The organism is Paenibacillus xanthanilyticus (genome assembly GCF_042682185.1).
GTDB lineage: Bacteria > Bacillota > Bacilli > Paenibacillales > Paenibacillaceae > Paenibacillus_Z > Paenibacillus_Z xanthanilyticus.
In genome coordinates this window covers 2087672-2202262 of sequence record NZ_JBHUHA010000002.1, presented here as the reverse complement: position 1 = coordinate 2202262, position 114591 = coordinate 2087672, and the positions used below count along the sequence as shown (strand labels likewise).

Here is a 114591-nt window from a genome sequence, read left to right as displayed (position 1 = left end):
GGAAGTCGACGAGCTCCCTCGTCCAGAGGGCGGCGACATCGGAACGGTTACGGTCGATGAGCATGCGAAGCGACTGTACCTTGACTTCCTGAAAACGACGGTGACGCATTCGTTCGCGGGACTTAAAGTCGTGCTCGACTGCGCGAACGGCTCGGCATATTCGCTAGCGCCATCGGTGTTCCGCGAGCTTGGCGCGGAAGTTATCACGGTGGGCGCAGAGCCGAACGGCTTGAATATTAACGACGGCGTCGGCTCGACGCATCCGGAATATCTGCGCGAGGAAGTGCTGAAGCACGGGGCCGACCTGGGTCTCTCCTTCGACGGCGATGCAGACCGTTTGATTGCCATTGACGAGAACGGCGAAGAGGTCGACGGCGACTTCATCCTGTGTATCTGCGGCGACGCCATGAAGCGCGAAGGCAAGCTGAACCACGACACGGTCGTCACGACGGTCATGAGCAACATCGGCTTCTTCAAAGCGTCGGAGCGAATCGGCCTCAAGACGGCGCAAACGGCGGTCGGCGACCGTTACGTCATGGAAGAGATGCGCAAAGGCGGCTATAACCTGGGCGGCGAGCAATCCGGCCATGTCATCTTCCTGGACTACAATACGACCGGAGACGGCATTCTGACGGCGCTGCAGCTTGTCAACACGCTCGTGGGCGCCGGCCGCAAGCTGGGCGAAATGAAAACGCTCATGCGCAAATACCCGCAGGTGCTCGTAAACGTTCGCGTCGCGGACAAGAGCCAGTACAAGGACAACGCGGCGATCGCGGCGGCAATTGCCAAAGTCGAACAAGAACTGGGCGACAACGGACGCGTGCTCGTGCGCCCATCCGGAACGGAATCGCTCATTCGCGTCATGGCGGAAGGTCCCGAGAAGGACCAGGTAGAAGCGTACGTGGCGGCGATTGCCGACACGGTTCGCGCAGAGCTTGGCAGCGTATAGCGGCTGCTAACGCGTCCCAGAACCGCAAGACGACAATAGTGTCAGAACAGCGCCGCCGAGTAATCGGGTGGCGCTGTTCGCGTTGTGGGCGGACAGGGGAGCGGGAACTAGGTCAGCAGGGGCATTGTCGGTCGTGGCAAACTCGGGGGATGGCTCGTTTAGACGGGATGGCGGCGATTGGTCCAGGGCCTGGAGCTGAAAAACTAAAAAGCGATGAAACTGCCCATGAAACGAGCAGATGAACCACATCAGAAGCAGAAGAAAAGGGCATGTGGATGCGCCCAGAGGATCCTAGGACAGGAGACTGGGTCTCTATTCGCGGTAAGTGAATCTAGGTAATGGGCAGCATAATAGGGAGAATGAAGCAGCGGCCAGAGTGGTCTTTCGTAAGTTCTCGCATGAACGCAGGAACGGAAGCGGGAGAATACGAAGCAGCGAGGCAGTCGCGGACAACGCGAAGACAGGCAGGCGTACAGAACGTTGGTGATCTCATACGAGGGCATCCTCGCGAGTAAACCAGGGGTGGCAGCACGGCGTTATTTTGACAAAACAGACAAGGCCTGAAAATAATCGTGAAAATTAGCGGTTGCGTACGGGCATCAAAATGAATATGATAGGATATGTATTCCGGAAGGAAAGAGAGGGTAGGAGAAAAGTACCACCAAGCGCCAGAGCTCGCGCGAATGGTCGCCGCTGCTGCATGCAAGAGGATAGGCAGTCGGAAGACGTTCGGCAAGCTGACGAGGTGGAGGTGTTCGAAATTTTCGGCGGGGACCTCCCGGTTGTGCATTCCAACCGAAAGCGAATTTCGAAAACGAACGGGCGACCGGTCGCACAAAGAAATCGCGCGAATGATTCATAGGCAAGTAAACGCAGATTCGTTCGGCAACGGAGGCCGTCCGGGATCTGCATGGGTTGACCTTATTTATGTGAATGCTATGCATACCCGGCAGCAGCAAGCGACGAAAGGTTGTTTGTGTACTGTCCTGATTCGACTTGATTGCGCAGGCTTGTTTCGACAGCACGCCGCGCTTAGTTTCTTATTGTCTTTTTCCCGATTGCTTACGATGCCGTCCTGTTGCTTGCGGCTGGAGCAATACGGTTACTTGCGAGAACAGACATCATGTTAACGTTAGCTAACCTCATATGGCTTAGTCGCCGCATTGTGGCAGAAGCATCCGTAAGAAGCGGGCATTATCCCCTTATACGGAGGTCTATTTAATTATGTGTGGAATCGTAGGATATATCGGTAAACGCGAATCGCAGGACATTTTGATCGAAGGGCTGAAGAAGCTCGAATACCGTGGATACGACTCGGCCGGCATCGCCGTGTTCACGAACCAAGGTCTTGAAATTCGTAAATCCATTGGCCGTCTGGCGAACCTGGAGGAGAAACTCGAAGGGCAGCCGCTGCACGGATCGGTCGGCATCGGCCATACCCGTTGGGCGACGCACGGCAAGCCGTCGGACGCGAACTCCCATCCCCACACGGACAATTCGCAGAAATTCTCCGTCGTGCATAACGGCATTATCGAGAACTACATCGAGCTGAAAGAAGAGCTGATCGCGAAAGGACGCCGTTTCGTATCGGAGACGGACACGGAAGTCATTTCGCATCTGGTCGCGGAAGAATATGATGGCGATATCGTCAAAGCGGTACAGCGCGCGGTGAAACGGATGCGCGGCGCGTTCGCGCTCGGCGTCCTGACGGAATACGAGCCGGAGCGTCTCGTAGCAGTGCGGTTCGCAAGCCCGCTCGTCATCGGCGTCGGCGAAGGCGAGAATTTCATCGGTTCGGATATTCCGGCGATTCTTGAGCATACGCGCAACGTATACATTTTGAACGATGGCGAAATGGCGGTTCTGACGCAGAACGGCGTCGAACTGATGACGATCGAAGGCGAAATTATTTCCAAGGAAATATTCCATGTCGATTGGGATCTGGTGACGGCGGAAAAAGCCGGATACGATCATTTCATGTTGAAAGAAATCTACGAGCAGCCGAAAGCCTACCGCGATACGATGATGGGCCGGGTAAGCGAAGACGGCAAGTCGGTCGTCCTGAAGGAAATCGGCATGACGGCAGAGCAAATTAAGGCGATCCGCAAGGTTCACATCGTCGCTTGCGGCACCGCATTCCACGCCGGCTTGGTCGGTAAGACGATCATCGAGAACTTGGCTCGCATTCCGGTGGAGACGGACGTGGCATCGGAGTACCGCTACCGCTCGCCGATCATCACGCCGGATACGCTCGTCATCGTCGTCAGCCAATCGGGCGAGACGGCGGATACGCTGGCCGCGCTGCGCGAAGCAAAACGCAACGGCGCACGCGTGCTGGCCGTGACGAACGTCGTCGGCAGCTCGGTTGCCCGCGAAGCGGACGATGTCATCATCACGCAAGCCGGACCGGAAATCGCGGTTGCGTCGACGAAGGCTTATACGTCCCAGTTGATCGCATTTAGCTTGTTCGGTCTGTACCTGGCGGAAGTGCTGGGCACGAAGGACGGCGCATGGGTAGCGGAAGTGCTTGACGCCATGCATCGACTGCCGGAGCAGGTCGAAGCGATTCTGGCGCAGGCAAACGTACTGAAGCAAGTCGCGGAGTCGATCTCGAAGCACGACAACCTGTTCTTCATCGGCCGCGGCGTTGACTTCGCGGTCGCGCAGGAAGGTTCGTTGAAGCTCAAAGAGATCTCGTACATCCACTCCGAGGCGTATGCGGCAGGCGAGCTGAAGCACGGCACGCTGGCGCTGATCGAAGAAGGCATTCCGGTCATCGCGGTTATCACGCAAGAGGATCTGTACGAGAAAACACTCAGCAACATCAAAGAAGTGAAGGCTCGCGGCGCGCACGTGCTGGCGATCGTCAACGAAGGCATGGAGCATGAAGTGGCCAAATCGGTCGACGAGACGTTCGTGATTCCGAAGACGCTGCAAGTGCTGGCCCCGGCGCTGTCGGTTGTGCCGCTCCAGTTGATCGCGTACTACGCGTCGCTGGCAAGAGGCAACGACGTCGACAAGCCGCGCAACCTTGCGAAAAGCGTCACGGTCGAATAAGATAGCTTCCAATATGACGAAAAAAAAATGACTGATTACAATAAAGTATTGTTCTAAACAAAAAAGTGCTGTTCCAACACATTTTTTACAATAAAATGTTGTTCTAAACTCATTGCACCCTGAAGTCAGTCCCGATGATATCTCATCGGGACTTATTTTATTGAGGAGGCGAAGTATGAATACCATTGGGAATCGGATAAAAGCAGTTAGAAAAGCGATTGGATATAATCAAGTTGAGTTTGCGAATAAGATCGGTGTTTCTCAAGGAACACTCAGTGAACTTGAACAGGATAAATACAAACCCTCAACTGACACCGTAATTGCACTTAATGAGAACTTTAAGACCGACTTAAATTGGCTGCTTACTGGTACATCTGATGTTCTAGCTAACAAGATGAGTCTTGTTGAAAATAATGACATGAAATTTATTGAACATCTAAGAAAGTTAAAGAGGGAAGATCAAGATGACATTCTTACGTTTCTCGAAATAAAATTGAATCGGGCTAATAAACACTAATACGTTAATCAATAGTGTTCGGTGAATGCGTTAAATATTGTTTGTACTGAAAAATATGCATTGTAACTGATTAAAAGAAGTTTGTAACTGCAAAATAGAATATGTAACTACGGGGCTGTCCCATAAGTCATCATAGATGACGATTGGGACGGCCCCATTTCATTTTAGATCATGTTTGGTTACCAAATTCACTGTGCAGTCAAATGTTCTTCCTCTCGCTGTTGTTCGGGGATTCCTTGAATGAATAGGCTAAAGTGGGAATCCCCTCACAAAGGCGATCGCTGGCGCTTCTCCAGAATCATTTGACCTGCTCCGTTTTGGTTTAACCTTCAAAATTTTAAAAGCAAAAGAAGCCTCCCCCTTGTTAAAATGTAAGTGCGACCAAACACTAACAAAGGAGAGGCTTCTTTTGTACAAAGAATATACCGTGGACCAGCTGTCCTTGCCAATGGACTTGCAAGAAGATATCCCTCAAAACCATCTCGTCCGCATCATCAACGACGCCGTCAACCGTTTAAGTATGAACCTCTTCACCAAAGCTTACCCAGGCGGCGGCCGGGACAGCTATCACCCTAAGATGCTTATGAAAGTCATCATCTATGCGTACACACAGCGCATCTATTCCTCTCGGCAAATCGCCAATGCCGTGCGCGAGAATATCATGTTCATGTGGCTTGCCGCTAGACAGCGTCCAGATTTTCGTACCATTAATCGCTTCCGTTCCGAGCGAATGAAAGACGTGCTGGAGTCTGTTTTCACCACCGTTCTTCAGTTTCTCGCCGAAGAAAAGTACGTCAATTTGGAACACTACTTCGTTGATGGAACCAAGATCGAAGCCAACGCGAATCGGTACACGTTTGTCTGGGGCAAGGCCGTCGTCAAACATAAAATGAAGCTGCAAGAAAAAGTGCGAACCTTGCTCGTGACGATCGAAGAAGCTGAGAAGCAGGAGGAGGCTGCACTGAACGGCCTAGATCGCAGTGAGCTTGGAGAAGTCGCGGGCATTACAAGCGAAAAGCTGGACCAAGCAGTTAAACAGCTTGAGGCCAAACTGGACAAAAAACCGAAGGACAAGCCGCTGAAGAAGGCCGTCCGCCTTGTTCGGAAAGACTACTTGCTGCCGCGCCTTCAAAAATACGAAGAGCAGCAACAAATTCTCGGAACACGAAACAGTTACTCCAAGACGGACCACGACGCGACGTTCATGCGCATGAAGGAAGACCACATGCGGAATGGCCAGCTGAAACCAGGATATAACGTGCAGATCGGAACGGAAAATCAATTCATCATCGGATATAGTCTTCATCAACGACCAACCAACACGCGTTGCTTGAAGCCGCATTTGGAAAAAGTGAAAACTGCACTTGGCCAATTGCCAGGAACCACCATCGCCGATGCGGGGTATGGCAGCGAAGAGAATTACGCCTATCTGAATGAAGAAGCATGTAACGCGGTTGTTAAATACAGCACGTATCACAAAGAAAACAGCAAATCCTGGAAAACAGATATCAGTAAAATAGACAACTGGACATACGACGAAAAAAGCGACGCCTGGACCTGTGCAGCTGGCCAAAAACTTGTCTTGCGCTACGAAAGCATAACGACGACAGAAAGCGGTTTTGAGATTCAAACTCGTCATTATCGGAGTTTAACATGCGACGGCTGTCCACTGAAGCCAAAATGTACAAAGGCAAAAGGAGATCGTGAAATACAAGTCAGCATGAACTACCTACATATGAAACGGCGAGCCCGAGAACAACTAAAAAGCGAAGAAGGCTATGCCCTGTCAGTTCGGCGCATGCATGAACCTGAGAGTGTGTTTGAGCAAATCAAAAACAACCGAGGATTTCGAAGGTTCCTGCTTCGAGGCTTGCCAAAAGTGAGCCTGGAGGTCGGGTGGCTTTCGCTTGCCCATAATCTGCTGAAGAAAGCAGCAACAGATAAAATAGCAAAAGTGACCGTGCAGGTTTAGGACCCGCTCGGTCACTTTTTTGTTCAAATCGAGCTTTTTAAGGGTCACAAGAGTGAAATTGAACCCTTTTGGGACAGCCTCTTTTTTGTATCATATGACAGTTTATAAGCCTTTCTGAGGGGATTAACATCTAAGCATGGTATAGGTGTGTGTTAATCCTCATTAATGTATTTCTAAGCCTTACAGAGCGCTAAAAGGTCTTTTCAGTTGAATGCCTTAGTTCAAAACAAAGAAAAGTCACCAAATAAGACAAGGCGCAAGTAATCTATGAATTAAGATAGAGTTTCCTGCACTACTAAAGCTTGCAGAAATCCCTCGTAGTACGTTTTATTACTGGACACGAAAGTTAAATAGTCATCACTAAAGCAACTGGTCCAGTCCATTTATGATGAGCATGAAGGCCCGCTATGGCTATCGTCGTATTCGTGATGAATTGTTTAATCAGGGACATCGAGTTAATCACAAAAAGGTGCAGCGTTTGATGAAGGAACTAGGGTTAAAATCCGTGGTTCGTATGAGGAAATATCGTTCCTATAAAGGCACCGTAGGCAGGATTGTCCCTAACGTACTAGATCGCCATTTTATAGCCGAGAAGACGAATCAGAAGTGGGAATAACAAACGGATTAAGACAAAATTAAAAGGTATGAGTCCGATACAATACCGGACTCATACCTTACGAGTAGCTTAACGAAAGTGTCTAACAATTGGGGGTCAGTTCAGCAACGATCGGCTGCTTTTCTTGTTACGCTTACGTAGGATAATACACTTATTAAACGGGCAAACTTTGTTTAAATCAACCAAGGATGGGGTTTATTTGCACATTGCATTAACAATAATGGGCTCTAATTGCAGCATGGAAATGGGCTAATTGGGGACGGTGGTGGGAGTTTCTTCCTACAATATACTACATGGTTAGCATGAGTTTGCTATATCAATACATTGCTCATTCTACGCATCATCTTTGGCATCATGAGCGAAATATCCCCAACGAACTCGTAACAGATAATTTACACAGCTTTATCGTTTTCCCATTTACTATTATGCTTTTTCTGTCCAACTATCCAATTAAGAAGGTCGCCATAGTCGGCGACTCTTATTAAAATGGATATTTATCTATTCATCATTAGAATGGATTGGCAAAGCAAATGGTTTTATGACTTACCATTATGGTTGGTCTTGGCCTTTGTCGGTGTTGTTTAACTGCATGATGTTCCCTATGATTCGCCTACATCATTTGCGACCACTCTATGCAATAGCGATATCTTCTATCATAATATTCAAGCTGTTGATGATTTTCTATTTTTAGATCATTTGCCGTTAAGCTAAACATTCCTGTAGAGCTTAAGGTATGAGCTTTATAAAAAAGGGAGCGCCTCCGGTATGATGGGTTTGTCCACAACACATCAAGGAGATGCTCTTACTATGAAGTTTAAGCAATCAGGCGCTCAAAATCAACGAATTGAACGAATTACCACCTCGTATCTCGTTGTTGGGATCGACATGGCCAAAGAAATACATGTGGCACAGGCTATGAATTTTCGAGGTATTGTCATCTCAAAACGGCATCTCTCCTTTTCGAATTCCATCGAAGGGTTTGAAAAACTAAATCGGTGAATGACCGAATTACTGCAATAATATCAACTAAAGAAGCTCATTATCGGCATGGAGCCAACCGGTCATTACTGGTTTAATCTAGCCAATTGGTTATCAGATAAGGGACTACACGTGGTAATGGTAAACCCTTCGACGACGAAGCGAAATAAAGAAAATCGAGATAACAGTCCATCAAAGAACGATCCAAAAGATGCGCTTGTCATCGCAGACTCCGTAAGTCGCGGCCTTCTACTATGATTACACGCATCAATCGCAGGTGTTTCAGCGGTTGCGGACCATCATGAGTGACCGAGAGTCCTGGATCACGAATAGTGTTGGTCTGCAGAATCGAATCGTACGATGCCGGACATTCGTTTCCCTGAGTATCCGTCTGTGTTCAAAGATTGGACCTGTAAGAGATGATTGGCGACCCTAAAGACATTCCCGTGCCCAAAAGATTTAGAGAGCTATACAGCATCGGATGTAATCCAGGCATGGCGAGTTCATATGCAGCGCGTTGGAGGTTTTACCGGTATAGAGAAGGCCGCACAGCTCTTGCCCCGGGCGAAACGCAGTGTCGGGGAGCCAACCGCTGCAGAAGAAGCAAAGGCAGATTTAAAGCGTCTCATAGAAGAATACGAACGCATTACCAACATGCTTTAAGAGATGGAGAGGACATCGAAGCAATGCTCTCTGAGATTTCGATGGCACAACAGCTTTGTACGAATAAGGGGCTTGGGAAGATCTTCACAGCGGAAGTATTAGCTGGTACTGGCGATTTAAGACAGTATGTGCACGGACGCCAAGTATTACGGAACATCCTCCGAACAAGCAACGACAGCCATTTGTCCGCTCCATACAGCATCCAGCCTGCAAGTGTCTGCCTAGACAGTACAAGACCCAACCGCGCAAACTGCTGCTCATGCCGGTACAGCGGCTGGCTGTACACATACTTCTGGCTCATGACGTACGCTATGCTAGACGGCGAAGCTAGGCTGCCCGGATAAACTGGCTTTGGCATCGGTGCGGTTACGATCGGCGTGCGAATTTCTTCCCGCTCGCAATGACGGCAAGCGTAGACCTTACGCACATGACGAGTGACCTTCACCTCAGGCGGGATGATCGTTATTTCGTTGTGTGTCTCGGTGCTCATTTCGTGAAGTGCACCACCACAGCACGTACAGTCCTGCTCGGAAACGAGCAATCATTATGAATGGTTTCAACGGGAAACGGATCTAGCTTCGCTTCGTGGCCGCCCGGTTTCTTCCGGATGTACGTGACCGATTCGAACGGCGTTTCTTCATTAACAGCAGGCGCCAGCGTCACGGCTTCATTGAACAGGTTCAGCTCCAGTTGGTCGGGATGTATCTTCTCGCACCGAGAAGAGATGGACAGGGTGGTCTCGTTTGATGAAGGCCACTGAAAAGTTCCCCGTTCAATGCGACGGTAGAAAACCCAAAAGCCGTTATGCTCCCAGCAGAGGATTTTGAGCTTGTTGCGCTGGCGGTTGCAGAACACAAACAAACACGGTGGAAATGGATCAAGGCCAAAGCTGGTCTGAACCAGTGCATCAAGGCCATCGATCGATTTGCGTGGTTTGGTCGCACCACAAGCGAGATAGACGCGATGGGCAGAAGAAAGGCTCAGCATGACGAGGTTTCTTCCAACAGACGAATGACGTCAAATACAGGTTGGACGTCGATACAGCATTTCCTGACACGAACGACAAGAGAAGGTTGCGGCCATCGTCATTCCGCTAGAGCGGAACTCGGTGATACGCTCGGCCCATTGCTAGCAGAGTTGTTCTTTCGTGGACATAGAGGCAGCCTCCTCGATTGGATTGCCTCTATATTCTCATATATGGAGTCACCGTTGAAGGTGTGGTGGATTTGACGCTTACGTCTCTAGTTATTGTGATGGCTTAATATGCAACGCATCGGAAATTTTTAACCGTATGTAAGAGGATATCCTTGCTTGCTCCTGTCTCGATAGAATCGGCACTCTTTATAGGTGAGCTTTATCTCTTCGATACACTTTCTTTTTTATGATAGAACGCTTTCCGTTGTTGTCAAATGAAGTGTGCTCCTCTTCGCTAAGATGGAAAGTATCTAAATTATGACCAGCTATTTTGTTACCTCGCAGCAACAGCTCAATTGGTTTGCTAAACAACTTGATGCGATAATCCAAGGCCAAAAGGGAAATTAGCCAGTAAACGATTATACAAACTGAAACCGTAATTATGTTCGGGAGTGATTTTGTCAAACTATACGATGTGATATTAGCTAAGATCGCTCCCGCTATTATTGCGTACACAAATTTAAGTATAGTCATATTTGTAATCAATGGATTACCAATGGATTTCGAAATTATCAATAACAGCACGAAAACAATAATGCATCTGACTAAGATCATTAAATACTCGTACATCTCGACCTCCAATAAATGACGTTGAGATATAGCGTATCCTTTTTTCCATATTGTATTCATTTTGTTTCCAATTTTTAATTGCCCCAATGAAGAGATCAGTTATTTTTTGAGTTGGGGATAGCATAGAACAACTAGTTTGACTGGATGCATAATGTTTTTTCTGTCAGTATGTATTCCTCCTTTAACAGTTAATAATAAGAAAAAATGTATTGGATGAAGGAGGGGCGATCTTGTTTCTTCAATTAACAATCAAATTAGTCGTCGGATTTGTTGTCTTGTTTGTTGTGACGAAATTCATAGGTGGGCGTGAATTAAGACAGTTAAATGTGTTCGATTTTATTTCTGCCATTGTGCTATCGGAGCTCGTGGGGAATGTGCTTTATCAAGATGAGGTGAATGCACTTCACATGTCATATGCCCTTTTGTTATGGACCACACTTATCTATCTGATTGATAAAATCACACTGAAGTTTGACAACACTCGTAAGTTACTAGATGGGGAAACAGAGCTTGTTGTTGAAGAAGGAATTATTAACAAGATGGTTTTAAAAAACATCGAATGGAAGTAAATGAACTTTTAGGAATGTTGAGAGAGAAAGATATTTTTTCAATCCGGGAAGTGCGCTTTGCTTTTATTGAAACAGATGGGAACGTGAGTGTAATAAAGGGGGAAAAGCTACAATATGGACAAGCGGGTCTCAGTGAATTACCGACCCCCTTAATTATGGATGGAAGAATTGTCCGAAAATCGTTACAGCGGCTTAGGAAAAGCGATTCTTGGCTCTACCATGAGTTAAAGAAGAAATCAATTGATGACATTCAGGAAGTTTTCTATGCCGAATATTTAGAGGGACATGGATTATTAGTCCAAACGCAGCTAAAATAGTGAGTATCCAAAATTGAAAACGATTGTTTGCTAAAAAGCTTTTGAACTATGGGAAAGCAAGTATCAACCGAAGGCGATTTGATGGCAGAATGGTTTGAGTTACAGTAAACATTATCATCTTTTACTTGCTCTTTCTCAGGTTAGCCGTACAGAAAAGAGCAATCTTTCTCCCTTTACTGCGTAGGCGCATGCCCATTTTTCAATCCTTTATTTAGGCAGCTGCATAGTATGAAAGTCTACATAAGCGCTTAGTTTTCGGTCCATAAGCTGAAAAGTGGGGGAACTAGTAAACTGGGGCGAACCCGAGTCCGTCAGCTAACCTCGTCAGCAGTGGAAGGGTCTTCATCTTTCGTATTTAGCAATTTCAACCAGATCGCTTGTTTGAGGGCCTCTTTCTGTTTGCTTTGACCCTTATTGGAAGGTCTCTTTCTGTTTGTTTTGCCCCTACTGGCGGTGAAGCGTTAGCTTTTTGACAATATGGCTCTCTTACACCGTTTGGAGATAAAGGAGAGATGGTTGTGCAGAAACAGAAGGTGATGTATATCACAATTGTACCACCATTACATCTACTCAAAACAAGGGTTCTCACTTCACTCTAGTTAGGTTTGACCTCGAAGCCAGGAGATGTAAACATATGCAAGTAAATTCAACGCCGAAAGTATGACGCAAGCCAGTATACCTTTTTCTCCTTTTCTACGCAAATAAATACCATAACCTATGGTATAACTGACGACTGCTAGCAAGGGAATAAGCCGGCTTAGGAACAAGACCCATAGATGCATCATGGAGTGTCTCCCGTAGTTGGCATTAACTCTCTGCCAGTACGTCGAATATGGATATCATAGTTCACGGTTATTTCGGCCTCGGGAAAGTTCTTGCTCCACTCCTTGCTTTTCCACTCCTCATCCGTCAAGCACTTCAGTCTAGCCCTTTTATAAAACTCGAAGAGATCCCCTTTAAATTTGATCTGGGATTTATTTACTAGTAGTTCTGATTCCCTTTCAAATTTTTGGTTTGCAGCGTCTTGTAACGATTTGATCCCTTTTGGGCTCATTATTTTATCGAAGTCCGCTTGAATGCCATTAAGATCCATTTCAATTTGTACCTTCACATGTATTTTGTACGGTTTTTCGTTCATATCGATATGAATCAACGGCTCGGTCTGTTGGGTAAATGTTCCAACGAATACCTTGTTCTCATATCCTGGTACATTTAAGCCTGTCTGGAATGTCCTGAGCTTCTTTCCTTGGAGAGTCATGGCAATCCGACTTTCTTCCCCTGTTAATTGACCAATCATTTTTTGTCCTTTATAAACGGCTGATCCCAAATATTGAATGGGATTTTCACTTCGTGTTGCAAACTGGCCAGGCAAAGTATTTTTCGTGTCTGGAGACTTAGAGAAATCTTTATTACGTCGAAGTGATGCAAGTGTAGTCATTGCCAGTCCGTTAATGCTCTGGGTCTCCATTAGAAATTCCTGGAGCTTCACATTAGGGATATTTCCAGTTAATTTTCCGGTTTGAAGGATCAACTCATACTGTTTGTATAAGAGTCGTTCCATCTGTGGATTATTCTTTTTGATAAATTTTTCGGCTGTTCCCTTACAGGTAATGATCACGATATCGCGGCGAAACTCCCTGTCTCGTATCAAAGATCCAATGGTAGAGATCATATTTCCCTGTCTGGCATACTCCTCCGATACAATTAGAAATTTGGTGTGCAGCAAGCTAAGCTTACGGCTGACCGTTATGTTGATCAAGTCCCTGCTAAGATACACATATGCAGTTTCTAATGTAACGATTTCTGAAGATCGTTCTGCTTTAGGGGACTCGTTGATCATAACAGGCTTGGCAAGATTATAAGTGACCCTTACAGTATTAGGTCCCCCGGACGATGTACCTTTATCAATGCCAATAATTGTTGCAAATGCTCGTTCCTCTAGTTCCTGCCGATCCCAACAACCTGTCGTAATCATCGATATTAATAGAATGGACAAGCAACTAACGAAAGGAACCTTTTTGCTTGCAAATCGCCCAAAATCCAAATAGAAAAAGCATGCCATAAGTGGAATACCCCCCCCCATTTTATTAATTCACGTTCCCAGATCAGTGTTTGGTAAAAGAAGGTCGGAGAAAGAGCTAATAGGAAGTATAGACTGGCGAATCCAATCGCAAGTGGGCGATAGTGGCTCACGGAAAAGATCGTACAAAAAATGTAGGTAATAAAAAACATATTGATTCCCATTTGTGTAAAGTCCATCATCAGCCAAATAGTTGCATAGAAACCTTCCAGATGCTGAATAAATCGATTCACATAGATGTAGCGTGTCATCTCTACAAAAGGAAATGTAATATTCACGCTTGACGGGGTGCCCATGGCTAACTGATAAACCAGGACCAATCCACTTATCATTAGAACCGAGTAGATTGTTCCTCTCCATAGGCCTTTCTCAAAGTCCTTCTGTTCGCGTACAAGATTGGCTAGTAAGCAAAGACCCAACGGTTCACCAAAGTACAGTGAGTGAGAGATCCCTTTTTTAACCAACTGTATAATACCTGGACCCAATAACGGGGAAATATTGTACAGACTTAGATGCTGATATAGCAGCACAACAAGAGTGAAATACATTAATACAAGCCATGGTACAAGAGTCGCTGCCATTCGAGACAAAGTCTCAATCCCTTTCACAACCAAAAGAACTACAAGACCTAATATCAGTAGAAGAATGACAGAGAAGGGGGTATTTGGCATGGTAACGATTTTGATCTGATCAATGCTTAATCGTAAATGGAGAAATCCACTTACGATCATGAGCATGAATACGTTCACTCCATATAACTTTGAAGCCCAGTTTCCAACTTTCGTTTGTAATATAGTCAAGAAACTTTCACCAGGATTTGAACGCATAAAGCGGATAACCGCATAAACAAATAATAGATTAAAGCCCCCACCGATCAAACTGATTATCCATGCAGTTTGTCCCCCTTTCTCAACTAGAAGGTGACTTGAGGCATCGAATATCTTCACAGTTTGCGTAAGTACGACCAAACAAATCCAGCCGTTATACCCAATATGACCATCTTTAATCATGGTTCCTCCCTAGTGTAGCGTGAGCGAAGCCAATTAGTAACCTTCTGCGGACTTCGCTCCTGAAGTTTGGGACGTGTGTGCTGTCCATAATGACTCTGTTTCCACAAAAAACCGCGAAATATAAAGTCAAAATTAGCTTTCATTCTTGGATACATCGGTGCCATAAACGGTACTCCAAAGGATTGATGTGAAGCTAAATATGCAAGTAGGAATACCATTCCGTATGAAATTCCGAAAAATCCTAAAGTGGAACCTAGAATAAAAAAAATAAATCGGCCTATCCTTACTGCAAACGAAAGATCCTGATTGGGGATAGCAAAAGATCCTAATCCGGTAATGGAAACGGTAATGACCAATAGTGGAGAAATGATGTTCGCTTGAACAGCAGCTTGTCCAAGGATCAATGCCCCTACAATTCCGATCGTAGACCCGATAACAACGGGGATCCTTATTCCAGCCTCACGAATTAATTCAAAGGAGATCTCCATAATCAGAACCTCAAGAAAGCTTGGGAATGGTAAGGTTTCCCTGCTTCCCGCAATGTGTAGCATTAGATCAGTTGGGATCATCTCTGGCTGATAGTTCGTAAGCGCAATATATATACCAGGTGTCAATAAGGCAAAGAATATAGCTAATAATCGGATCAGACGGATAAAATTGCTGTAATGCGTACGAAGAAACACATCGTCGGACGTTCCGATTAACGTCCACAATGTTGTCGGACAAATAAGAGCGAATGGCGAACGTTCGGCCATAACAATGACATGTCCATCCAATAGCATACCGGCGGCCCGGTCTGGACGCTCCGTAACCGAAAGTGTAGGGATCAGCGATTTCGGTTCATCTTCCAGCAGTTGTTGAAGGACACCTGTCGGAAGCAAAAAATCAATCTTAATACTTTGAATTCTTCTTTTCACTTCTTCGACCAATTTAGAATTAGTTAAATTCTCCAGATAAAATACACCTGTACTTGTTTGGTTTAGATTTTGATGCATAATGTACTCCGCAACCAAATGTTCTGAGCGTATATAATTGCGAATCAGGGCCGAATTGATTTCCAATGATTCTGTGAAACCTTCATGTGGCCCAAAAATGGTTCTTTCATTTTGAGCATTCTCTACATTCCTTCCTACTTTCAGTCCAGAATCAATTAGGATGGCGCGTCCTTCCATAGGGAGAAGAATGGCTACTTTCCCCATGGTAATCGCCCGCTTCACCCCGTCAATATCATTGCATTCCGAATACAATGGCGCTAGTAAAACGGTACTAAGGACCGTTTCGAACAAAGGTGAACAGGGATCAATCCGTGATTGAATCAGTGGTTTTAGAACTAAATTCTCAATTTTAGCCTGGTCTGATACACCCTTGAGAAACAGCAAATAGCCCGTTGCGATGGAGCCGTCTGTGAAAGTTAAATTGAAGTTGCGTGTAATGAAATCATGATTTTTATGAGCAGAAAAAAGCAACCGGAATACTTTAACGTTCTCATCCAGATCTTCGAGCAATCTCAGGGGGGATAAGGCATCATCTGGTACTGCTGAAGAAGTCTGCTTTCGGTCCCCCAGACTAAACCGATTCTGAAGGGAACTGCCTGGATCGTACAATTTGCTAAATAGTTGCTTCCAAAAATTATCCAAGTTTTTGCATCTCCCTGTTGTAATTTATTTCTTATGATTTCTCTGGAAGTCGCTAATTATACACCATAGTGATTAATCTATAGTTTTGTTGTTTCTACCTGAGCAGCGGCGTTATGCTAACGGATTACCGACGTTACATGTATCGTTGGGGAGAATAATAATAAAATTGATCATTAATGGAGAAGTCATTATGAATGAACAAACCTTAGAGAAGGAAAGCAAGCGCACGATGAAATTGCACAAGACATTGATATTATTGCGGTATTTGTTAATGAGATGCTCTTCACAGTTGGATGGTGGATTAAATTAGCTGAGGCGTTAATACCTTGGATAGTGTGGATTTATGTACGTAAGAGAGACTCTACAAGTCGTCTACTTGGATTTTTTGGGCATTTCTTATGGATTGTGGAGATATCCAGATAAACTAACTCCCAATATTCCATCTTACGTACCATGGGATTTTTCAATGATGCCGTTGCTATAATTCTTCTCATTCAAACAAAGCCTCGAATCCACTACATGTGGAAGGCTTTGTTTTTCAGCTCCATTACATGGTTTGTAGCAGAACCCTTTTATACTTGGATTGGACACTGCGATCCAAAAGAATGGAAATATTATTATTCTTTTCCACTCTATTTGGTAATTTATCTTGTAGCCGATAGGTTAAGCAGGGCAAGTAGTTTTGCTCCAGTAAATATGCGGTAAAAATTGATTGATAAGGGTATGTTAATAGTAAGGAACTGATAAGAAAGGATACATTTCAAGTATCACTGCGGCACACGATATTTCGGAGGGGGAAGAGGGCAATTAAGGTAAGGTCATACGCATTAACAAATTGAGAAAGCCCTTGATCCAGAGAATCGATTGCCGCCTTCCAGGAAGACGGCAGGGCCTACATCCAGATAAGATAAGCGCAAGACCGATACTCGTCATCTGAGTTAGTTTTGATTTGGGACGTCGTGAAGAGACTATAGGGTGGCTCTTCTCGACTGCTATTACGACCTATTCATCGTGGGGAAAAGAATCGAGCATTTTAAGAGTTAAAGGCTTTTATTCTACGCTGTAACTCATCAAATTTAAGTTTGGAGATATGAGCATACTTTTCGCTATTTACGAAGAAGGCGATATAAGTTTGATTTTTGGCTTTAATATGGCTAATTTTAGTTAAATTGATGATGTAAGAGCGGTGCGATAAGAAAAAAAGATCGGAAGATAGGTGTTTAATCATATCACTTATGTTCTCATTCGTTGTAAAACAGCTAAGACTGGTATGAATTTCACACTTTCCACCGACTTTCTCAATAAATAAGATATCTTGGGTTGGAATAAAGTAATAGTCATTGCCGTCCTTAATAGCTAAACGTTGAGCAATGGTTCCAATTGTCTCCGTACGGGCGCCCCGATAGCGTATAACCTTCTCCATGGCCATAAATAACCGAGTCTTTTCAATTGGCTTTACAATGTAATCAACAGCTGAAAGCTCAAAAGCCTGAACAGCATATTCATCATAGCTGGTAATGAAAATAAACAAAAGATGCGGATTAATGCGAAGACAGCTCTGAATAGCATCCATTCCGTTGAGACGGGGCATATTAATATCGAGTAACACCAGATCCGGCATTTGTCTCGCAACCGAATCGATCAGTTCTTCTCCGTTACGGCACTTGTCAATAATAGTGAACTGAGGCAGTTGTCCAATATAAAATTGCAGGAATTCCAACGAATCCTCATTATCGTCTACAAGTGTTACTTTTAGTGTATCCATTGCTACGTCCCTCCTTTAGATTTGTTACACAACAGGTTACTTATTCTGTGATGAAGGAAGGGTAAACCAAAATTTACTTCCTTGATTTTGCTTGCTGTCCACGCCGATTTCTCCGCCCATTAATGAAACATAGTTCCTTGCTATTGTTAGTCCGATTCCAGTGCCTTCAATATTATGCAAGGGATCATAAATGCGAAAGAAGGGTTCGAAAATATCATGAAAATTATTTTGGGGAATGCCAATCCCGGTATCCTCAATACTAATTTTAATTTGATTTTTCTTTTCCTCTAGAGTGCTTCGGATTGTGATTCGGCCGTTGTTGTAGTTGTATTTGATGGCGTTCGAAAGTAAATTAGTTAAAATTTGACGCACACGTATTAGATCCCCAATAACAATGCAAGAGGGCTTGATTCGGTTTTCAATTGTAATATTTTTATCCTTTGACATGGGCTCAATTAATTTTATCGTATCTTCAATGACCTCACTAAGATTGATGTCGGTCAGCATTAGATTAGGCCCTGACTCCGTCTGTGCATGATCTATAATTTCATTGATGAGCTCCATCAAATGGCGGGCGGACTTTAATAATTTCGTCGCTCTTTCAAGCTGTATGCCATTAAGCTGATGTATTTCGTCATCAATCATCATTTGAGAATAGCCGAGTATAGAATGTAACGGTGTTCGCAATTCGTGACTCATCATTGATAAAAAATCGGTTTTAGCTTTACTTGCCTGCTCGGCTTGTTCCTTCGCTTCAATAAGCTCGAGGGCGGTCTTCCGTTTAAGGGTAATATCTCGAAAAATAATGATTTGTTCTCCGGAAGTCCCTTTGTTAGTCACGGAGTACTCAAATATCTTCTTGAGTCCATTCCACACCAGAAGTGTGACTTCTCGAATGTTTTTATCTAAATTTATAATCTCACAGTAGTCAAAAACATTCTTCGAAATCAAATAGCTTGGATCAAGCCCTAGCATATAATAAGCGGAAGGGTTAGCTTCTATAATGTTGGAATCCGCATCGAGCACAATAATTCCATCATGCGCTGCATTAAAAATCTCCGTAAATTTGTTCTCGCTGTATCGAAGTTTGTCATAATTAGCCAATAGTTTCTGATTCGTGGCCTTCAGTTTAGTAATTAGGAAAACTCTCTCAAACGCCATTGCGCATTGGTTTGATATGGTCTCCATTAATTCAAGCTCCGTCCGGCTAAAGGTTGAGCGGGTAGATGAGCCGAAGGATAATGTCCCGATTAACCGTCCATACGAAAGGAGCGGATGGCACGCATATGTTTGAATACCAAAGCCTTTGATGAGTTGGACCCGAGGATCCTCCGATTGCTGAATATTCTCCACAATCATTTTTGTACGTACTTGCGCAACAGTACCACACACAGCCTCGCCGAATTCGAGCCATTTAATCGATTCGGCGGTTTTGGAATCAATGCCTGCGTAATTCATAAGTGACAGCTTATCGGCATTTGGATCATAAATATAATTGAAGTAGACATCAAGTTCTAGATAGTTTGATAAATCTGCAAATAAAGCATCAAGCATTTGTTTTGGCTCTTCGTTAAAGATGATGTGATTTGCAGCTTCGGCAAGAAGCAGAAGTTGTTCATGATTCTTTTGAATCTTGCTCCCTACTTCCTTTTCTGGTGTAAGGTTTTTCATATAAATAAAAATAACTTCCTTTTCAATAAAAACATTCAATTCTATCCATAATTGGGATGGAGAATATATGACATCCTGAAAAAAAGAGTTATCAGAAGATCGAGTAAAGTTCTCTTGCGATTTATAGATAATTTCAATCATCCAATCTGGTAGAACCTGATTGCTTGCACTAACGAAATTTGAAATCTCCAGCAGATACAGCGCAATGCTGTCTGCATTCCGAATTCGATAGTGATGATCGACAAGCAGAAATCCGGATGAGCGATCTTCCAGCGGGCTGCGCACACTGGGGATAAGTGATGACATGAAGTATCTCCCCTCAAGATTAGCGATAATATATTCGGATTCCACATAAATAATGTTACACAAAACAAGCGTAAAATTCTTTATGCAAAATATTCTTCAATTATCTTCTCTAATGTTAAGGAAAGGAATGGACTTCTGGTGTTAGTATAGAACAACAAATATGAAGAGGAAATGGTAACAGTTGAAATGAAAAATCCAAGCAATGAATGGATGAATTTGGTCTGTGAAAAGAGGGGGGAGTGAAGATGGAAGCACCTATTTGCAACCTATCGAAAAGATTATATCGAGCTTTGAAATGCACGAAGAGTATCTCCCTGATGATAGTTTTTTGCCCCCAATCAATTCGACTCGATTCGACAAGATAACAATTGTGCGCTATGATTCGAGTAATCCGAAACAATTCCATATCCAAATAAACATTGGGATATTAAGTGGTCTAGTTACGCATGTGTGTTGTAATCCCTGTCCCATCACATCATAAATAAGAGGGGGGTGAAAAGATGGCGAGAGTATTATTAGCAGATGATAATGAAAGCGTTCTCTTTTTGTTGAACGAGGTTGTGTCCTTCCTTGGACATGAAGTTGTCGCATGCTGTAGAGACGGAGCTCAGGCTAAGGAGGCTTATATGAGCTGCCTGCCTGACATCGTCATCATGGATTATAATATGCCCAAGTTGAACGGTATCCAGGTAGCAAAGTGGATGATGCAGAATAATGAAAGCATGACGAAAATTATCATATGTTCAGGAGATATTGAGGCCGAAATAATCCGACCCATCAGGGAATATTATGAGAGAGAATATCACTGTTACCGCAAAAACAAGTAAGGAATCTAAGTTACTGCTTTCAAGGAAGACTGAATTAATTATGGTAAGCGGTCAACTGCGGGATACTTTATACGGTTTATCATTGGCAAAACGAGGGATTTGGGAATACATCGATACGCTGGTGCGAGACCCTTCGATCTCCCCTTAATGCCCCCCGAGTCTTATGTAAGTGTTACCACTAAGAGGATGCTAGCAGAACAAGCAGATTTATGCGAACAAGGTCAATTTATAATCGAGTGTCGGGAACGAACTGGAAGCAAAAAGTTTGTCGAAGTCTTTACAATAAATAAACACATCGGCGATCAGATATTCGTCTATGGAACCATGATTGACATCACGGGTTCGATACATTCACAAGCTGAATTGTCATTGAGCGAACAAAGGTATCGATCCTTATTTGAGTATAATTCGAATTTAATCTATTCATTCGATCTTCAAGGTAAATTTGACAGTATGAACCCCATGGTGACGAAAACATTGGGATACAGCTTCGAGGAATTGATCCATGTTGATTTTAAGACCTTTATATACCCTGATGATTTGCCGCACACCATGTCCAATTTTATGGATGTGATTAAATATGGCGAGCATCGTGCTTACGAAACGAGAGTTATCCATAAATCGGGTGAAATCAGACATGCCCATATTATTAATCTTCCCATTTATGTAGATAATCAAATTATCGGGGTATACGGTATCGCACAGGACATTACTGATTCAAAACGATATTTAGCAGAAATAAAGAATTTAGCCTATAAAGATCATTTAACGGGTTTTCCCAATCGAAGACGGTTTGAGGAGACCTATCAGGATTACATCTCGACAGGCACGCCTGTTGTAGTGGCAATCGTTGATCTCGATGGCTTCAAGATTGTAAATGATCTCTCCAATCCTTGATGCATATTAAGTATCCGTCGGGATCAATAGGTTAAAGAAACGGCGTCGGCCTGCTGACTCTTGTTATTTAAACAACGAAAATGACATAACGAGGATACCCAAGAAATTAAGAATGACCCGTGGGGTACCGTCGTCATTCCACCTGAGGTTTTATTAATTAACCAGGATGGGCTAGGGCCATCCGGTGAGATACGGACGGACGATGGCCGAGTTGGAAGTTATTCGGCGGATCGGAGCTATTCCAGATTCGCGTGATTGCTGAACATGGCTGCGCCCTCAAGCGCCTTTCTCTCCATCAGATGCATGATGATCGTATCGAGCAGGAGCAGCAGCGTTTGTTCGAACAAGCTGCCCATTGGCTGTCCGGAAGCGGCTGTACCGGCTGCGCCATCCTTGGTCGCGGCCGGCACGACGACGCGGTCGGACGCCAGCCGGCCTAAGGTCGACTCCGGCACAACGGTCAGGACGGCGACCACCGCGCCGAGGCTCTTGGCTTTGGCCGCCATGGCGACAAGGGTTTGGGTCTCTCCCGAGCCGGAGCCCACCACGAGCAGATCGTCTGCGGCAATGCCCGGCGTCACGGTCTCCCCTACCACATAGGCGCGAAAGCCCATATGCATCAGCCGCATCGCGAACGCGCGCATCATGAATCCGGAGCGGCCAGCCCCGGCGACGAATATCGCCTGGGAACTTGCAACCCGCTCCGCAAGCGCCGCGATTTCGTCCGGCCGGACGCCTTGAAGCGTCCGTTCCAGCTCTTGTAAAATGGACGATGCAGCGGTTAGCATCCGCATCGCGTTAACCTTGCTTGATCAACCGCCGCATTTGAGCGGCGACCGCCTGCTTGTCTTCCGAGCTGGTAATGCCGCCGCCGACAATTACGAGATCCGGCTGCGCGCGGATCACCTCGGGCAGCGTTTCGAGCTTGATGCCGCCGGCGATCGCCGTCTTCGCCTGCTTCACGACGCGCTTGATCGTGGCCAAATCCTCGAATGAATTTTTGCCTGCTGCTTGGTGGTCATAGCCCGAGTGGACGCAAATATAGTCTACGCCGAGACGATCGATCTCTTGCGCCCGACCGGCGATATCCTTCACGTTAATCATGTCGACCATGATCTTCTTGTTTTGCTTACGCGCTTCAACGACGGCGCCCTGGATGGTCGCATCGTCCGATACGCCGAGGACGGTAATGATATCCGCGCCCGCTTCAGACGCTTTCATGACCTCGTAGCCCCCAGCGTCCATGATTTTCAGGTCGGCGAGTACTTGCAGCGACGGAAATTCGTCCTTGATCGCCTTGACGGCGTGAAGCCCTTCGTTGATGACGACCGGCGTGCCGATCTCCACGATATCGATGTACGGCGCGACCTCCTTCACCACTTGTTTGGCCTCCGCGATGTTCACCAAATCCAATGCCAGTTGCAGTTTCATATTTAGCCTCTCTCCTTTAATCCATGTTGTTAAACGATGTTAAACGGCGATGGATTCATAGTAGGGCATACCTGAACAATTAAGAAGTACGCACTTTCAAGTAAGTCCGTATCCTCCAGGAAACTTAGGGATGCACAAAAGCAGACCCCATGCGGGATCTGCTTGCTTGAGCGATACGGTTAATAAGCCAAATTCACAGCGGTACGGCCGCCGGCACGGAGTCTCGGCCGAGCACTTGCTCGCCATAACCTTTACCCCACTCGTACATCAGCTTTAGAATGGGCACTAAGCTTTCGCCGTGGGCCGTCAACTTATATTCTACCTTCGGCGGAACGACAGGGTAGACCGTTCGTTCGACCAGCCGGTCTTCTTCCAGCTCCCGGAGCTGGTTGGTTAATATCTTCTGCGTAATCGTGGGAAGGAGCTTCTGGAGCTCGCTGAACCGCTTCGTGCCCTCGATGCCGAGATGCCAGAGAATGATGAGCTTCCACTTACCGCCGATTAGAGCGAGCGTGAGTTCTTTTTCACAGTTGATTTGGTCGATCTCAATACGGGAACGGATATCTTTTGCCAATGCCGAACGCCTCCCTTGGTTGCTGTCGTGTCCCTTAGATTAACGCATTCGATCGAACCTGTCTACTTCAAGGGCCTTGAGGCAAAGTAGGGAACGAGGGTTCCGGAGAGTTTTTATTACCTGAAAACGCTACTGACATGCTGTTGTCAGCAGCGTTTTTTTATACTCGGGTTATAAGCACGATAGAGGCTAAGTGGATGAGCAACATGATTCACGACATGAATCGGAAGGGGGAGGACAAATGTCGAACGTGAAAAATCAGCAACGCCGCTGCTGGGTTGGCGTTGTATCTGCTTCGCATGTGGAGCGGGCTGTTACGGGGGGATTCGTGCAAGTCTGTCACGGGAAAGCCGCTCCTTTACGCCGAATGCGTGCCGGTGATGGGTTCGTCTACTACTCGCCGCGCACGGACATGACGAATGGAAAGCCGCTTCAAGCTTTTACCGCCATCGGGCAAGTCGCGGGCGAGCATGTTTACGAGTATCGGATGTCTGACACGTTTGTGCCATTCCGCCGAGAGGTGAACTTTATCTCCTGCCAGGAAGTAAAGATTGCCGATCTCTTGCAACAGCTTTCCTTCACGCGCGGCAATCGCAATTGGGGGCATCAATTCCGTTTTGGCCATTTCGAGATCGGAATCGCCGATTTTTTGACCATCGCCCGTTCGATGGTAGGCGACCCGCAAGACTTCCGCTCGATCTCCGACACGTTCCTCTGACTCTGATGCCGTCGCTCGGTCGGCAAGCGCAATGAAAGTCTCGATGTTGATCGGGACTTTCGTATGCCGCAACAGAAGAAGACTTGCATACAAGGAACGCTGGATGGCCACAATGTAACTACAGTTGGCGATACAAATGAGGTGGCCGGGTGGATCTTCTGGTACGGCAGCAGTTTCTGCTGATGATTCGCGCGTTGTATGCGTATGTGGAAGAGGAATGGGAAGAGATGGGCAAGCAGTTCGGCATAACGCCCGCGCAGCAAATGATTCTGTTCATCCTGTCGACGCAGCCGGGCGCCTTGACGGTGTCCCAAATCAGTCAGCTCGGCAGCTGGCATATCTCGACGGTAACGCGATTGCTGAAGACCCTGCTTGATCGCGGGTGGCTCGACATGAGCTACGACCGGACACAATCGAAGAACAAATACGTGACGATTACGCCGGCCGGAAAGCAGAAGTATATGGACCTGGTCGCGTACGTCAAAGCGACGAAGGATTTCCCGATCGAATTCTCGATGCTGACGAAACAGGAGTTGATGACGTTCATGAGCATCGGGGATAGAGTGCTGAGCAAAGGGAAGGACAAGCGGCTCGCCGATTGGGTGAGGAACGCCAAGGCAGAGGGTGTTCAATATTAAGCCCGTTCAATATGAATCTCGACCAACATTAACCCCGTTAAACCTTAAACTCGTCCATCATTAAACCCATCAATATTCAATATTTAAACCTACCGCCTTTAGCCGACCATGCCATTTGTGGCCCAATGGACCTCCAAGGTCGCGTTCCGGGTCTTATTCGCGTTGGTGCGTAAAGCGCCGGAAATTGCGCATAATAGTTCTCGTTCGGTACCTGACGCAAAGGGGCTTCCAAGCATGCATGTGGGAATGGCGGCTTTCATGGTTTGGTTGAATTGGCGGTACAAAACATATCGCCGCTGGCGGGAGTTTCAGCCCACGATGCTGTACGTTGCGGCCTGCGATTTGCTCTATCAGTGCATATGCGGTCGCTATCGCTTGTGGACGTATGTTCCGAAATGGCCGGTTCATCATCAATTATTAACGGATTATGGCTATACGTTCGTCTTTTTGCCGGCAACCGCGCTCTTCTACTTATCCCGTTACCCGAACGAAAGCCGTCTGTACGCGAAACTGTTGTATGTGCTCAAGTGGTATGCCGCGTTCGTGATCGGCGAGTGGGTGTACGTAAAGACGACCTATATGGCGTATGATCACGGTTGGACGCTAGGGTGGTCGATGCTGTTCAATGTCATGATGTTTTTGCTGATGCTGCTGCATCATATGCGGCCCTTGTGGGCGTACCTGTTCACTTTAGGGGCGGCGGCTTTTTGGGTGATCGTTTTTCGAATACCTTTTTCCTGAAACACTAGGGACGGCGCTTGCGTGCTCCCTATTCCTGGACAAGTTGCCCCGACTCAACTCTCTTCACCGCTCCAAACTCTATTTCCCCGGTCGAACAGTTCTAAGAGGGGGCAACACTGTTTCTCTAGACCCACACGAAACCGCTTCTGTATAATGGTTCGAGTGCCGCGGGAGATGGCATTTCCCGTGCGATAGAGAAGCAGGAGGCAACGGAACGATCATGGATTCATCGCAAATGCAAACGCAATCGACCGTCGCCATCTGGGTCAGCCTGGTCAGCAACGTCGTGCTGACGGTCATGAAGCTGGTGGTGGGGCTGCTGTTCGGCAGTCAGGTGCTCATCGCCGACGGCATCCACAACGCGGGGGATGTATGCGCGACTGCGGCTGCCCTCATCTCGATGATGATCTCGAAGCGGCCGCCCGACGAGGATCACCCATACGGACATGGCAAGGCGGAGGTAATCGGAGCGGGCATCGTCGCCGTCATTTTGATTCTGGCGGGCTTGTTCATGGGCTACCACTCCGTGCAGGCACTGATGGAGCCGGCGCATGAAGCCAGCTTGCTCGTGCTGGTCGCGGCGGCGATCTCGCTCGTTTGGAAGCAGTGGCTGTATCTGTACACGATGCGAATCGGGCGCAAAATAAACAGCAGCGGTCTTATCGCCACTGCCTACGATCACCTGGCTGACGTCTACGCGTCGCTGGCGGCGGTGCTTGGGATCAGCATGGCGCTTGCGGGCGATTATTACGGCATCCGGTGGCTGATGTACGGCGATCCGCTCGCCGGCATCGTCGTCGCGTATTTCGTCGTGCGGCTGGCTATTCATATGGGGCGGACCTCGATCGACGTGCTCATGGAGAAGAACGTCAGCGCGGAGACGCTGGAGGAAATTACGCAGCTGGTGCTGGGCGTGCCCGAAGTGAAGCGGATCGACCGCATTCGAGCGCGGGAGCACGGCCATTACATGATCGTCGACGTCCGCGTCGGCATCCCGGCGCAGTTGAGCGTGCAGCAGGGGCACGATGTGTCGCGGTCGATCAAGAAGGCGATCGCCTCGCAGATGGACGGGATCGAGGAAGTGCTGGTTCATCTGAATCCGTGGTATGCCGATGAGCAGGAGGAGGTCGGCCGGCGGGGGAGCGTGCGCTCAGAAGGAGAAGGGCGCGAGTGAGGAGACGTTCGTCGTCAACCCCGAGGCGGTAGCGTTGCGCGGAGCCCATGGGGATGAAGCCGCGCCGCGGAGCGGATGACGCCCCAGCAGCGTCGAAGTCAGGAAGGAAGGGAGCGGGCCGAATTGCGGCTGCGCTCCTTTTTTGGTTCGGCACGTGTTGTATCGCCGGCGTGCGAGCGGTGCCGGGAGCTGCGGGATGTTCGCAACAGCGGGGCGGTGTTCAACCCCTAGTACCGTGCGATTGCGACAGGGTTGGGGGATTTATGGTAAAGTATGGATGATGATCGGCGATAGGTGGAGTACGAAGAATCAGAGGAATGGATGTTTACCAGAGAGGAGCGTGCATCGGATGAAAAAATTGCCGTTCCCCATGGCGGCTATGCTCGTGGTGCTGGCCGTCGTCCTCGTAGCCGGCTGTTCGCGTTCGGACATGAAGGAGCCGGAAGCTGCGGGTATCGCGGTCGGGATCGAGGTTCCGGAATCGATTCGGGCCGGCGAGAAGTTTCGGGTACAGGGGACGTTGACCAATAGAGACAAGCAGTCGCGCACGATCCATCATGGCGCGGATCTGTTTGCGTTCGAGGTCGTGGATGCGCAAGGTAATCCCGTTCAACCCGCAGTCGGGGATCGAATAATGAATGGGATCGGCTATATGATCACGCTGAAACCCGGGGAAACGTACCGGTACGACTCGGAGGCGCACGTACTCCCGCGGCTGGACGAGCTCACGCTTGCGGCGGGCCGTTATGAAATCGTGGCATTGGCCCAATTCCGGGTCAAGGATGGAGGCGCGGAGCAGGCGAAGGAGGTCCGGTCGGAGCCGGTGAACGTTACGGTGGAGTAGAATGTTCTTTACAAGCGAACATACATTCGGTTATTCTGGTTAATGGGTTTATTTCCCATAAGGAGTGATTAGCCGATGACGATCGTCAAAGCCAAGATTGAGAATTCGCTGACCGTCCTGCTCGTGTCTGATTTCGAGCGGTCCAAGATGTATTACGAGAAGGCGCTCGGCTGCGAAGTGAACGAGCATTGGGCGATCCGGGACGATTTCGGGCTCGGGTTCAAGCTAATCCAGGCGGCCGATCCCGCGGACGTCCGGCCGAATAAGGGGACATGGAACACCTACGCGTACATGCGGACGCACGAGGAGCTTGATGCGCTGTTCGCGGAGTTCAAGGGGCATGGGGCTCTCATCGTGACGGAGCCATTCGTGACCGAGCACGAATGGGGCGTATGGAAGGAGTTTGCGATCCGGGATATCGACGGATACATCATCGGCTTCGGGTCGGGGAGCAAGAAGGCGTAAAGCAAAAGCGAGCGGCAGCCAATAGGGCTGCCGCTTCTGTGTTTCGCGTCGAGGCGGCGCCCAGGTTGAATGAGGGGCAGGGCTAATCCGAGTAAGCGGCCGCATTGAAGCTCTCCGGTCCGACGCGAAGGCATCCGATGGTTGAAAATAAAACGAGCGAGTAGACGAGTTCATTCGACGGCGGATACGGCACGTTGTAGTCGGAGATGGTGATGTTGAGAATCTTCACGCCCGTATCCAGCGCGGTGAGCGGAATCGCTTCGTTCCCGACAACCGTCTCGTCCGTTCCCGTCCCGCGGACGACGGCCAAGAGAACCACTTCGCCCGGCGGAATCTCGCTCGGCAGACTAAGCGTGGCGATTCCGTTCAGGATCACCCGGATGAGGTCTCCAGCGCCCGTGACATTCAATCCGACGATGCCGATGACGGCGGGCGTATTCGCCGCGAGCGGGATGCTGATGGAGTCCGCGAAGCTGGCGTTCTGGGACGTGCGCGCATCTAGTAATTTCGTCAATCTTAACACCTCCCGATTGCTATATTCATAGCGTATTCGCGAGGGTCTTGATTGGTTCTGCTCGTCCGCGGGGCGGAAGGTTCTTTTCTGAGCACCCTTTAGGGTGCTTTTTTGGCGTACAAGCATGTTTAAGCGGAATTCGGGGGAGAAAGGACATATGTCCTTTCCCTTCGCCTTCGAATCGCTTTTAATAAGTGAAGCAACTTATAATATGAGGTGAATGAACAACATGGGCGCTATATTTGCATTTTTAGGCGGGGCTTTCATTACGCTGCAGGGCGTCGCGAACGCGCAGATCAGCCAATCGATCGGCACGTGGCAGGCGGCGGCGCTGACGCAGTTTACCGGTTTCGTCGTGGCCTTGATCATGCTGCTGCTCGTGCGCGACGGCAAGCTCCGCGATTACGGGCGGGTGAAGCCGGGCTATCTGTTCGGCGGCGCATTTGCGGCATTGATTATTTTCGGCAACGTAAAAGCCATTGGCCTGATCGGCGTGACGATCTCGAGCGCGTCGCTGCTGATCGCGCAGCTGGGCTTGACCTTCGCCATTGACAGCAACGGCTGGTTCGGCGTGGCGAAGCAGCGCATGCGCTGGCCGCATTTCGCGGGCATCGGGATGATGATCGCAGGCGTCGTGATTTTGAGCGTGTAAACAGATCGAGGAGATGAAGGAGGCGCGCGGAATGTCGGAATCGTTGGACTCGCGGCTGCTGCACGATTACTTGCGGGATCCGGAGCTGGCGCGGGTATTCCCGGAGGCGCTCATTCCCCATATGTCGCTCCGCCGGTTCGAGCAAGGGGAGCTGGTGTGCGTCCAAGGCGAGCGGATCGAGGAGCTGTTCGTGTTGGTGAAAGGGAAGCTGAAGGTGTATACGAACACGGCGGAAGGCCGGACGTTGGTGCTCTGCTTCAAGACGCCGCTTGAAGTGATCGGGGACTTGGAGTATTTCAGCGAGACGGATGTTCACAATACGGTGGAGGCGGTCGGGACGATCCATGCGATCGCGATTCCGCACAAGTGGCTGCGCAAATACGGGCATGATCACGCGCCGCTGCTGGATTTTCTGCTTCGCATCCTGACGCGCAAGTTCCTGGTCAAGTCCAGCTCGACGAATCTCAACTTGCTGTACCCGGTCGAGGTGCGGCTGGCCAGCTATCTGCTGTCGGTCTGCTTCGACGAGACGGATACGGCCTTCCACGGGCGGCTGCCGGTGCGCCGGGTGAAGGACGCGGCGAATTTGATGGGCACGAGCTACCGGCATTTGAACCGGGTCATCCAGCAATTTATCGAAGCAGGATTGATTGAACGGGAACATGGCCATCTCGTGGTAAAGGATAAAGCGGGGCTGCAGGCAAAGGCCGCCGATCGCAATATATATGAATAAGTGGGGGAACGAAGATGATACTCGGATTGCTGCTCGCGATGACCGCGGGGGCGCTGGTGAGCGTGCAAAATATTTTCAACAGCAAGGTCAACGAACGGACGGGATCGTGGGCGACGACGACGCTCGTCTTGGGGATGGGTTTTCTCGCGTCGCTGACGTTCGGGATTGCATTCGAAGGGAAAGCCATGTTCCAGGTCGAAGGGATGCAGACGTGGTTCTACTTCAGCGGCATCATCGGCGTCGGGGTCGTGACCTGTCTCGTCAAAGGCATTCGGATGCTCGGACCGACGTACGCGATCGCCATCGCGCTGACGGCCCAGCTCCTCTGCGCGCTCGTCTGGGATTCGCTCGGGCTGTTCGGATTGGAGCGGGTGCCGTTCACGCCGAAGCAGCTGATCGGGGTGCTCGTCATTATCGGCGGCGTCATCGTGTTCAAGCTGGGCGGGGCCGAACGCTCATCCACAGCTTCATCGACAATATCCACAAGTCCACATGTGGATAGATCGTGAATAACTAACGTTTTGTAAAAGGGAGGCGGCGGTGTGATACTGGTCAGCTCTTGTTTGGCAGGACTCAAGGTGCGTTACAATGGCACGGATTGCTTGGATGACGCGATCGCGGAGCTGATCGGAAGCGGGCAGGCGGCTACCGTGTGTCCGGAGCTGCTCGGCGGCCTCGCCATCCCGCGCGAGCCGGCGGAGATCCAGGGCGGCGACGGACATGACGTGCTGGACGGGCGGGCCAAAGTGGTCACGCGATCCGGGGAGGACGTGACGGCGCTGTATGTGAAAGGCGCATACGAGACGCTGCGGCAGGCGCGCGAAGCGGGCGCGGAGGTCGTCGTGCTGAAGGCGAATAGCCCGTCCTGCGGCAGCGGGATGATCTACGACGGCACGTTCGCGGGCGTGCGAGTGTCGGGGGATGGCGTGACGACGGCGCTGCTGGCGCGGAATGAGATTCGCGTGTTGTCGGAGGAGGAGCTGCCGGGTTTTTTGGCGGGGAGAGCGTGAGTGGGATAGGAAGTGTAGGTTAAGGCAGCTCCAGTGGGGCTGCCTTTGTTGCGTGTTGGGGAGATTGCGTGTTAGCGAAGGCGGGGCTAGAGAGGCGTAGTAGGAGGCATGTTGACGAAAAAGAGATATGGGGAGGGAAGGGGGCTTAGTCGATGCGCGGAGGATTCGGGAAGTCGGGGGGCGAATGTAGTAGGCAAATGGTAAATATGTATGCGGCTTCTGAAGGCGGGGAATCGGAGAGCGCGAAAGGCAGGGAAACGGATGGATCAAGGCATGAAATCGCGGTTGGACGGTTTGGAGCAGATGGAGATGCGGCGGCTGCTTCGCGACATGGTGGACCTGGCGGAGAATGCCGCCGCGGCAGGGGAGACGGAGCGGCTGACGCTGGCGGACGATCTGTTGGAGCTCGCGGATCGGGCTGTAGAGCAATCGCAAGGGATAGTGGCGAAAACCGATGCAACGCGGCGGAACGTGCACCTCGTGTTCAGCATGTCCGATGCCGGGTCGTTGAAGGTGACGCTGAGCAAGCTCGGGATGCGGGAGGAGAGCCAGGTGCTCGCCTTCGACGAGCAATTCTCCATTGCGCCGATCTGGCGGTTGGACACGAAGGAGGGTCAGCAGCATCGGGAGCTTTGGCTCATGCAGCATATACCGGAACTAGGCTTCCGGCTTTCGAATAACCGAGACCATCGAATAGGGCGCATGCTGGAGACGATCTATGCGATTCCGGCGAGCAAGACGATCACGATCTGGTGTGCGGACAATGCTCACGACCAGACGGGGGTGCGATTTGTGCTTCATCTCCTGAGAGGCCGGAAGCAGGCGATCAGAATCGCGAACGTGTCGGAAATGTTCGTGGAGGCGTTCGGGGATGAAGGCGGACGGTTCGAGCCACCTTTTGCGCAGGGGCAGATGGCGCGTGAGCAGTATGTGGAGTTGGTCCGGCGGAGCATTGAGCTGCCGTTGTTGGGAGAGGAAGAGCGGCGACGTTATGAAGCGGAGTGGCTGGAGCTTGCAAGGGGGCAGGAGGCGCTGCGCTTATGGAGGGACGGCCGGATTGTTAGCTGTGCGGTGGATGAATTGGATGAGGTGATTCTTAATACGGTGGCGGAGCTGCAGGCGGGGACGAGCGAGGATGGGGCGTACGTGAAGGCAGGGACGCTGCTGGTTCGCTTGCTCGAACGCGAGCGGCAGGCTTTGGGGGATTCCTTTTTGCAGGAGCGGCTGTGGCATTTGATTGGGGAAGGGAAGCTGGCGTTTAGTGGGCTGCCGGGGGCGGTGCATCGCTTTGGGGTGCGGGTTAGGTGAATATAGCAAAACCAAATGCAAGCAGAAGCTAGCCAGTAAGCGGGCGTTTTTAAGATTAATCGCGGGGAACCGTATCACAAATGAGGCGAAAATAAAAACAAAAATGACCCCCATCAATCGGGGGCCGCTTGGACATTTCGAAAATATTGGTCAATCGAACATGCAGGCCTCGTCGACTGCTTCGCGTATGTTGTCCATTATAACATATTATGTTTGCTTGTTAGGTGTTACGGAGCCGTACCATATGTAGAGCGAAGTAAAGGGAAGGATAAACGTTGATTTTGTCGAATTTATACATGACATGGAGACATAGAAAATTTTCTAGGAGACTAACATGTTTTTTCGATTGATGTATCATGTTGTTTTACCTTTATACATAGGTTTCGTGGTCGTCGCTTCCATCTCTATGAGCAAACAACTGAACAGTCTCCTACTTATCGCGTTAGGTATCATGTTCACATTCAGTATTATAATAGAGAAGGCTTTTTCAAACTGGCCGTTGCGGATGACAATTGCTCAGGTTCTTCTTCTGGTTTGCTTTCATGAAGTCAGCCAGCTAAACTGGTGCTTTACGATTTACATTATTCTACTGACGAAGGTACTATACCAACAAGTCCAAGGGACAATCAAAGCTGTGCTTCTCGGCTTCGGATTTATTTTTCTTTATACGATTATTCGCGTCTCCTATACCCCTTTCAGTTCCTATAGCTTGCTCGCCTCCGGTTCGGATTTTCTAACTTCGCTTGCGGTTGTACTGATTATCCAATATATCGTCGAAATGGAGCGTCAAAAGAATGCGCTGAAGGAAGCAATGAAGAGGGAAGAGATGATGTTCGAGCATGAGAAAATGCGGTTGGTGGGAGAACTGGCGGCAGGCCTTGCGCATGAAATCAGAAATCCGCTTGCGATTCTTCGAGGGTTCCTGCAGCATTCGAAGCAGCGTCAGTACAACATTGAGCCTTGGTATGGTCTCATGATCGACGAAATCATCCGTATGAACAAGCTGACAGTGGAATTTCTACAGTTTTCTAAGCCGGATCCCTCTTCGTACGGCATACACTCCCTGCATGAATGCTTACAGAAGGTCGTGTTCCTGACGGGACCGAAGGTGGCCGATTTGGGACTGGAGCTCGCGTATATTGTTGATAAGTCGGATACACAAGTTCGGATCGATATGAGTAAGATGGTGCAAGTTTTTGTAAACATCGTGAATAACGCGCTTGAAGCGGAGGCTAAGAGCGGTAACGGTACAGTTACGCTGAAGCTGTCAAAAGAAGAGTCCAGAGTAGTTGTTGAAGTGCGGGATATGGGAATGGGAATCCGGGAACAGGACATGAAGCAAATCTTTAACCCGTTTTTTACGACAAAGGCGGACGGAACTGGCTTGGGACTTTCAATAAGTAAGAAAATCGTTCAGGACCACGGCGGAGATATCGAGGTTTCCAGCAGTCCGGGTCGAGGGACAACCTTCTTCGTTTTTCTGCCGGTTGTAAGCGGCTAGGGTGCAGAGACTCGAATTGATGATTGATCCAACAAGAAAGGACAGCGGCACTCGCCCTGTCCTTTCTTCATGGAGAAACCGGACCAAGGATTACAGCTCGACTTTCCAGTTTCCCATCATCTTGGCGACTTCCGGATCGCGGTACGATAAGAATAGACTCTCCCGCGTATCGAGGGCGGAGATTTTCCCCATATCGTCCGCATCCAACGCAAAATTGAAAATGTCGACGTTTTCGACGATCCGCTCTTTGCGTACCGACTTTGGAATGACGACGACTTCCCGTTGAACAAGCCAGCGCAATACGATCTGGGCGACGGATTTGTTGTGTTTTTCCGCGATTGAGGTCAGCACTCCGTTGCTAAACAGGTTATTGCGTCCTTCAGCGAACGGCGCCCACGACTGATGCTGCACGCCCTGCTCGTTCAAGAAGGCAGCGCTCTCCGTCTGCTGGTAGAACGGGTGCGTTTCAATCTGGTTGACGGCGGGCACGATTTCGTTATGCACGATGAGGTCCATCAGACGATCCGGCATGAAGTTGCTGACGCCGATGGCTTTGATTTGGCCTTCGCGGTACAGCTCTTCCATCGCGCGCCAAGTGCCGTAGTAATCGCCGAACGGCTGGTGAATTAGGTACAGATCGAGATAGTCGAGCTGCAGCTTCTTCAGGGATTTGGCAAACGCTAGATTGGCACGCTCGTAGCCGGCATCCTGAACCCAGATCTTGGTCGTGATGAACAGCTCCTCGCGCGGTAAGCCGCTGCGCTTGATCGCGCGTCCGACCGCTTCCTCGTTAAGGTAACCGGCGGCGGTGTCGATCAAGCGGTAACCGGCCGACAGCGCCTCGTACACCGCGTTCTCGCACTCTTCGGCATCGGGAATCTGGTACACACCGAAGCCTAGGATCGGCATTTTCACGCCGTTGTTCAACGTTACAGTTTGCATTGCGATTCCTCCTAGTGTCAAATAGTTAGCAGCAACCGGTGCGTATCCCGGAAATCTGGGGCTGGAGCTGGAATTCCGATTGCGGCTCGGTTGCCTTACAATAAGCGTAGTACCTTCGTGTTACACGAAGGCAAGAGGCTGTTATTCTTTTTTCAAGGAGGCTTTCACATGCACACGGTCAAAGAAGCCGCTCAGATCACGGGACTCACCGAGCACGCCATCCGCTTTTACACGGATAAAGGGCTGGTGCCAAGCGTACAGCGCAATGAGAATAATATCCGATTATTCGACGAAGAATCGATCAACTGGCTGCATGGGATCAAATGCCTCAAGCAATCCGGGATGCCGATCGAGGTCATTAAAATGTATATCGATTTATGTCTCGAAGGGGACTCGACCATTCCGCAGCGCTACACGCTCATGATGGCGCATAAAGAAGCTGCGCTCGCTAAGCTCGAAGAAGCCAAACTGCACGTAGCCCATTTGGAAGAGAAGACAGTTCTGTATCAGGCCATTCTGGAGAACCGCTCTCCAGACACGACCAATCCCGCCAACTGGGGCAGAATCCAGCATATGCACGGGGACGTGTTTTATAAGGCTTCACGAACAGTCTGAATGTTGATATCTCAAGGTAAGGCAAATTTAAGCAACGACGAATTGCTCTGGTAGTGATTACCCGTGAGAAAAGATTGAATAGGCGCAGCAAGTACATGAGCCCCGACGTGATGCGGGGCAATTTGAAGAACTGCGCCGGGAAAAATGAAAACGGAAAGTGATCCGAGATGAAAATCAAGGTCATTGTTGCCGACGACAACTCTTGTGTGGCGAAATCTTTTCGAAAAACCAAGGGATATATACAAACGAATAGAGGGAGGGAGATTCCAAGAATGTAAAGAAAGGCCATCTCACGGAAAGATGGCCTAGCTTTCTTTTTTGTGTCCATCAAACCACCGAATCCTTATCGCTTCACCACAGGCACCCAAAATTCGCCGTAGAACGTACCGTCGCCGTTAGCTTTGCGATACGTTGCGTTGGGACCGCCAATGTAGGCATAATCCGTGATGTGGGACAAAACTTCGCCAAAAGCCAGGTAAGTCAGCTGATCAAACAAAGCTTCTTTCTCCCCGGTTCCCGCGACCACGATATACTCGCTCTCGGGAAACTCGATGATGCGCGTTGCGTCACCCACGGATTTTCCAGCCTCTACCGCAAAATAATTCCACGGTTTGCCTTGATAAACCTCGTTGACCGACCATTCGCGATCGTTTTTTGCGGCGTCTTTGAGCTTATCAAAACGTCCATCGGCCTTGAGTTTGCCCCAAAACGCGGCCTTTTCCTTTTGCAAAGCCGACATGTCTTGGAAGTTCGACCGGATGGAGAACCCATAAGCGGTCAAGGTGAATGATTTTTTGCGTTCAATCGTGTAATCGGTCATGCGAGCGCTCCTTCATCCGAGAGATTAGCCTTCGACTTTTTTTACGCGAAGCCACATTTCGCCGTAATATTCGCCATGATCAGCTGCTTTGACGAAGGTGGCGTTACCCGGGCCCACGTACCTGTAGTCTGTGATTTGCTGCAACATCCCGCCGAAAACGTGGCCTGTGATCTCGTCAGCGAGACCGTCTTTGTCAGCGCCTGTGCCAGGCACGACGAGGTAGTCGCCGGCGAGGAAATCAAGGACGACCGCGCCTTCCAGATCGAACTCGCCCATCACGCCGAAGCCCCGCCAAGCCTTGCCGCCGAGGCTGTAGTTGATTTGATATTCTTGCCCGTCGGCGAGCGCGAGCAGTTCGGCAAGCTTGCCGTTTTCCGTGATTTCAGCTTTTTTCGCTGCCGTTTTTGCCGCATTGCCTGCCCAATCGTTGTAGTCTTCCAGTGTAACACCGAAAGCCGTCATTTTGTAGTTTTCCGAGATGGATTGAATGGAGTAATTTGACATCTTGATCGCTCCTTTGAGGTTTTGGTTTACAAAATTGATTCTATTGGTCAAATGTATCAAAAAATGATACTATTTATGGACCATGAAGAAAACCGAACGAATTAACCTCATCATGCGCTATATCAATAACCGCGCGCATTTTACGATTGCCGAGATTCAGCGGGAGTTCAAGATTTCCCGCGCGACGGCGATTCGCGACATTACGGAGATTCAGGCGCTGGGTTTTCCGCTGACGACCGAGCTTGGGCGCGGCGGCGGCTACTATGTCTTGCAAAATCAGTATTTGCCTGCCGTCCGCTTCACGCCGGAAGAGCTGAAAGCGATTTTTATCAGCTTTATCGCCTCGAAAAATTCGCAGCTGCCTTATCTGCAAAATCGCCGCTCGATCACGGAGAAGCTGATTGGCATCGCGTCGCAAACCCAGCAAGACGAGCTGATCGAGCTGAATCATATCGTGCTTTTTGAGAATACGAATCCTGCGAATCCGAATCTTCTGGAGCTCGATGATGCGGCGCCCCCGGAGCTGAATCAACTGATCTCGCTTGCCGTGCGGGATAAGCACTTGCGCTTGACCTATGAGCTGAGTCCCGGCTGGCCGCAGTTGATGGACGTTTTTTTGCTGCATATTTTCAACTCGAACGCGCAGTGGCTGGCCGAGGTGTATGATTTGGATACGGACGAGTTTCGTTATTTGCCTGTTGAGATGCTGCGGGATTCGGCCATTTCCGAGCAGAAAATGAAATGGTCTGAGCAGGAGATTCTAAATAAAAAACGGCTTCGCGCACGGGCGTCCAATCTTGTCGTGAAGCTGGATGCGACCGGGATTCGGCGCTTTAAGCGCATGCACCCGCCGGGAATCGTGCTGTCCCTTACCGGGATGTTCCAGTCGAGCGGGATTTTTCATGTTCAATTGGATGTGTCCGATGCGGAGGCGCTGGCGTATTATGCGGATTGGCTATTGTTTTTGGGGGAAGGGGTCGAGTATGAGCGGATTCCCGATGAACTGCGCATAATGTTGGAAGAGCGGTTAGCCAAACTGAAATTCCCTTGAATTTTATCCGATCCGACAAAGAACAGGCTCCAAGGGGAAGGATTTGGAAGGGGTACAAATCGATTGAAGTTGGTTGTAAACGGTGTTACGCTAACAACGGTAAACTTAAACCTCTCTTCCGCAAAAACATCTCATGACAATCCCTACACTCGTTATCAAGAAAGGGTACACAATGATAAAAGTTGAACGCTTGTCCTTCTCATTTCCGCAAAAAGAACTCTATCACGACATTTCCTTTACGTTGGAAGAAGCCCAACATTGCGCCTTTATCGGAGCAAGCGGCAGCGGGAAAAGTACATTGATCGATATGCTGATGGATCCGGAACGATATCTGTTCGATGGCAAATTGGAGATAGACCCCGATTGTACAATTGGCTATGTCAGTCAGTTCTCGGAACTAGACAACACGAAAGAGCCAACGGTTTTTGAATATATAGGCGAACGATTTATACAGATTCAACAGGACATTCAATCGATTTGCACGGAAATGGAAACGTCAACAGACATCGAACCGCTGCTGGAAAAGTATCAACTCGCATTAGACGCATGGGAGGCCATGGGTGGGGAGGATTTTGAAAGTCACATTCATAAGCAGCTCAATCTAGCCAACCTCATGAAGCGAAGAGATACGAAGGTAGCGGACCTGAGCGGCGGGGAATTCAAACTGATTCAAGTGATGAAGGAAATGCTGAATCGTCCCGACCTCATGATCATGGACGAACCGGATGTATTTCTAGACTTCGACAACCTCAATGCGCTGAAAAAACTAATTAATGCGCACAAAGGCATGCTGCTCGTCGTGACGCACAACCGCTATCTATTGAATCATTGTTTCAACAAAATCATCCACCTGGAAAACAGGGAGATCCAAGAGTTCGACGGGCGATACATCGAGTACAACTTCTCCTTGCTGCAGACGAAGATTGAGCTGCAGGAACTTGCAGTCGCGGAACAAGAAGAGATGGAGCGAAACGATACGATCATTCATAATCTTCGCGTGATCGCCACTTATAATTCAGACGCTTCCAGAGGGCGAGCGTTGAAAGCGAGAGTTAGATTTCAAGAACGATTGGAAGCGCGTCGAATTAAAGCGCCATTCGTGGATATCAAGCAGCCGACGATTCGTTTTGGCATGAATCATGAAATGGAAGAAGACGCCACGGTTGTAAAGGTCACGAATTATCGTGCTGCCTTTGATGAATTGCTTTTAGACAACGTTAACTTTGAGATCAAATCGACGGATAAAGTCGCCATTATTGGTGCGAACGGTACCGGGAAAACGACGTTACTCCGCGATATCTTTCAAAATCATCAGGATTCCATTGCAATACATCCGGACGCGAAAGTGGCGTATTTATCTCAGCTTCAAGGCGAAATGCTAACGGATTCGAATACGATACTCGAAGAATTCATCGAGGCCGGGTTTAACACGTATGACGAGGTTAGAGCGTATGTGTCAAACTATGGCTTTGAAGGAGAAACCGTTAATCAGAAGATCGCCTCTTTATCGGGCGGCGAAAAAAACATGCTTCAATTGGCTAAAATTGCCGCCAGTCAAGCCAACGTATTGCTTCTTGATGAACCGACAAGCCATCTCGACACCTATGCCCAACTCGCGCTGGAGAAAGCCATCGCAGACTATAAAGGCGCGATTCTCATGATTTCTCATGATTTCTATTCGGTCGTAAACGGTATGGATTATGTGTTAATCATTGACGATAAGACGATTAGAAAAATGACGATGAAAAAATTCAAACAGATGATTTATGCGAGTCATTTCAATCGAGACTATCTGGAAACGGAACAAAAGAAAAGATCCGTTGAAATGAAGATCGAATTGGCGTTAAAAGATACTAATTTTGAACTTGCAAAAGGATATGTTGATGAGCTGGAAGCGCTGATTAAGCTGCTTTAAGTTAGAGTCTGTGATGCGAAAAGGCCATCCCGCCAAGGATGGCCTTTCTTGCCGTTACAGCGGGCACGCTGAATCGCATCACCTATAAGCACGAAGGCGTTCTTCGCGGGAGCGCAGCTCTCAACCCTGTTCGCGGGGTGTCTCCAACACCTCCACTCTCTCCCGCAATCCCTCCACAACTTCCCTCGGGATTTCCCTCACCTTGATATCTCCGCCTATGTGAATCGAGTGTTGAAAGAAGAACGCGGGATCGAGTTTGCGGCCCAGCCGCTGGAAACCTCGCGTTTTCAAGTGGAGAATATCCAATGGGCCTTCGTCTTCTATGAGGACGGCCTGGCGGTCAACGCCCTGTATACGGTGGATGACCCAAGAAGCGTGCCGTAGGGTTTAAGCTATCCGAGGGGATGGAAGTCCCTAAGGAGCTGGAAGAGAAGAAATTCAAATTCGCCAGACAGAAGTCCAAACTGGCCGGGACCATCCGAGGGTCGTTCTTCGTGATTAAAGGAGAATATGGAGTTGAAGGGGCATAAAACGATTCAGAGACAATGGGTTACCCATTGTCTCTATTTTTTTATCCTACTTGCGCAGATCGGGATGTTCGATGAGCTCAATCGCCCTCTTTTTTTACATCATTTCAGAACACTGACAATGAGATGTCATCTTTTCCCGATATACTACATGTATCACAAGAAGGAGGTGTTGATCCCATGTTTAATCCAACCGATTTTCCCAAACCCGCCTTTATTTCAGTCAACGGTGTGAAACTCGAAGTCTTTGAAGCAGGCCGGCAAAATGCCGGAAAACCCATTGTCCTCTGTCACGGGTGGCCAGAGCATGCCTTTTCTTGGCGCCATCAGATGGCCGCCCTTGACGCAGCGGGCTACCATGTTATCGTCCCCAACCAGCGGGGCTATGGCAACTCATCTCGTCCGACCGAAGTAACAGACTATGACATTGAACGCTTGTCGGGTGATCTCATCGCACTTCTCGATCACTACGGATACGAAGACGCCGCCTTTGTCGGTCATGATTGGGGGGCAATGGTCGTTTGGGGACTGACCTTGCTGCATCCCGACCGTGTGAACAAAGTGATCAATCTGAGCTTGCCTTACCAAGAGCGCGGAGAAAAACCCTGGATTGCGTTCATGGAAGAAATACTTGGCGGCGACTTCTATTTTGTTCATTTCAATCGACAGCCCGGCGTTGCGGACGGCGTATTGGAAGAGCATACATTCCAGTTCCTTCGCAACCTATACAGGAAGAACGAGCCCCCCGCAGAGCCTCAGCCAGGTATGGCGTTGATCAATCTCGCCAGAGCAGAAACACCACGGGGCGAGCCCTTGATGAGCGACAGCGAGTTGGCCGTTTTCGTCTCCGCTTTTGAAACATCAGGGTTCACGGGCAGCATAAATTGGTACAGGAACCTTGATCGCAACTGGCGCATATTGGCGGAGGCGAACCCAATCATCCAACAGCCGACCCTGATGATTTACGGCGACAGGGATGCGGTCTCAAGGTCTGAAAACCTGACAACGTTCGTGCCCAATGTGGAAGTGGTCCATCTGGATTGCGGCCATTGGATCCAACAAGAAAAGCCGGAAGAAACAAACCAAGCGATTTTGAGCTGGCTGGAACGGCAGGATGCCACCTAGTGAGGGGATGGAGTAGACGCGTTAAGCGGGACCTAATGAACCTGCCAACATGCAACAAGAAATCCGGAGAGGGTAGGATTTCTCGGGTGTTACATCTTAGTAGTCCAGCCGGTCCGTAATATACCCGGATACATGCCAGGTGTTCGTGCTGTTATAGAATTTAAAGTAATTGCCGACCGGTTGGCTTAAACCGTATACGGTGCCGGGAATGGCCGCGGCGACCTTCACATAGTTCTTGTAAATATCGAATTTGCCATTGATCTGATCGACGGTCGTCGAGCCAAGACTGACGAGACGGAATTCATAGCGGTCGGTGCCGACTTCCGAGATGGCATTGAAAAATGCCTGATTTCCTGAGGCCAGCGGAGCTTCCGTCCAACTCGCTATTGCATTGCCGCTTGTCGAAGTCAGCCAATTGCCGGTCGTTCCATCCAACACATACAACGGTTTTTGCGAAAAAATACCGTGGACATACGTGGACGGTGCTGCCGAGCTGCTCATACTGATCCCCATGACAAAGATGGCAAATAGAAGGACAACCGAATAGATCAGCCTTTTTTCATTATTTCACTCCTTTAATCGAAAATTCCCTCCCCAACATGGAGCACATGATGAGTAGCCTCATTTATACATAAATACAAAAATAAGGTTAAGTTATCGAGACGTTTTCAATAGAGCCACGACTTTGGCATACAGTAATGCACGACACTTCATGTTTATTTAACGGCCGTTGATCAGTATTATATTGGGAAAGGGAAGTCTTTCCTGCATCCTCCCGCTTTTATGGCGGAGCAAGCCGGGGGGGGACTTGAGCGACACGACATTTGTGCGGGTTAACGGAGGTTTCGATCTGATGGAAGTATATAAAGAACCGATTGTTTATCACGATCCGCTGCTTCGGATTCAAGTGCGCAGCTTTCACGGGACGGTGATCTGTCAGCATGGGTGGCATTCCCATCCGGAGCTAGAGATGATTGCGGTACGATCGGGAACCATGGAAATTCATACGCCATATGATGTCTATCACTTACGGGCCGGGGATGTGTTCATTTTGGGTTCGGGCGAGCCCCATCTCGACCTGAGACAACCTAACCAAGTGGTCGATTATGTGGTGATTCAATTCGAGCTGGAGGCCTTTTTGGATTCCAACATGATGCCTTTCCTCTATTTGTTTCAAGAATCCTTGCTGCCTTTGGTCACGTTAAATACTTTGTTTCGAGCTAATTCGGAACTACGGAAGCAATTCCATGACACCCTATTAGAATTGCATCGGGAACATGAGCAGAGGCAAAGAGGCTATGAGATGGCGATTAATTATCTGGTCAAGAAAAGTCTCTTCCTCTTATTGCGCCATGACAATGAGGGGAAGTTGGATCACAACCGATCGATGAACTATGCCAAGCTCAAATTAGTGTTCGATTATGTGGAAGCTCATTTGTCCGACAAAATAACGGTTGAGCAGGCCTGTCTTCTCGTCAATTTCAGCTATACCTACTTCCTCAAGTATTTCAAACAAACCTTGGGCATGACGTTCACGGACTATGTCATTCATCGCAGAATCAAATATGCCGAACGCCTGCTGCTGACCGAAGATCTCAGCATTGCCCAAATTGCCGAACAGGTCGGCTTGCCGAATCTCTCGCACTTCTACAAGTTGTTTAGACGCGTCCATCATTGTTCCCCTAAAAGCTTTAAAGACGCCATCCTGGCCAGAGCGAATGAAACCATACACGGTAGGAGCGTATGATCGCAATCCACGACAGAATAGCATCATGATGGAGCGGTATCGGATATTGGAAGCCCATCCCAATACAGATACGATAGACGAAGAGAGCGAGATAAAAAATCTTCGGGGTGACTTCATATGGTGCAGCAAGCAGCGGTTAAACGGAAATGGTGGAAAGAAAGCGTCGTGTATCAAATTTACCCGAGAAGTTTCATGGATACCAATGGGGATGGCATTGGAGACCTGCAAGGGATTATTTCGAAGCTGGATTATCTCCGTGATTTAGGCGTTGACGTGATTTGGATCTGTCCGTTCTACCAATCGCCCAACGATGATAATGGTTATGATATCAGCGATTATTATGCGGTGGCCGAAGAATTCGGAACGATGGAAGACTTGGACCAATTGTTGGACGAAGCGCATCGCAGGGGAATCAAGGTGATCGCCGATCTCGTCTTAAACCATACCTCGGACGAGCATCCATGGTTCATCGAAGCCCGTGAATCCCAAGACAGCCCGAAGCGGGATTATTACATATGGAAGAAAGGGAAAGAAAACAACGAGCCGCCCACCAACTGGGGGTCTTTCTTCGGCGGTTCGGCCTGGGAATTCGATGAACAATCCGAGGAATATTATCTGCATATTTTCAACCGCAAGCAGCCGGATCTGAATTGGGAGAATCCGCTCCTCATCGAAGAGCTTCATCGCATGGTACGCTGGTGGTTGGATAAAGGCTTGGATGGATTTCGTATCGATGCGATCAATCATATCGTCAAGATGGACGGTTATCCGGATGCCGAAGCACCGGCTCATGAGAAAATCGTATCCGCGCATCATTTCTTCTCGAATCTCCCCAAAGTACACGATCATATTCAACATCTCCATCGGGAAGTGTTTCGTCACTATGACATCATGACCGTCGGGGAAGCGGCTAACACGGGTCCGGAAGAAGCGTTGTTGTATGTAGGCGAGAATCGTGACGAGCTTAATATGGTCTTCCACTTCGAGCATATTAGCATGGACAGTACGAATAAAGGTCTTGAGGGCTGGGAGAAGACGCCTTGGCAGTTGTCTCGGCTCAAAGAGATTCTCAATCAATGGCAAACGAAGCTGCATGCCAAAGGGTGGAATGCCAACTTCTGGAGCAACCATGACCAACCGCGGGCCGTTTCCCGTTTTGGAAATGATCAGGAGTTCCGTATTGAGTCCGCGAAGCTATTGGCAACCCTGATGTTTATGCTGGAAGGCACCCCGTATATCTATCAAGGGGAAGAGATCGGCATGACGAATATCAAGTTGGATGCCATTGATGACTATCGGGATAGCGTGACCCATCAATTTTATCGCCTGGCGCAAAAGGAAGGTTGGACGGAGGATCGCATCATGAGGGCCATCCATCAATCCAGCAGAGATAACGCCCGAACGCCCATGCAATGGAATGACCAGCCTCATGGCGGGTTCACGACCGGAACGCCATGGATTCAAGCGAACCCCAATGCGAGCTGGATTAATGTGGAGTCTGCCGCGCAAGATCCCCATTCTATCTTGAACTATTACAAGCAACTCATTGCGCTTCGCAAACAACATCTCGTTGCCGTGTATGGCCAATATGAACCCCTTCTCCCTGAACATGCGTCCATTCTAGCCTTTACACGGACGTTAGGAAATGAACAATTGGTCGTGGTGATGAACTTCGCAGCCGAATCGGCACACTTGGAAATCCCTGAAGCAGTAGCCGATAAATCGATGAAATTACTGTTATCCAATGTACAATCGGCTACAGATGAAACGCTGCTTGACGGCTATCTCCAGCCCTATGAATCAAGAGTCTATTTCAGGGAGGTCATCCCATGCTAACTACATATCCAACAAAGGGCTCGAAGGGCGTGCGATTCGTTTATTATCCGGACGCTCCTGTTGATAGCGTTGCCCTAGCAGGCACTTTTAATAATTGGAATGGCGATCGGAATTACATGAACCGAATGGAAGAGGGGACCGGTTGGGAGATTGAGTTGCCTATTCTTAAGGGAAGACATCTTTACAAATTCGTGGTCAATGGGGAAGCGTGGATCGTAGACCCGCTCAATCCGAGTATTTCGGAGGATGCGCAGAATAACTCGGCGATCACGGTAACCGAAGATGGCGACGTGCTCATCCGAACGAATGCCATTTCAAAAGACAACCCGGGCTATATGTATGAGAACTTCACGGCGCTCTCCAGTCCGGAATGGCTTAAGAAAGCGGTCATTTACGAGCTTCATCTCCGTGCGTTCACGGACGCCGGTTTCCGAGGGCTGGCCCATAAAATCGACTATTTCAAAGAACTGGGGATCAACACGCTTTGGCTGATGCCGTTTAACGAAGTGGGGCATGAACGCAGAATTGGCACATACGGCGATCCCTATGCGGTCAAAAATTTTTATTCGATCGATCCGCAATTCGGAACCAAAGACGACGTGTTGTTCTTTATGCGCGAAGCCCATGAGAACGGGATCCGAGTTATTCTGGATTGGGTCTTGAACCGCGCCAGCGTGGATCATATTCTGACACAAAGCCATCCGGAATATTTTACGCATCATGAACAAGGTCAGCTCTATTATGATGTGCCTAATCGCGAATATTTTGCCGGTTTGGAATTTAGCAATCGCGACATGAGGCACTATGTCATCGAGGCGATGAAGTACTGGATTACCGAGTTTGATTTTGACGGCATTCGATTGGATGATTCGGACATTACGCCTTATGATTTCCTCACGGAGATCAAGCAAGCCTTGCAGGAAGTCAAAGCGGATCTGATCCTGATCTCTCAGTCCTACGATGAATATCACCATCTGGAATCGTGCGATTTGACCTACAATGGCAATCCTCGCATTCTGATACGCCAGATGATCGACGGCACGATTACGCAGCAAGATTTTATAACGATTCATAATTCGTACACGTACAGCTTTCCTAAGCATGCGTTGAGGATGAATTGGCTCGAGGATAAAGAACAGTCCAGAATCTGCGCGTATTTAGGCGCGGAGCATGCAGCACCTGCCGCTTCGATCTTACTCACGCTCGAAGGCGTACCCCTCGTCATGATGGGACAAGAGTTCAATGAGAATACGATGGAGACATGGACGTCCTTATTCGATGCCTATCAACTCAACTGGGATTCGTTCGATACCAGGATGTTCGAGCACTATAAGTTCCTGATCCGCCTTCGTACCCATGAGCCGGCATTCTGGGCGGGCGAATTCGAATTCGTACGGAATTCCAATAGCATGGTGTTGTCCTACATGAGGCAGCACGAAGGCGTTAAGTTTTTGATCATCGTGAATTTGTCGGCGGATCCCATGCGCGTTCAATTCGATCCGGCATCCCTCGCAGACGAGTTTACTAAAGATAGGCGTCATCTGCTCTATCGTACGGGAAGGGACGATCTTCATGCCGATGAAGACGGTTCGGCCTTATGGGCGGATCGCTACGAGACGATCATCTATAAAATGGACGCATGCATGAAAGAGAGGGGCCTCTAGGATGCACCCGTCATTTGATTTGACCGGCAAGGTTGCCCTGATCACGGGAGCGAGCAAAGGGATCGGCTTCGGGCTTGCAAAAGCATTGGCTCACGCGGGCGCGAAGGTTGCCGTGGCGGCAAGAAACCGGGAACAACTCGATCATTTAGTATCCGAAATCCGGACTCACGGGGGCGACGCTGCAGCTTTTACGCTGGATGTTCGGAATGTGAAGGAGATCGATGCGGTCTTCAATGAGGTAAACCTGCACTTTGGGAGATTGGATATTGTAGTTAACAATGCCGGACTGGGCGACAATCATCCGGCAGTCGAGGTTACGGAAGAAGACTGGGACACCATGATGGACGTGAATCTCAAAGGCGTGTTCTTCTGTTGTCAATCGGCAGGGAAGCTGATGCTTGCTCAGGGATATGGCAAAATCATCAATATGAGCTCGCAGGCGAGCGTCGTCGGGATCGTCGATCATGCTGTCTATTGTGCTTCCAAAGGCGGGGTTAATCAGTTGACGAAAGTGCTGGCTTTGGAGTGGTCGGCCAAGGGCGTGAATGTGAACGCGGTCGGACCAACATTTACCTACACCCCAGGAAACGCCGAGCGCTTGGATGATCCCACATATTTAGAAGGGGTACTGGCGCGAATACCCAATCGACGTTTGGCCGATATTCGCGATGTCGCAGGCGCGGTCATCTATCTGGCTTCGCCGGCCAGCGACATGGTCACGGGCGTCACGCTCATGGTTGACGGAGGTTGGACTGCGCAGTGAATGACCTAAGCCCCGCATCACGCATCACGAATGAGGGGAGATAACGATATAAACCTTCGAAGGGCATCCTAAATGGGTGCCCTTTACATTTCGCCATTAGAGAAGCAACGTATGTTTTTTGGGGGAAGGCGATTGGCTAACGGTCAGATAGCATAGCATCATCAGGTGCCGTACCCAAGCGACCACCGGACAAACGCACCTTTTTCTCTTGTCCACGTCTGTCCCTGACCAAAACGCTTCACTTGCATTATATGAATATATCAATCATAAGGGAGGTTTTGAGGATGGGAAATAGAGGACCTGGCGGTTATGACCCTGTTCAAATTGCAAACTCCACTCCGTATAGCGCAGTTGGAAGAATCGAGTATGCCTCCATCTTTTGTAGTAACGACAATTATAGCGTTGCGGCGGGCAGGACGTTCACGGCTCCTGGCCGCGGCGTCTGTTTGCTGACGAGAATCACCGCAACGGTTGCCACGCCGAGCGGAAATATCGAAGCGGAGCCTTATACGTCTTCCGGCACTTCTTTCAGCCAGTTTGCCATTATTCAGGTCGGGGAAAACCGGTTCCAAGTGACGCGCGTTGTAACGGCGGCCAAAAAGCGCCGGTAACATCCCCAAGCGGGGTGAATGTTCCGAGAATAGGTAATAAAACCTGAAAAGACGACCGGCCAACGATCAAAGGCCGGTCGTCTTTTTGCGCATTAGTGTCTCTTATACCATAAGATTCGGCGAAGCATCGAGCGATCTTTCAAGCGCCGGAAAGGGCGCAAGTCCGGGTGATAGTTGCCTTCGATGATCCAGATCCGACGTCTTCGGTCAATGCCGATATCGAACCCGACCTGTCTAAGCTTGGGGTAACGGGCACCCAGTCGTTTGGCGGCCAATAGCGCGATCCGTTCCGCTTGGGCAAGCAAGCGCCGATCTCCGATTCGGGCTAGTTGCAGCGCCTCAAGCACGGGAATGGCGCGTCGGGTCACATTCGTGACGAGATAGCCTTGCGCCGCCACTTTCGCATAGGAGCCCGTGACCTTCCAAGCGGATGAAGCGCCTTTTTTGCGCTGTACCATAATCCGGATATCGAACGGCTTGCGCCCGATTCGAGCGAGCTGCAGACGTCGTTGGACAATATAGCCGCGACGTTTGTTTTTGTTGCGGAGCCATTGGAGTAACTTAGCGGTGCCTCTCGTGGTGGCCGCATTGTTTTCATGATGAATACGATAGACGTTCGCGCCGTTCCGGTTCATGAACACGATATCCTTGCCGTAGCTCCCGTTCCGAGGTTTCAGTACGACGCCTTGATAGTGAAGCAGCATCTTCGATAACGTCTTCTTCTGAAGCAACCGTGTTTCGGGCAACCGCTTGGCGAGAGAGGCCCCTTTGCGCAGGATGCGATATTGCAGCCATTTGTCTCGTTTGATTACGATTGGAATCACAGCCTTTGCCATCGTTTACGGTAATTCTAAGTCAAATTAGCAATCCGCATAAGCGATTATTCGTCTATATTTAGGAGCCGGAGCAGGGCGGCGGAACCCGTATTTCGCGATGTGGAGCTCGTGATTGGTTGGTAGGCGGTGGTACAGGCAACACTTCAGTTGCCTGTGCTTTACAAGCAACCGGTAAGTTGCGTATAATGACAGCATGAACGGGAATAAAGATCTAATATTCAAGGCTCTTGACGATGCAACGCGGCGACTTATGCTGGACGAACTGTCCGAACGCAACGAGCAGACGATGTATGAACTTACGGCACGGCTCATCATGAAGCACAATCTGTCCATTTCAAGACAAGCCATTGCCAAACATGTGGCCGTATTGGAGGGTGCCGGGCTCGTAAACTCAGTCAAAAAAGGGAAATATCGCATGATCGTCTTCAACAACGAACCGCTTAAACACTTGCTGGATGGCTGGTTGAAGTGAGTTTAGCAGAACATCAGGGACCTAGATACGAGGAGGCAGAAACGATGAAAATCATTGTTACCAGTTTATTCGTTAGCGATCAAGACAAGGCGTTGTCGTTCTACACGGAAACGCTGGGCTTTGTCAAAAAGCATGACGTTCCATCAGGTAAGTTCAGATGGATCACGGTCGTGTCTTCAGACGACCCGGACGGTACCGAACTCGTGCTGGAACCGAATGAGCACCCTGCCGCAAAAGAGTACCAAAAGAAGCTGGTGGCCGATGGCATCCCGGCGACCATGTTTGGCGTTTCCGATATCGATAACGAGTACCAACGATTATCGGAAAAGGGCGTGAAGTTTACGATGAAGCCGACAAGAATGGGTGAATTCGCGATCGCCGTCCTCGACGATACATGCGGCAACCTTATTCAGATTATCGAGAAGTAACGCCAACGTTAAGGAATTTACTCGCGATTGCAGACATCGCGGTAAACCGCATATCGCCCGCAGGGCGACAAAAAGACCCTCCCGGTCGTCGGGAGGGTCTTTTGGATTCGGTCATTTTGCAAGCTGAAGACCGAATTCACGGTCCAGTCCGTTCATCCCTTCGGGGGTCACAAGAATAGCCCTGCCTTGAGGAAATCGCTCCATCCACTTTAGCTCGAAAAGCCGCTTCGCGATCGCTGCCCCGAGATGTCCCGCCAAGTGAGGGCGTCGTTCGCTCCAATCCAAGCACTGCCTTGCATAATGGCGGCGCTTGCCCGCAGCCTCATCGGTCTCTGCTCCCCATGCCTTCAATCCGTCTGCGCCCTGCGCGGTAAGGGTAAAATCTTTGCCCGACGCCTTCAGCCATCCCAGATGAATAAGCCGATCGGTAAGCGCGACTCCCACCGCTCCGGCAAGATGGTCGTAACACGTCCGGCAATGCCGCATCCGCTTCAGTTCATCGGATTCTCTTAGCGAAACCACCGGTTTCGAAGGGGAAATCGCGAGCAATGCCTCGAGCGCGTGCGCGACTTCATGATTGGCGAGCCGGAAATATTTATGCCGGCCATAACGTTCATGAACAAGCAGGCCGCCGGCAACCAGCTTGGCTAAGTGAGCGCTTGCCGTCTGAGGCGATATGTTGGCACTGCGAGCGAGATCGCTCGCGGGCAGCGCCCTGCCTCCGAGCAAACTCATGAGCATCGCCAATCGAGAGGGATCGCCCATTAATTGAGCGGTATCCAGCACATTCGGATTCATTTTTTCTTCTCCTTTGCGTAGATCATTCGGCCGCGGTCGAAGTATTCCAATGGTAACATGGAGGCATATTCCACGAAAGAGGTTGCCGCTATGAATCGTTCACTGTTCGTATTCCTTGTGCTGCTTGCCACATCGCTTATGGGGTCCTCTTTTGCGGTCGGCAAAGTCGGCTTGTCTTACGTATCGCCCTTATTGCTAGTCGGGATTAGATTCGTGCTAGCCGGGGGCATACTGGCGCTTGCGGTCCAGTTGCAAAGTCGGCGCTTACCAGACAACCTGAGGGATTGGTCGAAGCTTCTTCTCATCGGCGCCTGCCAAACGACAGCGGTGATGGGCTGTATTTTCTTAAGCATGCGCACGATCCCGGCCGGAGAGACGTCGATCCTCACGTTTATGAATCCGCTGTTCGTAGTCGTCTTAGGCGTTCTGTTTATGAGGCTCGAATACCGATTCTATCAATGGCTGGGGGTTGCCGTCGGATTTGCGGGCGTTTTCATTACGCTTGGATTTCATCTGCAATTATCTACGGGAACGATACTCGGGCTTGGATCGGCGGTGGCATGGGCAATCGCGACGTTGCTGGTAAAAAAGTGGGGCAGCGGCTTCGATAATTGGGTCTTAACCGCCTATCAGATGCTATTTGGCGGCGTCCTGCTGCTGTTGCTCGCGTTCAGCGCGGAAACGCCACGGCTGGTTCTGAATTGGACGTCGCTGGGCGTCATCCTGTATCTCGCGATATTAGGTTCCATCGTGCAATTCGCGACGTGGTACCACCTGCTTCGAAAAGGGGATCCGGGGCGAACAAGCGCTTTTCTATTCTTAGCGCCTTTCTTCGGCGTGCTGTCCGGCTGGTTGATTCTAAGAGAAAGTATCCATTGGTACGCTTATGTGGGCGGACTGCTTATTTTCGTCGGGATTTTTCTGGTCAATTGGACTGGCGGTAGGAACAAGAAGTAGGAGAAATAATTTCCGGTAAGGGGAGCTTTTGTTGCGACTAAGACCCGTACCGCCGTCCATTCATATAGAAATTATCCTCGCGGCCAACGCGGAAGGAAATCTCCAGATCCGGGATACCCAGCGACCGGACATGCCGATCGATCGCCTCGGCCATCTGATCGCGCACCTCGTCCCCCCGTTCAAACCACCATACGTCGATGACCGGGTACGCATCGGTATATTTCCCGTCGAATATCGCGGTGACGTGCAAGCATTCCAAGGTGAAATTATCCGTTCCGCATTGGCAGATCGCGGCCATCTCTTCGACGAGCGGGATGCTAATGGCACGTATGCCTTCGGCTGGAATGCCTCTGAATATTAATTGCGGCATCTAGGATCCTCCTGTAGATAAAATATTAGCGTGTGTCATGTTCTTCATTGTATAGGGGCCCGTCTATCGGTGGCAAACGAATCGTGATTTCGATCCGATAACCGCCCAACGGCAACAATGACCGCCATCCCCCAAATACCACATTCACCCACACGACAAAAGCCATGACCGCCTCACTCACGTAAGGCGTCATGGCTTTTCGCATCAGTCGCTTATCCGCTTTCCTTCAGCCGGATACACTCATTGTCGAGGGCCTGTACCAATACTCCAGGAACCCCATGTATCTGGGATTATTGGTTGCCTTGACCGGGGTGTTTATTTTACCGGGGGCGGTGACCCCCGTCCTGTTCGTGCTCGGTTTCCTGATCCTGACCAACCAATGGTATATCAAGGTGGAGGAGAGAGCCATGACGGACAAATTCGGCATACGTGCGTGCAGTACAAGGCAAGGACTCGAAGATGGATTTAGGTAGGGCGGCGAGGCGTGAAAAGCCATATCGTTCTAGATCGTAGCGATGGAGCCGAGCATCGAATAGACGCGCATAAGCCATGACAGACTCACAGGCGTGAGCAGTCATGGCTTGTCGTCATTTTATCTTCATGAGGGATAGATAGAATGCACGCGGACAAGAAGTTCCATATTCTGCTTGCGTTCTTCCCGCTTTGTTGGTATTTTAGATAGTAACAAATTGTTATTATCATAAAGTTACTAACGTATAGCGAGAGGCGGAGCAACAATGGAGAACGCCAAGGCGTTGAACATGAATCGCGCATGGAGAGGCTGGAACGGATTCGAAATCGCCTGGCTGGGCTTGTTCAGCGCGATTGCGGTCGGCATTACGGTCATTACGAAAGATTCGTTATTCGGATTTACGGTTTTCATGACCGGGGTGCTGTGCGTCGTGCTCGCGGCCAAAGGAAATCTGATGAGCTATGTGTTCGGGATGTACAACACGCTCGGTTACGCCTACTTGGCTTACGTCAACGGGCTGTTCGGCGAAGTGGCGCTGAATCTGCTGTTCTTCGTGCCGATGAACGTCGTCGGCTTCTACATGTGGAAGAACCACCGGCAGGGCGGCAAGCTCGTCATGCGGCAGATGGGGCTGAACGGTCTGCTGCTCGTCGCGGCCGTTTGTCTCCTCGGCAGCCTGCTGCTCGGCTTCGGATTATCGTTCATCCCGGAGCAGAACTCGCCGTATATAGATGCCGCGACGACGGCGCTGTCGATCGTGGCGACCATCCTTATGGTGCGCAGATTCAAGGAGCAATGGCTGGTTTATATCGTGCTCAATCTGTTCACGGTGCTGCTGTGGGTCATCCGGCTCCTCGACGGCAGCAGCGACGGCTGGCTGATGATCGTCATGTGGAGCGCCTATCTGGTGAACGCGGTGTACGGCTACTACAATTGGAACAAAGGGGCCAAGGAGGGATCGGCATGACGAAGACGCTGGGATTAACGTTGGGAAAATTCGCGCCGCTGCATAAGGGGCATCAATATATGATCGAGACGGCGCTGCAGGAGGTCGACGAGCTGATCGTCGTCATCTACGACACGACGGTGACCCCGATTCCGCTGCATATCCGGGCGAACTGGATTCGCAAGCTGTATCCGGACGTGCGGGTCATCGAGGCATGGGACGGTCCGGATGGATACTCGAACGACCGGGAGCATGAGATCCGGGAGGAGCAGTACATTCTCGGACTGCTGAACGGCGAGCAGGTGACGCACTTCTACTCCAGCGAGTTCTATGGCGAGCATATGAGCATCGCCTTGGGCGCGGTGGACCGGCGGGTGGACGAAGCCCGGGCGCAAGTGCCGATCTCGGCCACGATGGTCCGCTCCGACCCGTACAAATACCGCGAGTTCGTGAGCGATGTCGTCTACCGGGATTTGATCACGAAGGTGGTGTTCGTCGGCGCGATGTCCACGGGCAAATCGACGATCACCGAAGCGCTGGCGTTCCGCTACCGCACGACGTTCGCGAGCGAATACGGCCGCGATTACTGGACGGAGCATCAGGTGGATCGCCGGATCGGCTTGGCCGCGTTCGATGAGATTGCGACCGGCCATCTCGCGCGCGAAGAGCGTGCGCTGCTGGAAGCGAACAAGTATCTATTCGTCGACACGAACGCGATTACGACGTACATGTTCGCCCTCGATTACCACGGGCGCGCCCCGGAGCGCTTGACGCGGATCGCGCTGGAGAACGCGCAGCGGTACGACCTGTTCTTCCTGTGCGAAGACGATATTCCGTACGACGATACGTGGGACCGGAGCGGGGATCAGAAACGACACGTGTTCCATAAGCAAATTATCGCCGATCTGAAGGAGCGCCGCATTCCGTACATCACGCTGCGGGGCAGCTTGGAGGAGCGAATACGCAAGGTCGACGAGGTGTTGGCGAAGTTCGAGCCGTACACCAACTTTTATGGAGCGCCGCACGGCGAATAAGCATTAAAGGGGGCGGGAGAGTTGGACGTAATGGATCGCGACGGCCTGACGGAACGCGAATTTCTGGAGCGGTACAGGATTGGAGATTACGAGCGGCCTTCGGTGGCGGCGGACATGGTCATTTTCACCGTGACGGACACGGAGGCGGACAGCTATCGCAAGCTGCCGGACAAAGAGCTGCGCGTCCTGCTCATTCGCCGGGGCGGGCATCCCTTCCTAGGCAAATGGGCGCTGCCGGGCGGATTCGTCCGTCCGAACGAGACGGCGGATCAGGCGGCGGCGAGGGAGCTGCGCGAGGAGACCGGCGTGGACGACGTCTATTTGGAGCAGCTGTATACGTTCAGCGATGTGGGGCGCGATCCGCGCGCTTGGGTGATGAGCTGCAGCTACATGGCGCTGATCAACGCCGATTCGCTTCAGCTGCGGGCCGGGGACGACGCCGACGCCGCGGCTTGGTTCAAGCTAACCTACCGGCTGCTGCGGGAGCGGAAGGAGCATGCCGAGGACGGGTACGTCAAGACGCTGGAATTCGAGCTTAAGCTGAGCGGCGAGGAGCAGGAGCTGACGGCCGTCGTGACGCGCACGGTGACGGTTAGGCCTGCCTCGACGTCGACCGCGTACGCGATCGTCGCGAACGACGGCTTGGCGTTCGACCATGCGAAGATCATCGCCTTCGCTATCGAACGGCTGCGGGGCAAGGTGAACTACACCGACATTGCGCTCCATCTGATGCCGCCTTTGTTCACGTTGACGGAGCTGCAGCAGGCGTACGAGGTCATCTTGGACAAAGAGCTGCTGAAAGCGGCCTTCCGCCGCAAGGTGGCCGATCTCGTGGCGGAGACCGATCATTACACGGAGAACGCGGGCCATCGTCCGTCCCGTTTGTATCGAAGAAGGTTGGAGGAGTAAGGATGACCTATACGAGCCCGCAGGATCGCATTTGGGGGATCGGCATGAGCCAGTCCAACCCGGACGCGGACAATCCGCTGAAGTGGCAGGACGGCAATTTGCTCGGCTTCGCGCTGACCGAAGCGCGGGACGAACTGCTGCGAAGCTAACTTATGCGGGCATGGCAGCGATGACGAACGGAAAGAGGGGTATGGAATGAATCGAAAAACCATAGCCGAAGAAACGCTGCGCATTCAGCGGCAAGGCTATTACGAATACGATGGGCGCCGAGTTGACTTCGCCGCCGCGCAGCGTCAGTCGGAGGCGAACAGCGAGCTGATTACGCCGGAACAGGGAAAGGCGCTGGTCGAGGGAATTGCCAGGCTGCCTAAGTTACCGCAAGCGGTCGCCTATTCCGTCGCCAACGAGGCCACGGTAAAGGCGGTTCTGGATGGATCGGCGGCGAGAAAGACGCGGGTCGGCGTGCTCAACTTCGCCAGCGCCAAGAACCCCGGAGGCGGGTTCTTGAACGGGGCGATGGCACAGGAAGAAAGCCTGGCGGCTTCGAGCGGACTATACGCGACGCAGCTGCGTCATGAAGCTTACTATCGGGCCAATCGGTCCTGCCCGTCGATGATGTATACCGACCACGCGATCTATTCGCCGGACGTGGTGTTCTTCCGCGACGAAAGGTTCAGTCTCCTCGAACGGCCGGCGACGGCTTCGGTATTGACGCTGCCCGCCGTGAACTATGGCCAGGTCGTGCTGAAGGGCGAAGATCCCGAGACGGCGGAACGGGTCATGAAGGATCGAATGCGGCTGGCCTTGGCGATCTTTGCCCATCACGGCGACCGGAACCTCGTGTTGGGCGCATTCGGCTGCGGTGTTTTCCGGAACGACCCGGTCAAGGTGGCTAAGTGGTGGCGCGAGCTTTTGGAGAATGAAGAGCTGGGACGCTTCTTCGCGGACATCCGTTTTGCCGTGTTGGATACGTCGAAAGCGGCGGCGTGCCTTGGCGCGTTTGAACGAGCGTTTCATGCTTAACGCCAAATTCGGATTGTGCGGCGGCAGCAACCGGCGTGCAGCTCATAACAACGCGAACAACCTCCTCGAAAAGCGTTTTCGAGGAGGTTGTTTGTGTTCATGCCAGCACGTAGTAAGGGTTACTGGCCTCGCTCCGCTTCGCTGTAAGTCACGCCTTCTCGCTGCGGCATCACCGCGAGCCCGATTGCGTTCCGGTTTTTAAGCACGTTAATGAGCGGTGCCTGCAGTGTGGCGCTGCATATAACCTCGAGCAGGACCTCGCTTTTGCGGGCCGACGAGAGATTGATTTTCTTTTTGTTGAGCGCAAATTCGACGGCCAGTCCCAGGAAGAACCCGCCGACCAAGCCAATCAGCGCCCAGATGACGGGCCCCCAAGGCCAGATGAAGCCGTAGATCGTGCCCAGCACCATGAAGATCGTGCCGCCGACCATGGCCCCGTCCAGCATGCTTCGTCCATCCACCCGATGAATCGTATCGATGACATGCGGCTGGGAATCGAGGTTGGAGAGCGGCAGCGCCACGATATTTTGCGGCGGTACGCCCAGCTTCTCGACGTCGTGGATCACCATCTCCACGAAGGGCGAATGTTCGAAGGTGGCGATAATGTGCACGGTCGTGTTTTCGGTGATGCTGCGCAGATGTCCCAAGTTCTCGGCCCTCACTCTCAAATACCGGATTTGCTCGATATCGAATAAAATATTGTTCTCATTGACCGATGTATAGGCTTGATAAATGGCGAACACGTACATGGAAGGCAGGAACATAAACCACTGCCAGTCCACGACCGCAGCGGCGCCGTCGAAATCCCCCTGGAAGGAGTAGAGCCAGGACCGGATGGCCACCGCTTTATGGCACACGAAGATCCACCAAGCGAGCACGAATGTGCCGACGATCGTGCTGCCGCTGTACAATTGCCCCAAGCCGGGAGAGAGCATCGTCCAGATCGTGCCTACCCAGGGATTTTTCTTATCCAGGATGCTGATGTCGAAGAAACTGACGTCCGAAGGCGTGACCGGCGCATCCTCCATTTCGGCCAGCACATGGCTTTTGTTGATTTCGACTGCGCTGCGGTAGCTGTCCCAAATACTGTAGACATACACGGCTACATAAAGCAGGACCCAGTCCTGGTTCAACTGCGCCGTCGCCTCTTCGAACCGGCCGAGGAAGGATAGCGCGATGCCCCGGTTGAGATTGGCTTGGTTGTTGACCACGAGCTCCCACATGATCAGGACGAAGCCGTGCAGGTACTTGCCGATGAACATGTGCCCGAAGCCGGGGAAAACCACCGACCACCAGGCCGTGACCCATGGCGTGCGGGGATAAACCGAGTTAATGCCCAGTACGGATATCTGCCCTTTGGAATAGCGGGGCTTGATGGCGGATGATTGGAACTTCTGCTGTGGCATCGATGATCGACTCCTACGGGCTCAATGTCGTTCTTTACTATTTCCACGAACTACCTGCGTAATGCGTTCATCTCGATTTTGACGGGGAGGGGACGAATTTCAAATGCGAGACATTCGATGCGATCGCGCGCTCGAAGGCGCTAGCTTGACGTGAACGCCGTCCGTAAGCTCGCAAACGAGAAGAGAGGCTGCACGCCATGACGGCGTACAGCCTCTTTCATCTAGGTAGCGGTGTTGTTTCCTGGCGTTTAAACGCTAGCATTCGGGGAATACTAGAACTAGATTCCCGCTATCGTAACTATTTAATCCCGTTAGGAGCATCGCCATGAAATGTATTAATTGCAATTCAATTGATATCGGCCGGATCGGCACGAGGCAGTATTACTGCTGGAACTGCTGCATCGAGATGACGATCGAAGAGGACGGCCGGATGGACGTCTTTCAGGTCGAGAAGGATGGTTCGCTCAGCTCGCTGAACGATCTCTTTCTGGAAGAAGAGGCGCAGGCGGACGAAGTGGCGCAGACGGCCGATTTCAGCCAGGATGACGGACAGCGGCTGTCCGGCTAGGACGGCTGGGCGAAGAAAAGAAGGCATCGGGCACGTGATGTGCGCCGCTGCCTTTTTGTCGTGCTAACCATGCGATCGAAGCGACTCCCACCGTGCCCGCCGCAGCCGAAAATACCTAAGGCCATCCCGCAGGTCATCTCTTCGAACCCCAGCTCGCCGTCTTCCGCATGAATCAAGGGTAAATGTCCTCCCCGCCCATAGCTGGGTATGATAAAATGTGGAAAATGTGCTAGCGGGTTAGTGCCGCGTATTGGCGGCTAAGGAGGAGGAGAGAGAGTGGATCGGAAAGGTTCGGTTATTGCGCTCGACTTGGACGGCACGCTGCTCGGTTCGGATAAGCGGGTGTCGGCGCGGAATGCCGCGGCGGTGCTGGCCGCTCATCGGACGGGGAGGCGGATCGTCATCGCGACGGCGAGACCGCCAAGATCGGTGATGGAACTGCTGCCCGGCGAGCTGCTGGACATCTGCTCGTTCGTCTTCTACAACGGCGCCTTGATTCGCGATGCGCGGTCGGGCATCGAGGAGCATTTGCCGATCGAAGCGGATATCACGGCGGAGCTGCTGGATTACTGCGGCATGCACATGGGGGATTGCCACATCAGCATGGAGGTGAACGACGTTTGGTTCGCGAACCGCGATCTCGACGACCCGGCATTCTATCATTCCAAATTCAAGCCGGCGATCCGTCCGCTGTCGGAGCTTCGGCTGCATGCCGCGACCAAGGTGCTGTTGACCTCGTTCCGGGAGGCGGACGCGATCGCGCAAGCCTTCGCGGAGCGCGCGAACGTCGTGCTGACCGACGGCGGCCGGCTGCTGCAGATCATGAACAAGTCGGCGTCCAAATCGGCGGGGCTGCTGCGGCTATGCGCGCACTACGGCGTGCCGGCCTCGGACATGATCGCCTTCGGCGACGATAGGAACGATCTGGACATGCTGCAGACGGCCGGATACGGGGTGGCCATGGGCAACGCGGTGCCGGAGCTGAAGGCGCTGGCGCGGCATGTGACGGCGACCAACGACGAGGACGGCGTCGCGGCGGTGCTGGAGCGGCTGGCGTAAGGAGCGGGCATGGGAGGAAGCCAACTTTTGGCTATCGCGCCGAGAAGGCAATGTGTATAATGTAAAGCAACTAAACAGGCGTGAAGGTACGCCGCGAACAACGGAGTGCGCCCATGTCTTCCCTAATCGATACGCTGACGTCATTAACCGAAGAGGACGTACGGCATTTCCTCGACCGATACCGATCGCTCGGCCCGCTGCCGGGCATCGCATTGACCTTCATGAAATCGTTCGTCCCGCCCTTGCCCACGCTGATCATCGTCGGCGTCAACGCGGCGGTGTACGGCTTATGGCTCGGCTTTCTGTATTCCTGGCTGGGGATGATCGCCGGCTGCATGACCACGTTCCTCATCTTCCGGCGGATCGGCGAGCACCGCTACGCGCGCAAGTGGGCGGCGAAGCCGCGCGTGCAGCGGAGCATGGTCTGGATCCGGCGCAACGCGTTCGGGTACGTGTTTTTGCTCAGCTTATTTCCCGTCGGACCGTTCGTCGTCATTAACATCGCGGCCGCCCTCGCGGGCATGCCGCTGCGTTCCTTCCTGATCGCGATCTTGTTCGGCAAGGCGGTCATGGTCATGTCGGTGTCGATGATCGGCTACGACGTGGAAAGCTTCATCCGAGAGCCGGCGAGGCTGTTGTACGTCGTGCTGTTCGTCCTCGTTTCGTTCATCATCAGCAAACGGATTGAAGCCTGGTTTACGCGCGAGAGCGCCAAGCCCGGGACGGAGTCGATATGACGCCGCGGCCATGATCGATAACGCCGCGCACATAAGCAGCCCCTGCCTCAACAGGCAAGGGGCTGTTTGACGTCGACCGCGCGTAGGATCAAGCGCCCCCAAAACGGGGAGCCCGGAAGAACGGGCGTTCTTCCGGGCTCCGGAGGAGGATTCGGGGGTATGTAACAGCGGTTGCCTAAGCGGGGGGAGAGGCGGGGGAACCGGGCGGTTTAGGCGGAGAGGGGCGTGCGAAGAAGCGCGATCCGGCTTCGGCGAAGGAGGCCGCGCGGCCGGGAGGGGCCGGATTCGGTAGGCAGCCGCATGCCGCGGCTGGGTCGGCCTCGCGGACGCGGAGGACGTGGAGGACGAACGGCAGCGGACGGTTGCAGGCAGAAGAAGCGGTAGTTCTTGGCGGCGTTCGTAATCTCGTTAAGTTTAGTTTAGCCGCGGCGAAGCCTGCCGGACAGTACCATCTTTCGCTGGTACCGGCTAGGCAATGCTGTTAGGTTAAGGGATTACGTCCGGCGAAGCCGCCCGTGACCTATAGTAGGCAGGCTTATGCCTTAGGAATGACTTAAAACTCACTGAAGCTTTGTCCGCGAGGACAAAAGCGCGCCAGCTCGAAGCAACCCGCCGACCGCGAACATTGGAGGCTGCACGAAGAAGGGAGTCCAGAGGGCAAAGTCCTTTGGAGCCTCCTCGGCGGAGGAGGTGGGAGGAGGGAGCAACAAAAGCGGGGTCAAAGGGGCGGAGCCCTTCTTAACCTGACAGCATTGCAGCGGAGGGGGGGAAGGGACGAGGTTGACAGCTTTTTCGCACTCGATCTATAATTGCAGTACGTTCTGGAAAATTAGAACACTTGATTCTAAAGGAGTCAGCCTCCATGAGCCATCCGTTATCGATCAACCTCGAGCAGCAGAAGCTGCTGGCCAGCGCGCTGCGGGTCAAGCTGCTGCATGCGCTGAAGGACACGCCCCGCACGGTGAAGCAGATTTCGGTGCTGCTGGAGGAGACGCCCGGCAACGTGCATTACCATTTGAAGCGGCTGCTTGAAGGCAAGCTGGTCGAGATCGTGGAGACCCGCGAGCTAGGGGGCATCGTCGAGAAGTATTACAAGTCGGTCGCCACCGTCTTCCATAGCCGTTCGCATCCGCGGCCGGGCGTGGAGACGCGCCTGCTCCTCAGCGCGGAAGAAGCGCTGCAGCTGAAGCAGGAGTTCGCCGAATTGCTCGGCAAGTGGGAGGAGCGGACCGCGCTGCGTAAGCGCGAACCGGATCATCGGGAGCTGCTGATTAACGTGGACATCGTCCCCGCGGAAGAAGGGCATTAGGAATATTTGAAGTGGTTACCTTAATGAGGATGGCCAGGCGATATTCTAAGCATAGATGCAAGAGAGGATTGTTACACATGAAGAAAGCATTAACCGCTATTCTCGTGGCGCTCTTGGCGCTTACGCTCGGAGCCTGCTCCGGTAACTCGAACAAGGCGCCGAACCATGACGCGCAAGGCGAAGCGCAGACACAGAACCAGGCGCCGGATGAGGATAAGGCAAAGCGGAAAGTATACACGACCGCCAAGATCGCCGAGGATAAAGTACGCACGCTGTTCGGGAAAGCGACGCTCGAGGACGGCACGCCGATTCTCGATCCGGTTACCGGCACGGCCGAGAAGGCGAAGTCGCTGCTGGCGAACTATTTTGATCCGGCGCTGGCCGATGCCATCGTCGCGCACTACGTCACGGACAAGAAGAGCGGCGAGAGCACGCTCGTGAACACGGAGCCGTTCTTCGCGGCTTCGATTCTGGCGACGAAGAACGCGGAAGACGTTCAGATTGAAGGCGAGAACGACACGTATACCGTCACGACGGCGGACGGCGGCGTCTACACCCTCAAATGGGACGATGCGAAATCCAAGTATCTTGTCACGGGCTACGAGAAGAAATAACCCGGGGATTATCCCCCTGCATGCGAGGCAGCGTCTCGCCGTGCAGGGGGATTTTTTGTCGGTGCGGCCGGGCGAATTGGTTATTTTGGAGCGGATTGGGAATTTTAAAAGGAGCATGTTTCAGGCAAAGGGGAGCGGATCATGAGCAAGCGGCAAGTACCTTTGACGGCGGCCGAGGTGGCGCCGATCTGGACGGGTTTTCTGGGCGACAGCATGGCCAATGGGGTGCTTCGTTATTTCGCGGCCACGGCGGAGGATCGCGAAGTGAAGCATATTCTCAAGTATGCGCTCGGGTTGACGGAAGATCACATCGGGTTCAAGAAGGACTTGGAGGCGCGAGGCGAGATCGTGCTGCCGCTCGGTTTCTCCGAAGCGGATGTCAACGTGCGTGCGCCCCGGTTATTCTCCGATCTGATCATGCTCTACTATGTTCGTCAAATGGGCATCGGCGGCACGGTGGCATACTCGCTTGCGCTGGCGACGTCGACCAGAGGCGACATCCGGGAGTTCTTCAACCATAATTTGAAGACGGCTGCCGAGCTGCTCGACCGGACGACGACGATGCTGCTGGACAAAGGATTGTTTATGCGCGCGCCCCATCTTGCGCCGGCGCCGGCGGAGAAGGTGCGGAAGGAAGGGTGGCTCAATGGGCTGTTCGGCGACCGGCGTCCGCTCAACGCGGTGGAGATCACGCATTTGTACTTGAACACGATCAGCAACGCGTTGGGCAAAGCGCTCATGATAGGCTTCTCCCAGACGGCCAAATCGAAGGAGGTGCGGGAGTTCACGATTCGCGCCCGGGATATCGCCTCCAAGCATATCGACGTGTTCAGCCAATTGCTGAAGGACGATCAGCTTCCGGCGCCGGGCACGTTCGAAGCGGAAGTGACGGCCTCCACTGAGGCGCCGTTCACGGACAAGCTCATCTTGTTCCACACGCTCACCCTGACCGCGATCGGGATCGGCAATTACGGTTCGGCGACATCCGCGAGTCCGCGCCGGGATTTGGCCGCGGCCTACCTCCGCTTGGCGGCCGAGGTGGGCACGTTCGCGGACGACGGAGCCGAATTAATGATTGGGAAGGGCTGGCTTGAGAAAATTCCTGGCGCTATCGAACGCGACGCTTTAATTCCATCGTAACGGGTGAATGTCATGACCAAATCGGAGCAAATTGAAAAGGTTCTATGGAGCATCGCACTGCCAGGGTTTGGTCAATTGCTGAAGAAACATTACGTAACCGGTGTTATTCTCATTGCCGCTGAACTGCTGATCAATGTCAATGCGCATTTGAACGAAATCATTATGCTGAGCTTCCTCGGCGAGATCGAGGAGGCCGTGCATACGGCGAACTACCAATGGCTGCTGTTCTACCCGTGCTTCTATATGTTCGGCATCTGGGATGCGTACCGGATTCCCGGATCGGGCAGAGGGTTCTCCTTCACGGCCTCCGTGCTGGCGGCCTACTGCGCGACGGTAGGCGTCTTCTATTCCAAGAATCGGATATTCGGCGTCGTCTGGGGACCCGTCTGGCTGCCGATGATCGGCTGCTTCGTCGGTCTTGCGGCTGGTCTGCTGCTGCAGCAGGTGCTCAAGAGATGGCGGAAGTCGTAAACGCATCCCGCCCTCGTCCGCCCGGAAGCCCGCCGGTTGCCCCGGTGTCTAACGGCAGGAGGCGGGGGCGTCCGGTTGTGGGGGAAGGAAGCGGAAGGCCGCGAAAGGCGTGCAGGTTGTTTAATGGTAAGGCTTGCGCGAAACGGACGAATGCATTACACTGTATTGGTATGTAATTGGTCAATCAATAATTGTTAGAGGGGAGGAGCGGGTTATGGCGAAAAGCACGGCTACGTCTGCGAACCGCCGGACGGATATCGTCGCCGCGGCGATCGACGTGTTCGCGGAGATCGGCTATTACCGGGCGACGACCGCGCAGGTGGCGGAACGGGCCAACATTTCGCAGCCTTACGTATACCGGTTCTTCACGAAGGAATCGCTGCTCGTCGAAGCGCTCGAGGTCTCCTGGCAGCGCGTACGGCAGGCATTCGAGCGCGTGATCGCGGCCGAGGCGCCGGAGCGGCTCGAAGAAGGGCTCATTCAGGCGTATGAAGCGATCATGGCTTCTCATCGGAGCGAAATCTTGCTGCAGATGCAGGCGCAGACGATTCAAGAGACGCCGGTCCGCGAGGCGATGCGCCAAGGTATGCGCGGCGTGATCGAGCTTGTTGAGGGAGCCTTCGAACAGAGCGGCGCGCCCGACGCGGCCAGACGTACGAGCGACTTCATGGCCAGAGGGTTGTTGTGCAACGTCTCGATGGCGCTGGATATGCCGGGGCTGCTATTCAAGGGACATCGGGAGTAACCGGCGGATGTACGAGCAGATATGGACAAAGAGAGTCGCCTTCGTAAGGCTTCCCCCGCTTTGCGGCGCGCATCACGCGCGCCGCGAAGCGGAGGAGCGGCTTACCTTGGCGGCTCTCTTTGGCGTTGCGGCGGGCGCCTTCCGGAAGTCTGTCGGCCGCCGCTACTTCAGCCGATACACCCGCGCCTCGAATGGACGCAGCGATACCTCCATAATGTCCCATTCTGCCATTAGCGGGTAGTTGCCGAGGATGACGTCGCGCGCGTCGTGGCGCAGATGATCCGGCAGCTGCAGCCACGAGTCGATGGCGGTCATGTTGAGCAGCACGAGCCACCGCTCGCCGCTTGCGGCCGTGCGCGTATAAGCATAGATATGCTCGTGCCACTCCGCGAACGCCTCGTAACGACCGTACACGAGTACGTCCGGATGCGCCTTGCGCAGCGCGATGAGCCGGCGGTAATAATGGAAGACGGAATTCGGGTCGTCGACCGCCTGCGCCGCGTTGATTTCCCGGTAGTTCGGATTGACGCCGATCCAAGGCGCGCCGGTCGTGAAGCCGGCGTTCGCGCCTCCCGTCCACTGCATCGGCGTACGCGCGTTGTCGCGGCTTTTGCGATGGATCGCTTCGAGCATGCGGGCCGGGTGGACGCCGTGAAGTTCCACGTGTTCGACATAAGCATTGCGCGTGGCGACGTCGCGGTAATCCTGGATCGACGGGAAATAGGTGTTCGTCATGCCGAGCTCTTCGCCTTGATACACGTAAGGCGTGCCTTTCAGCGTATGCAGCAGCGTGGCGAGCATCTTGGCCGATGCGACCCGGTGCTCCCGGTCCTGACCGAAGCGGGACACCGCGCGCGGCTGGTCGTGGTTGTTCAAATACAGGCTGTTCCAGCCTTCGTCTCCCAGCGCGAGCTGCCATTTGTGCAGAATGCCCTTCAGCTCGCGTGGCGACCATCCGGCGCGGAACCAATCTCCGCCGCCCCCGTCGATATCCACATGCTCGAATTGAAACGCCATGTTCATCCCGTATGCAGGATTGCCGGTATAGCGATGCGCCTGCTCCGGGGTGACGCCGGGCATCTCGCCGACCGTCAGCAGGCCGGGGCGCGCCGACAGCGCCTGCTCGTTCATCTCCGCCAGAAATTCGAGGAACCGCGGCCCGCTGACGAAATAATCGCCGCCCCATGCGTAGCGCGCGCCGCCGTGCCGCTCTGCGTCCGGAAGCTCCTCCGTCTTTGAAATGTAGTTGATGACGTCCATGCGGAAGCCGTCGACGCCCTGCCCGATCCACCAGCGGATCATGTCGTACAGCGATTCCCGGACCTTAGGATAATTCCAATTCAGATCCGGCTGCCTGCGCGAGAACAGATGCAGGTAATATTGGCCGGTGATGTCGTCGAATTGCCAAGCGGAGCCGCCGAAGACCGACACCCAGTTGTTCGGCTCCGAGCCGTCCGGCTTCGGATCGCGCCAGATGTAATAGTTGCGGTAAGGACTGTCCCGCGATGCGCGCGAGGCTTCGAACCACGGATGCTCGTCGGAGGTGTGGTTGATGACCAGGTCCATGACAAGCTTCATGCCGCGCGCGTGCAGTCCGTCCCGCAGCTCCCGCCAATCATCCATCGTGCCGAACTCCTCGGCGATCTCGCGGTAATCGCTAATGTCGTAGCCATTGTCGTCGCCCGGGGAACGGTAGATCGGGCTGAGCCAGACGACGTCCACGCCGAGCTTATTTAAATAGTCCAGTTTGCCGATGATGCCGCGCAGGTCGCCGATTCCGTCCCCATTCGAATCCATGAAGCTGCGCGGATAGATTTGATAAACGACGGCTTCCTGCCAGTGCTTGGGCGTATTCGTCATGCGCGTCTCCCCAACCGCCTCTCTGCTGCGAGATCCAGATGATGGTAGTGTATGACAATCCAGGCTTGAATAAACATGGCAATGGCATTCGGACAGCATCAAACAAAGCGGGCGAAACCATCGTCATATGTACAAAGATAAACAAGATTAATAACGAAGCTGGAAAACTATTCTGCAAGTGAAGTGGGGTAGAATGGAGATCTTGAAGATTGGCTAAGCGATTACGCAGGATCCGATCGGAGGAGGGCGCTCGAATGCGTGCGAGAAGTTATTTGGGGCTGGCGGCGATGAACGCTGTTTTCGTGTATGCATACGTGTTTTGGACCCGGTGGGCGCATTACGCGGCGGAGGGATACGTGCCGCTTGTGCTGCTTGCGGCCGCGTTCTGCGCGGCGGTCGTAACGCCGATCGTCGTCAATCTGTGGCGGGCTGTTCGGGCTGGCCGTTACTGGTGGCAGGCGCTTGCGACGGCGGCCGCTTGCTGGTTGGTTCTGATCGTCGAGCCGCTTGTCATGCCGTATTATCGATCGTGGGCCAATCACGAGGCGATGATGCTGGCGATGCGGATCTTGGCTTATTTTAATCCGAATCTCTAGGAGCGGACGATGGACGCTAATAAGCGAGATGAGAACAATTTTCGCGCACGCTGATATAAATCCGGGCGGTCGTCCGTCTTTCTAATAGCTGCAGCCGAAAGGAGGCTAAACGAATGGAATTTCCGGAATCCGACTATTTTCAAACGATTTTCTTCGAGCATTACCCGATTGTTCGGCGCAAGCTTGCGGCGCTCGTGCGCGACGAAGCGGCGGCCGATGATTTGGCGCAGGACGTCTTCGTGAAATTATATCGCAATCCGCCGGACGATCCCGCCGCGATCGGCGCCTGGCTCCACCGGGTGCTGACGCGGACCGGCTATGACTATATGGACAAGAAGGCTAGGGAGCGCAGGCTTCAGAGCAAGCAGGAGCAAATGTATGGGGGCGAAGCCGCCGCCGTGTCCGGCGAAGAGGAGCTGCTGCGGCAGATGGACCAGGAACAGGTGCGGGGATGGCTGGACGCGCTCCCCGAACGTGACCGGCAGGTATTGCTGCTTCGTCACTCCGGCTACAGCTACGCGGAGATCGCCGAGCGGCTGAACGTCAGGCTGCCGGTCGTCGGCACGCTTATCCAGCGGGCGACCGAGAAGCTCAAGCAGAGCGCGGCGAAGGCGGGCATGCCGGATGCATGGGGCAGCCGCTGACGAGAGGCGAAGCCGCGCGAAGAAGGCCGGTTTAACCAAAGAGAGAATTAGGAGTTATAAAGGAGGATGCGCGAATGCGTACGGAACCTTTCGATAAGGCGAACGAGCGTACCGAAGAAGCATGGCGTAAGCTGCAGGCGAAGCTGGCGGGCGAGAAGGCCGGCGCGCAGTGGGCGGCGTGGGCCGAAGCGGCCAAGCGCACGGAGCGGCAGAAGCAGGGACATGAAGATGAAGGAACCAAGACGGGCAGCGTATTCGCGGCGGCCGAATGGCCTTCGATGGAGAAACCAAACGGCGCGGCGCCAGCTGCGAGCGTGGACGTGCCGGAGCAGCCGGTCCGCAAGCGCATGCGGATGAGCCGCAGACGCAAGTGGGGCGCGGCCGCGGCGGCATGCCTGCTGCTCGGGACGGTTATCGCGACGCCGGCGGGCAATCAAGCGCTGGCCGCGATTCTGAACCAGTTCCGCGCGGAGCAGATTACGGTCGTGAACGAAAATGATTTGCGATTGATGTTCGAGAGCGTGGCCGGAAGCGATGCCGGCTTCCGCGAGATGGTCAATCAATTCGGTACCTATACGACGGAAAGCGGCAAGTTGACGGAGGGAGAGCTCTCCGTGGAAGAAGCGGAGCGGCTGCTTGGTTATGAGCTGGCCGGCAGCGTGGCGGAAGGTGCGAAAGTGTCCATCTCGCCGTCCACCACGGTCACCTTTAAGTTGAACGTGGACGAAGTGAACGATGTGATGAAGCGGCTGGGTGCGACGCGTCTCATGCCCGAGGAAATCGACGGCAAATCGATCAAGCTCGAGCTGAGCGAGCGCGTGTATTATGGCGAACAAGCGTTGGGAGCTAAGGAAGGTCAGTGGGCGTATATGCAGGTGCAGAAGGCTCCTGTCGTGACGGTCGACCCCGCTGTCCCGGTAGAGGAGGCGTTGAATGCGGTCTTGGATTTTCCGCTGCTGCCGGAATACTTGAAGCAGGATTTGAAGCAAAGCCAAATTCTCGAGGGCAAGCTTCCGATTCCGTTCATCGAGGGCAAGCAGGCCGAGAAGATTGACGTTGAGGGGACGCGGGTCGTGCTTTCGGCGGAGGGAGAAGTGGCGCAATTCCGGGCGGCTTGGATTCACGACGGACGTCTCTTCCAATTCGACGGCGGGAGCATGTTCACGACGCGCGAGGCCATGCTCGCGAAGATCGGGGAGCTGATCGCATGAGCGAGGCGGCAATCGAAGCCGTTCGGCTGACGAAGCAATACGACAACGGCCGCGGCTGCCGCGACGTCTCGATCCGCGTGGGGAAAGGGGAAGCCTTCGGCTTCCTCGGTCCCAACAGCGCGGGCAAGAGTACGTTCGTCAAAATGCTGGTTGGGCTCGTGACGCCGACCTCCGGCCAAGCCAGCCTGCTCGGCGAGCCGATCGGCACCCTGGCGGCGAAGCGGCATATCGGCTATTTGCCGGAGCTGTACCGCTACCAGGAGTGGCTGAGCGGCGAAGAGGTCGTGCGGCTGCACGCGAAGCTGTGCGGAACCCCGCGCACGGTTGCCGACGAGCGCGTGCCGCGTCTGCTGGAGGAAGTCGGACTTGGCCTGCGGGGGCGGGACCGCGTGAAGAACTACTCCAAAGGCATGCAGCAGCGTCTCGGTCTCGCATGCGCGCTGGTGAACGATCCGGCCATCGTGTTCTTGGACGAGCCGTCCTCGGCGCTCGATCCGATCGGCCGCCGGGAGGTGCGGACGATTGTGGCGGGGCTGAAGGAGCAGGGCAAGACGATTTTCTTGAACTCCCATTTGCTCGAAGACGTCGAGGCGCTGTGTGACCGGATCGCGCTGCTCAACAACGGCGTCATCCTTCGCCACGGCAGCGTGTCGGAGGTCATTCATACGCGAACCCGCTGGCTGTTCAAGGTCGGCGGGTTGTCGCCTTTGCTGCTGGAGGGACTGCGCGAGACGACCGGCATCGCGATCGGACTGGCGGCGGGGCGGCTGAATGCGCCTAATAGTCTGAACGGGCTCGCACCAGTCTGGATCGAAGCGGAGCTGGAGGACGAAGAGCAGGCGGGCTGGATCAACGCGCTCCTGATCGAGCAGGGCGTGACGCTGTACGAGGTCGCCAAAGCGAAAGAACGTCTGGAGGAATGGTTCATGGAAGCCGTCTCCGGCTTGAGCCATAGGGGGGAGAGGGCATGATCACCATAATGACGATGACGTGGCAGGAGCTGCTGCGCAAGCGCGTGCTCGTCCTGACGCTGCTCATGACGGCCGTATTTCTGCTCGCCTTCTGGTTCGTGGCCGCTACGCTCGGATACCGGAACATGGGCGTCTTCAGCCGCAGCGGGGACATCGATCTGATCGAGCAGTTCACCCGCGGCGCGTTCATCCTGATGCTCGGCTTCTTCTTCGGCGGCTTCGTGCTCGCCTTCCTGGCGATCTTCAGCTCCTTCTCCGCGATCGCGGGCGAAGCCGAGCAGGGCGTCATGCAGGCGATGCTGCCCCGGCCGATCCCGCGGTGGAAGTGGTTCGCGGGCCGCTGGCTCGGCTACGTGACGCTCGGGATCGGCTACGCGATCGTGCTGTTCGCCTCCATTCTGGCCGTGACGAGCGCGCACGCCGGCATCCCGCGCGATCCCGCACTGCTCCTCCGCTCTTTCCTGCTGTTCGCCTCGGTCGTCCCGCTCATCATCTCTGTCTCGATGCTCGGCTCCTGCTTCTTCTCGGCGCTCGGCAACGGCGTCTTTATGACGATGCTGTACGGGGCAGGTTGGCTGGGCGGCATGATCGAGAAGCTGTCCGGTTCGCTGGATCTGGACGAGAAGATCATACAGCCGCTGAACACCATTACCGGCTTGATGTCGCTGGTCATGCCGGCGGACGCGATTCAACGCCAGATGCTGGCGGAGCTGCTCAGCTATGATCAACTGACGAGCTTCGTGCCCATGACCGACGACAGTATTTTCTCGTTGTTCGCGTTCGGCAATTTGCCGTCGGGGAGCTTTATGATGTATACGGTGATTTACGGAGCGGTCGCCTTCGCGCTCGGCCTGCTTCGGTTTCAGCGCAAGGACTTCTGAGCCTAGCCCGCGCGGGCGGGGCCGGCCAGCCTATCCAGCTTCATTCCACGCCGCAAGGCGGACGGGATGAGGCTATTCGGCGTCTCATGCGTCGCGTCCGCCGAGTATCAAACCGGGACGAGTAGGGTAAAAAGGAGGAAGAATGTCCAGGCGAGCGCCGCCTGTCCGCCTTGCGCACCGAATGCGGGCGGATGGCGCCCGTGCCGCCTGCCGAAGGAGAATCGACGATTCCATGGAACTATTCCTTACCGTACTCGCCCTGCTCACCGTCATCGGCGTATCCGACGTGCTGCACCGGTTCCTCCCGTTCATCCCCGTGCCGCTCATCCAAATCGGGCTCGGCGCCTGCGCCGTGCTGCTGCCGATGGGTTTGCACGTGGAGCTCGAGCCGGAGCTGTTCTTCGTCCTGTTCATCGCCCCGCTGCTGTTCAATGACGGCAAGCGGACCCCGCGCGAGGATCTGTGGAACCTGCGCGCCCCTATTCTGCTGCTGGCGCTCGGTCTCGTATTCGCGACGGTGCTGATCGGGGGCTACGTCATCCATTGGATGATTCCCTCTTTGTCGCTGCCATCCTCGTTCGCGCTGGCCGCGATTCTGTCTCCGACCGACGCGGTCGCCGTCGGCGCGCTGGCCAAGCGGATCCATCTGCCCAAGCGCATTCTGCGTCTGCTCGAAGGGGAATCGCTCATGAACGACGCCTCGGGCCTCGTGGCGTTCAAGTTCGCGATCGCCGCCGCCGTCACCGGCGAATTCTCGCTGCCCAAGGCGGCCGGCAGCTTCCTGCTCATCGCCGCCGGCGGACTGCTGGTCGGCGCGGTGCTCGGCTACCTGCTCATCCAGCTGGGCTTCTTGATCCGCAAGCTCGGCATGGAGGATGTCACGACGCATATGCTGCTGCAGCTGTTAACGCCGTTTATTATTTTCCTCGTTAGCGAGCATCTGGGGCTGTCGGGCATTCTTGCCGTCGTGGCGGGCGGCGTCATCCACGCGATCGAGCGCGACCGGACGGCGTCGCCGCATTTCAAGCTGCAGGTCGTCTCGGCCAGCACGTGGTCGGTCGTCATTTTCGTGCTGAACGGACTCGTCTTCGTCATTCTCGGGGCGACGATTCCCGAGGCGATGCACACGATCTTTGAGGACGAGTCGATCGACAACGGGCTGGTGCTAGGGTACGTCGCCGTCATTACGCTGCTCTTGATCGGCATCCGACTCGTCTGGCTGCTCGTCTTCTCGAAGGATTCGGCCATCAAGCCGCTCTTCGTCACGGCCATCTCGGGCGTGCGCGGCGCGATTACGCTCGTCGGCGCCCTGTCGATTCCGCTCGTCATGAACGACGGCACGCCTTACCCGCAGCGCGATCTCATCATCTTCCTGGCGGCCGGCGTCATCTTGTTCTCGCTCGTGCTGGCGAGCGTCCTGCTGCCGCTGCTGACGAGAGGCGAGCGGGAGGAGCAGCCGGAGGAGGAAGCAGAGCTGTCGCTGAAGGAGCATATGATCAACGCCAGCTTGAACCTGCTGCGCGGCAAGGGCGTCGAAGGACATGCCGACCGCGGCGCGGTCGCGGCGTTCATGCGCCATGTCGAACGGGTGCAGCAGCATCAAGGCGAGTGGTCCGACCCGGGCCTGCGGCGGCTGGAGACCGAGCTTCGCATGATCGGCGTACGGGCCGAGCGGGAGGAATTAAGGCGGCTCGCCGAGAATGGAGAAGTATCGGCGGATTTGGCCAGCCGATTCGGCGAGCTGCTGGACCGGATGGAATCCCTGCTCGCGGGCCGGCTGAACGTTCCGCTGCAGCAGTCGTGGACGGAGATGCGGCGTCTCATGTCGCGCCTGTTCGCGGAGACGGGCCAGACCGGAGAAGCGATCAGCGCCGCGGCATGCATATCCGTCATGGATGCCCGCCTGCGAATGGCGGAGGCGGGCATGCGGGCGGTCGAGCAAGCCCGCGGCAAGCGCAACGACCGCGCGGCGCAGGTCGTGATCGCGCACTATCAGCTGCTCATCGCGAGGCTGAAGCAGGCGAAGCCGGGCGATGCGGCGGACGACGAAGGCATCAACGTGGACCTGCAGATGAAGGCCGTCCAGGAGCAGCGCAATTACGTCGAACAGCTGGTGGAGAGCGGCGAGATCAACCGCAGACTGGCCGTCCGGCTCCGGCGGTTCGTGAACGAGCTGGAAACCGCAATTTTAGAGGATTGACCGCAACCGGGGCGAAGCGCCCGCGCTCGTCCCGGCGGTCCGAGCAGAAAGGAACGAGATGAACCATGGGCAAAGAAATCGAACGCAAATATTTACTGGACGCCTTCCCGGAAGCGGAGGTCGCCAGCGGCGCGCTCCAAGTGCTGTCCCGCCAGACGATCTACCAAACGTACCTCGCCTACTCGGAGAAAGAGGAGATTCGCGTGCGGCAGATCGAGGACGAGCAGGGCGGACGGACGTACACGCATACGTTCAAATCCGGCCATGGCATGGTGCGCGAGGAGATTGAATACGCGATATCCGGTGAGGTGTACGAGCAGCTGCTCCGCCGCACGAAGCTGACCCCGCTTATGAAAGTGCGCACGACGGTGGTCGCCGATGGGCAGAAGTTCGAGATCGACGAGTACAAGCAGGTGGATTTGACGGTCGTGGAGGCGGAGTTCGCCGATCTGTCCGCCGCCCAGTACTTCATCCCGCCGGCCTGGTTCGGCCGCGAGCTCGGCGCGGAGGACGAATACCGCAACAAGACGCTGTGGCTGCAGCTGCAGACGGCAGAATAAGAATGGCGTAAGGGGTGGTCTCATCCGTCATCGAAAGTGACGTTGGGGCCGCCCTCTTTGTTTAAGTGCGTTTACCATTTACGTCGTTAGTGGCGTCTATAAGCGGACTGAGCTCATGCCCCCGCTGCCGCCGCCCGCGTATTAAATTTCGGTAAACGCAGCCCTTCGCGGCAGCTGCGACGTGCTTTAACTACGCCGCGGAACACCGCGCCAAGCCTGACAGCACGGGGTGCTGAATCCCCTCGCGGAAAGAACGGCTATAACGAAACATTACCAGCAATTAAGCGTTGACAATGCTTTGTCCACCGTGATAACTTTACGAAGTACGATTTGAAACTATTGGAAACCACCAGAGAGGAGCGATTCGCAAATGTTGAACACGACTATCCATTTTACGACTGACGTTCGTTACGATGTTCGCCATCACGCTGTTCAACAACTGCATACGTTTCGTGACCTCCTTGATGAGCGCTTTCGCATGGATCGGCAGATTCAGGCTTAAGACCGCTACCTATACGGATTCAAGGCGCCTGTCACGAATTTCTCGTGGCGTGCGCCTTTTCTATTGCGGGCTGAAAACACATCGCTGACGAGCGGTGTGTTTTTTCTTTTATATACAATTACATGTTCTGACGGAAGAGAGGGGACTAACCTCATGTTTGCGGTTATGCATAAACTGGGCTGGTTTTTTAAGCAAGAATGGAAACGGTATACAATAGCGCTTATCCTGCTGACGATCTGCGGCATTATCGAGGTATTCCCGCCGATGATGGTGGGCAACACGATCGACAGCATCCAGCTGGGCACGGTCTCGTGGGACAGCGTCACGCTCACGATCGTGCAGCTGATCGTGTTGACGGTCATCACGTATTCGATTAGTTACGTCTGGATCTACCGGCTGTTCGGCGGCGCCAACGTCGTCGAGCGGCTGATGCGTTCGAAGCTGATGCGGCACTTCCTGCGGATGACGCCGTCGTTCTTCGAGAAGAACCGGACGGGCGACCTGATGGCGCGGGCGACGAACGATTTGCAGGCGATCGGCGCCACGGCGGGCTTCGGCATCCTGACGGTCATGGACTCGTCGATCTGGATGGTGACGCTGCTCGTCACGATGACCGTATTCGTCTCGTGGAAGCTGACGCTGGTGTCGATCCTGCCGCTGCCGATCATGGCGGTGCTGGTCGGCTTGTACGGCAAATGGATTCACAAACGGTTCACCGAAGCGCAGGACGCGTTCGGCGACATGAACGACGGCGTGCTCGAGACGATCTCCGGCACCCGGGTCATCCGCGCTTACGTGCAGGAGCGGGCGGCGGAGCGGCGGTTCGACGACGTGACCGAGGATGTGCTGCAGAAGAACCTGGCGGTCGTGCGGATCGACGCGCTGTTCGAGCCGACGGTGAAGATTTTCGTCGGGGCGAGCTATCTGATCGGTCTCGGCTACGGCGCTTATCTGGTGTATCACAACGAACTGACGATCGGCGGCCTCGTCGCCTTCAACGTGTACCTCGGGATGCTGATCTGGCCGATGTTCGCGATCGGCGAGATGATCAACGTCATGCAGCGCGGCAACGCGTCCCTCGACCGGGTGAACGAGACGCTCGGCCATGCGCCGGACGTGCCGGACCCGGCCGACGCGGTACGGCTGGCCGGACCGGACGAAATCGCGTTCGAAGGCGTCACGTTCCGCTACCCGTCCTCGAACGTGGACAATTTGCAGGGCGTGACGTTCAAGCTGCGCAAAGGCGAGACGCTCGGCATCGTCGGACGGACCGGCAGCGGCAAGACGACGCTCATCAAGCAGCTGCTCCGGGAATATCCGCCGGGCGCGGGGGCGATCACGATCGGCCGGACGCCGATCGAGCGCATCGACATGGACCAGCTGAAGTCCTGGTACGGCTACGTGCCGCAGGAGCAGTTCTTGTTCTCCCGGACGGTTCGCGAGAATATTCTGTTCGGCGCGGAAGGCGCGGACGAAGAGAAGCTGCAGCAGGCGATCGCGGCGTCGGCGTTCAAGAAGGATCTCGCCTTCCTGCCGAGCGGGCTGTCCACGCTCGTCGGCGAGAAGGGCGTCGCCCTCTCGGGCGGCCAGAAGCAGCGGGTGTCGATCGCCCGCGCGCTCATCGCCGATCCGGAGATTCTGATGCTCGATGACGCCATGTCGGCCGTCGACGCGCGGACGGAAGCCGAGATTATCGCGAATATCCGGCGCGAACGCGCCGGCAAGACGACGCTGATCTCGACGCATCGCCTCTCCGGGGTGCAGCACGCGGATTGGATCGTCGTCCTCGACGAAGGACGCGTCATCGAAGAAGGCACGCACGAGGCGCTCATGGCCCGGGGCGGCTGGTATAAAGAACAATACGAAACGCAGCAAATGGAGAAAGCAAGCGAATAGAAGGCGGGTGAAGCAACCATGAGCATGGAAGCGAGCGAGCATTACGATTTGGATATCGACAACAGGATGGCGGGCAGCAAGAGCGCGACCATCAAGCGGTTGTTTAAATACGCGCTCAAGGGAAGGACGCAGCTGATCATCGCGCTGCTGATGCTGCTGGTCTCCGTCGGCACGGAGCTGGCGGGGCCGCTGGTCGCCAAGCAGCTGATCGACGTCCACATCTCGGGCATCGAGAGGCCGTGGTACGCGACGCAGGCCGATGACCAATATACGGTCGCGTATGGCGGGGAGAATCACAAGCGCGGGGATCACTTCGAAGAGGGCGAGGCGCGCGGGCAAGAAGTACGCATTTTCCAAGTGGGCAGCGACTACTACTTTATTCCGACTGCCGTCGCGTTCGACGGCAGCCGCGAGCTGCTCGCGGACGGCCGGGTGCAAATCACGCGCGGCCAAGAGACCGCGGCTTACGAGGCGCAGCGGCTGAGCAAGGCGGAGCTGTACCAATTTTTCAAGCCGGAGCTGGCCGGACTGATCAAGCTGTGCTGGTATTACTTCGCGCTGATTCTGCTCTCGGCGGTGTTCGCGTACGGACAGCGGTATTTCCTGCAGGCGTCCTCGAACCGGATCATTCGGACGATGCGCCGGGACGTCTTCGGCCACATCAACAAGCTGCCGGTCAAGTATTTCGACAATCTGCCGGCGGGCAAAATCGTCTCGCGGATCACGAACGACACGGAATCGATCCGCGAGCTGTACGTCACCGTGTTGGCGAACTTCTTCACGGGCACGATCTACATGCTCGGTATTTTCGGCGCCTTGTTCGTGCTGGACGTGAAGCTGGCGACGATCTGTCTGTTCATCGTGCCGATCCTCGTCATCTGGGTCATCGTGTACGGCAAGATCGCGCAGAAATATAACCGGATCATCCGCTCCACGCTGAGCGAGATCAACGGCCGGATCAACGAATCGATTCAAGGGATGGGCATTATCCGCGCGTTCCGCAAAGAGAAGAAGATGGAGCAGGAGTTCGAAGCGTTCAACGAGGAGAACCTGCGCTACAAGCAGAAGATGCTCAGCCTCAACTCGCTCACGGGCCACAACCTGGTCAACGTCATCCGCAACGCGGCGTACGTGGCGCTCATCTGGTATTTCGCCGGCGGCACGCTGACGACGCCGGGCGGCTTCGTAACGCTCGGGGTGCTGTACGCGTTCGTCGATTACTTGAACCGGCTGTTCCAGCCGATCGTCAACATCGTCAATCAGCTGCCGAATCTCGAGACGGCGCTCGTCTCCGCGGAGCGGGTGTTCGTCCTGCTGGACGAGGAAGGCGTCGACGTCGCCGACGAGCGCATGCCGCGCTACAAGGGCAACGTGAAGTTCGAGAACGTCACCTTCGCCTACAAGGAAGGCGAGAACGTGCTGAAGAACATCGAATTCGAGGCGAAGCAGGGCCAGACGGTCGCGCTGATCGGCCATACGGGTTCGGGCAAAAGCTCGATCATCAACCTGCTCTTCCGCTTCTACGACGTGGATCAGGGTCGTATTACGATCGACGGCACGGACATCCGCCAGATGCCGAAGCAGACGATGCGCGAGCATATGGGCATCGTGCTGCAGGATCCGTTCCTGTTCACCGGCACGATCGCGTCCAACGTCTCGATGAACGACCCGCGCATTACGCGGGAGCGGATCGAGCAGGCGCTCAAGGACGTCGGCAGCGAGCAGGTGCTGAAGAATTTGCCGGGCGGCATCGACGAGCCGGTCATCGAGAAAGGCACGACGCTCTCGGCGGGCCAGCGTCAGCTGATCTCCTTCGCCCGGGCGCTCGCGTACGATCCGGCGATTCTGATCTTGGACGAAGCGACGTCCAACATCGATACGGAGACCGAGGCGCTCATCCAGAGCGCGCTGGAGGTCGTCAAGAAGGGCCGCACGACGTTCGTCATCGCGCACCGCTTGTCGACGATCAAGAACGCGGACCAGATCCTGGTGCTCGACCGCGGCGAGATCGTCGAGCGCGGCAACCACGAGACGCTGATGGCGCGCGGCGGCAAGTATTATCAAATGTACCAGCTGCAGCAGGGCGAGTCGGCTCCCGCGAAGGAGCAGGCAGCTGAAGTCAGCAAGCAGCCGGCGCCGCGCGCGGGTCAAAGCGTCTATTCGGTCTAATAGCAACAGTCATTGCATACGCCAAGAGCCGGACAGAATCAAGTGAAGCATCGATTCCGTCCGGCTCTTTTGTTTTCGGCTCCCGCTACGTATTGCCGCTTCGCAGCCCGCTTAATCTTTGCGTGCACGTTTGCTGGCGTACATATTCGCGTCGGCGATCTTCATCAAGTCGTAGAGGTCGCCGCCGTCGCGCGGATAGAGCGCCGATCCGATGGACACTTGGATGCGGACGCCCATTTGCGCCGACACTTCTGTCAACTGGCTCTCCAGCCGTCCTAATATGGCCTGAAGACCGGTGTCGTCCTTATGGTGGCCGACGACGACGAATTCGTCGCCGCCCCAGCGAGCGACCAAATCGCTGCCGCGCGTGGAGGCGACGAGCACGTCGCCGATCGCCGTGAGCACGCGGTCCCCTTTGGCGTGGCCGTCGCGATCGTTGATTTCCTTGAAATTATCGCAGTCGATGACGAGCAGGAACAAGCTGCCGTTCATGCGGGAAGCGAGTGATTTCGCTTTATCGAACGCCTTGATTAGAAAGCGGCGGTTGTATAAATTCGTGAGCACGTCTTTGTCGGAATAGTACACCGCGCGGTCGTACTGCAGGCCGGCCCAGTAGGCGAGGACACCGAACAAGGGATAGCCGAGCAGATCGAAGAGGTCCACCGCGCCGTCGCGGAAGAAATAGTATACGATGTACAGCGTGTGTACCGATAATACCGTGCTTAGCGTGAGTAATCGTCCCTTATATTTCATGGATACACCTCGTGATTGGACTGCCGGGCAGCGATCATTATACTACAACATTACGGAGGGCAAGCGGATTTGACGCAAATCGGCGGCTAGCAAGTGTTACCAACCCACAGCTTGCCTATTGCCAGCGCGAAGAATCCGGCCGCCCGCCATTCGAGGATGCGGCGGAGAGCGGAGCCATCCTTTATTAATAGATACAAGAGAAGAACAAGAGGAGTGGAGAATCATGGCTGAACACGTACAAAAACCAGGCGCGGAAGCGACGCTGCGGCAGCTCATATGGCCGCTGCTCGCGGTCATCATCGGCATGATCATGGTCATTCTCGACAGCACGGTCGTGAATGTCGCGCTGCCGCGGCTGGTCGAGGATTTCGACTCTAGCGTACCTACCCTGCAGTGGGCGGTGACCGGTTATACCTTGGCGCTCTCGGCGGTCATTCCGCTGGCGGGCTGGATGTCCGACCGGTTCGGCGCCAAGCGGATCTTCTTGACGACGATCGTCTTTTTTACGCTGGGCTCGGTGCTGTGCGGGCTCGCGCAGTCGCCGGAGCAGCTTATCCTCTTCCGCGTCATCCAAGGACTGGGCGGCGGCATGGTGTCCCCGATCGGGTTCGCGATCGTCTTCCGTCTGGCGCCGCCGGGGAAGATGGGTTCGATCATGGGCATGCTGGGCATCCCGATGCTGCTGGCCCCCGCGCTCGGCCCGATACTGGCGGGCTATCTCGTCGATTACGTGAGCTGGCATTGGATCTTCATCATCAACTTGCCGATCGGCATCGTCGCATTCCTGTTCGGGATGCGGTTCCTGCCGCGCTTCGAGAGCAAGGCGGTGCCGAGCCTGGACATCCTCGGGATGATTTTGGCGCCGATCGCGTTCGCGATGCTGGCGTTCGGCGTCAGCGAGGGCGGCACGGACTGGGGTTCGGCGCGCACGCTGACCGGGCTGATCGTGGGCGGCACGGCGCTCGTGCTTTTCATTGCCGTGGAACTGCGCAAGCGGGAGCCATTGTTGGAGCTGCGAGTCTTCGGCTCTTCCGATTTCACGCGGGGCATCATCATTGCGTGGGTCGCGCAGATCGCGCTGTTCGGCTCTATGCTGCTCGTGCCGCTTTATCTGCAGAACGTCGAGCACTTCAGCGCGCTGAAGACCGGCGTCATCCTGCTGCCGCAGGCGCTGTTCGCCGCGGCGGCCATGCCAATCGCGGGCCGGATGTACGACAAGATCGGCGCTCGTCCGCTCGTCATGACCGGGCTTGGCCTCGTGACGGCCGGGCTGTTCCTGCTCTCTAAACTGTCGGTAGACACCGGCATTCCTTATGTCCTGACGGCGCTGGCCATGATGGGAGCCGGCATGGGCATGACGATGATGCCGATCAATACGCAGTTGCTGGCCTCGGCGCCGCGTCAGCTCGTTACCCGGGTGACGCCGCTGACGACCGCGGCGCAGCAGGTCATGGTCTCCTTCGCGGTCGCCGGGCTGACCGGCTTCCTGACGTCGGAGATCAAGGACAACATCGCCAAGGGCGGCGATCCGATCCATGCATCCGTCGCGGCGTACGACGATACGTTCTTCCTGGCGGCGGGCATCGCGCTCGTCGGCGCGGTGCTGGCGCTTGTGCTGCGCAAGCCGAAGGCGCACGAGCAGGTGAAGGCAGACGCCGAAGGGGAGAAGGGCGGCGCGGATGCGGCCGCGATGATGGGACACTAACGCGGCATGCTAGCGGCCGGTTATGCCGGGGTTGACCGGGTAAAATGAAGAGAGCTTGCGAAACGCCGAAGCGGCGGAGCGCAAGCTCTTTTTTCTTAGGTTGGCGAATGATTCAACGAGCGGGATACGATAGAAGTTGTCAACGGCGCCAAGACGTGATATCTTATTACAATGACTAATTGACCAAAAATGAATTATGGTCAGTTTTGTGGATGGAATTGCATCTGAAGGAGGAACTTTGATGGCTGGGGTCGACAGACGAGCGCTTATTTTGAAGGCGGCGACGCAATCCTTTGCCCAATTCGGCTATAAAGCGACGACGATGGACCTGGTCGCCAAGATCGCCAACGTGGGGAAGGGCACCATCTACACGTTTTTCAAGACGAAGGAAGACTTGTTCGACGAGATCGTGCGCAAGGCGCTGCACGAGTTGAAGAGCGTGCTGGACTTGGGACTGCACGAAGGCGATCCGTTCTTCGATAACCTCTTCCGCGTGCTGGGCGCGCTGCTGGAATTTCGCTCCGATCACGAACTGTTCATCAAGCTCCAGCAGGAGGTGCGCGATATCGGCACGGCGAAGGCGCTTGACGGCACGCACCGGCTGGAGGGACTCGTGCTCGAATATTTGCAGCGGCACATCGAGTCCGGCGTGGCGAAGGGCGAGATCAAGCCGTGCGATCCGGAGATCGTCGCGTACGCGATGCTGAAGATGTACGTGGCGCTCACGACCGACTGGAACAAAATCCACGCGAATCCCTTGACCAAGGCGCAAATTCAGGATCACCTGATGTTGTTTTTCGCGGACGGGTTACGGAGCAGCGGAGAAATCTCAAAACCCTCGACTAGCTGAATGCTGCCTATTCGGCCTCAGCCGTTTCACCTCGACAAGAGGGTTTTTTTTGATATAAAATGACCAAATTTCAAATCTGGTCAATCATTCATTTTGAATCAAGAGCGTATGAATACGGAAAGGACGTGTGAGTGATATGAAAGGACTCGGCGTGTTCGGTAAGGACATGATGGCGGTGGTCAAGAAGCCGATCGTGCTGGTCTCCTTTATTGGCGTGGCGGTAATTCCGATGCTGTACAGCAGCTTCCTCATTAAGGGGTCTTGGGATCCGTACGGCTCGCTGGAGAAGCTGCCGGTGGCGGTCGTGAACTTGGACCGGGGCGCCTCGTACGAAGAAGAGGAGCTCGATGTCGGCAAGGAGTTCGTCGAGGAGCTGAAGCAAAACCCGGACTTCGACTGGCGGTTCGTCACCGCGGAAGGCGCGCGGGAGGGAATGACGCACAACAAGTATTACATTACGATCACCGTGCCGGAGAACTTCTCGGAGAAGGCGGCGACCGTCATGGACGAGAAGCCGCAGCAGGCCGAAATTATTTTCGAGCCGAACAGCCAATATAATTACATCGCCGGTCAAATCGGCAACAGCGCCGTGAAGGAGCTGCGAGCGAAGCTATCCGCGCAAATTACCGAGGCGTATACGCGCAGCATGCTGGAGCAGATCGAGAAGGTGTCGGATGGGCTCGGCGAAGCCGGAGACGGGGCGACCAAGCTGGCGGACGGGGCCAAGAAGCTCGAAGACGGCTTGGTCAAGCTGGAGGAAGGCGCGGCGAAGCTGGCCGACGGCACGCAGTCGCTTCAGAACGGCGTCGGTCCGCTCGCGAGCGGCGCATCCAAGCTTCATGCCGGCGCGGGCGAGCTGAAGCAGGGCGCGGGCAGCTTAGCTAGCGGCCTGTCGCAGCTGTCGGACGCGCAGGGCAAGCTGAGCGCGGGCGCGGAGTCGGCGCGCGAAGGCGCAGGCAAGCTCGAGACCGGGCTGCAGTCGTCGGTTGAAGGCGCCGGCAAGCTGACGGCTGGCTTGCAGTCGTCGACCGACGGCGCAGCCGCGCTATCTTCCGGTCTCGCTTCGGCAGCGGAAGCGAGCAAGCAGGTGGCGGGCGGCGCCCAACAGGTGGCCGACGGTCTCGCGCAGCTCGTGAAGGCGAATCCGCAGCTGGCGGATAACGCGCAGGTGAAGCAGCTGCTCGCCGCAAGCCAAGCGGTCGCGCAAGGCAGCGCAAGCTTGAGCGACGGTCAGTCCAAGCTGGCCGCTGGCGCGGCGCAGCTCGAAGCCGGCCAGCGGCAGCTGCTCGGCGGCGCGCAGCAGCTCGAAGCCGGCCAGCAGCAGCTGCTCGGCGGCGCGCAGCAGCTCGCGAGCGGGCAGGACCAGCTGCTGGCGGGCATGAATGCCTTCGCCGGCAAGCTGGGCGAGGCGGCCGCCGGCGGACGGAAGCTGGCGGACGGCGCCGGCGATCTGGCCAGCGGTCTTGCCAGCCTGAAGAGCGGGCTCGGCAAGGTCGCCGGCGGCGTCGGCACGCTGGCGGAAGGGACCAAGGAGCTCGGCAGCGGCACGGGCGAGCTGAAGGACGGCTCGGCGAAGCTCGTCGACGGCTCGGGCGAGCTGGCCGACAAACTAACTGACGCCGCGTCGAAGACGGCCGATGTGAAGACCGGCGACGAGACGGTGTCGATGTTCTCCGATCCGGTGAAGATCGTGGAGATTGACGACCGCAAGGTCGAGAAATACGGCATCGGCATCGCGCCTTACTTCTTGTCCCTCGCGCTGTTCATGGGCGGCCTCGTCTTCACGACGATTTTCTCGGTGCGCGATTCCGTCGTGCCGAACGCTTCGCGCGTCGGCTTGTTCTTGAGCAAGACGCTTACCTTTGTCGTCATGAGCGCCGCGCAGTCGGCGCTCGTCGTCACGGTCGTGCTGTTCGTGCTCCACGTTCACGTGCAAAGCGTGCCGCTCTTCTACTTGTTCGCGTTCATGGCGAGCCTGGCGTTTGCGATGATCATCCAGTCGTTCGTCACCTGGCTGGATAACCCGGGCCGGTTCCTGGTCATCATTCTGATGATCTTCCAGCTGACATCGAGCGCGGGCACGTTCCCGCTTGAGCTGCTGCCGGACTGGATGCAGACGCTGAACCCGTGGCTGCCGATGACGCACAGCATTATCGGCCTGAAGGCGGTCATCGCCAGCGGCGATTTCAGCCTCATGTGGGAGCAGTTTGCGAACTTGGCCGTGTACGCGGTCGTGTTCGGTCTCCTGACCTTCGCGTATTTCATGCGGCGGAAGCCGGCCGGTTCGATGAACGAGACGGCGGCAAGTCTGCAAGCTTGATCTCATGACCGCTTCCCAGTTTGTAACCCGGGGAGCGGTCATTTTTGCATGCGACGCTTCTGATCGCGTACGAACAGCCCATTCCCGCCAGACGCAACCATGCCAATATTCGCATAGCAGACCTTCGGGACACGCATAATACTCAGGCATGCGGTGGAAACTTGTTCTTGCGCTGGCAGCAGGATAGGGGCGCTCAGGACGGAGGAAGGGGTGAAGGTGATGACAAAAGGTTTGCGCTGGTTCGCGGGAGAGTGGGCTTCGCTCGGACGCTCGCCCAAAACGCTCATATCGCTTGTTGGCATCATATGCATACCGGTTTTATACAGCGGCATCTATCTATGGGCGTTCTGGGATCCTTACGGTCATCTGGAGCGGCTGTCCGTCGCCGTCGTGAACGAGGACAAGCCGGCCGAATTCGAGGGGGAAACCTATACGATCGGCAGCGACCTGGTGAAGGAGTTTCAGGCTGACCCTTCCTTCGATTGGCATTTCGTCAGCCGAGAGGAAGCGGACCGGGGATTGGCCGCGAATGCGTATTACTTCGCGATCGTCGTACCGGAAGATTTCTCCAAGCGGGCGACGACACTGATGGACCAGCAGCCGACGCCGCTCGAGATCACGATCAAGTCGAACGAAGGGCTGAACTATATCGTTGCGAAAATCGGACATTCCGGCATCGAGAATATCCGTCGGCAGCTGTCCGAGAAGCTGACGCTGAGCTATACGGAGGCGATCTTCGGCAGCTTGGAGGAGCTGAAGGACGGGATGCAGAAAGCGAGCACGGGGGCGGGCGATCTGCATGCCGGCTTGCGGACGCTGTCCTCCGGTACGGCCAAGCTTGCCGCGACGGTCAAGAATAACCAGGCGTCCATCCACGAGCTGGACAAAGGCGCGGCCGACCTCAAAGCGGCGGCGGCCAAGCTGGCGGACGGCGCGGCGAAGCTGAACGAGGCTTACGGACAGATCGGCACGGGGACGAAGCAGGTCGATACGGCGCTCGGCCAGCTGCAAGCCGGCGGCATTCAGCTGGATGCCGGCTTGGAACCGCTGGCCAAAGGGGCCGCCGGCGTCGACCAGCTGATCGCGGGGTATGCCGCTCAGCATCCGGATACGGCGGAGGACGCGACCTATCAGCAGCTGCAGGCGGCCGGGGCGCAGGTGTCCGCGGGGCTCGCGCAGGTGCAGACTTCCGTGAAGACGTTCAATGCGGGCGTCGCCGAGCTCGTTGCCAAACACGGCCAGCTGGTAAGCGGCGTCGGCGCTTTTGCGCCGAATCTGAAGCAGCTGACGACCGGCGCTGCTCAGCTCAGCACCGGGGCCGCTTCGCTTTATACGGGGGTACACAAGGTAAGCACGGCTTGGACGGCGCTTATTGAAGGCATCGACGAATTGGCTGCGGGCGAGAAGAAGCTGGTGGACGGCAGCGGGGAGCTGAGCGCGGCGTTGAAGGATGGGGCGAGCGAGCTAACCAGCATCCATTCCTCGCAAGGTTTGTTCGAGATGATGGCCAACCCGGTCCGGGTGCGCGAGGACAACATCAACACGCTGCCGAACTACGGCACAGGAATGGCGCCCTTCTTCATTTCAATCAGCCTGTACGTCGGCGCGCTGCTATTGACGACCGTCTTCGCCCTGCGCGATAACTTCGCGCCGCCTTCTTCGGGGTTCCTATGGTGGCTGTCCAAATACTCGGTCATGATGGCTGTCTCGATCGGGCAGGCGCTGCTCGTCTCGCTCGTGCTGACCGGCGTCGTCGGGCTGGACCCGCTCAACACGGTCGATTTCGCCCTCTACACGCTGTTTGTCAGCCTGGTGTTCATGGCGATTATCCAGCTGCTGGTCACGCTCGGCGACAACGTCGGGCGGTTCTTCGCCATCATTCTGCTCGTGCTGCAGCTGGCGGCGACGAGCGGCACGTTCCCGGTGGAACTGGGGCCGGATGGCCTGCAGACGATCCATAAATTTCTGCCGATCACCTATACGGTGGAAGGGTTCCGCTCCATTCTCTCGACGGGCGACTACGAGCTGCTGCGGCAGGATATCGGGCTGCTGCTGATCTTTTGGGCGGTCGCGTCGGCAATTACGGTCATCATGCTATCGGCTTTCGTGCGGAAGAAGAGGCGAATACAAGCGCTGGAGGCGTAAACGGATCGGCATATGCGGGATCTCGGACATTCGCGGGCCGGCGTATCGCGACTTAGGCGGGAAGGAAGCATCGGCATTTCGGGAAAGGTTAACGCGCTTGAAGGTTCAAGCCGTTAACCTTTTTTGCCGTGCAGCCGCAGGCCAACAGAAAGCCCCGCCGCTTGGGGGAGCGGCAGGGCTCGGGTGCGAATCCTGGAACGAATGGTGGCGCGAGTAGGGATAAATTAGTGGTCCGCGTTGGTTAACGCGTGCTCCCAGCTCGGAAAGTAGAACAGCGCGTTCTGCATCAGCTCGGGATGCGAAGCTTTCATTTTCTTCTTGTTCAAATTCTGTCCGCTCGTCTTGAGCTGGCGAATTTGCGCAATGACGTCGTTCGCGCTCATGGATGCATCCATCGTGATACCTCCTTTGCCGGTGATGTCCCCTATTATTGCCAAATTTCGGCAGAACATAACCAGGGAAGCGCTCGGTTAAGCGGAGAGGGTGACGTGAAGCGGACCGAATGTTTCTTCCGCTTGGCCCGGCGCGGCAAGCTTCATCTCGAGCGCATCGCCGTTCGCGACGGGACCGACGCCAGCCGGCGTGCCGGTATAGATCAGGTCGCCCGCGCCGAGGCCGAAGCGGGAGCCGATGAAGTCGACGAGCCGACGGAGCGGGAAAATCATGTCGGCGGGCGAGCCGTGCTGGATCGTCTCCCCGTTCTTCACGAGGCTAAAGGTTAACGAGTCGAATCGCGCTTCCGCGAACGGGCGGAAGGCGGACAGCGTGGCGGAGCCTTTGAAGCCTTTGGCGAGCAGCCACGGGTGGCGCTTCTCCTTGAGCGCGGATTGCACGTCGCGGGCGGTCCAATCGATGCCGAGCGCAACGCCGTCGATCAGCTCGGAGAGCGTCTTGCCCGGCGCGTAGGGCGAGGCGATGCGGACGACGAGCTCGACCTCGTGGTGGATTTCGCCGATGCCGGCCGGCAGGACGAGGGTGCCCTCCGCCGGGCTAAGCGCATGGGTCGGCTTGCCGAAGATCATCGGCTCGCCCGGCACGTCGTTGCCAAGCTCCATCGCGTGGAGCGCGTAGTTGCGGCCGACGCAGTAGATGTTGCGGATTGCGGAATAATCGGTCATTTAGAGGAACATCTCCTTCGCTGCTGAAAGGTGTGCCGCCTGTAGCGGACGAGTCTCCCTATATTATACACGCCGACGGATGCGTGCTCGCAAGTTCGGCGGGGAACGTAAGCGGCGGGAGCGATCGAGACATAGCTGGAGCAAGCGGATCGAATCGTTGGCGGCTGCTATATAACCTTGTTGATGCTTGACGAACACGCGTGATAGTATGCATAATCAACTGTTGGCATAGCAACTATTTGGAGGGAGAACGTGCGACGTCATTTGGACGAACATATCGGCATTTTGATCCGCGACGTCGATCTGGCGATTTCGGGCTACGTGAAGCGCCAGCTGGCGCCGTTTGGCCTCGCGCCGGAGCAAAGCCTTATTTTGCTTCTGCTGTACCGGGAAGACGGGCTGCCGCAGCACGAGATCGCCTCCCGGCTGCGCAAGGACAAGACGAACGTGAACCGCATGATCGATAATCTCGAAGGCAAAGGCGTTGTCGATCGACGGGCCGACCGGGCGGACCGGCGCGTGCAGCGGGTCTGGCTGACGGAGCAGGGACGGGCGCTGAAGGAGCCGGTGCTCGCGATGACGGAGCAGACGACGCGTCTCTTGACCGAAGGCTTCACGCCGGAAGAGCTGGATGCGGGAAGACGCTTCCTGGAACGCGTTCGCCATCATCTTCAGCAGGGGCCATCATCCGATTAAGGAAAGGAACGACACACTTCTTATGGCACAACCGAACGTAACGAACGAGCCGCAGCCGCGCCGGATCAGCGCCTCCAAGCGGCTCTGGATGGCGATTGTACTGGGCAGCCTCAGCGCCTTCGGGCCGCTGTCGCTCGATATGTACTTGCCGGCGCTGCCGGCGCTTGCGGACGATCTGAAGACAACCGCGTCGCTGTCGCAGCTGAGCTTGACCGCGTGCATGCTCGGCTTGTCGCTCGGCCAGCTGCTGGCCGGGCCGCTGAGCGACGTTCGCGGCAGAAGGGGACCGCTCTTGATCGGACTGGTCGTCTACGCCGTCTCGTCGATTTTATGCGTCTTCGCCGGCAGCATTTGGCTCTTCTTGGCATTGCGCTTCATTCAGGGGCTCGCCGGCGCGGCGGGCATCGTCATCTCGCGCGCGATGGTGCGCGATCTTTATTCCGGGACGGAACTGACCAAATTCTACTCGCTGCTCATGCTCGTGAACGGCGCGGCGCCGATCCTCGCGCCGATTATCGGGGCTCAAATCCTGCGGTTCGGCGAATGGCCGACCGTGTTCGCCGTGCTGGCCGGTTACGGCGCGGTGATGTTGATTGCGGTGGGGGCGGGACTTGGCGAGACGCACCCGGCGGACCGGCGCTCGGCGGGCGGGCTTGGCGGCACGCTGCGCACGTTCGGGACGCTCCTGCGCGACCGGCTCTTCATGGGCTATGCGCTGACGCAGGGCTTCATCATGGCGGGGATGTTCGCGTATATCTCGGGCTCCTCGTTCGTGCTGCAGAACGTGTACGGCGTCTCGCCGCAGACGTTCAGCCTCGTGTTCGCGATGAATGGAATCGGCATTATCGCCGCCACTCAGATTACGGGCCGCTTGGCGAGCCGCGTCGGCGAGACCAAGCTGCTGGGGGCGGGCATCGCGATCGCGGCGGTCGGCGGCCTCGCGCTGCTTGCATCGCTGGCGGCACAGGGGGGCCTCGCCGTCGTGCTGCCGCCGCTGTTCCTCGTCGTGGCGAGCGTCGGCGTCGTCTCCACGGCGGGCTTCTCGCTCGCGCTGCAGCAGCACGGCCAGAACGCAGGCAGCGCGTCGGCTCTCCTCGGCCTGCTCTCCTTCATTATCGGCGGGATTGCGGCGCCGTTCGTCGGCATCGCGGGCGAGAACACGGCGTTGCCGCTCGGAGTCGTCATCGCGATCGCCGAGCTGTGCGCGGTGGCCTGCTATGCCTCGCTCGTCCGGGGGCGGGAGAAGGGGCGATAGTTCGCAGCCGTTCGCCACGGCCCGGACACTAATAAGCCATCAGGGGAGTGCGGACACCCGCGCTCTTCTGATGGCTTTTCTTCATCCTCAAGCTAGATCGGCTTTGTCGACGTGGCAACGGCCATGTTGCGTCGTCATCTCGTAGTCCTTAATATGGCTGCTTGCCTACCCGTATATCGTTGCTCAGGCGGAAACATCATGGACCGAGAACATTGCTTTCTTACCATTCATCCGTTCGCTACCTTCAGACTTTTAGATATACTGCGTATCTGATTACGAGTCATACCTCTCGTTTGGCCAACACCTGGCGTATAGAAGGTTTGGCTGCGCCTCATCCGCTCTCCCCTTGATGCAGCCTTCGGTAATCCCGCGCGGACATCCGCGTCACCGCCTTGAACATTTTGCCGAAATGCGAGAAGTTGCCGAAGCCGACCTGGCCGGCGATATCCGTAATCTTGAGCGGCGTCTCCCGAAGCAGCCGCTGCGCTTCCTTCAGCCGGGTCAGGTTGACGTAGTCGATGATCGTAAATCCCGTGATTTCCTTGAACATGCGGCTGAGATAATACGGGCTGATATAAAATTGCGCGGCCAACTCGTGGATCTGCACCGGCGCGGCGTAATGGTCGTTCAGGTAGCGGACGATCTCCGACACCTTGCCGTGCGTCGGCGTGACCGGAGGCGCGGCATCGGCTGTCTGCGGGTGATCCGCGGCATAACGGGCGCACAGCAGCAGCAGGTCGAACAGCGCATGGCGAAGAACCAGCTCGCATCCCGGGGCCCGGTTGCGCAGCTCCTGCACGATCCGCGCGGCATGGCTCCGGACGATGCGCTGTTCGTCCGCCGGCAGACGCACGAGCGGCGTGGCGAGCGCGAACGGGCTGCGCAGCAGCTGGGCGTCCGCCTCGGGCAGCGCCTGCAGCATCGGCTCGTCGAAATGCATCACGAGGCGGGCGTGCGGCCCCGTGCCGGATTGAATCGATTTGTGCAGCTCGTGCTTGCCGATCAGAATCAGGTCCCCGGCCTCGACGGGATGGGCGGCGTCCTTGATGAAATAGGTGCGCCTGCCTTCGAGCAGCAAATAAATTTCGTAATACGGATGCCAATGCTGGCTGTCCATGCTGAACGGCTCCGTCCGCCGAATATACTCCATGTAGATGGACTTGCCTGCCGGCGCGCCATAGTCGAGCTGTTCCGGTTTCGCGTATGCCATAGGGATCGCCCCTTGCCCGTTTTGCTCCCATTATAGCAAGATTGGCGGTATTTGGGTTGAAATGAGCAGGAAATGAAGAGAAAAAGATTGTATTTTGCCCTATTCTTAAGAAAAGCGAAAGCGATTCCACAACTCTCAAGCGCGAAGGGATGAAAAACATGACGGTCAAAAAGAAATACGTGCTCGTCGGCAGCGGCGGCCGTGCGGAATTTTTCTATGGGGCGATCGCGAGGGACTTCCGGGAGACGAGCGAGCTGCTCGCGTTCTGCGATTCCAACCAGACGCGGATGGATTACGCCAACAAACTGCTGGCCGAGCGGTACGACTACGAGCCGGTGCGCACGTACAAGCCGGAGCGGTTCGACGAGATGATCGCCGCCGAGCGGCCGGATGCCGTCATCGTGACGAGCGTGGACCGCACGCACCATACGTACATTATCCGCGCCATGGAGCTTGGCTGCGACGTCATCACGGAGAAGCCGATGACCGTCGATGCGGACAAATGCCAGGCGATTCTGGACGCGGTGGAGCGGACCGGCCGCAGCGTGCGCGTCACGTTCAACTACCGGTATGCGCCGCATCACACGAAGGCGAGAGAGCTGATCGAGGACGGCGCGATCGGGCAGGTGACGAGCGTCCACTTCGAATGGCTGCTCAACACCCAGCATGGCGCGGACTACTTCCGCAGATGGCACCGGGATAAGCGCAACAGCGGCGGGCTGCTCGTCCACAAGTCGACGCACCATTTCGACCTCGTCAACTTCTGGATCGGCTCGGAGCCCGATACGGTGTTCGCGTTCGGCGACCTGCTGTTCTATGGCAAGGAGAACGCCGAAGCACGCGGCGTCACGACGTTCTACGACCGGGCGACGGGCAATCCGAACGCCGAAGGCGACCCGTTCGCGCTGCAGCTGGACGGCAATCCGCACCTGAAGAGCATGTACCTGGACGCCGAGCCCGAGGACGGGTACCGCCGCGATCAAAGCGTGTTCGGCGACGGGATCAGCATCGAGGATACGATGGGCGTCATGGTCCGCTACAAGAACAAGGCGATCCTGACCTACTCGCTGAACGCTTACTTGCCTTGGGAGGGCTACCGGATCGCGTTCAACGGCACGAAGGGGCGGATCGAGATGAACGTCGTCGAGCAGTCCTACGTCAATTCCGGCGGCGACAAGGCGATGGAAGGCGCGATCAAAGGAAAGCAGATCACCGTGTTCCCGATGTTCGGCGCGCCGTACGAGGTGCAGGTCGAGGAGGGCGAGGGCGGACACGGCGGCGGCGACCCGGTGCTGCTGAACGATATTTTCGGCGTGCCGGCCGAGGACCGCTTCCGCCGCGCGGCCAACCATGTCGACGGGGCCAAATCCATCTTGACCGGCATCGCGGCCAACCAGTCGATCCGCACCGGGCTTCCGGTGAAGGTCGAATCGCTGGTGAAGTTTCGCGGGTAGCGGCATCGCAGCAAGACCAATCGATTATCCGCGCGTGGGACGGTCCCCCTTGCTAAAAAGGCGGCATCCGCGCGCATTTTCCCCATTTCCGCGACAAATGAAGGAGGCATATTCATTGAAACCTTTTTTGGACGATCAATTTCTATTGACTAATTCCGTTGCCGAGCAGTTGTATCACGAATATGCGGCGAAGCTGCCGATTATCGATTACCACTGTCATCTGGATCCGAAGGAAATCTACGAGAATAAGCAGTTCGCCAATTTAACGGCCATCTGGCTGTACGGCGACCACTACAAGTGGCGGGCGCTGCGCGCGAACGGCGTGCCGGAGCAGCTCGTGACGGGCGGCGAAGGCGTCTCCGACTACGACCGTTTCCTGGCCTGGGCGAAGACCGTGCCGGCGACGCTGGGCAATCCGCTCTACCATTGGTCGCATCTCGAGCTGGCGCGCTACTTCGGCATTACGGAGCTGATCAACGAGAAGAATGCGCCCGCGATTTGGGAGCAGGCGAATGCCAAGCTGGCGACGGATGCATTCCGCGTGCGGGACTTGATCACGGCCAACAAAGTCGAGGTCATCTGTACGACGGACGACCCGGCCGACACGCTGGAGTACCATGCGGGTATTCGGGATATCGAAGGCTTCGACTGCCGCGTGCTGCCGTCGTTCCGCCCGGACAAGGCGCTGGAGATTCGCCGCGCGACGTTCCTGCCATGGCTCGATAAGCTGACGGCGGTTCATGGCGCGCCGATCGCCGATTACGACGGCTTGCTCGCGGCGCTCGAGGGACGCGCCCGTTTCTTCGACGGCCAAGGCTGCCGCGTCTCCGATCATGCGCTCGATTACGTGCCGTACGCGGAGACGACCAAGGAGGAAGCGGCTTCCATTTTCGCGCGCGCCGTGGCAGGAGAGACGGTGACCCTCGAAGAAGAGAAGAAGTACAAAACCTTCACGCTGCTGTTCCTCGGCAACCTCTACCGGGAGCTCGGCTGGGCAATGCAGCTGCATATCCACGCGGCCCGCAACGGCAGCAGCCGGATGTTCGCCAAGCTGGGGCCGGATACCGGCTTCGATTCCGTGAACGAGGGCGAGGTCGCCTACCCGTTGTCGCGTCTGCTGGATCGTCTCGATTCGGAAGGCGGGTTGCCGCGTACGATCCTGTACTCGCTCAATCCGAACGATTACGACGTCCTCGGCACGCTCATGGGCAGCTTCCAGGGCGACGGCATTCCGGGCAAAATCCAGCTCGGCGCGGCCTGGTGGTTCAACGACACGAAGGACGGCATGCTCGCCCAAATGAACGCGTTGGCGAACTATGGGCTGCTGAGCCGCTTCGTCGGCATGCTGACCGACTCCCGCAGCTTCCTGTCCTACACCCGCCACGAGTATTTCCGCCGGATCCTGTGCAACATGCTCGGGGAGTGGGTCGTTCGCGGGGAAGCGCCGCACGACATGGAGCTGCTGGGCGGCATGGTCGAAGATATCTGCTACGGCAACGCGAAGCGGTATTTCGAGTTCGGCTAGGCGAGTAGACGGCAGCGGCGAGCTTCGCTTGAAGTGCGGCGGCAACCGGGATGCCGGGGACTGCGGCGCGAAGGGGAAGGGGAAGGAGCTTGCGCATGGGAAAGAACGTGAAGCTTCGGCCGGCCGCGGAGGCGGATTGGCCGCTTGTCCATCGTCTTATTATGGAAGCATTTCGCGAATACGAGGGCGTTCTGGTCCCGCAGTCCGGCGCCCTTCGCGAGACGGTAGCCAGCATTCGGGAGAAGGTCGCCGGCCGCGGCGGCGCCATGATCGCGGAGACGGCGGACGGGACCGCTGCGCTCGGCACGGCGCTCCACTACGTGGTGGAGCAGCACCTGTACGTCGGCCGCGTATCCGTCGTTCCGGCCGGTCGCGGACAAGGCGTTGGCCGAGCGCTCATGCTGGGGATGGAGGGCATCGCCCGCGAAGCGGGTCTAGCTGAAATTCGCGTGTCGGTGCGGCTGTCGCTGCCGGATAACGTCGCCTTTTACGAACGGCTTGGCTATGAGGCGTATGATCATCTGTTCTACCCGGAGCGGACGGATAGCTGGTACGAAATGCGAAAAAGACTGGGAGCGCCCGAGAATGGTTGAAGGGCATAGGACCAAGGCGCAGTATCCGAAGCGATGCCGCTCGTGGTAAACGCGATCGCAGGGCGGCATAAGGCGAAGGAGTCGATGGAAGTCATCCTCATCGGGGTGGCTTCTTTTGTCGTTCCACGATCGAGACGGGCTAGATGGTAAGCAAATTGCGGTGCAAGCGTGGCCGAGCGGAAAATGCTGCATGGTTTGGTACAAGCGAACGCAAGCTAGTGGGGAAATGAGCAGCCTTCCGCCGGTTGACCTTGACGGGCCAGGTGAGATTTGTTGACGGCTTGAGTTTGCCTCGGCGCAGCTTTTATGCCATATCGCCCGGTCTGGCGGGGCAGGTAAAAGCTTGAATAAGGAAAAACACACGTTGTCGACCCATTTGAGGCGAAATGTTCGTGTTTTCTGAAAATTTGAATCGTTCTATCCATGCGATGTGACGCAAAAACGAACTTTAATAAATAACCTCGGAATTAATGTTCGTATTTCGGTTGACAGCGTGAAGGCACATTCGGTACACTAGGGGAGTCGAAGAAAGCAGCGTTCGAGTCTGCTTTCCCTATATAGCATCCCTCGTATAAATTCGGGAATATGGCCCGAAAGTTTCTACCCGAGAACCTCAAATTCTTCGGACTACGAGCCTAATTTGAAGAACGGCCAGCGCTTCCGGGAACAACGGGGCCGGCACCGGCAACCTGCGCAGACATGACGATTCATCCGCTTTCGAAGTCCGGTTCGGACGGGCGGCAGCCCGCGCAGGGCGCAGAGGTTCTTCGCTTACGTTCGTGTCCCGTGGCAGTCATCCGGTCGGATCGCTGTTTGCCGGGATTTTTCTGTTTTCAGGCATATAGGAACGTATAAGTTTCACGCTTATACTTTGGCCTCTATGCCTCGATCGCGGAATGCTGCATTCCCCATCTTCCGATGGTGAACGCAAACCAATCCGCTTCATGGTCGCGGAATGCTGCATTCACAATCCTCCGATTGTGAACGCAAACCAATCCGCTTCATGGTCGCGGAATGCTGCATTCCCCATCTTCCGATGGTGAACGCAAACCAATCCGCTTCATGGTCGCGGAATGCTGCATTCCCCATCTTCCGATGGTGAACGCAAACCAATCCGCTTATCCGGAACGAAACGCACATCGCCGAGAAGGACGGCGCTAGCCGTTTCGCCTTGGACTACATTTATAATAGAGAAAGTGGGTATCGATGCATGTCAGCGAAAGTGGGCGTCATCATGGGCAGCAAGTCGGACTGGGAAACAATGAAATTGGCCTGCGATGTATTGGACGAGCTTGAAATTCCGTACGAGAAGAAGGTTGTCTCCGCGCACCGTACGCCTGATTTGATGTTCGAATACGCCGAAACGGCCGCAGACCGCGGATTGAAGGTTATTATCGCGGGCGCGGGCGGCGCTGCTCATTTGCCCGGCATGGTCGCTTCCAAGACGATTCTGCCGGTTATTGGCGTTCCGGTGCAGTCGCGGGCGCTGAACGGACTGGATTCCTTGCTCTCGATCGTGCAAATGCCGGGCGGCATCCCGGTCGCGACCGTCGCGATCGGCAGCGCGGGGGCGACCAACGCGGGGCTGTTGGCCGCGCAGATCCTCGGCGCGTTCGATTCGCAGCTGCAAGGACGCGTGCAAGCGCGCCGTGACCGCATTCAACGTGAAGTGCTCGAAAGCAGTGACACGCTATGAGTGCAGCGGACAAGCAATCGAGCGGCGGATTGATATCGCTTAACGGCGTGCTTGGCGCGGATCATGCCGCGGCCTGCGGTATCGATGGCTGCGCCCCGGAGACGGCCGGCGAGGCTCCGCAGACGAAAGTGATTTTGCCCGGCTCGACGATCGGCATTCTCGGCGGCGGGCAGCTCGGACGCATGATGGCGAACGCCGGCAGCGCGATGGGCTACCGGTTCGTCGCCCTCGATCCGACGCCGGATGCGCCGTGCGGACAAGTGGCCGAGCAGATCGTGGCCGCTTACGACGACCGGGAGGCCGCGCGCGAGCTGGCGAAGCGCTCGGACGTCATCACCTACGAATTCGAGAACGTCGACGCGGGCGTCGCGGCCATGCTGATGGAAGAGTCGTACGTGCCGCAGGGCAGCGAGCTGCTCTACACGACGCAGCACCGGCTGCGCGAGAAGCGGGCGATCGAGGCGGCGGGCGTGAAGGTCGCGCCGTACAGCGAGATTCGCAGCGTCGATGAGCTGCGCGAGGCGGTCGGACGGTTCGGCCTGCCATGCGTGCTGAAGACCGCGACGGGCGGCTACGACGGCAAAGGACAGTGGGTCATTCGCAGCGAGGAAGAGATTCCGGAAGCTTACGATACGCTGAGCAAGGCCAAGACGGAGCTCGTGCTGGAGCAGTTCATCCGCTTCGAGAAGGAGCTGTCCGTCATCGCGGCGCGCAGCCCGCAAGGGGAAGTGAAGACGTTCCCGGCGGCGGAGAACGTGCACGTGGGCAACATTCTCCACCTGTCCATCGTGCCGGCCAGAGCAAGCGAAGCGGTGCAGCGGGAAGCGCAGCGGCTGGCGGCGGCGATCGCGGAGGGGCTCGGCGTCGTCGGATTAATCGCCGTCGAGCTGTTCCTGACGGCGGACGGCGAGCTGTTCGTGAACGAGCTGGCGCCGCGCCCGCACAACAGCGGCCATTACACGATGGAAGCCTGCCGCACGTCGCAGTTCGAGCAGCATGTGCGCGCCATCTGCGGCCTGCCGCTCGGCGATACGACGCTCTTGACGCCGGTCGTCATGGTGAACGTGCTCGGCGAGCATATCGAGCCGCTGCTGAAGCACGTGGCGGCAGCCGATTCGGCCGCAGCGCGGCTCGGCGTCGCCCCGAAGGTGCATTTGTACGGCAAGCATGAAGCGAAGCATAAGCGGAAGATGGGCCACATCAACGTGCTCGCGGAGAACGTCGACGCGGCGCTGGCGTGGATATCCGAAACGAATATTTGGAGGGTTTAACCGATGTTGGAACGTTACAGCAGACCAGAGATGCGGGCCATTTGGACCGAGGAGAATAAATTCAAAGCATGGCTCGAAGTCGAGCTTTGCGCATGCGAAGCTTGGGTAGAACTCGGCGTTATCCCGCGCGAGGACGTGGAGGCGCTGCGCCAAGGCGCGACGTTCAATATCGACCGGATTTACGAGATCGAGCAGGAGACGCGCCACGACGTGATCGCGTTCACGCGCGCCGTATCCGAGACGGTCGGTCCGGAGCGCAAATGGGTGCACTACGGCTTGACGTCGACCGACGTCGTCGACACGGCGATGGGCTACCTGCTCCGCCAGGCGAACGAGATCCTCGAGAAAGACATCGTGAACTTCATCGAGATTCTGCGCGGCCAAGCGGTCGCTTACAAAGACACGGTCATGATGGGCCGCACGCACGGCGTTCACGCGGAGCCGACGACGTTCGGTCTCAAGATGGCGCTGTGGTACGAAGAGATGAAGCGCAACCTGGAGCGCTTCCGCCACGCGGCCGACGGCGTCCAGTTCGGCAAAATCTCCGGCGCGGTCGGCACGTACGCGAACATCGACCCGTTCGTCGAAGAATTCACCTGTAAGAAGCTCGGCATTAAGCCGGCGCCGATCTCGACGCAGACGCTGCAGCGCGACCGTCATGCGGAATACATGGCCACGCTGGCGCTGATTGCGACGTCGCTCGACAAGTTCGCGACCGAAGTGCGCGCCCTGCAGAAGAGCGAATTCCGCGAAGTCGAGGAGCCGTTCGCGAAGGGTCAGAAGGGCTCGTCCGCGATGCCGCACAAGCGCAACCCGATCGGCTGCGAGAACATCTCCGGCCTGGCGCGCGTGATCCGCGGCCACATGATCTCGGCGTACGAGAACGTGCCGCTCTGGCATGAGCGCGACATCAGCCACTCGTCGGTCGAGCGCGTCATCCTGCCGGACGCGACGATGCTGCTGAACTACATGCTGAACCGTCTGGGCAACATCCTGAAGAACCTGCAGGTGTTCCCGGAGAACATGAAGCGCAACATGCAGCGTACGTTCGGCGTGCCGTTCTCCGGCCGCGTCATGACGAAGCTGATCGACAAGGGCTTCAGCCGCGAGCAGGCGTACGACACGGTGCAGCCGCGCGCGATGCAAGCGTGGGAAGAGCAGCGTCAATTCCGCGACATTATCGAGTCGACGCCGGAGATTACGTCGGTGCTGTCGGCCGAGGACATCGACGATTGCTTTAACCCGTCGTGGCATCTGAAGCACGTCGATACGATTTTCAAGCGTCTGGAACTGATCTAAGCGCGACCGGCAAGCTCGGATAAGGATAGATCCCCGGCTTCATGGGCCGGGGAAACATGCGCGAGAGCGGAAGAGGAGCGAGAAGTTCATGGCTGAACAAGCGTTGTCTACGGCAGAGGCGTATATCAAGGCGCCGCTTCTATATAAAGGCAAAGTGCGCGAGCTGTATGATCTTGGCGAGCATTACCTGATCGTGGTCACGGACCGGATCAGCGCGTTCGACTACGTGCTGGACCCGGCGGTGCCGCAGAAGGGGAACGTGCTCAACCGGCTGTCGGCGTTCTGGTTCGAACAGACGGCGGACATCCAGCCGAACCACGTCATCCATACGGACGTCGACCGGCTCGGCGACCTGGTGACGGAGCCGGAGCTGCTTCGCAACCGGATCATGGTGACGAAGAAGGCGGAACGGATCGACATCGAGTGCGTCGTGCGCGGCTACATCACGGGCGGCGGCTGGCGGCAGTACGCGAAGACCCAGGCGATCAACGGGATCGAGCTGCCGGAGGGGCTGCGCAAGAACGAGCGTTTCCCGCAGCCGCTCTTCACGCCGGCGGCTAAGAACGACGTCGGTCACGACGAGGACATCCCGTTCGCGCGGATGCAGGAGCTGGTCGGCGCAGAGCTGGCCGAAGAGCTGCGCGATCGCAGCATTAAGCTGTACGAATTCGCGCGCGGCTACTGCGAGGAGCGTGGCATCATCCTGGCGGACTGCAAGTTCGAGTTCGGCCTCATCGACGGCAAGGTCATCCTGATCGACGAGATCTTCACCCCGGACGCGTCGCGTTTCTGGGCGAAGGAGAACTACGCGTACGACGTCGAGATCGACAGCATGGACAAAGAACCGGTGCGCACGTACCTGCTCGGCTCCGACTGGGACCAGAACAGCAAGCCGGCTCCGCTCCCGGAAGCGGTCGTCGACGAGACGACCCGCCGCTATCTCAGCATCTACGAGCGGCTGACGGGCCAAACGCTGTAGGCGACGAGCCAACCAACTAAACCAAACCCGCGGGGCAAGGTGAAACGGCTGACGTCGTCATTGGCGGAGCAGCGCGTTTCATTCCGGAGAAATACAAGCTTGTATTTCAGGCAAAGATGCCCCGCATCCCATAAAGTCGTCCGCAAGCCGGGAATTCACCCGGCAAGCGCCACGACCTGCACCTAGAGCAGCATGAAAATTTGTTCAATTCGGAAAATGGGTGGAGCAAAAAGTGGATGTTCAGCTGGAGAGCGCAAGCGATCGCCTTTGAACTCGGATAACAACCTTAACCTAATCTCATCCAGTTATCCGAGTTCAACAGCGACGGAAGCGAACATTCCACGTTTGCGGAACCTTCCCATTCTGGCGCAAAGAATTTCAAACATTTTCAGGAGGCGACCCCCCATGAAAGCAACGGTTTACGTGACAATCAAACAGAACGTGCTTGACCCGCAAGGAAGCGCAGTGCAAGGCGCGCTGCACACGATGGGCTTCGAGGAAGTCGGCAAAGTGCGCATCGGCAAATACCTCGAGCTCGAGCTGGACACGAACGATCGCGCGGAAGCCGAAGCCCGGCTGAAGGCGATGTGCGAGAAGCTGCTGGCGAACACCGTTGTCGAAGACTACCGTTTCGAACTGGAGGGTTAATCCGATGAAATTCGCGGTACTCGTTTTCCCCGGCTCCAACTGCGACATCGACTGCTACAAAGCGGTGGAGAACGCGATCGGCCAAGAAGTGGACTATGTGTGGCATACGGCGACGGACTTGAGCGGCTATGACGCGATCCTCGTGCCGGGCGGCTTCTCGTACGGCGACTACCTGCGCTGCGGCGCGATCGCCCAGTTCGCCCCGGTCATGAACGAAGTCGTCAAAGCGGCCGAGCAGGGCAAATTCGTCCTCGGCATTTGCAACGGATTCCAGATTCTGACGGAAGCAGGCCTCCTGCCAGGCGCGCTGCTGCGCAACAAGGACCTGAAGTTCCGCTGCCACAGCACGCTGCTGGAAGTCGTGAACAACAACACGGCATTCACGAACCAATACAGCCAAGGCGAGATCATCGATATTCCGATCGCGCACGGCGAAGGCAACTACTACTGCGACGACGAGACGCTGGCGAAGCTGAAGGCCAACAACCAGATCGTCTTCCGCTACAAAGCGGGCGCGAACCCGAACGGCTCGGTCGACGATATCGCGGGCATCAGCAACGAGCGCGGCAACGTGGTGGGCATGATGCCGCATCCGGAGCGCGCGATCGACCAGCTGCTCGGATCGGAAGACGGCTTACGGATGTTTACATCGATTTTGAACGCATGGAGGGAACAACATGGCGCAGCAGTTAACGGCTAAAGAACCGACGGCGGAGCAAATTGCGGACCAGAAGATCTACACGCAATTCGGCGTCACCGATCATGAATATGAACTCATTTGCGGTTTTCTCGGCCGCTTGCCCAACTACACCGAGATCGGCGTATTCAGCGTCATGTGGTCGGAGCACTGCTCGTACAAGAACTCCAAGCCGATCCTGAAGAAGTTCCCGATCACGGGTCCGAAGGTCCTCATGGGGCCAGGCGAAGGCGCGGGCATCGTCGACATCGGCGACAACCAGGCGGTCGTGTTCAAAATCGAATCCCATAACCACCCTTCGGCGGTCGAGCCTTACCAAGGCGCGGCAACCGGCGTAGGCGGCATTATCCGCGACATTTTCTCCATGGGCGCACGTCCGGTGGCGCTGCTCAACAGCCTCCGGTTCGGCAACCTTGAGAATGCGCGCGTTAAATATTTGTTCGAGAACGTCGTCAGCGGCATCGCGGGCTACGGCAACTGCATCGGCATCCCGACGGTCGCGGGCGAAGTCATGTTCGACGAGAGCTACGAGGGCAACCCGCTCGTCAACGCGATGTGCGTCGGCTTGATCGATCACGATAAAATCCAGCGCGGCGTCGCCAAAGGCGTCGGCAACCCGGTCTTCTACGTCGGCCCGGCTACCGGCCGCGACGGCATCCACGGCGCGACGTTCGCGTCGGTCGAGCTGTCCGAGGAATCCGAAGAGAAGCGCACCGCGGTTCAGGTCGGCGACCCGTTCATGGAGAAGCTCGTCATGGAATCGACGCTCGAGCTGATTAACTCCGGCATCGTCCTCGGCATCCAAGACATGGGCGCGGCAGGTCTGACGTGCTCCAGCGCGGAGATGGCGTCCAAAGCCGGCAATGGCCTTGAGCTGTACCTCGACGAAGTACCGCAGCGCGAAGAAGGCATGACGCCGTACGAGATGATGCTCTCCGAGTCGCAAGAACGCATGCTGTTCGTCGTGGCGCCGGAGAACGAAGCGCAGGCGAGAGAGATTTTCGAGCGTTGGGGCGTTATCTGCGCGAAAGTCGGCAAAGTGACCGACGACGGTCGTCTGCGTCTGTTCCACAAAGGCGAAGAAGTGGCGAACATGCCGGTCAAAGCGCTCGTCGACGAGTGTCCGGTGTACAACAAACCGTCGGCGGAGCCGGCTTACTACGCGGAGAACGGCGCGCTCGACACGTCGTACGAGGAAGTAACGGACCTGACGGGCACGTTGAAGCAAATCCTCGGTTCGCCGACGGTGGCGAGCAAAGAGTGGGTCTACAACCAGTACGACTACATGGTGCGCACGAGCACGGCGGTACAGCCGGGTTCGGACGCGGCGGTCGTCACGATTCCGGGCACGCGCAAGGCGCTCGCGATGACGACGGACTGCAACGGTCGTTACGTGTACCTCGATCCGGAAGTGGGCGGGGCGATCGCCGTCGCGGAAGCGGCGCGCAACATCGTGTGCTCCGGCGCGGAGCCGCTCGCGATCACGGACAACCTCAACTTCGGCAATCCGGAGAAGCCGGAAGTGTTCTGGCAGCTGGAGAAAGCGGCGGATGGCATGTCCGACGCGTGCCGCGCGCTCGAGACGCCGGTTATCGGCGGGAACGTATCCCTGTATAACGAGAACGCGAAGGGCGCGATCTACCCGACGCCGGTAATCGGCATGGTCGGTCTCGTGCACGACGTGAACCATATTACGACGCAGCGCTTCAAATCCGAAGGCGACGTCATCATCCTGCTCGGCGAGACGAAACATGAGTTCGGCGGCAGCGAATACCAGCATGTCCTGCACGGCAAGAACGAAGGCCGCCCGCCGCAATTGGACCTGGCGGTCGAGAAGAAGCTCCTCAGCGGAGTGCTCGGCGCGATCCAGCAAGGCCTCGTCGCTTCGGCGCACGACCTGTCCGAAGGCGGCCTTGCGGCGGCGCTGGCGGAATCCTGCATCGGCGGTCGTCTGGGCGCGGACGTGAACGTCGTGACGGAACTTCGTCCTGACGCGGCGCTGTTCAGCGAGTCGCAATCGCGCATTCTGCTGTCGGCGAAGCCGGATCAAGCGGAGCAGCTGAAGGCATATCTGACGGAGCAAGGCATTTCGAATGCGCAAATCGGCGTCGTGCGCGGCACCGATCTCACCATCAACATCAACGGCAAACCGGGCATTGCAGCGCCGGTTGAACAACTGGAGCAGGTTTGGAAGGATGCGATTCCATGTCTGATGAAGTAGTGAAGCAGCCGCACCAATTATGGACGGGCGCTCACTATAACGAAGGAATAGGCCGGGACGATATTTTTGACAAATTGCGCGAGGAGTGCGGCGTGTTCGGGGTCTGGAACGTCCCGCACGCCTCCTCCCTTTCCTACTACGGGCTGCACGCGCTGCAGCACCGGGGCGAGGAGAGCGCGGGCATTTGCACGGCCGATTCGACGCAGGACGGGAAATTCAACTATCACCGCGGCATGGGCCTCGTGAAGGAAGTGTTCACGCAGGAGGTGCTCGAGACACTGACGGGCGACGCCGCGATCGGGCATGTGCGCTATTCGACGGCGGGCGAGAGCAAGCTGGCGAACGCGCAGCCGCTTATTTTCAAATACCGCAAGGGCGACTTGGCGGTGGCGACGAACGGCAACATCGTGAACGCCCCGTCCATTCGCGAAGAGCTCGAGAACCTCGGCTCGATCTTCCAGACGAGCAGCGACACGGAAGTCATCGCGCATCTGATCGCGCGCTCGAGCAAGGATTTCGTCGGCGCGGCCAAAGACGCGCTGCAGCGCATCATCGGCGGCTTCGCGTTCCTCATCATGACGAACAACAAGCTGATCGTGGCCTCCGACCCGCATGGCTTGCGTCCGCTCGTGATGGGACGTCTAGGTAACGGCTACGTGTTCGCTTCCGAATCGTGCGCCCTGGAGACGGTCGGCGCCGAATACGAACGCGACGTGCAGCCGGGCGAATTGATCGTGCTGGACGAGAACGGGATGACGATCGACCGCTTCGCGCCGCTCGAGCGCCGGGCGACATGCGCGATGGAATATATCTATTTCGCGCGTCCGGACAGCGACATTAACGGCATTAACCTGCACTCTTCCCGCAAACGGATGGGGCAGAAGCTGGCCGTGGAAGCATTCGTCGACGCGGATATCGTGACGGGCGTGCCGGATTCGAGTATTTCGGCCGCGATCGGGTACGCCGAGCAGACGGGCATTCCGTACGAGCTTGGCCTGATCAAGAATAAATACACGGGACGCACGTTCATCCAGCCCTCGCAGGAGCTGCGGGAGAAAGGCGTCAAGATGAAGCTGTCCGCCGTCCGCAAGGTCGTCGAGGGCAAACGCGTCGTCATGATCGACGACTCGATCGTGCGCGGCACGACCAGCCTTCGCATCGTGAACATGCTGCGCGACGCGGGCGCGACGGAAGTGCACGTGCGGATTACGTCGCCGCCGTTCGCCAATCCGTGTTACTACGGCATCGACACGCCGGACCGCAAGGAGCTGATCGCTTCGTCCAAGACGGTCGAGGAGATCCGTCAGGCGATCAACGCGGACTCGCTCTATTTCCTCAGCCACGAAGGGCTGATCGACGCGGTCGGCGGCAACGACGGCGCGAAGAACCGGGGGATGTGCCTCGCCTGCTTCGACAATGACTACCCGACGCCGGTCGATTTCAGCTCGGATAAGAGCTGCAGCTGCTAGAATATATTCTCCCTGTGGGCATGTTCCAGCGCCACCCCAACGCTCCGAGTGCTCTGTCGCCGTCCCGATATGGGAAAGAGGAGGACGCCAAGGCATGAAGCTTTGTCCATCAGGACAAAAGCGTGCCCGCTCGAAGCCACCCGCCAACCGCGAACAAACGTGCTAGCACGAAGAAGGGAGTCCAGAGGGCAAAGTCCTCTGGTTCCCCTCGGCGGAGGGGGAAGGGGGAGGGAGCAAGCAAGGGGATTTGAAAGGGCGAAGCCCTTTTCACGGCGCGAATCGTTAACCAAGCGAACTTTTTAAGGAGTTGAACGTTAGTGGCAGAAGCGTATAAACAAGCCGGCGTCGATATCGCGGCAGGCAACGAAGCGGTCGAGAGAATGAAGAAGCACGTCAAGAAGACGTTCCGTCCCGAAGTGCTGACCGATCTCGGCGGTTTCGGCGGATTGTTCGGGCTGAACAAGGACAAGTACGAGGAGCCGGTGCTCGTCTCGGGCACCGACGGCGTCGGCACGAAGCTGAAAGTCGCGTTCGCCATGGACAAGCATGACACGATCGGCATCGATGCGGTGGCCATGTGCGTGAACGATATCGTCGTGCAGGGCGCGGAGCCGCTGTTCTTCCTCGACTATCTCGCTTGCGGCAAAGTGGTGCCGGAGAAAATCGAAGCCATCGTCGCGGGCATCGCCGAAGGCTGCGTCCAGTCGGGCTGCGCGCTCATCGGCGGCGAGACGGCGGAGATGCCGGGCATGTATTCGGCGGAAGAGTACGACATCGCGGGCTTCACGGTCGGCATCGTCGACAAGAAGAAAATCATCGACGGCAAGACGATCGCCCCTGGCGACGCGGTCATCGGTCTGGCTTCGAGCGGCATCCACTCCAACGGCTACTCGCTCGTGCGTCGCCTGCTGCTCGAGCAGAGCGGCTACAGCCTGGATCAGACGCTGCCGGAGCTGGACGGCAAGAAGCTCGGCGACGTCGTGATCGAGCCGACGCGCATTTACGTGAAATCGTGTCTGGAGCTGATCAATCGCGTGCAAGTCAAAGGCATGGCGCACATCACGGGCGGCGGCTTCATCGAGAACATCCCGCGCGTGCTGCCGGATGGCGTGAACGTGAACATCGAATACGGCTCGTGGCCGATTCAGCCGATCTTCAAGCTCATGCAGGAGAAAGGCAGCATCACGAACCGCGACATGTTCACGACGTTCAACATGGGCGTCGGCATGGTCGTCGTCGTGCCGGCGGACCAAGCGGAAGAAGCGGTCCGCGTCGCGAAGGAACTCGGCGAAGACGCATATCGCATCGGCACCGTGACGGAAGGCAGCCGGATCGTGACGTTCACGGGAGCGGACGTGTAATGAGCAAGCTTCGCATCGCCGTGTTTGCCTCCGGGCAGGGGACGAATTTTCAAGCACTCGCCGATGCGGCGCAGCAAGACCGGCTCGAGGGCGCAAGCCTCGAGCTTCTTGTTTGTGATAAGCCACAAGCGCCCGTCGTGGAGCGCGCGCGCAAGGCGGGTGTCGAACCATTCGTGTTCCGCGCGAAGGATTACGAATCGAAGGAAGCGTACGAGCGCGAGATTCTGGCCGAGCTGCAGCGGCGCGGCATCGAGCTGGTCGTGCTGGCCGGGTACATGCGCATTCTGACGCCGGTGCTGGTCGAGCCGTACATGGGGCGGATGATCAACATTCATCCGTCGCTGCTGCCGGCGTTCCCGGGGATGAACGGCATCAAGCAGGCGATCGACTACGGCGTCAAAGTGACCGGCGTGACGGTCCACTACGTCGACGGCGGCCTCGACAGCGGCCCGGTCATCGCCCAGCGCGTCGTCGAAGTGCTGGACGGCGACACCGAGGAGACGCTTGCGGTCCGCATCCATGCGGCCGAGCAGGAAGTGCTGCCATGGACAGTGGGCCGGATCGCGGCGGGCGCGGTGACGCTGGACGGCCGGCACGTGACGGTGACGACGCTGTAGGTTGGAAGGCGGCTGGCCGATAGGGCGCGATTGTAAGCTCTAGCGCACTATTGGCTTAAGGAGTGGCCAGAAGCAGCGCGGTATTGCGCACGTTGGCCGAAAGGACTCATTCGCGAGTCTGACGCCAGCCGGCGCCGCTCTCGCATTTCGCGCCGCAGCGGGGAACGAACGAGTACAAGAACCACAATTTTGGGAGGGTATTCTTTTGGCAATTCGTAGAGCATTGATCAGTGTGTCGGACAAGACGGGCATTGTAGAGTTCGCGCGGGCGCTTTCGGGGCTGGGCGTTCAAATTATTTCGACGGGCGGCACTTCGAGCCTGCTCGAGAAGGAAGGCGTGCCGGTCATCGGCATCTCCGACGTGACGGGCTTCCCTGAGATCCTCGACGGCCGCGTGAAGACGCTCCATCCGGCGGTTCATAGCGGACTGCTCGCGGTGCGCGACAGCGAAGAGCATCAGCAGGCGATGAAAGACCTTGGCCTCGATTATATCGACCTCGTCGTCGTCAACCTGTACCCGTTCGCGGCGACGATCGCCAAGCCGGACGTAACGTATGAAGACGCGATCGAGAATATCGACATCGGCGGTCCGACGATGCTCCGTTCCGCAGCGAAGAACCACGCGTTCGTCACGGTCGTCGTCGACGCGGCCGACTACGCGCAAGTGCTGGACGAAGTGAAAGCCGAAGGCGACACGACGCTCGAGACGCGCAAACGTCTGGCGGCCAAAGTGTTCTGTCACACCGGCGCTTACGACGCGCTGATCGGCGACTACCTCTCCAAGCTCCAAGGCGAACCGCTGCCGGAGCGCTACACGGTGACGTACGAGAAAGTGCAGGATCTGCGCTACGGCGAGAACCCGCATCAACGCGCGGCGTTCTACCGCAAGCCGATCGCCGAAGCGGGCAACATCACGACGGCCGAGCAGCTGCACGGCAAGGAGCTCTCCTATAACAACATCAACGACGCGAACGCGGCGCTGGCGATCGTCAAGGAATTCAACGAGCCGGCGGTCGTGGCCGTGAAACATATGAATCCATGCGGCGTAGGTATCGGCACGACGATTCACGAAGCGTACCAGAAGGCGTACGCGGCCGACCCGACGTCGATCTTCGGCGGCATCGTAGCGGCGAACCGCGAGATCGGCGCCGACACGGCGCAGCTGCTGAGCGAGATCTTCCTCGAAATCATCATCGCGCCGGGCTACACGCCGGAAGCGCTGGAGATTCTCACGAAGAAGAAGAACATCCGCCTCCTGAAGCTCGGCGAGTTCCAAGCGGCCGGCGAACGCAAGCAGGACTGGGTTGTGACGAGCGTCGAAGGCGGCATGGTCGTGCAGGAATCCGACGTGCACAGCTTGTCCGAAGCCGACCTCCAAGTGGTGACGAACCGCAAGCCGACAGAAGAAGAGCTGAAGCAGCTGCTGTTCGGCTGGAAAGTCGTCAAGCATGTCAAGTCGAACGCGATCCTGCTGGCAGCGGACGACATGACGGTCGGCGTTGGCGCCGGTCAAATGAACCGCGTCGGCGCGGCGCGCATCGCGATCGAGCAAGCGGGCGAGAAAGCAAACGGCGCGATCCTCGCCTCCGACGCGTTCTTCCCGATGGGCGATACGGTGGAACTAGCGGCGAAGCACGGCATCACGGCGATCATCCAGCCGGGCGGCTCCGTGAAGGACCAAGAGTCGATCGACGCGGCGAACGCGGCGAACATCGCGATGGTATTCACGGGCGTACGTCACTTCAAGCACTAATCCAGCCCCTAGAAGCGGCGGCTTGCAGAACGATTGAACGAAGCGAGTACATCATATTAGAGAAGGCAGCATGCGGCGCGGACAATATGGACCTGCGCCGCGCTTCCTTCTCCTTTTTCACAAATGGGGAGGGTTTCGGATGCGGGTATTAGTAATCGGCGGCGGCGGCCGCGAGCATGCGATCGTGTGGGCGCTTAGCAAGAGCGAGAAGGTCAAGCAAATTTTCTGCGCGCCGGGCAATGCGGGAATCGCCGAGTTGGCGGAATGCGCGCCGATCCCGGTCAACCAGTTCGACGATCTGATCACGTACACGAAGGACAACGCGATCGACCTCGTCTTCGTCGGCCCGGATGATCCGCTCGCGGACGGGATCGTCGACGCGTTCGAGGCGCATAACATTCCGGTCTATGGACCGCGCAAGAACGCTGCCGAGATCGAAGGCAGTAAGATCTTCATGAAGGATTTGCTCCGCAAGTACAATATCCCGACGGCGAAATACGAGACGTTCACCGATTACGAGGCGGCGCTGGCCTATCTGCGCGAGCAAAGCGCGCCGATCGTCGTGAAGGCGGACGGTCTGGCAGCGGGCAAAGGCGTCACGGTCGCGTATTCGATCGAGGAAGCGGAGAAAGCGCTCCACGATATGATGGTGGATAAGGTGTTCGGCCAATCCGGCGGAAGCGTCGTCATTGAGGAGTTCCTGCAAGGACAGGAAATGTCCATTCTGGCGTTCGTGGACGGGGAGACGGTGCGCGCGATGGTGCCGGCACAGGACCACAAGCCGGTATTCGATGACGACAAGGGGCCGAACACGGGCGGAATGGGCACGTACTCGCCGCTGCCGCACATCGATCCGGCGTTGGTGGAGGATGCGATCGAGAACATCATCAAGCCGACGGCCAAAGCGATGGTCAGCGAAGGCCGTCCGTTCCGCGGCGTGCTGTTCGCGGGGCTTATGATCACGTCAAGCGGCGTGAAGACGATCGAGTTCAATGCGCGCATGGGCGATCCGGAGACGCAGGTCGTGCTGCCGCGCCTCAAGACGGATCTGCTCGACATCGTGCTGGCGTCGCTAAACGGACGCTTGGATCAGCTGGAGATCGAATGGAGCGACGAGGCGGCCGTCTGCGTCATCGCGGCGTCGGAAGGGTATCCGGCTGCGTATCCGAAAGGACGCGCGATCACCGGTCTGGAAGCGGCGAAGGCGCAGGGCGCGCTCGTGTTCCACGCGGGCACGGCGTTGACGGACGGCGAGATCGTCACGAGCGGCGGTCGCGTGCTCGGCATCGTCGGCCTCGGCCGCGATATCGCGGAAGCGAGAGCGCGGGCGTACGAAGCGGTGTCGGCGGTTCATTTTGAAGGCATGCACGCGCGGACGGATATCGCGGCGAAGGCGCTGCGTTAACCCGGAAGCCGCATAGGAGAATAGCAATGGCGAGATCGGCGACATGCCGGTCTCGCCATTTTTTATTGCGCGTCTCTTCCCGCACTCTATGGTCTCCCAAAATCCTTAATAAATCTTTAGCGAATGGGGGCAGTTAGTCCGTTTTCCGGGCTACGGACGTATGTTAGTATAAACAATGACAAAAAACCATTATTATACAAGTTTTGCATATTTGGATTAAGTTGGTGAGAATGGATTGTCTTTCTTTTACTATAGACGAACGCCCCGGGAACGCATGTTGAATACGGCCGAACAGCAAATCATGTTGCAGCGACCGCCCGGCCTGCCGGAACGCCCAAGATTTCGTTATCTCACGGTCGTCGCGCCGTTGATCGGTCTCGCGCTTACCGCGCTTGCGGTTTGCCTTTACACGCCGATCCCTCGTCGGGCGAGCAGCTATCTCGCGATAGGGTTTGCGCTGATCGCGCTGATTGCCGTCATCGCGTGGAGTCAGCTGCGCCGGCATCAGAACCGAGTGCTTGCTTATGAGCGGGAAATAAGCCTTCGGGAGGCGGAGCTCGCGTCTTACCAGAGAGCCATGCGGGAGCGAATGATGCGCATTCGGCAGGAAGAACGGGATAAGTTGGAGGATGCGCATCCGGAACCATCGCTCTGCTTGGAGCGGGTTGCGCTGCGGATTAGTTCCGTATGGGAGCGGGAACCCGGCGACCCGGATTTCCTACGGCTTCGTACCGGAATCGGCACAGTCCCGAGCCGTGCCAAGCTCATCATGCCCAAGCGGGAGGGGGGCGCCTCTGACAGCGTCTATGCTTCCGTACAGCGGCTTGCATCCGAGTTTCGCACGCTGGAGGACAGTCCCGTCTGGGTGGATGCGGCGAGATTCGGTCTCATCGGCATTGCCGGGGATGAGCAGGCGGCGGAGGCGTTCATACGGTCGCTGGTTATTCAGCTGACGACGCATCATGCGCCGGACGAGGTGAAGGTGGCGGCGTTGTTCGATGAACGGCGAAGCGATGCATGGAGCTGGCTTAGATGGCTCCCGCACAGCTGGGACGATGCGCGCGAGTACCGGTTTTTGTTTCGGTCGAACGGGTATCGGGACGAGACGATGGAACGGTTCCTGGCGGAGCTGCGTCGCAGGCGGCGCGCGGCCATCATCGGCGATTCGCGAAAAGGCTGCCGGCTGCCGACGTTCGTCTGCCTGATTCCGAACTCATGCGCAATGGACGCCCATCCGGAGATCGGCAAGCTGCTGCTCGCCGAGTCGCCGCCCGAGGGCATATGTACGATCGTGCTGGCCCCAAGCAAGGAGAAGCTCCCCCCTGCATGCCATCTCGTCATCGAACTTTGGCCGGATCACGGCGCGGTCGCCAGACCAACGGCAATGCGCAAGTCGGCCGGTACGCAGGAGCGGGAGGCCGCCGCGCCGAGCGGACGGTTCACGCCTGATGGCGTGACGCTATCGGAAGCGGAGCGTTTTGCACGGACGCTTGCGCCGTATCGGCTACAGCGGAGCAAGGAGCGAGCGGCGGACGCGTCGCCGGGCGAATGCGCGCATGGCGCGGGCACGGAGGATGTTCGAATCGGACAATTGGGGCTGGACGGAGAGAAGAAGCCGTTGGCCGTGTTATCCGAGCGGCGCGCAGGCGCGGCCGGGGATGACGCGGACGCCAGCTCCGGTACGGCATTATGAGGCAAGGGGCAGCGTGCACGTCTAATGGATCGGGTAGATGAGGTGAAGCGAGGAGCGAGGGCTGTCGTCTCTGGAGGAAGCTCTCGCTTGGTTGATAGACACGTAGATAGGATGCGGGATGGTCAGCATAGCAACGAACATCGGAGGGATTCGGCATGAACTATACGGTCGTGACAGTCATCGCAATGCCATCAGGCAAGGAGTTCGATTTGGAGCTGCCCTCCGATCTGCCGCTGCGGCAGCTGAGCTCCGCCCTATTAGCAAGCGTCGGGGAAGCGTTGCCCGAGGAGGCGGAGCTGTCCGTGCGGCTATCCGTCAGCGAATACGGGCATAGTTGGAGCGATATCGATCCCGGGTTAACGCTGCAAGAGGCCGGCGTCGTCGACGGCATGTTCATGCGCGTGGAGTGGATTTGACCGCGTAGGATGCCAGGTGCGACAATGGCCGATGCGTTCATGTCGGCGGCAGCGGACGATCTTGGATTCGCGCATGATTGTGGCATATGGCATGTGGAACGAAACGGCTAGCGGCTCCGACAGGAGTCGCTTTTTTGTGCTTGGCGGGGGAGGGGATTCCCGGAGAAGCAGTCGAGAAGCGACGCTATTAGGAGGGAGGAACGGGGTCGAGGGCGAACGCGGCGGATGGCGACGATTTTCGAGCCATGTTACTAGATTGTAACAACTTTCCACTCTATCTACGCTACGATAGAAACAACTAGAGTGGGAGATGGGGAGATAGGCCATGGTATGGCGCGTTGCAGGCATATGGACAAAAGGGGCGGCGCTGACGCTCGCGGTCGCGATGACGGCGGGGTGCGGCGCGCAGACGGGGCTCGAGCTATTGCTAAGCAATAGCGAATCGACGACGGCGAGGATCGACGGGAGACGGCCGCATGACGCGGCGAGGGAGCAGGGAGCGGGAGAAGCGGCAAGGAACGCGGACAACGCGCGGCCGGAGGACGCGAATCTGGCGGCGTTTCAGCCGAAGGGCGATAGGGCAGCGGAGGATGCGGACGAACGCGCGGCAGCGGCGGTGCCGCCCGTGAAGCTGGAGCAGCCGACAGGCGGCACGCCGCATTTTTCGGCCAAGCAAGGGGACAAGCTCATCGCGCTGACGTTCGACGACGGCCCGGATCACCGGTACACGCCCGAGATTTTGGAGATTTTGAAGGCAAGCAGCGTCAAAGCGACCTTCTTCCTGGTCGGCACGCAGCTGAAGAAATATCCGGATACGGTCAAACAAATCGCCGCGGACGGGCACGGGGTCGGCAATCATACGTATCATCATGCCAATCTGGCCAAACTGAACGAGAACGAGATTAAACAGGAAATCAAAACGACGGACGCGTTGTTCCAAGAGGCGGTCGGGTATGTGCCACGCCTCGTGCGCGCGCCGTACGGCTCGGTGTCGGATGTGCTCCAAACGGTCGTGCGCGACAACAAACGCGAGCTCGTCGGCTGGACGGTGGATACGATGGACTGGAACGGGGCGACCGTAGCGGCCATGCGCGTCAACGTGAACAAGAACGCCCGCCCCGGCGGCATCGTGCTCATGCATTCGTTCGGCAGCAAACACCTGCGCAACACCGTCAAGCTGCTCCCGCTGATCATTAATGATCTGCGCGCGAAGGGCTACACGTTCGTCACGGTCGACGAACTGCTCGCCGCCAAGGCGCTGAATAAAAAAGCCGCGCAAGCACAGGGGAAGAAAATGGGTTAAAGTAGAGGAAGTATAATGGGAGCCCCTCGGCGGAGAGGGTTGGGGGAATCCGAAGTAAGCCTTGTCCGTCAGGACAAAAGCGTGCCCCGCACGAACCCCCCGCCAACCACTGTCCTTACGTGTGAGCACGAAACGGGAGTCCAGAGGTGAAAGCTTTCCGGAGGAAAGCTCGCTTCGGGAGCATAAGCTCAGCCCTTTGAGCCCCCTCAGCGGAGGGGGTTGGGGGAGGAAATCCGAAGGAAGCCTTGTCCGTCAGGACAAAAGCGTGCCCCGCACGAAACCACCCGCCCACCACTATCCAAACGTGCGAGGACGAAACGGGAGTCCAGAGGGCAGCGCCCTTGGAGCCCCTCGGCGGAGGGGGTTGGGGGAGGGGATTCAGCCCTTGGAGCCCCTCGGCGGAGGGGTTGGGGAGGAAATCCAAAGGAAGCCTTGTCCGTCAGGACAAAAGCGTGCCCCGCACGCCGCCAACCACTGTCCTTACGTGTGAGCACGAAACAGGAGTCCAGAGGTGAAAGCATTCCGGAGGGATGCTCGCTTCGGGAGCGTAAGCTCAGCCCTTGGAGCCCCCTCGGCGGAGGGGGTTGGGGGAGGAAATCCCTCAGCAGAGAGAAAGGAGACCGCCTATGCGATTACGCCGCCCGCTGCTAGCGCTGCTAAGCGCATCGACTCTAGCGACGACAGCTGGCTGTCAATATACGATGACGCCGGCCGACTTGCTAACGGTGCCGCAGGCCGAGAACGGGAATACGGAATTGGCCCAGGCCATCCGCGTGGCGCTGCCGCCCAGAGCCAAGCTGACGCTGGCGGATCAGAGCAGCTTGGCCGCCGTCCGCAAAGCGGATGTCGACGGCGACGGGAGCCAAGAAGCAATCGTCACGTACGTGACCGACCTGGACACCGAACAGGTGATGGTCATGCGGGCCGAATCGAGCGACGGGCGGAAGGGCTGGCGCAAATGGTTCACGCTCGCGGAGTCGACCGGGTACGGCGTCGATTGGCTCGAGGTAGACGACCTGGACGACGACGGCCGTCCGGAGCTGGTCGTCGGCTGGAACGAATACGACGAGCCGCAGCACCGCCTGTTCATCTATACGATCGACGCGGGCGCCGACCTGCAGCAATCGCCGCCGGTACCGCTGGCGGAGCTGACGTACGAGCAGGCGAAGCTGGGCGACGTGGACGGCAACGGCAAGTCCGAGCTGGTCGTCATCCAGCATGAGCGCGAGCAGATGACGGCCTCGCTGCATCTGTACCGGGTGTCGGCGGGACAAGTGAAGGACGAGTTGGCCGCGCCGATCGATGGGACGGTCGACGGGTATTACAACCTGGCCGTCGGCCAAATCGCCGCTGGCCGCTACGGGGTTATCATGGACGGCGGCATCGGCGCCCATTCCTCGTTGACGAACGTGCTGGCGTGGGCGAACGGGCGGCTGATGCGCGTCTACCCGCCGGTGACCGGACGGGAGGAAGAGCAATGGAACGCGTCTTCGACCTTCAGCGGCGACGGCAACGGCGACGGCATTTTGGACATCGAGACGCTGGTGGAAGCGCCGGGGCAGCCGGATGACCGGTCGTATGCCGATACCTTGTGGATCGAAGAGCGGCGACAGTGGGATGGGAGCCGAAAATTCGACGTCGTGCAGCAGCGGTACGCCGATTACGGCCAAGGGTATGCGCTCCGCTTTCCCGCCGGCTGGTACGGCCAAGTGACGGTCAGCCGCTCGGAACATACGCTGGAGGGGGGCGTCACGATCGAAGGGACCGCCTTCGAATACTACGAGCCCAAGACGAAGCGCAGAGCGCCGATGTTCTGGGTCTATGCGGTGCCGCTCAAGCAATGGGAGACGCTGGAGCAGCAATGGAAAACGGAAGGCGGCGCCATCCGCGTGCTGACGAAGTCGGCGGGAATGGCGTATGTCGTCTTGGAGCGGGAAGCGCCGAGAGCATGGGACGACGACATACGAGAGCGGTTCGAAGCGATGCGTCCGAGTGCGGACGCGCTGGCGAAGCAATTCGAATTGATCCCCGACTATTAACGCGGGCGCGCAAGCCAAGCAGAAGGAAGCAGGAGGTAACGCAATGCGGATATTGCTGTTGGAAGACGAGGAAGCGATTCGCGGGTTCGTCCGAATCAACTTGAAACGCAACGGCATGGAAGTGACCGAGGCGGAAGACGGCGAGACGGCGCTGGCGCTGGCCGAGTCGGCCGATCCGCCTTTCGACGCGGCGCTGCTGGACGTCATGCTGCCGACCATTAGCGGCTTCGAGGTGTGCGAGCGGCTGCGTCGGCAGTTTCCGCGGATGGGCATTATCATGCTGACGGCCAAATCCCAG

Annotated in this window: 106 protein-coding genes, 5 pseudogenes and 2 riboswitches (2 of these 113 only partly in view); of the genes and pseudogenes, 87 read left to right on the top strand and 24 right to left on the bottom strand. The window is 55.6% G+C overall.

Going from position 1 to position 114591, the window contains the following annotated elements; genetic code table 11:
• The 8 genes and pseudogenes from glmM to ACFSKT_RS27115 all read left to right on the top strand — a co-directional run.
• Positions 1-949: the 3' portion of a phosphoglucosamine mutase gene (gene glmM / locus ACFSKT_RS27150; protein WP_377720696.1), read on the top strand. Its footprint begins 398 nt before the window's first position; only the last 949 of its 1347 coding nucleotides appear in the window; its start codon lies beyond the left edge, outside the window; the stop codon is at positions 947-949.
• Between the two features lie 1224 nt (positions 950-2173).
• A complete protein-coding gene (gene glmS / locus ACFSKT_RS27145; protein WP_377720697.1) occupies positions 2174-4006 on the top strand; it encodes a glutamine--fructose-6-phosphate transaminase (isomerizing) in 1833 nt (610 codons plus the stop codon).
• A 175-nt stretch (positions 4007-4181) separates the two neighbouring features.
• Positions 4182-4523, top strand: coding sequence for a helix-turn-helix domain-containing protein (locus ACFSKT_RS27140; protein WP_377720698.1), 342 nt, complete (start codon positions 4182-4184; stop codon positions 4521-4523).
• A gap of 409 nt (positions 4524-4932) precedes the next feature.
• Positions 4933-6495 (top strand): IS1182 family transposase, encoded by a 1563-nt coding sequence (locus tag ACFSKT_RS27135; protein WP_377720699.1) that lies wholly within the window; start codon positions 4933-4935, stop codon positions 6493-6495.
• Positions 6496-6701: 206 nt separating this feature from the next.
• Positions 6702-7105, top strand: a pseudogene (locus tag ACFSKT_RS27130) (IS3 family transposase); the annotation flags it as partial.
• Positions 7095-7184 carry an IS3 family transposase gene (locus ACFSKT_RS27125; protein ID WP_377720843.1) on the top strand — a complete coding sequence of 30 codons (90 nt, stop codon included), beginning with the start codon at positions 7095-7097 and terminating at the stop codon, positions 7182-7184. The pseudogene ACFSKT_RS27130 and the gene ACFSKT_RS27125, both read left to right, overlap by 11 nt.
• Positions 7185-7918: 734 nt before the next feature.
• On the top strand, positions 7919-8110 hold the full coding sequence (locus tag ACFSKT_RS27120) for a hypothetical protein (protein ID WP_377720700.1): 192 nt from the start codon (positions 7919-7921) through the stop codon (positions 8108-8110).
• A gap of 48 nt (positions 8111-8158) precedes the next feature.
• On the top strand, positions 8159-8347 hold the full coding sequence (locus ACFSKT_RS27115) for an IS110 family transposase (protein ID WP_377720701.1): 189 nt from the start codon (positions 8159-8161) through the stop codon (positions 8345-8347).
• A gap of 559 nt (positions 8348-8906) precedes the next feature.
• Here ACFSKT_RS27115 and ACFSKT_RS32685 read toward each other — a convergent pair.
• Both ACFSKT_RS32685 and tnpB read right to left on the bottom strand, forming a co-directional pair.
• A pseudogene (locus ACFSKT_RS32685) lies at positions 8907-9463 on the bottom strand (transposase); the annotation flags it as partial.
• A gap of 66 nt (positions 9464-9529) precedes the next feature.
• Positions 9530-9739: pseudogene (gene tnpB / locus ACFSKT_RS32680) on the bottom strand (IS66 family insertion sequence element accessory protein TnpB); the annotation flags it as partial.
• Positions 9740-10746: 1007 nt separating this feature from the next.
• Here tnpB and ACFSKT_RS27100 point away from each other — a divergent pair.
• Positions 10747-11085 (top strand): DUF421 domain-containing protein, encoded by a 339-nt coding sequence (locus ACFSKT_RS27100; protein WP_377720704.1) that lies wholly within the window; start codon positions 10747-10749, stop codon positions 11083-11085.
• A complete protein-coding gene (locus tag ACFSKT_RS27095) occupies positions 11076-11402 on the top strand; it encodes a YetF domain-containing protein (protein WP_377720705.1) in 327 nt (108 codons plus the stop codon). Before ACFSKT_RS27100 ends, ACFSKT_RS27095 begins: the two co-directional genes overlap by 10 nt.
• Positions 11403-11637: 235 nt before the next feature.
• Positions 11638-11747: riboswitch (cyclic di-AMP (ydaO/yuaA leader) on the top strand.
• A 436-nt stretch (positions 11748-12183) separates the two neighbouring features.
• On the opposite strand, the gene ACFSKT_RS27090 is transcribed toward ACFSKT_RS27095, so the two are convergent.
• From ACFSKT_RS27090 to ACFSKT_RS27070, 5 genes are all read right to left on the bottom strand, one after another.
• Positions 12184-13464 carry a Ger(x)C family spore germination protein gene (locus tag ACFSKT_RS27090; protein ID WP_377720706.1) on the bottom strand — a complete coding sequence of 427 codons (1281 nt, stop codon included), beginning with the start codon at positions 13462-13464 and terminating at the stop codon, positions 12184-12186.
• A complete protein-coding gene (locus tag ACFSKT_RS27085) occupies positions 13383-14492 on the bottom strand; it encodes a GerAB/ArcD/ProY family transporter (protein WP_377776368.1) in 1110 nt (369 codons plus the stop codon). The genes ACFSKT_RS27090 and ACFSKT_RS27085 overlap by 82 nt, the downstream gene beginning before the upstream one ends.
• Complete coding sequence (locus ACFSKT_RS27080) at positions 14489-16129, bottom strand: spore germination protein (RefSeq protein ID WP_377720708.1); 1641 nt, start codon at positions 16127-16129, stop codon at positions 14489-14491. Before ACFSKT_RS27080 ends, ACFSKT_RS27085 begins: the two co-directional genes overlap by 4 nt.
• A 1033-nt stretch (positions 16130-17162) precedes the next feature.
• Positions 17163-17894 (bottom strand): LytR/AlgR family response regulator transcription factor, encoded by a 732-nt coding sequence (locus tag ACFSKT_RS27075; RefSeq protein ID WP_377720709.1) that lies wholly within the window; start codon positions 17892-17894, stop codon positions 17163-17165.
• A 36-nt stretch (positions 17895-17930) separates the two neighbouring features.
• Positions 17931-19871: a GAF domain-containing sensor histidine kinase gene (locus ACFSKT_RS27070; protein ID WP_377720710.1), complete on the bottom strand. Its 1941-nt coding sequence runs from the start codon at positions 19869-19871 to the stop codon at positions 17931-17933.
• Positions 19872-20371: 500 nt separating this feature from the next.
• On the opposite strand from ACFSKT_RS27070, the gene ACFSKT_RS27065 reads away from it, so the two are divergent.
• Genes ACFSKT_RS27065 through ACFSKT_RS27060 form a run of 3 tightly spaced genes read left to right on the top strand, consistent with a single transcriptional unit; the run spans position 20372 to position 21595 of the window.
• The gene (locus tag ACFSKT_RS27065; protein ID WP_377720711.1) at positions 20372-20698 is read left to right on the top strand and encodes a response regulator; all 327 of its coding nucleotides are present in this window, start codon (positions 20372-20374) and stop codon (positions 20696-20698) included.
• Complete coding sequence (locus tag ACFSKT_RS32675; RefSeq protein WP_452472545.1) at positions 20661-20846, top strand: Ger(x)C family spore germination protein; 186 nt, start codon at positions 20661-20663, stop codon at positions 20844-20846. Before ACFSKT_RS27065 ends, ACFSKT_RS32675 begins: the two co-directional genes overlap by 38 nt.
• Positions 20847-20884: 38 nt before the next feature.
• Positions 20885-21595: a PAS domain S-box protein gene (locus ACFSKT_RS27060; RefSeq protein WP_377720712.1), complete on the top strand. Its 711-nt coding sequence runs from the start codon at positions 20885-20887 to the stop codon at positions 21593-21595.
• A 236-nt stretch (positions 21596-21831) separates the two neighbouring features.
• On the opposite strand, the gene hxlB is transcribed toward ACFSKT_RS27060, so the two are convergent.
• The 3 genes from hxlB to ACFSKT_RS27045 all read right to left on the bottom strand — a co-directional run bounded on the left by hxlB (position 21832) and on the right by ACFSKT_RS27045 (position 23600).
• Complete coding sequence (gene hxlB, locus ACFSKT_RS27055) at positions 21832-22389, bottom strand: 6-phospho-3-hexuloisomerase (RefSeq protein WP_377720713.1); 558 nt, start codon at positions 22387-22389, stop codon at positions 21832-21834.
• A 4-nt stretch (positions 22390-22393) separates the two neighbouring features.
• Positions 22394-23026, bottom strand: a complete 633-nt coding sequence (hxlA, locus tag ACFSKT_RS27050; RefSeq protein ID WP_377720714.1) for a 3-hexulose-6-phosphate synthase — start codon at positions 23024-23026, stop codon at positions 22394-22396.
• 193 nt (positions 23027-23219) lie between these two features.
• Positions 23220-23600 carry a winged helix-turn-helix transcriptional regulator gene (locus ACFSKT_RS27045; RefSeq protein WP_377720715.1) on the bottom strand — a complete coding sequence of 127 codons (381 nt, stop codon included), beginning with the start codon at positions 23598-23600 and terminating at the stop codon, positions 23220-23222.
• A 241-nt stretch (positions 23601-23841) separates the two neighbouring features.
• Between ACFSKT_RS27045 and ACFSKT_RS27040 the strand changes: the two genes are divergently transcribed.
• The 6 genes from ACFSKT_RS27040 (at position 23842) to ACFSKT_RS27015 (ending at position 28180) form a co-directional block, all read left to right on the top strand.
• Complete coding sequence (locus ACFSKT_RS27040) at positions 23842-24318, top strand: EVE domain-containing protein (RefSeq protein ID WP_377720716.1); 477 nt, start codon at positions 23842-23844, stop codon at positions 24316-24318.
• A 149-nt stretch (positions 24319-24467) separates the two neighbouring features.
• Positions 24468-24956 (top strand): MarR family transcriptional regulator, encoded by a 489-nt coding sequence (locus tag ACFSKT_RS27035; RefSeq protein WP_377720717.1) that lies wholly within the window; start codon positions 24468-24470, stop codon positions 24954-24956.
• A 234-nt stretch (positions 24957-25190) separates the two neighbouring features.
• Positions 25191-25697: a CBO0543 family protein gene (locus ACFSKT_RS27030; RefSeq protein ID WP_377720718.1), complete on the top strand. Its 507-nt coding sequence runs from the start codon at positions 25191-25193 to the stop codon at positions 25695-25697.
• 220 nt (positions 25698-25917) lie between these two features.
• Positions 25918-26871, top strand: coding sequence for a cation diffusion facilitator family transporter (locus ACFSKT_RS27025; protein WP_377720719.1), 954 nt, complete (start codon positions 25918-25920; stop codon positions 26869-26871).
• Between the two features lie 349 nt (positions 26872-27220).
• Positions 27221-27715, top strand: coding sequence for a hypothetical protein (locus ACFSKT_RS27020; protein WP_377720720.1), 495 nt, complete (start codon positions 27221-27223; stop codon positions 27713-27715).
• 75 nt (positions 27716-27790) lie between these two features.
• Complete coding sequence (locus ACFSKT_RS27015) at positions 27791-28180, top strand: VOC family protein (RefSeq protein WP_377720721.1); 390 nt, start codon at positions 27791-27793, stop codon at positions 28178-28180.
• 82 nt (positions 28181-28262) lie between these two features.
• On the opposite strand, the gene ACFSKT_RS27010 is transcribed toward ACFSKT_RS27015, so the two are convergent.
• The gene (locus tag ACFSKT_RS27010) at positions 28263-28694 is read right to left on the bottom strand and encodes a hypothetical protein (protein WP_377720722.1); all 432 of its coding nucleotides are present in this window, start codon (positions 28692-28694) and stop codon (positions 28263-28265) included.
• A 229-nt stretch (positions 28695-28923) separates the two neighbouring features.
• Here ACFSKT_RS27010 and ACFSKT_RS27005 point away from each other — a divergent pair, with 229 nt between their 5' ends.
• From ACFSKT_RS27005 to ACFSKT_RS26980, 6 genes are all read left to right on the top strand, one after another.
• Entirely contained in the window at positions 28924-29346 is a 423-nt protein-coding gene (locus ACFSKT_RS27005; RefSeq protein WP_377720723.1) for a DMT family transporter, read from the top strand.
• A gap of 31 nt (positions 29347-29377) precedes the next feature.
• Positions 29378-30079, top strand: coding sequence for a Crp/Fnr family transcriptional regulator (locus ACFSKT_RS27000; protein WP_377720724.1), 702 nt, complete (start codon positions 29378-29380; stop codon positions 30077-30079).
• 14 nt (positions 30080-30093) lie between these two features.
• Positions 30094-30588, top strand: coding sequence for a DMT family transporter (locus ACFSKT_RS26995; RefSeq protein WP_377720725.1), 495 nt, complete (start codon positions 30094-30096; stop codon positions 30586-30588).
• A gap of 33 nt (positions 30589-30621) precedes the next feature.
• A complete protein-coding gene (locus ACFSKT_RS26990) occupies positions 30622-31089 on the top strand; it encodes a 2-thiouracil desulfurase family protein (protein WP_377720726.1) in 468 nt (155 codons plus the stop codon).
• Between the two features lie 273 nt (positions 31090-31362).
• Positions 31363-32397: a DUF1835 domain-containing protein gene (locus ACFSKT_RS26985; protein WP_377720727.1), complete on the top strand. Its 1035-nt coding sequence runs from the start codon at positions 31363-31365 to the stop codon at positions 32395-32397.
• Positions 32398-32731: 334 nt separating this feature from the next.
• Entirely contained in the window at positions 32732-33898 is a 1167-nt protein-coding gene (locus ACFSKT_RS26980; RefSeq protein ID WP_377720728.1) for a two-component system sensor histidine kinase NtrB, read from the top strand.
• 90 nt (positions 33899-33988) lie between these two features.
• Here ACFSKT_RS26980 and ACFSKT_RS26975 read toward each other — a convergent pair whose 3' ends face one another.
• Positions 33989-34840: an aldo/keto reductase gene (locus ACFSKT_RS26975; RefSeq protein ID WP_377720729.1), complete on the bottom strand. Its 852-nt coding sequence runs from the start codon at positions 34838-34840 to the stop codon at positions 33989-33991.
• Positions 34841-35008: 168 nt separating this feature from the next.
• Between ACFSKT_RS26975 and ACFSKT_RS26970 the strand changes: the two genes are divergently transcribed.
• A complete protein-coding gene (locus ACFSKT_RS26970) occupies positions 35009-35455 on the top strand; it encodes a MerR family transcriptional regulator (protein ID WP_377720730.1) in 447 nt (148 codons plus the stop codon).
• Positions 35456-35798: 343 nt separating this feature from the next.
• On the opposite strand, the gene ACFSKT_RS26965 is transcribed toward ACFSKT_RS26970, so the two are convergent.
• Both ACFSKT_RS26965 and ACFSKT_RS26960 read right to left on the bottom strand, forming a co-directional pair.
• Positions 35799-36275: a GyrI-like domain-containing protein gene (locus ACFSKT_RS26965; protein WP_377720731.1), complete on the bottom strand. Its 477-nt coding sequence runs from the start codon at positions 36273-36275 to the stop codon at positions 35799-35801.
• A gap of 24 nt (positions 36276-36299) precedes the next feature.
• A complete protein-coding gene (locus ACFSKT_RS26960) occupies positions 36300-36779 on the bottom strand; it encodes a hypothetical protein (protein ID WP_377720732.1) in 480 nt (159 codons plus the stop codon).
• An 82-nt stretch (positions 36780-36861) separates the two neighbouring features.
• Here ACFSKT_RS26960 and ACFSKT_RS26955 point away from each other — a divergent pair, with 82 nt between their 5' ends.
• The 4 genes and pseudogenes from ACFSKT_RS26955 to ACFSKT_RS26940 all read left to right on the top strand — a co-directional run bounded on the left by ACFSKT_RS26955 (position 36862) and on the right by ACFSKT_RS26940 (position 41397).
• The gene (locus ACFSKT_RS26955) at positions 36862-37830 is read left to right on the top strand and encodes a helix-turn-helix transcriptional regulator (RefSeq protein WP_377720733.1); all 969 of its coding nucleotides are present in this window, start codon (positions 36862-36864) and stop codon (positions 37828-37830) included.
• 172 nt (positions 37831-38002) lie between these two features.
• Complete coding sequence (locus ACFSKT_RS26950; protein WP_377720734.1) at positions 38003-39745, top strand: ABC-F family ATP-binding cassette domain-containing protein; 1743 nt, start codon at positions 38003-38005, stop codon at positions 39743-39745.
• A 216-nt stretch (positions 39746-39961) separates the two neighbouring features.
• A pseudogene (locus tag ACFSKT_RS26945) lies at positions 39962-40275 on the top strand (phage tail protein); the annotation flags it as partial.
• Between the two features lie 177 nt (positions 40276-40452).
• The gene (locus ACFSKT_RS26940; protein WP_377720735.1) at positions 40453-41397 is read left to right on the top strand and encodes an alpha/beta fold hydrolase; all 945 of its coding nucleotides are present in this window, start codon (positions 40453-40455) and stop codon (positions 41395-41397) included.
• Between the two features lie 96 nt (positions 41398-41493).
• Here the strand turns inward: ACFSKT_RS26940 and ACFSKT_RS26935 are convergent, their stop codons facing one another.
• Positions 41494-41898, bottom strand: a complete 405-nt coding sequence (locus ACFSKT_RS26935; protein WP_377720736.1) for a hypothetical protein — start codon at positions 41896-41898, stop codon at positions 41494-41496.
• Between the two features lie 352 nt (positions 41899-42250).
• Between ACFSKT_RS26935 and ACFSKT_RS26930 the strand changes: the two genes are divergently transcribed.
• The 5 genes from ACFSKT_RS26930 (at position 42251) to ACFSKT_RS26910 (ending at position 48018) form a co-directional block, all read left to right on the top strand.
• Positions 42251-43144: an AraC family transcriptional regulator gene (locus ACFSKT_RS26930; protein ID WP_377720737.1), complete on the top strand. Its 894-nt coding sequence runs from the start codon at positions 42251-42253 to the stop codon at positions 43142-43144.
• A gap of 117 nt (positions 43145-43261) precedes the next feature.
• Complete coding sequence (locus tag ACFSKT_RS26925; protein WP_377720738.1) at positions 43262-44980, top strand: glycoside hydrolase family 13 protein; 1719 nt, start codon at positions 43262-43264, stop codon at positions 44978-44980.
• Complete coding sequence (locus ACFSKT_RS26920; protein ID WP_377720739.1) at positions 44974-46644, top strand: alpha-amylase family glycosyl hydrolase; 1671 nt, start codon at positions 44974-44976, stop codon at positions 46642-46644. Before ACFSKT_RS26925 ends, ACFSKT_RS26920 begins: the two co-directional genes overlap by 7 nt.
• Position 46645: 1 nt before the next feature.
• Positions 46646-47407 carry an SDR family NAD(P)-dependent oxidoreductase gene (locus ACFSKT_RS26915; protein ID WP_377720740.1) on the top strand — a complete coding sequence of 254 codons (762 nt, stop codon included), beginning with the start codon at positions 46646-46648 and terminating at the stop codon, positions 47405-47407.
• A gap of 284 nt (positions 47408-47691) precedes the next feature.
• On the top strand, positions 47692-48018 hold the full coding sequence (locus ACFSKT_RS26910) for a hypothetical protein (RefSeq protein ID WP_377720741.1): 327 nt from the start codon (positions 47692-47694) through the stop codon (positions 48016-48018).
• Between the two features lie 92 nt (positions 48019-48110).
• Here the strand turns inward: ACFSKT_RS26910 and ACFSKT_RS26905 are convergent, their stop codons facing one another.
• Positions 48111-48842, bottom strand: coding sequence for a YheC/YheD family protein (locus ACFSKT_RS26905; protein WP_377720742.1), 732 nt, complete (start codon positions 48840-48842; stop codon positions 48111-48113).
• 205 nt (positions 48843-49047) lie between these two features.
• On the opposite strand from ACFSKT_RS26905, the gene ACFSKT_RS26900 reads away from it, so the two are divergent.
• Together ACFSKT_RS26900 and ACFSKT_RS26895 are read left to right on the top strand one after the other, a co-directional pair.
• On the top strand, positions 49048-49326 hold the full coding sequence (locus tag ACFSKT_RS26900; RefSeq protein WP_377720743.1) for an ArsR/SmtB family transcription factor: 279 nt from the start codon (positions 49048-49050) through the stop codon (positions 49324-49326).
• A gap of 44 nt (positions 49327-49370) precedes the next feature.
• On the top strand, positions 49371-49754 hold the full coding sequence (locus tag ACFSKT_RS26895) for a VOC family protein (RefSeq protein ID WP_377720744.1): 384 nt from the start codon (positions 49371-49373) through the stop codon (positions 49752-49754).
• A 111-nt stretch (positions 49755-49865) separates the two neighbouring features.
• On the opposite strand, the gene ACFSKT_RS26890 is transcribed toward ACFSKT_RS26895, so the two are convergent.
• The gene (locus ACFSKT_RS26890; protein WP_377720745.1) at positions 49866-50552 is read right to left on the bottom strand and encodes an ArsR/SmtB family transcription factor; all 687 of its coding nucleotides are present in this window, start codon (positions 50550-50552) and stop codon (positions 49866-49868) included.
• A 90-nt stretch (positions 50553-50642) separates the two neighbouring features.
• On the opposite strand from ACFSKT_RS26890, the gene ACFSKT_RS26885 reads away from it, so the two are divergent.
• On the top strand, positions 50643-51509 hold the full coding sequence (locus ACFSKT_RS26885) for a DMT family transporter (RefSeq protein ID WP_377720746.1): 867 nt from the start codon (positions 50643-50645) through the stop codon (positions 51507-51509).
• 37 nt (positions 51510-51546) lie between these two features.
• Here the strand turns inward: ACFSKT_RS26885 and ACFSKT_RS26880 are convergent, their stop codons facing one another.
• Complete coding sequence (locus tag ACFSKT_RS26880) at positions 51547-51879, bottom strand: DUF1904 family protein (RefSeq protein ID WP_377720747.1); 333 nt, start codon at positions 51877-51879, stop codon at positions 51547-51549.
• 191 nt (positions 51880-52070) lie between these two features.
• Here ACFSKT_RS26880 and ACFSKT_RS26875 point away from each other — a divergent pair, with 191 nt between their 5' ends.
• The 6 genes from ACFSKT_RS26875 to ACFSKT_RS26850 all read left to right on the top strand — a co-directional run bounded on the left by ACFSKT_RS26875 (position 52071) and on the right by ACFSKT_RS26850 (position 56263).
• Complete coding sequence (locus tag ACFSKT_RS26875; RefSeq protein WP_377720748.1) at positions 52071-52352, top strand: methyltransferase family protein; 282 nt, start codon at positions 52071-52073, stop codon at positions 52350-52352.
• A gap of 264 nt (positions 52353-52616) precedes the next feature.
• Positions 52617-53318 (top strand): nicotinamide riboside transporter PnuC, encoded by a 702-nt coding sequence (gene pnuC, locus ACFSKT_RS26870; protein WP_377720749.1) that lies wholly within the window; start codon positions 52617-52619, stop codon positions 53316-53318.
• A complete protein-coding gene (locus tag ACFSKT_RS26865; protein ID WP_377720750.1) occupies positions 53315-54331 on the top strand; it encodes an AAA family ATPase in 1017 nt (338 codons plus the stop codon). Before pnuC ends, ACFSKT_RS26865 begins: the two co-directional genes overlap by 4 nt.
• A gap of 21 nt (positions 54332-54352) precedes the next feature.
• On the top strand, positions 54353-55240 hold the full coding sequence (locus ACFSKT_RS26860; protein WP_377720751.1) for an NUDIX hydrolase: 888 nt from the start codon (positions 54353-54355) through the stop codon (positions 55238-55240).
• Between the two features lie 2 nt (positions 55241-55242).
• Positions 55243-55389 carry an NADAR domain-containing protein gene (locus ACFSKT_RS26855; RefSeq protein WP_465263330.1) on the top strand — a complete coding sequence of 49 codons (147 nt, stop codon included), beginning with the start codon at positions 55243-55245 and terminating at the stop codon, positions 55387-55389.
• A 46-nt stretch (positions 55390-55435) separates the two neighbouring features.
• Entirely contained in the window at positions 55436-56263 is an 828-nt protein-coding gene (locus tag ACFSKT_RS26850; protein ID WP_377720752.1) for a TIGR02452 family protein, read from the top strand.
• Between the two features lie 119 nt (positions 56264-56382).
• On the opposite strand, the gene ACFSKT_RS26845 is transcribed toward ACFSKT_RS26850, so the two are convergent.
• Entirely contained in the window at positions 56383-57669 is a 1287-nt protein-coding gene (locus ACFSKT_RS26845) for a hypothetical protein (protein ID WP_377720753.1), read from the bottom strand.
• Between the two features lie 325 nt (positions 57670-57994).
• Here ACFSKT_RS26845 and ACFSKT_RS26840 point away from each other — a divergent pair, with 325 nt between their 5' ends.
• From ACFSKT_RS26840 to ACFSKT_RS26805, 8 genes are all read left to right on the top strand, one after another.
• Positions 57995-58237 (top strand): hypothetical protein, encoded by a 243-nt coding sequence (locus ACFSKT_RS26840; RefSeq protein WP_377720754.1) that lies wholly within the window; start codon positions 57995-57997, stop codon positions 58235-58237.
• 276 nt (positions 58238-58513) lie between these two features.
• Positions 58514-59296: an HAD family hydrolase gene (locus ACFSKT_RS26835; RefSeq protein WP_377720755.1), complete on the top strand. Its 783-nt coding sequence runs from the start codon at positions 58514-58516 to the stop codon at positions 59294-59296.
• A gap of 113 nt (positions 59297-59409) precedes the next feature.
• Positions 59410-60033: a TVP38/TMEM64 family protein gene (locus ACFSKT_RS26830; protein WP_377720756.1), complete on the top strand. Its 624-nt coding sequence runs from the start codon at positions 59410-59412 to the stop codon at positions 60031-60033.
• A gap of 862 nt (positions 60034-60895) precedes the next feature.
• Entirely contained in the window at positions 60896-61342 is a 447-nt protein-coding gene (locus ACFSKT_RS26825; protein WP_377720757.1) for an ArsR/SmtB family transcription factor, read from the top strand.
• A 77-nt stretch (positions 61343-61419) separates the two neighbouring features.
• Positions 61420-61956 carry a hypothetical protein gene (locus ACFSKT_RS26820; RefSeq protein WP_377720758.1) on the top strand — a complete coding sequence of 179 codons (537 nt, stop codon included), beginning with the start codon at positions 61420-61422 and terminating at the stop codon, positions 61954-61956.
• A gap of 141 nt (positions 61957-62097) precedes the next feature.
• On the top strand, positions 62098-63096 hold the full coding sequence (locus tag ACFSKT_RS26815; protein WP_377720759.1) for a DUF3231 family protein: 999 nt from the start codon (positions 62098-62100) through the stop codon (positions 63094-63096).
• Positions 63097-63108: 12 nt separating this feature from the next.
• Positions 63109-63567 carry a hypothetical protein gene (locus ACFSKT_RS26810; RefSeq protein WP_377720760.1) on the top strand — a complete coding sequence of 153 codons (459 nt, stop codon included), beginning with the start codon at positions 63109-63111 and terminating at the stop codon, positions 63565-63567.
• A 214-nt stretch (positions 63568-63781) separates the two neighbouring features.
• Positions 63782-64312 (top strand): TetR/AcrR family transcriptional regulator, encoded by a 531-nt coding sequence (locus ACFSKT_RS26805; protein WP_377720761.1) that lies wholly within the window; start codon positions 63782-63784, stop codon positions 64310-64312.
• Between the two features lie 162 nt (positions 64313-64474).
• Here ACFSKT_RS26805 and ACFSKT_RS26800 read toward each other — a convergent pair whose 3' ends face one another.
• On the bottom strand, positions 64475-66172 hold the full coding sequence (locus tag ACFSKT_RS26800; protein WP_377720762.1) for an alpha-glucosidase: 1698 nt from the start codon (positions 66170-66172) through the stop codon (positions 64475-64477).
• Between the two features lie 254 nt (positions 66173-66426).
• Between ACFSKT_RS26800 and ACFSKT_RS26795 the strand changes: the two genes are divergently transcribed.
• The 9 genes from ACFSKT_RS26795 (at position 66427) to ACFSKT_RS26755 (ending at position 77802) form a co-directional block, all read left to right on the top strand.
• Positions 66427-66768 (top strand): hypothetical protein, encoded by a 342-nt coding sequence (locus ACFSKT_RS26795; protein ID WP_377720763.1) that lies wholly within the window; start codon positions 66427-66429, stop codon positions 66766-66768.
• Between the two features lie 113 nt (positions 66769-66881).
• On the top strand, positions 66882-67412 hold the full coding sequence (locus ACFSKT_RS26790) for a sigma-70 family RNA polymerase sigma factor (RefSeq protein WP_377720764.1): 531 nt from the start codon (positions 66882-66884) through the stop codon (positions 67410-67412).
• Positions 67413-67486: 74 nt separating this feature from the next.
• The gene (locus ACFSKT_RS26785) at positions 67487-68623 is read left to right on the top strand and encodes a hypothetical protein (RefSeq protein ID WP_377720765.1); all 1137 of its coding nucleotides are present in this window, start codon (positions 67487-67489) and stop codon (positions 68621-68623) included.
• Positions 68620-69594 carry an ABC transporter ATP-binding protein gene (locus ACFSKT_RS26780; RefSeq protein WP_377720766.1) on the top strand — a complete coding sequence of 325 codons (975 nt, stop codon included), beginning with the start codon at positions 68620-68622 and terminating at the stop codon, positions 69592-69594. Before ACFSKT_RS26785 ends, ACFSKT_RS26780 begins: the two co-directional genes overlap by 4 nt.
• Positions 69591-70475 carry an ABC transporter permease subunit gene (locus ACFSKT_RS26775; protein WP_377720767.1) on the top strand — a complete coding sequence of 295 codons (885 nt, stop codon included), beginning with the start codon at positions 69591-69593 and terminating at the stop codon, positions 70473-70475. Before ACFSKT_RS26780 ends, ACFSKT_RS26775 begins: the two co-directional genes overlap by 4 nt.
• Before the next feature lie 232 nt (positions 70476-70707).
• Complete coding sequence (locus ACFSKT_RS26770; protein ID WP_377720768.1) at positions 70708-72675, top strand: Na+/H+ antiporter; 1968 nt, start codon at positions 70708-70710, stop codon at positions 72673-72675.
• Between the two features lie 65 nt (positions 72676-72740).
• Positions 72741-73235 carry a CYTH domain-containing protein gene (locus tag ACFSKT_RS26765; protein ID WP_377720769.1) on the top strand — a complete coding sequence of 165 codons (495 nt, stop codon included), beginning with the start codon at positions 72741-72743 and terminating at the stop codon, positions 73233-73235.
• 655 nt (positions 73236-73890) lie between these two features.
• Entirely contained in the window at positions 73891-75633 is a 1743-nt protein-coding gene (locus ACFSKT_RS26760; protein ID WP_377720770.1) for an ABC transporter ATP-binding protein, read from the top strand.
• 66 nt (positions 75634-75699) lie between these two features.
• Positions 75700-77802 (top strand): ABC transporter ATP-binding protein, encoded by a 2103-nt coding sequence (locus tag ACFSKT_RS26755; protein WP_377720844.1) that lies wholly within the window; start codon positions 75700-75702, stop codon positions 77800-77802.
• 111 nt (positions 77803-77913) lie between these two features.
• Here ACFSKT_RS26755 and ACFSKT_RS26750 read toward each other — a convergent pair whose 3' ends face one another.
• On the bottom strand, positions 77914-78555 hold the full coding sequence (locus ACFSKT_RS26750; RefSeq protein WP_377720771.1) for a GGDEF domain-containing protein: 642 nt from the start codon (positions 78553-78555) through the stop codon (positions 77914-77916).
• A 223-nt stretch (positions 78556-78778) separates the two neighbouring features.
• Here ACFSKT_RS26750 and ACFSKT_RS26745 point away from each other — a divergent pair, with 223 nt between their 5' ends.
• The 4 genes from ACFSKT_RS26745 to ACFSKT_RS26730 all read left to right on the top strand — a co-directional run bounded on the left by ACFSKT_RS26745 (position 78779) and on the right by ACFSKT_RS26730 (position 85575).
• Positions 78779-80260, top strand: a complete 1482-nt coding sequence (locus ACFSKT_RS26745) for an MDR family MFS transporter (protein ID WP_377720772.1) — start codon at positions 78779-78781, stop codon at positions 80258-80260.
• Positions 80261-80501: 241 nt separating this feature from the next.
• Positions 80502-81110 (top strand): TetR/AcrR family transcriptional regulator, encoded by a 609-nt coding sequence (locus ACFSKT_RS26740; protein ID WP_377720773.1) that lies wholly within the window; start codon positions 80502-80504, stop codon positions 81108-81110.
• A 136-nt stretch (positions 81111-81246) separates the two neighbouring features.
• Positions 81247-83430, top strand: a complete 2184-nt coding sequence (locus ACFSKT_RS26735) for a YhgE/Pip family protein (RefSeq protein WP_377720845.1) — start codon at positions 81247-81249, stop codon at positions 83428-83430.
• A 219-nt stretch (positions 83431-83649) separates the two neighbouring features.
• Positions 83650-85575 (top strand): YhgE/Pip family protein, encoded by a 1926-nt coding sequence (locus ACFSKT_RS26730; protein ID WP_377720774.1) that lies wholly within the window; start codon positions 83650-83652, stop codon positions 85573-85575.
• Between the two features lie 224 nt (positions 85576-85799).
• On the opposite strand, the gene ACFSKT_RS26725 is transcribed toward ACFSKT_RS26730, so the two are convergent.
• Together ACFSKT_RS26725 and ACFSKT_RS26720 are read right to left on the bottom strand one after the other, a co-directional pair.
• Positions 85800-85970 carry a hypothetical protein gene (locus ACFSKT_RS26725; protein ID WP_377720775.1) on the bottom strand — a complete coding sequence of 57 codons (171 nt, stop codon included), beginning with the start codon at positions 85968-85970 and terminating at the stop codon, positions 85800-85802.
• A 75-nt stretch (positions 85971-86045) separates the two neighbouring features.
• Entirely contained in the window at positions 86046-86693 is a 648-nt protein-coding gene (locus tag ACFSKT_RS26720; protein WP_377720776.1) for a fumarylacetoacetate hydrolase family protein, read from the bottom strand.
• Between the two features lie 252 nt (positions 86694-86945).
• Between ACFSKT_RS26720 and ACFSKT_RS26715 the strand changes: the two genes are divergently transcribed.
• Positions 86946-87389: a MarR family winged helix-turn-helix transcriptional regulator gene (locus ACFSKT_RS26715; RefSeq protein WP_377720777.1), complete on the top strand. Its 444-nt coding sequence runs from the start codon at positions 86946-86948 to the stop codon at positions 87387-87389.
• A 22-nt stretch (positions 87390-87411) separates the two neighbouring features.
• On the top strand, positions 87412-88644 hold the full coding sequence (locus ACFSKT_RS26710; RefSeq protein ID WP_377720778.1) for a multidrug effflux MFS transporter: 1233 nt from the start codon (positions 87412-87414) through the stop codon (positions 88642-88644).
• Positions 88645-88975: 331 nt separating this feature from the next.
• On the opposite strand, the gene ACFSKT_RS26705 is transcribed toward ACFSKT_RS26710, so the two are convergent.
• Positions 88976-89854 (bottom strand): AraC family transcriptional regulator, encoded by an 879-nt coding sequence (locus ACFSKT_RS26705; protein ID WP_377720779.1) that lies wholly within the window; start codon positions 89852-89854, stop codon positions 88976-88978.
• A gap of 158 nt (positions 89855-90012) precedes the next feature.
• On the opposite strand from ACFSKT_RS26705, the gene ACFSKT_RS26700 reads away from it, so the two are divergent.
• From ACFSKT_RS26700 to ACFSKT_RS26605, 20 genes and pseudogenes are all read left to right on the top strand, one after another.
• The gene (locus ACFSKT_RS26700; protein WP_377720780.1) at positions 90013-91308 is read left to right on the top strand and encodes a Gfo/Idh/MocA family protein; all 1296 of its coding nucleotides are present in this window, start codon (positions 90013-90015) and stop codon (positions 91306-91308) included.
• Positions 91309-91423: 115 nt separating this feature from the next.
• Positions 91424-92833 (top strand): glucuronate isomerase, encoded by a 1410-nt coding sequence (gene uxaC, locus ACFSKT_RS26695; protein WP_377720781.1) that lies wholly within the window; start codon positions 91424-91426, stop codon positions 92831-92833.
• Between the two features lie 95 nt (positions 92834-92928).
• Complete coding sequence (locus ACFSKT_RS26690) at positions 92929-93426, top strand: GNAT family N-acetyltransferase (protein WP_377720782.1); 498 nt, start codon at positions 92929-92931, stop codon at positions 93424-93426.
• Positions 93427-93973: 547 nt separating this feature from the next.
• A riboswitch (purine riboswitch) is annotated at positions 93974-94076 on the top strand.
• Between the two features lie 560 nt (positions 94077-94636).
• Positions 94637-95122, top strand: coding sequence for a 5-(carboxyamino)imidazole ribonucleotide mutase (purE, locus tag ACFSKT_RS26685; RefSeq protein ID WP_377720783.1), 486 nt, complete (start codon positions 94637-94639; stop codon positions 95120-95122).
• Positions 95119-96393, top strand: a complete 1275-nt coding sequence (gene purK, locus ACFSKT_RS26680; RefSeq protein ID WP_377720784.1) for a 5-(carboxyamino)imidazole ribonucleotide synthase — start codon at positions 95119-95121, stop codon at positions 96391-96393. The genes purE and purK overlap by 4 nt, the downstream gene beginning before the upstream one ends.
• A 3-nt stretch (positions 96394-96396) precedes the next feature.
• Positions 96397-97692 (top strand): adenylosuccinate lyase, encoded by a 1296-nt coding sequence (gene purB, locus ACFSKT_RS26675; RefSeq protein ID WP_377720785.1) that lies wholly within the window; start codon positions 96397-96399, stop codon positions 97690-97692.
• An 88-nt stretch (positions 97693-97780) separates the two neighbouring features.
• Positions 97781-98671 carry a phosphoribosylaminoimidazolesuccinocarboxamide synthase gene (locus tag ACFSKT_RS26670; RefSeq protein WP_377720786.1) on the top strand — a complete coding sequence of 297 codons (891 nt, stop codon included), beginning with the start codon at positions 97781-97783 and terminating at the stop codon, positions 98669-98671.
• Positions 98672-99076: 405 nt separating this feature from the next.
• Positions 99077-99319, top strand: a complete 243-nt coding sequence (gene purS, locus ACFSKT_RS26665; protein ID WP_377720787.1) for a phosphoribosylformylglycinamidine synthase subunit PurS — start codon at positions 99077-99079, stop codon at positions 99317-99319.
• Positions 99320-99323: 4 nt separating this feature from the next.
• Positions 99324-100019 carry a phosphoribosylformylglycinamidine synthase subunit PurQ gene (purQ, locus tag ACFSKT_RS26660; protein ID WP_377720788.1) on the top strand — a complete coding sequence of 232 codons (696 nt, stop codon included), beginning with the start codon at positions 99324-99326 and terminating at the stop codon, positions 100017-100019.
• The gene (gene purL, locus ACFSKT_RS26655; protein WP_377720789.1) at positions 99997-102237 is read left to right on the top strand and encodes a phosphoribosylformylglycinamidine synthase subunit PurL; all 2241 of its coding nucleotides are present in this window, start codon (positions 99997-99999) and stop codon (positions 102235-102237) included. The genes purQ and purL overlap by 23 nt, the downstream gene beginning before the upstream one ends.
• Entirely contained in the window at positions 102222-103706 is a 1485-nt protein-coding gene (gene purF, locus ACFSKT_RS26650) for an amidophosphoribosyltransferase (protein WP_377720790.1), read from the top strand. Before purL ends, purF begins: the two co-directional genes overlap by 16 nt.
• A gap of 317 nt (positions 103707-104023) precedes the next feature.
• Complete coding sequence (gene purM, locus ACFSKT_RS26645) at positions 104024-105067, top strand: phosphoribosylformylglycinamidine cyclo-ligase (protein ID WP_377720791.1); 1044 nt, start codon at positions 104024-104026, stop codon at positions 105065-105067.
• Positions 105067-105684: a phosphoribosylglycinamide formyltransferase gene (gene purN, locus ACFSKT_RS26640; RefSeq protein WP_377720792.1), complete on the top strand. Its 618-nt coding sequence runs from the start codon at positions 105067-105069 to the stop codon at positions 105682-105684. Before purM ends, purN begins: the two co-directional genes overlap by 1 nt.
• A 205-nt stretch (positions 105685-105889) precedes the next feature.
• On the top strand, positions 105890-107437 hold the full coding sequence (purH, locus tag ACFSKT_RS26635; RefSeq protein WP_377720793.1) for a bifunctional phosphoribosylaminoimidazolecarboxamide formyltransferase/IMP cyclohydrolase: 1548 nt from the start codon (positions 105890-105892) through the stop codon (positions 107435-107437).
• A gap of 139 nt (positions 107438-107576) precedes the next feature.
• Entirely contained in the window at positions 107577-108842 is a 1266-nt protein-coding gene (purD, locus tag ACFSKT_RS26630; protein ID WP_377720794.1) for a phosphoribosylamine--glycine ligase, read from the top strand.
• A 301-nt stretch (positions 108843-109143) separates the two neighbouring features.
• Positions 109144-110535 (top strand): hypothetical protein, encoded by a 1392-nt coding sequence (locus ACFSKT_RS26625; RefSeq protein WP_377720795.1) that lies wholly within the window; start codon positions 109144-109146, stop codon positions 110533-110535.
• 155 nt (positions 110536-110690) lie between these two features.
• A complete protein-coding gene (locus ACFSKT_RS26620) occupies positions 110691-110951 on the top strand; it encodes an EsaB/YukD family protein (RefSeq protein WP_377720796.1) in 261 nt (86 codons plus the stop codon).
• A gap of 325 nt (positions 110952-111276) precedes the next feature.
• Positions 111277-112254 carry a polysaccharide deacetylase family protein gene (locus ACFSKT_RS26615; RefSeq protein ID WP_377720797.1) on the top strand — a complete coding sequence of 326 codons (978 nt, stop codon included), beginning with the start codon at positions 111277-111279 and terminating at the stop codon, positions 112252-112254.
• Positions 112255-112880: 626 nt separating this feature from the next.
• Entirely contained in the window at positions 112881-114293 is a 1413-nt protein-coding gene (locus ACFSKT_RS26610; protein WP_377720798.1) for an FG-GAP repeat domain-containing protein, read from the top strand.
• Between the two features lie 43 nt (positions 114294-114336).
• A pseudogene (locus ACFSKT_RS26605) lies at positions 114337-114591 on the top strand (response regulator transcription factor); its annotated part runs 114 nt beyond the window's last position; the annotation flags it as partial.

Excerpts from the sequence above, each read along its gene's own strand:
- glmS (WP_377720697.1), top strand. The coding sequence starts at position 2,174 with ATGTGTGGAATCGTAGGATATATCGGTAAACGCGAATCGCAGGACATT.
- ACFSKT_RS27140 (WP_377720698.1), top strand. The coding sequence starts at position 4,182 with ATGAATACCATTGGGAATCGGATAAAAGCAGTTAGAAAAGCGATTGGA.
- ACFSKT_RS27120 (WP_377720700.1), top strand. The coding sequence starts at position 7,919 with ATGAAGTTTAAGCAATCAGGCGCTCAAAATCAACGAATTGAACGAATT.
- ACFSKT_RS27115 (WP_377720701.1), top strand. The coding sequence starts at position 8,159 with ATGGAGCCAACCGGTCATTACTGGTTTAATCTAGCCAATTGGTTATCA.
- ACFSKT_RS27095 (WP_377720705.1), top strand. The coding sequence starts at position 11,076 with ATGGAAGTAAATGAACTTTTAGGAATGTTGAGAGAGAAAGATATTTTT.
- ACFSKT_RS27090 (WP_377720706.1), bottom strand. The coding sequence starts at position 13,464 with ATGGCATGCTTTTTCTATTTGGATTTTGGGCGATTTGCAAGCAAAAAG.
- ACFSKT_RS27085 (WP_377776368.1), bottom strand. The coding sequence starts at position 14,492 with ATGATTAAAGATGGTCATATTGGGTATAACGGCTGGATTTGTTTGGTC.
- ACFSKT_RS27075 (WP_377720709.1), bottom strand. The coding sequence starts at position 17,894 with ATGGATACACTAAAAGTAACACTTGTAGACGATAATGAGGATTCGTTG.
- ACFSKT_RS27070 (WP_377720710.1), bottom strand. The coding sequence starts at position 19,871 with ATGTCATCACTTATCCCCAGTGTGCGCAGCCCGCTGGAAGATCGCTCA.
- ACFSKT_RS27065 (WP_377720711.1), top strand. The coding sequence starts at position 20,372 with ATGGCGAGAGTATTATTAGCAGATGATAATGAAAGCGTTCTCTTTTTG.
- ACFSKT_RS32675 (WP_452472545.1), top strand. The coding sequence starts at position 20,661 with ATGAGAGAGAATATCACTGTTACCGCAAAAACAAGTAAGGAATCTAAG.
- ACFSKT_RS27060 (WP_377720712.1), top strand. The coding sequence starts at position 20,885 with ATGCTAGCAGAACAAGCAGATTTATGCGAACAAGGTCAATTTATAATC.
- hxlB (WP_377720713.1), bottom strand. The coding sequence starts at position 22,389 with ATGCGGATGCTAACCGCTGCATCGTCCATTTTACAAGAGCTGGAACGG.
- hxlA (WP_377720714.1), bottom strand. The coding sequence starts at position 23,026 with ATGAAACTGCAACTGGCATTGGATTTGGTGAACATCGCGGAGGCCAAA.
- ACFSKT_RS27040 (WP_377720716.1), top strand. The coding sequence starts at position 23,842 with ATGTCGAACGTGAAAAATCAGCAACGCCGCTGCTGGGTTGGCGTTGTA.
- ACFSKT_RS27030 (WP_377720718.1), top strand. The coding sequence starts at position 25,191 with ATGCATGTGGGAATGGCGGCTTTCATGGTTTGGTTGAATTGGCGGTAC.
- ACFSKT_RS27025 (WP_377720719.1), top strand. The coding sequence starts at position 25,918 with ATGGATTCATCGCAAATGCAAACGCAATCGACCGTCGCCATCTGGGTC.
- ACFSKT_RS27020 (WP_377720720.1), top strand. The coding sequence starts at position 27,221 with ATGAAAAAATTGCCGTTCCCCATGGCGGCTATGCTCGTGGTGCTGGCC.
- ACFSKT_RS27015 (WP_377720721.1), top strand. The coding sequence starts at position 27,791 with ATGACGATCGTCAAAGCCAAGATTGAGAATTCGCTGACCGTCCTGCTC.
- ACFSKT_RS27005 (WP_377720723.1), top strand. The coding sequence starts at position 28,924 with ATGGGCGCTATATTTGCATTTTTAGGCGGGGCTTTCATTACGCTGCAG.
- ACFSKT_RS27000 (WP_377720724.1), top strand. The coding sequence starts at position 29,378 with ATGTCGGAATCGTTGGACTCGCGGCTGCTGCACGATTACTTGCGGGAT.
- ACFSKT_RS26995 (WP_377720725.1), top strand. The coding sequence starts at position 30,094 with ATGATACTCGGATTGCTGCTCGCGATGACCGCGGGGGCGCTGGTGAGC.
- ACFSKT_RS26985 (WP_377720727.1), top strand. The coding sequence starts at position 31,363 with ATGAAATCGCGGTTGGACGGTTTGGAGCAGATGGAGATGCGGCGGCTG.
- ACFSKT_RS26980 (WP_377720728.1), top strand. The coding sequence starts at position 32,732 with ATGTTTTTTCGATTGATGTATCATGTTGTTTTACCTTTATACATAGGT.
- ACFSKT_RS26975 (WP_377720729.1), bottom strand. The coding sequence starts at position 34,840 with ATGCAAACTGTAACGTTGAACAACGGCGTGAAAATGCCGATCCTAGGC.
- ACFSKT_RS26970 (WP_377720730.1), top strand. The coding sequence starts at position 35,009 with ATGCACACGGTCAAAGAAGCCGCTCAGATCACGGGACTCACCGAGCAC.
- ACFSKT_RS26965 (WP_377720731.1), bottom strand. The coding sequence starts at position 36,275 with ATGACCGATTACACGATTGAACGCAAAAAATCATTCACCTTGACCGCT.
- ACFSKT_RS26960 (WP_377720732.1), bottom strand. The coding sequence starts at position 36,779 with ATGTCAAATTACTCCATTCAATCCATCTCGGAAAACTACAAAATGACG.
- ACFSKT_RS26955 (WP_377720733.1), top strand. The coding sequence starts at position 36,862 with ATGAAGAAAACCGAACGAATTAACCTCATCATGCGCTATATCAATAAC.
- ACFSKT_RS26950 (WP_377720734.1), top strand. The coding sequence starts at position 38,003 with ATGATAAAAGTTGAACGCTTGTCCTTCTCATTTCCGCAAAAAGAACTC.
- ACFSKT_RS26940 (WP_377720735.1), top strand. The coding sequence starts at position 40,453 with ATGTTTAATCCAACCGATTTTCCCAAACCCGCCTTTATTTCAGTCAAC.
- ACFSKT_RS26935 (WP_377720736.1), bottom strand. The coding sequence starts at position 41,898 with ATGAGCAGCTCGGCAGCACCGTCCACGTATGTCCACGGTATTTTTTCG.
- ACFSKT_RS26930 (WP_377720737.1), top strand. The coding sequence starts at position 42,251 with ATGGAAGTATATAAAGAACCGATTGTTTATCACGATCCGCTGCTTCGG.
- ACFSKT_RS26925 (WP_377720738.1), top strand. The coding sequence starts at position 43,262 with ATGGTGCAGCAAGCAGCGGTTAAACGGAAATGGTGGAAAGAAAGCGTC.
- ACFSKT_RS26920 (WP_377720739.1), top strand. The coding sequence starts at position 44,974 with ATGCTAACTACATATCCAACAAAGGGCTCGAAGGGCGTGCGATTCGTT.
- ACFSKT_RS26915 (WP_377720740.1), top strand. The coding sequence starts at position 46,646 with ATGCACCCGTCATTTGATTTGACCGGCAAGGTTGCCCTGATCACGGGA.
- ACFSKT_RS26910 (WP_377720741.1), top strand. The coding sequence starts at position 47,692 with ATGGGAAATAGAGGACCTGGCGGTTATGACCCTGTTCAAATTGCAAAC.
- ACFSKT_RS26900 (WP_377720743.1), top strand. The coding sequence starts at position 49,048 with ATGAACGGGAATAAAGATCTAATATTCAAGGCTCTTGACGATGCAACG.
- ACFSKT_RS26895 (WP_377720744.1), top strand. The coding sequence starts at position 49,371 with ATGAAAATCATTGTTACCAGTTTATTCGTTAGCGATCAAGACAAGGCG.
- ACFSKT_RS26890 (WP_377720745.1), bottom strand. The coding sequence starts at position 50,552 with ATGAATCCGAATGTGCTGGATACCGCTCAATTAATGGGCGATCCCTCT.
- ACFSKT_RS26885 (WP_377720746.1), top strand. The coding sequence starts at position 50,643 with ATGAATCGTTCACTGTTCGTATTCCTTGTGCTGCTTGCCACATCGCTT.
- ACFSKT_RS26880 (WP_377720747.1), bottom strand. The coding sequence starts at position 51,879 with ATGCCGCAATTAATATTCAGAGGCATTCCAGCCGAAGGCATACGTGCC.
- ACFSKT_RS26875 (WP_377720748.1), top strand. The coding sequence starts at position 52,071 with ATGGCTTTTCGCATCAGTCGCTTATCCGCTTTCCTTCAGCCGGATACA.
- pnuC (WP_377720749.1), top strand. The coding sequence starts at position 52,617 with ATGGAGAACGCCAAGGCGTTGAACATGAATCGCGCATGGAGAGGCTGG.
- ACFSKT_RS26865 (WP_377720750.1), top strand. The coding sequence starts at position 53,315 with ATGACGAAGACGCTGGGATTAACGTTGGGAAAATTCGCGCCGCTGCAT.
- ACFSKT_RS26855 (WP_465263330.1), top strand. The coding sequence starts at position 55,243 with ATGACCTATACGAGCCCGCAGGATCGCATTTGGGGGATCGGCATGAGC.
- ACFSKT_RS26850 (WP_377720752.1), top strand. The coding sequence starts at position 55,436 with ATGAATCGAAAAACCATAGCCGAAGAAACGCTGCGCATTCAGCGGCAA.
- ACFSKT_RS26845 (WP_377720753.1), bottom strand. The coding sequence starts at position 57,669 with ATGCCACAGCAGAAGTTCCAATCATCCGCCATCAAGCCCCGCTATTCC.
- ACFSKT_RS26840 (WP_377720754.1), top strand. The coding sequence starts at position 57,995 with ATGAAATGTATTAATTGCAATTCAATTGATATCGGCCGGATCGGCACG.
- ACFSKT_RS26830 (WP_377720756.1), top strand. The coding sequence starts at position 59,410 with ATGTCTTCCCTAATCGATACGCTGACGTCATTAACCGAAGAGGACGTA.
- ACFSKT_RS26825 (WP_377720757.1), top strand. The coding sequence starts at position 60,896 with ATGAGCCATCCGTTATCGATCAACCTCGAGCAGCAGAAGCTGCTGGCC.
- ACFSKT_RS26820 (WP_377720758.1), top strand. The coding sequence starts at position 61,420 with ATGAAGAAAGCATTAACCGCTATTCTCGTGGCGCTCTTGGCGCTTACG.
- ACFSKT_RS26815 (WP_377720759.1), top strand. The coding sequence starts at position 62,098 with ATGAGCAAGCGGCAAGTACCTTTGACGGCGGCCGAGGTGGCGCCGATC.
- ACFSKT_RS26810 (WP_377720760.1), top strand. The coding sequence starts at position 63,109 with ATGACCAAATCGGAGCAAATTGAAAAGGTTCTATGGAGCATCGCACTG.
- ACFSKT_RS26805 (WP_377720761.1), top strand. The coding sequence starts at position 63,782 with ATGGCGAAAAGCACGGCTACGTCTGCGAACCGCCGGACGGATATCGTC.
- ACFSKT_RS26800 (WP_377720762.1), bottom strand. The coding sequence starts at position 66,172 with ATGACGAATACGCCCAAGCACTGGCAGGAAGCCGTCGTTTATCAAATC.
- ACFSKT_RS26795 (WP_377720763.1), top strand. The coding sequence starts at position 66,427 with ATGCGTGCGAGAAGTTATTTGGGGCTGGCGGCGATGAACGCTGTTTTC.
- ACFSKT_RS26790 (WP_377720764.1), top strand. The coding sequence starts at position 66,882 with ATGGAATTTCCGGAATCCGACTATTTTCAAACGATTTTCTTCGAGCAT.
- ACFSKT_RS26785 (WP_377720765.1), top strand. The coding sequence starts at position 67,487 with ATGCGTACGGAACCTTTCGATAAGGCGAACGAGCGTACCGAAGAAGCA.
- ACFSKT_RS26780 (WP_377720766.1), top strand. The coding sequence starts at position 68,620 with ATGAGCGAGGCGGCAATCGAAGCCGTTCGGCTGACGAAGCAATACGAC.
- ACFSKT_RS26775 (WP_377720767.1), top strand. The coding sequence starts at position 69,591 with ATGATCACCATAATGACGATGACGTGGCAGGAGCTGCTGCGCAAGCGC.
- ACFSKT_RS26770 (WP_377720768.1), top strand. The coding sequence starts at position 70,708 with ATGGAACTATTCCTTACCGTACTCGCCCTGCTCACCGTCATCGGCGTA.
- ACFSKT_RS26765 (WP_377720769.1), top strand. The coding sequence starts at position 72,741 with ATGGGCAAAGAAATCGAACGCAAATATTTACTGGACGCCTTCCCGGAA.
- ACFSKT_RS26760 (WP_377720770.1), top strand. The coding sequence starts at position 73,891 with ATGTTTGCGGTTATGCATAAACTGGGCTGGTTTTTTAAGCAAGAATGG.
- ACFSKT_RS26755 (WP_377720844.1), top strand. The coding sequence starts at position 75,700 with ATGGCGGGCAGCAAGAGCGCGACCATCAAGCGGTTGTTTAAATACGCG.
- ACFSKT_RS26750 (WP_377720771.1), bottom strand. The coding sequence starts at position 78,555 with ATGAAATATAAGGGACGATTACTCACGCTAAGCACGGTATTATCGGTA.
- ACFSKT_RS26745 (WP_377720772.1), top strand. The coding sequence starts at position 78,779 with ATGGCTGAACACGTACAAAAACCAGGCGCGGAAGCGACGCTGCGGCAG.
- ACFSKT_RS26740 (WP_377720773.1), top strand. The coding sequence starts at position 80,502 with ATGGCTGGGGTCGACAGACGAGCGCTTATTTTGAAGGCGGCGACGCAA.
- ACFSKT_RS26735 (WP_377720845.1), top strand. The coding sequence starts at position 81,247 with ATGAAAGGACTCGGCGTGTTCGGTAAGGACATGATGGCGGTGGTCAAG.
- ACFSKT_RS26730 (WP_377720774.1), top strand. The coding sequence starts at position 83,650 with ATGACAAAAGGTTTGCGCTGGTTCGCGGGAGAGTGGGCTTCGCTCGGA.
- ACFSKT_RS26725 (WP_377720775.1), bottom strand. The coding sequence starts at position 85,970 with ATGGATGCATCCATGAGCGCGAACGACGTCATTGCGCAAATTCGCCAG.
- ACFSKT_RS26720 (WP_377720776.1), bottom strand. The coding sequence starts at position 86,693 with ATGACCGATTATTCCGCAATCCGCAACATCTACTGCGTCGGCCGCAAC.
- ACFSKT_RS26710 (WP_377720778.1), top strand. The coding sequence starts at position 87,412 with ATGGCACAACCGAACGTAACGAACGAGCCGCAGCCGCGCCGGATCAGC.
- ACFSKT_RS26705 (WP_377720779.1), bottom strand. The coding sequence starts at position 89,854 with ATGGCATACGCGAAACCGGAACAGCTCGACTATGGCGCGCCGGCAGGC.
- ACFSKT_RS26700 (WP_377720780.1), top strand. The coding sequence starts at position 90,013 with ATGACGGTCAAAAAGAAATACGTGCTCGTCGGCAGCGGCGGCCGTGCG.
- ACFSKT_RS26690 (WP_377720782.1), top strand. The coding sequence starts at position 92,929 with ATGGGAAAGAACGTGAAGCTTCGGCCGGCCGCGGAGGCGGATTGGCCG.
- purE (WP_377720783.1), top strand. The coding sequence starts at position 94,637 with ATGTCAGCGAAAGTGGGCGTCATCATGGGCAGCAAGTCGGACTGGGAA.
- purK (WP_377720784.1), top strand. The coding sequence starts at position 95,119 with ATGAGTGCAGCGGACAAGCAATCGAGCGGCGGATTGATATCGCTTAAC.
- purB (WP_377720785.1), top strand. The coding sequence starts at position 96,397 with ATGTTGGAACGTTACAGCAGACCAGAGATGCGGGCCATTTGGACCGAG.
- ACFSKT_RS26670 (WP_377720786.1), top strand. The coding sequence starts at position 97,781 with ATGGCTGAACAAGCGTTGTCTACGGCAGAGGCGTATATCAAGGCGCCG.
- purS (WP_377720787.1), top strand. The coding sequence starts at position 99,077 with ATGAAAGCAACGGTTTACGTGACAATCAAACAGAACGTGCTTGACCCG.
- purQ (WP_377720788.1), top strand. The coding sequence starts at position 99,324 with ATGAAATTCGCGGTACTCGTTTTCCCCGGCTCCAACTGCGACATCGAC.
- purL (WP_377720789.1), top strand. The coding sequence starts at position 99,997 with ATGGCGCAGCAGTTAACGGCTAAAGAACCGACGGCGGAGCAAATTGCG.
- purF (WP_377720790.1), top strand. The coding sequence starts at position 102,222 with ATGTCTGATGAAGTAGTGAAGCAGCCGCACCAATTATGGACGGGCGCT.
- purN (WP_377720792.1), top strand. The coding sequence starts at position 105,067 with ATGAGCAAGCTTCGCATCGCCGTGTTTGCCTCCGGGCAGGGGACGAAT.
- purD (WP_377720794.1), top strand. The coding sequence starts at position 107,577 with ATGCGGGTATTAGTAATCGGCGGCGGCGGCCGCGAGCATGCGATCGTG.
- ACFSKT_RS26625 (WP_377720795.1), top strand. The coding sequence starts at position 109,144 with ATGTTGCAGCGACCGCCCGGCCTGCCGGAACGCCCAAGATTTCGTTAT.
- ACFSKT_RS26620 (WP_377720796.1), top strand. The coding sequence starts at position 110,691 with ATGAACTATACGGTCGTGACAGTCATCGCAATGCCATCAGGCAAGGAG.
- ACFSKT_RS26615 (WP_377720797.1), top strand. The coding sequence starts at position 111,277 with ATGGTATGGCGCGTTGCAGGCATATGGACAAAAGGGGCGGCGCTGACG.
- ACFSKT_RS26610 (WP_377720798.1), top strand. The coding sequence starts at position 112,881 with ATGCGATTACGCCGCCCGCTGCTAGCGCTGCTAAGCGCATCGACTCTA.